The sequence below is a fragment of the Parahoeflea halophila genome, assembly GCF_900220985.1.
GTDB classification, from domain to species: Bacteria; Pseudomonadota; Alphaproteobacteria; order Rhizobiales; family Rhizobiaceae; genus Hoeflea; species Hoeflea halophila.
In genome coordinates, this window is the sequence record NZ_OCPC01000005.1 from 1 (window position 1) to 115,343 (window position 115,343).

96 protein-coding genes, 1 tRNA gene and 1 pseudogene (1 of these 98 running past the window's edge) are annotated in these 115,343 nt (G+C 60.0%); 38 read left to right on the plus strand and 60 right to left on the minus strand.

Going from position 1 to position 115,343, the window contains the following annotated elements; translation table 11 throughout:
• From CRO46_RS15475 to CRO46_RS20180, 7 genes and pseudogenes are all read left to right on the plus strand, one after another.
• On the plus strand, window positions 1-628 hold a 628-nt coding region (locus tag CRO46_RS15475; protein ID WP_210421532.1), incomplete at its 5' end, for a hypothetical protein.
• A 208-nt stretch (window positions 629-836) separates the two neighbouring features.
• Window positions 837-1,823, plus strand: a complete 987-nt coding sequence (locus tag CRO46_RS15480; protein ID WP_097108715.1) for an integrase — start codon at window positions 837-839, stop codon at window positions 1,821-1,823.
• A 943-nt stretch (window positions 1,824-2,766) separates the two neighbouring features.
• Window positions 2,767-3,864, plus strand: coding sequence for a hypothetical protein (locus tag CRO46_RS15485; RefSeq protein ID WP_097108716.1), 1,098 nt, complete (start codon window positions 2,767-2,769; stop codon window positions 3,862-3,864).
• Window positions 3,865-4,949: 1,085 nt separating this feature from the next.
• A complete protein-coding gene (locus CRO46_RS15495; RefSeq protein ID WP_179759085.1) occupies window positions 4,950-6,323 on the plus strand; it encodes a cytochrome P450 in 1,374 nt (457 codons plus the stop codon).
• A 430-nt stretch (window positions 6,324-6,753) separates the two neighbouring features.
• Window positions 6,754-6,830 (plus strand) — tRNA-Arg (locus tag CRO46_RS15500).
• Window positions 6,831-7,073: 243 nt separating this feature from the next.
• Window positions 7,074-7,598: a hypothetical protein gene (locus CRO46_RS15505; RefSeq protein WP_097108719.1), complete on the plus strand. Its 525-nt coding sequence runs from the start codon at window positions 7,074-7,076 to the stop codon at window positions 7,596-7,598.
• A gap of 808 nt (window positions 7,599-8,406) precedes the next feature.
• Window positions 8,407-8,903: pseudogene (locus CRO46_RS20180) on the plus strand (tyrosine-type recombinase/integrase); the annotation flags it as partial.
• A 93-nt stretch (window positions 8,904-8,996) separates the two neighbouring features.
• Here the strand turns inward: CRO46_RS20180 and CRO46_RS15515 are convergent.
• From CRO46_RS15515 to CRO46_RS15545, 7 genes are all read right to left on the minus strand, one after another.
• Complete coding sequence (locus CRO46_RS15515) at window positions 8,997-9,524, minus strand: DUF2478 domain-containing protein (protein WP_097108720.1); 528 nt, start codon at window positions 9,522-9,524, stop codon at window positions 8,997-8,999.
• Between the two features lie 112 nt (window positions 9,525-9,636).
• The gene (locus tag CRO46_RS15520) at window positions 9,637-10,431 is read right to left on the minus strand and encodes a peptidylprolyl isomerase (RefSeq protein WP_097108721.1); all 795 of its coding nucleotides are present in this window, start codon (window positions 10,429-10,431) and stop codon (window positions 9,637-9,639) included.
• Window positions 10,428-11,129, minus strand: a complete 702-nt coding sequence (gene narI, locus CRO46_RS15525) for a respiratory nitrate reductase subunit gamma (RefSeq protein WP_097108722.1) — start codon at window positions 11,127-11,129, stop codon at window positions 10,428-10,430. The genes CRO46_RS15520 and narI overlap by 4 nt, the downstream gene beginning before the upstream one ends.
• Window positions 11,130-11,147: 18 nt before the next feature.
• Window positions 11,148-11,840: a nitrate reductase molybdenum cofactor assembly chaperone gene (narJ, locus tag CRO46_RS15530; RefSeq protein ID WP_097108723.1), complete on the minus strand. Its 693-nt coding sequence runs from the start codon at window positions 11,838-11,840 to the stop codon at window positions 11,148-11,150.
• A complete protein-coding gene (narH, locus tag CRO46_RS15535) occupies window positions 11,837-13,360 on the minus strand; it encodes a nitrate reductase subunit beta (protein ID WP_097108724.1) in 1,524 nt (507 codons plus the stop codon). Before narH ends, narJ begins: the two co-directional genes overlap by 4 nt.
• Window positions 13,357-17,103, minus strand: coding sequence for a nitrate reductase subunit alpha (locus CRO46_RS15540; protein ID WP_097108725.1), 3,747 nt, complete (start codon window positions 17,101-17,103; stop codon window positions 13,357-13,359). The genes narH and CRO46_RS15540 overlap by 4 nt, the downstream gene beginning before the upstream one ends.
• 18 nt (window positions 17,104-17,121) lie before the next feature.
• Window positions 17,122-19,845, minus strand: a complete 2,724-nt coding sequence (locus CRO46_RS15545) for a nitrate/nitrite transporter (RefSeq protein WP_097108726.1) — start codon at window positions 19,843-19,845, stop codon at window positions 17,122-17,124.
• A gap of 274 nt (window positions 19,846-20,119) precedes the next feature.
• On the opposite strand from CRO46_RS15545, the gene CRO46_RS15550 reads away from it, so the two are divergent.
• Window positions 20,120-20,839, plus strand: coding sequence for a cyclic nucleotide-binding domain-containing protein (locus CRO46_RS15550; RefSeq protein WP_097108727.1), 720 nt, complete (start codon window positions 20,120-20,122; stop codon window positions 20,837-20,839).
• 277 nt (window positions 20,840-21,116) lie between these two features.
• Here the strand turns inward: CRO46_RS15550 and CRO46_RS15555 are convergent, their stop codons facing one another.
• From CRO46_RS15555 to CRO46_RS15590, 9 genes are read right to left on the minus strand one after another with little or no spacing between them, the layout of a single operon-like run.
• Window positions 21,117-21,509 carry a CBS domain-containing protein gene (locus CRO46_RS15555; protein WP_097108728.1) on the minus strand — a complete coding sequence of 131 codons (393 nt, stop codon included), beginning with the start codon at window positions 21,507-21,509 and terminating at the stop codon, window positions 21,117-21,119.
• The gene (gene nqrM / locus CRO46_RS19875; protein ID WP_179759086.1) at window positions 21,506-21,682 is read right to left on the minus strand and encodes a (Na+)-NQR maturation NqrM; all 177 of its coding nucleotides are present in this window, start codon (window positions 21,680-21,682) and stop codon (window positions 21,506-21,508) included. The genes CRO46_RS15555 and nqrM overlap by 4 nt, the downstream gene beginning before the upstream one ends.
• The gene (locus CRO46_RS15560) at window positions 21,679-22,677 is read right to left on the minus strand and encodes an FAD:protein FMN transferase (protein ID WP_097108729.1); all 999 of its coding nucleotides are present in this window, start codon (window positions 22,675-22,677) and stop codon (window positions 21,679-21,681) included. The genes nqrM and CRO46_RS15560 overlap by 4 nt, the downstream gene beginning before the upstream one ends.
• 3 nt (window positions 22,678-22,680) lie before the next feature.
• A complete protein-coding gene (nqrF, locus tag CRO46_RS15565) occupies window positions 22,681-23,898 on the minus strand; it encodes an NADH:ubiquinone reductase (Na(+)-transporting) subunit F (RefSeq protein ID WP_097108730.1) in 1,218 nt (405 codons plus the stop codon).
• Window positions 23,895-24,494, minus strand: coding sequence for an NADH:ubiquinone reductase (Na(+)-transporting) subunit E (gene nqrE, locus CRO46_RS15570; RefSeq protein WP_097108731.1), 600 nt, complete (start codon window positions 24,492-24,494; stop codon window positions 23,895-23,897). Before nqrE ends, nqrF begins: the two co-directional genes overlap by 4 nt.
• The gene (locus CRO46_RS15575) at window positions 24,487-25,137 is read right to left on the minus strand and encodes an NADH:ubiquinone reductase (Na(+)-transporting) subunit D (protein WP_097108732.1); all 651 of its coding nucleotides are present in this window, start codon (window positions 25,135-25,137) and stop codon (window positions 24,487-24,489) included. The genes nqrE and CRO46_RS15575 overlap by 8 nt, the downstream gene beginning before the upstream one ends.
• 1 nt (window position 25,138) lies before the next feature.
• Entirely contained in the window at window positions 25,139-25,939 is an 801-nt protein-coding gene (gene nqrC, locus CRO46_RS15580) for an NADH:ubiquinone reductase (Na(+)-transporting) subunit C (RefSeq protein ID WP_097108733.1), read from the minus strand.
• On the minus strand, window positions 25,926-26,711 hold the full coding sequence (locus CRO46_RS15585) for an RnfABCDGE type electron transport complex subunit D (RefSeq protein WP_097108734.1): 786 nt from the start codon (window positions 26,709-26,711) through the stop codon (window positions 25,926-25,928). Before CRO46_RS15585 ends, nqrC begins: the two co-directional genes overlap by 14 nt.
• Window positions 26,708-27,976 carry a hypothetical protein gene (locus CRO46_RS15590; protein ID WP_097108735.1) on the minus strand — a complete coding sequence of 423 codons (1,269 nt, stop codon included), beginning with the start codon at window positions 27,974-27,976 and terminating at the stop codon, window positions 26,708-26,710. Before CRO46_RS15590 ends, CRO46_RS15585 begins: the two co-directional genes overlap by 4 nt.
• A 151-nt stretch (window positions 27,977-28,127) precedes the next feature.
• Here CRO46_RS15590 and CRO46_RS15595 point away from each other — a divergent pair, with 151 nt between their 5' ends.
• Both CRO46_RS15595 and CRO46_RS15600 read left to right on the plus strand, forming a co-directional pair.
• Window positions 28,128-29,234, plus strand: a complete 1,107-nt coding sequence (locus CRO46_RS15595) for a polyheme membrane-associated cytochrome C (protein WP_244577923.1) — start codon at window positions 28,128-28,130, stop codon at window positions 29,232-29,234.
• Window positions 29,235-29,271: 37 nt separating this feature from the next.
• The gene (locus CRO46_RS15600) at window positions 29,272-30,450 is read left to right on the plus strand and encodes a cation:proton antiporter (protein WP_097108736.1); all 1,179 of its coding nucleotides are present in this window, start codon (window positions 29,272-29,274) and stop codon (window positions 30,448-30,450) included.
• A gap of 327 nt (window positions 30,451-30,777) precedes the next feature.
• Here the strand turns inward: CRO46_RS15600 and CRO46_RS15605 are convergent, their stop codons facing one another.
• The 8 genes from CRO46_RS15605 to CRO46_RS15640 all read right to left on the minus strand — a co-directional run bounded on the left by CRO46_RS15605 (window position 30,778) and on the right by CRO46_RS15640 (window position 41,127).
• Entirely contained in the window at window positions 30,778-31,200 is a 423-nt protein-coding gene (locus CRO46_RS15605; RefSeq protein WP_280176272.1) for a site-specific integrase, read from the minus strand.
• An 844-nt stretch (window positions 31,201-32,044) separates the two neighbouring features.
• Window positions 32,045-35,167, minus strand: coding sequence for an efflux RND transporter permease subunit (locus CRO46_RS15610; protein ID WP_097108738.1), 3,123 nt, complete (start codon window positions 35,165-35,167; stop codon window positions 32,045-32,047).
• Window positions 35,164-36,219 carry an efflux RND transporter periplasmic adaptor subunit gene (locus CRO46_RS15615; RefSeq protein WP_210421533.1) on the minus strand — a complete coding sequence of 352 codons (1,056 nt, stop codon included), beginning with the start codon at window positions 36,217-36,219 and terminating at the stop codon, window positions 35,164-35,166. Before CRO46_RS15615 ends, CRO46_RS15610 begins: the two co-directional genes overlap by 4 nt.
• Window positions 36,220-36,488: 269 nt before the next feature.
• On the minus strand, window positions 36,489-36,950 hold the full coding sequence (locus CRO46_RS15620; protein ID WP_097108740.1) for a GbsR/MarR family transcriptional regulator: 462 nt from the start codon (window positions 36,948-36,950) through the stop codon (window positions 36,489-36,491).
• 376 nt (window positions 36,951-37,326) lie between these two features.
• Window positions 37,327-37,740 (minus strand): PaaI family thioesterase, encoded by a 414-nt coding sequence (locus CRO46_RS15625; RefSeq protein ID WP_097108741.1) that lies wholly within the window; start codon window positions 37,738-37,740, stop codon window positions 37,327-37,329.
• Window positions 37,733-38,545, minus strand: a complete 813-nt coding sequence (locus CRO46_RS15630; protein WP_143439059.1) for an IclR family transcriptional regulator — start codon at window positions 38,543-38,545, stop codon at window positions 37,733-37,735. Before CRO46_RS15630 ends, CRO46_RS15625 begins: the two co-directional genes overlap by 8 nt.
• Entirely contained in the window at window positions 38,542-39,498 is a 957-nt protein-coding gene (locus CRO46_RS15635; protein WP_097108743.1) for a winged helix-turn-helix transcriptional regulator, read from the minus strand. Before CRO46_RS15635 ends, CRO46_RS15630 begins: the two co-directional genes overlap by 4 nt.
• Before the next feature lie 96 nt (window positions 39,499-39,594).
• A complete protein-coding gene (locus CRO46_RS15640) occupies window positions 39,595-41,127 on the minus strand; it encodes a carotenoid oxygenase family protein (RefSeq protein ID WP_097108744.1) in 1,533 nt (510 codons plus the stop codon).
• 265 nt (window positions 41,128-41,392) lie between these two features.
• Here CRO46_RS15640 and CRO46_RS15645 point away from each other — a divergent pair, with 265 nt between their 5' ends.
• The 7 genes from CRO46_RS15645 to CRO46_RS15675 all read left to right on the plus strand — a co-directional run bounded on the left by CRO46_RS15645 (window position 41,393) and on the right by CRO46_RS15675 (window position 49,053).
• Complete coding sequence (locus tag CRO46_RS15645; RefSeq protein ID WP_097108745.1) at window positions 41,393-42,109, plus strand: alpha/beta fold hydrolase; 717 nt, start codon at window positions 41,393-41,395, stop codon at window positions 42,107-42,109.
• Window positions 42,106-43,065 (plus strand): NAD(P)H-dependent flavin oxidoreductase, encoded by a 960-nt coding sequence (locus CRO46_RS15650; RefSeq protein ID WP_097108746.1) that lies wholly within the window; start codon window positions 42,106-42,108, stop codon window positions 43,063-43,065. Before CRO46_RS15645 ends, CRO46_RS15650 begins: the two co-directional genes overlap by 4 nt.
• Complete coding sequence (locus tag CRO46_RS15655) at window positions 43,062-44,753, plus strand: class I adenylate-forming enzyme family protein (RefSeq protein ID WP_097108747.1); 1,692 nt, start codon at window positions 43,062-43,064, stop codon at window positions 44,751-44,753. Before CRO46_RS15650 ends, CRO46_RS15655 begins: the two co-directional genes overlap by 4 nt.
• A complete protein-coding gene (locus CRO46_RS15660; protein ID WP_097108748.1) occupies window positions 44,746-45,984 on the plus strand; it encodes an acetyl-CoA acetyltransferase in 1,239 nt (412 codons plus the stop codon). Before CRO46_RS15655 ends, CRO46_RS15660 begins: the two co-directional genes overlap by 8 nt.
• A 231-nt stretch (window positions 45,985-46,215) precedes the next feature.
• Complete coding sequence (locus tag CRO46_RS15665) at window positions 46,216-47,172, plus strand: TRAP transporter substrate-binding protein (protein WP_179759087.1); 957 nt, start codon at window positions 46,216-46,218, stop codon at window positions 47,170-47,172.
• 63 nt (window positions 47,173-47,235) lie between these two features.
• Window positions 47,236-47,736 (plus strand): TRAP transporter small permease subunit, encoded by a 501-nt coding sequence (locus CRO46_RS15670; protein WP_097108750.1) that lies wholly within the window; start codon window positions 47,236-47,238, stop codon window positions 47,734-47,736.
• A 3-nt stretch (window positions 47,737-47,739) separates the two neighbouring features.
• Window positions 47,740-49,053, plus strand: coding sequence for a TRAP transporter large permease (locus CRO46_RS15675; protein WP_097108751.1), 1,314 nt, complete (start codon window positions 47,740-47,742; stop codon window positions 49,051-49,053).
• A gap of 36 nt (window positions 49,054-49,089) precedes the next feature.
• On the opposite strand, the gene CRO46_RS15680 is transcribed toward CRO46_RS15675, so the two are convergent.
• From CRO46_RS15680 to CRO46_RS15715, 8 genes are all read right to left on the minus strand, one after another.
• Window positions 49,090-50,301: a trypsin-like serine peptidase gene (locus CRO46_RS15680; RefSeq protein WP_097108752.1), complete on the minus strand. Its 1,212-nt coding sequence runs from the start codon at window positions 50,299-50,301 to the stop codon at window positions 49,090-49,092.
• Window positions 50,302-50,366: 65 nt separating this feature from the next.
• Window positions 50,367-52,709: a S8 family serine peptidase gene (locus CRO46_RS15685; protein WP_179759088.1), complete on the minus strand. Its 2,343-nt coding sequence runs from the start codon at window positions 52,707-52,709 to the stop codon at window positions 50,367-50,369.
• Window positions 52,710-52,766: 57 nt separating this feature from the next.
• Window positions 52,767-54,074, minus strand: a complete 1,308-nt coding sequence (locus tag CRO46_RS15690) for a matrixin family metalloprotease (protein ID WP_179759089.1) — start codon at window positions 54,072-54,074, stop codon at window positions 52,767-52,769.
• Window positions 54,075-54,097: 23 nt separating this feature from the next.
• Window positions 54,098-54,910 (minus strand): hypothetical protein, encoded by an 813-nt coding sequence (locus tag CRO46_RS15695; protein ID WP_097108755.1) that lies wholly within the window; start codon window positions 54,908-54,910, stop codon window positions 54,098-54,100.
• Window positions 54,911-54,997: 87 nt separating this feature from the next.
• Complete coding sequence (locus tag CRO46_RS15700; protein ID WP_097108756.1) at window positions 54,998-56,098, minus strand: trypsin-like serine peptidase; 1,101 nt, start codon at window positions 56,096-56,098, stop codon at window positions 54,998-55,000.
• 403 nt (window positions 56,099-56,501) lie between these two features.
• A complete protein-coding gene (locus CRO46_RS15705) occupies window positions 56,502-58,454 on the minus strand; it encodes a di-heme-cytochrome C peroxidase (protein ID WP_097108757.1) in 1,953 nt (650 codons plus the stop codon).
• Window positions 58,455-58,539: 85 nt separating this feature from the next.
• Complete coding sequence (locus CRO46_RS15710) at window positions 58,540-59,748, minus strand: helix-turn-helix transcriptional regulator (protein WP_097108758.1); 1,209 nt, start codon at window positions 59,746-59,748, stop codon at window positions 58,540-58,542.
• 316 nt (window positions 59,749-60,064) lie between these two features.
• Window positions 60,065-61,126, minus strand: coding sequence for an aminopeptidase (locus CRO46_RS15715; RefSeq protein WP_244577925.1), 1,062 nt, complete (start codon window positions 61,124-61,126; stop codon window positions 60,065-60,067).
• Between the two features lie 433 nt (window positions 61,127-61,559).
• Between CRO46_RS15715 and CRO46_RS15720 the strand changes: the two genes are divergently transcribed.
• From CRO46_RS15720 to CRO46_RS15750, 7 genes are all read left to right on the plus strand, one after another.
• On the plus strand, window positions 61,560-62,636 hold the full coding sequence (locus tag CRO46_RS15720) for an ABC transporter ATP-binding protein (RefSeq protein ID WP_097108759.1): 1,077 nt from the start codon (window positions 61,560-61,562) through the stop codon (window positions 62,634-62,636).
• A gap of 9 nt (window positions 62,637-62,645) precedes the next feature.
• Window positions 62,646-63,716 (plus strand): ABC transporter ATP-binding protein, encoded by a 1,071-nt coding sequence (locus tag CRO46_RS15725; RefSeq protein WP_097108760.1) that lies wholly within the window; start codon window positions 62,646-62,648, stop codon window positions 63,714-63,716.
• A gap of 1 nt (window position 63,717) precedes the next feature.
• Complete coding sequence (locus tag CRO46_RS15730; RefSeq protein ID WP_097108761.1) at window positions 63,718-64,584, plus strand: carbohydrate ABC transporter permease; 867 nt, start codon at window positions 63,718-63,720, stop codon at window positions 64,582-64,584.
• A gap of 67 nt (window positions 64,585-64,651) precedes the next feature.
• Window positions 64,652-65,482: a carbohydrate ABC transporter permease gene (locus CRO46_RS15735; protein ID WP_097109032.1), complete on the plus strand. Its 831-nt coding sequence runs from the start codon at window positions 64,652-64,654 to the stop codon at window positions 65,480-65,482.
• Window positions 65,483-65,494: 12 nt separating this feature from the next.
• Complete coding sequence (locus CRO46_RS15740; protein WP_097108762.1) at window positions 65,495-65,776, plus strand: DUF2160 domain-containing protein; 282 nt, start codon at window positions 65,495-65,497, stop codon at window positions 65,774-65,776.
• A gap of 63 nt (window positions 65,777-65,839) precedes the next feature.
• Window positions 65,840-67,561, plus strand: a complete 1,722-nt coding sequence (locus tag CRO46_RS15745) for an ABC transporter substrate-binding protein (protein ID WP_097108763.1) — start codon at window positions 65,840-65,842, stop codon at window positions 67,559-67,561.
• A 287-nt stretch (window positions 67,562-67,848) separates the two neighbouring features.
• Window positions 67,849-69,327 (plus strand): NAD-dependent succinate-semialdehyde dehydrogenase, encoded by a 1,479-nt coding sequence (locus CRO46_RS15750; RefSeq protein ID WP_097108764.1) that lies wholly within the window; start codon window positions 67,849-67,851, stop codon window positions 69,325-69,327.
• A 67-nt stretch (window positions 69,328-69,394) separates the two neighbouring features.
• On the opposite strand, the gene CRO46_RS15755 is transcribed toward CRO46_RS15750, so the two are convergent.
• The 3 genes from CRO46_RS15755 to CRO46_RS15765 form a co-directional block, all read right to left on the minus strand.
• The gene (locus CRO46_RS15755) at window positions 69,395-70,204 is read right to left on the minus strand and encodes a hypothetical protein (protein WP_097108765.1); all 810 of its coding nucleotides are present in this window, start codon (window positions 70,202-70,204) and stop codon (window positions 69,395-69,397) included.
• A 74-nt stretch (window positions 70,205-70,278) separates the two neighbouring features.
• Window positions 70,279-71,361, minus strand: a complete 1,083-nt coding sequence (locus tag CRO46_RS15760; protein WP_097108766.1) for an endonuclease/exonuclease/phosphatase family protein — start codon at window positions 71,359-71,361, stop codon at window positions 70,279-70,281.
• Window positions 71,358-71,633 (minus strand): hypothetical protein, encoded by a 276-nt coding sequence (locus CRO46_RS15765; protein WP_097108767.1) that lies wholly within the window; start codon window positions 71,631-71,633, stop codon window positions 71,358-71,360. The genes CRO46_RS15760 and CRO46_RS15765 overlap by 4 nt, the downstream gene beginning before the upstream one ends.
• A gap of 196 nt (window positions 71,634-71,829) precedes the next feature.
• Here CRO46_RS15765 and gntA point away from each other — a divergent pair, with 196 nt between their 5' ends.
• Window positions 71,830-72,489, plus strand: coding sequence for a guanitoxin biosynthesis heme-dependent pre-guanitoxin N-hydroxylase GntA (gene gntA / locus CRO46_RS15770; protein ID WP_097108768.1), 660 nt, complete (start codon window positions 71,830-71,832; stop codon window positions 72,487-72,489).
• A gap of 1 nt (window position 72,490) precedes the next feature.
• Window positions 72,491-73,081 (plus strand): DUF1989 domain-containing protein, encoded by a 591-nt coding sequence (locus tag CRO46_RS15775; RefSeq protein WP_097108769.1) that lies wholly within the window; start codon window positions 72,491-72,493, stop codon window positions 73,079-73,081.
• Between the two features lie 3 nt (window positions 73,082-73,084).
• Here the strand turns inward: CRO46_RS15775 and CRO46_RS15780 are convergent, their stop codons facing one another.
• The 10 genes from CRO46_RS15780 to hutI form a co-directional block, all read right to left on the minus strand.
• On the minus strand, window positions 73,085-74,683 hold the full coding sequence (locus CRO46_RS15780; RefSeq protein ID WP_097108770.1) for a TRAP transporter large permease: 1,599 nt from the start codon (window positions 74,681-74,683) through the stop codon (window positions 73,085-73,087).
• Between the two features lie 4 nt (window positions 74,684-74,687).
• Window positions 74,688-75,500, minus strand: a complete 813-nt coding sequence (locus CRO46_RS15785) for a TRAP transporter small permease subunit (RefSeq protein WP_179759090.1) — start codon at window positions 75,498-75,500, stop codon at window positions 74,688-74,690.
• A gap of 92 nt (window positions 75,501-75,592) precedes the next feature.
• Complete coding sequence (locus CRO46_RS15790; RefSeq protein ID WP_097108772.1) at window positions 75,593-76,627, minus strand: TRAP transporter substrate-binding protein; 1,035 nt, start codon at window positions 76,625-76,627, stop codon at window positions 75,593-75,595.
• A 611-nt stretch (window positions 76,628-77,238) separates the two neighbouring features.
• On the minus strand, window positions 77,239-78,789 hold the full coding sequence (locus CRO46_RS15795) for a TRAP transporter large permease (RefSeq protein ID WP_097108773.1): 1,551 nt from the start codon (window positions 78,787-78,789) through the stop codon (window positions 77,239-77,241).
• Window positions 78,786-79,298, minus strand: coding sequence for a TRAP transporter small permease subunit (locus CRO46_RS15800; RefSeq protein WP_097108774.1), 513 nt, complete (start codon window positions 79,296-79,298; stop codon window positions 78,786-78,788). Before CRO46_RS15800 ends, CRO46_RS15795 begins: the two co-directional genes overlap by 4 nt.
• Window positions 79,299-79,362: 64 nt before the next feature.
• Window positions 79,363-80,451, minus strand: a complete 1,089-nt coding sequence (locus CRO46_RS15805; RefSeq protein ID WP_097108775.1) for a TRAP transporter substrate-binding protein — start codon at window positions 80,449-80,451, stop codon at window positions 79,363-79,365.
• Window positions 80,452-80,474: 23 nt separating this feature from the next.
• Window positions 80,475-82,157 carry a urocanate hydratase gene (gene hutU / locus CRO46_RS15810; protein WP_097108776.1) on the minus strand — a complete coding sequence of 561 codons (1,683 nt, stop codon included), beginning with the start codon at window positions 82,155-82,157 and terminating at the stop codon, window positions 80,475-80,477.
• Window positions 82,154-82,954: an N-formylglutamate deformylase gene (gene hutG / locus CRO46_RS15815; RefSeq protein WP_097108777.1), complete on the minus strand. Its 801-nt coding sequence runs from the start codon at window positions 82,952-82,954 to the stop codon at window positions 82,154-82,156. The genes hutU and hutG overlap by 4 nt, the downstream gene beginning before the upstream one ends.
• Window positions 82,951-84,492 (minus strand): histidine ammonia-lyase, encoded by a 1,542-nt coding sequence (gene hutH, locus CRO46_RS15820; protein ID WP_097108778.1) that lies wholly within the window; start codon window positions 84,490-84,492, stop codon window positions 82,951-82,953. The genes hutG and hutH overlap by 4 nt, the downstream gene beginning before the upstream one ends.
• Window positions 84,489-85,682 (minus strand): imidazolonepropionase, encoded by a 1,194-nt coding sequence (hutI, locus tag CRO46_RS15825; protein WP_097108779.1) that lies wholly within the window; start codon window positions 85,680-85,682, stop codon window positions 84,489-84,491. Before hutI ends, hutH begins: the two co-directional genes overlap by 4 nt.
• 74 nt (window positions 85,683-85,756) lie before the next feature.
• On the opposite strand from hutI, the gene CRO46_RS15830 reads away from it, so the two are divergent.
• Both CRO46_RS15830 and CRO46_RS15835 read left to right on the plus strand, forming a co-directional pair.
• Window positions 85,757-87,121 (plus strand): formimidoylglutamate deiminase, encoded by a 1,365-nt coding sequence (locus CRO46_RS15830; RefSeq protein WP_097108780.1) that lies wholly within the window; start codon window positions 85,757-85,759, stop codon window positions 87,119-87,121.
• Window positions 87,118-87,819 carry a histidine utilization transcriptional repressor HutC gene (locus CRO46_RS15835; RefSeq protein WP_244577926.1) on the plus strand — a complete coding sequence of 234 codons (702 nt, stop codon included), beginning with the start codon at window positions 87,118-87,120 and terminating at the stop codon, window positions 87,817-87,819. The genes CRO46_RS15830 and CRO46_RS15835 overlap by 4 nt, the downstream gene beginning before the upstream one ends.
• Before the next feature lie 14 nt (window positions 87,820-87,833).
• Here CRO46_RS15835 and CRO46_RS15840 read toward each other — a convergent pair whose 3' ends face one another.
• From CRO46_RS15840 to bcoG, 7 genes are all read right to left on the minus strand, one after another.
• Window positions 87,834-88,616, minus strand: a complete 783-nt coding sequence (locus CRO46_RS15840; protein WP_097108781.1) for a carnitinyl-CoA dehydratase — start codon at window positions 88,614-88,616, stop codon at window positions 87,834-87,836.
• Window positions 88,613-90,685, minus strand: coding sequence for an acetate--CoA ligase family protein (locus CRO46_RS15845; RefSeq protein ID WP_097108782.1), 2,073 nt, complete (start codon window positions 90,683-90,685; stop codon window positions 88,613-88,615). The genes CRO46_RS15840 and CRO46_RS15845 overlap by 4 nt, the downstream gene beginning before the upstream one ends.
• A 95-nt stretch (window positions 90,686-90,780) precedes the next feature.
• A complete protein-coding gene (locus CRO46_RS15850; RefSeq protein ID WP_097108783.1) occupies window positions 90,781-91,164 on the minus strand; it encodes a hypothetical protein in 384 nt (127 codons plus the stop codon).
• Between the two features lie 24 nt (window positions 91,165-91,188).
• Window positions 91,189-92,352 (minus strand): acyl-CoA dehydrogenase family protein, encoded by a 1,164-nt coding sequence (locus tag CRO46_RS15855; RefSeq protein ID WP_097108784.1) that lies wholly within the window; start codon window positions 92,350-92,352, stop codon window positions 91,189-91,191.
• A gap of 4 nt (window positions 92,353-92,356) precedes the next feature.
• A complete protein-coding gene (locus CRO46_RS15860; RefSeq protein WP_097108785.1) occupies window positions 92,357-93,118 on the minus strand; it encodes an SDR family oxidoreductase in 762 nt (253 codons plus the stop codon).
• A gap of 3 nt (window positions 93,119-93,121) precedes the next feature.
• On the minus strand, window positions 93,122-94,555 hold the full coding sequence (locus tag CRO46_RS15865) for a carnitine 3-dehydrogenase (protein WP_097108786.1): 1,434 nt from the start codon (window positions 94,553-94,555) through the stop codon (window positions 93,122-93,124).
• 25 nt (window positions 94,556-94,580) lie between these two features.
• Window positions 94,581-95,495: a 3-dehydrocarnitine:acetyl-CoA trimethylamine transferase BcoG gene (gene bcoG / locus CRO46_RS15870; protein ID WP_097108787.1), complete on the minus strand. Its 915-nt coding sequence runs from the start codon at window positions 95,493-95,495 to the stop codon at window positions 94,581-94,583.
• 77 nt (window positions 95,496-95,572) lie between these two features.
• On the opposite strand from bcoG, the gene CRO46_RS15875 reads away from it, so the two are divergent.
• The gene (locus CRO46_RS15875) at window positions 95,573-96,565 is read left to right on the plus strand and encodes a GlxA family transcriptional regulator (protein WP_097108788.1); all 993 of its coding nucleotides are present in this window, start codon (window positions 95,573-95,575) and stop codon (window positions 96,563-96,565) included.
• A 3-nt stretch (window positions 96,566-96,568) separates the two neighbouring features.
• Here the strand turns inward: CRO46_RS15875 and CRO46_RS15880 are convergent, their stop codons facing one another.
• The 4 genes from CRO46_RS15880 to CRO46_RS15895 form a co-directional block, all read right to left on the minus strand.
• Window positions 96,569-97,351, minus strand: coding sequence for an ABC transporter permease subunit (locus CRO46_RS15880; protein ID WP_097108789.1), 783 nt, complete (start codon window positions 97,349-97,351; stop codon window positions 96,569-96,571).
• On the minus strand, window positions 97,351-98,082 hold the full coding sequence (locus CRO46_RS15885; RefSeq protein WP_097108790.1) for an ABC transporter permease: 732 nt from the start codon (window positions 98,080-98,082) through the stop codon (window positions 97,351-97,353). The genes CRO46_RS15880 and CRO46_RS15885 overlap by 1 nt, the downstream gene beginning before the upstream one ends.
• Before the next feature lie 74 nt (window positions 98,083-98,156).
• Window positions 98,157-98,927, minus strand: coding sequence for a transporter substrate-binding domain-containing protein (locus CRO46_RS15890; protein ID WP_097108791.1), 771 nt, complete (start codon window positions 98,925-98,927; stop codon window positions 98,157-98,159).
• Window positions 98,928-98,975: 48 nt separating this feature from the next.
• Entirely contained in the window at window positions 98,976-99,782 is an 807-nt protein-coding gene (locus CRO46_RS15895; protein WP_097108792.1) for an ABC transporter ATP-binding protein, read from the minus strand.
• Window positions 99,783-99,912: 130 nt separating this feature from the next.
• On the opposite strand from CRO46_RS15895, the gene CRO46_RS15900 reads away from it, so the two are divergent.
• The 4 genes from CRO46_RS15900 to CRO46_RS15915 are packed head-to-tail and all read left to right on the plus strand — an operon-like array spanning window position 99,913 to window position 104,154.
• Window positions 99,913-100,761, plus strand: coding sequence for a dimethylarginine dimethylaminohydrolase family protein (locus CRO46_RS15900; RefSeq protein WP_097108793.1), 849 nt, complete (start codon window positions 99,913-99,915; stop codon window positions 100,759-100,761).
• On the plus strand, window positions 100,758-101,387 hold the full coding sequence (locus CRO46_RS15905; protein WP_097108794.1) for a TetR/AcrR family transcriptional regulator: 630 nt from the start codon (window positions 100,758-100,760) through the stop codon (window positions 101,385-101,387). Before CRO46_RS15900 ends, CRO46_RS15905 begins: the two co-directional genes overlap by 4 nt.
• A 5-nt stretch (window positions 101,388-101,392) precedes the next feature.
• A complete protein-coding gene (locus CRO46_RS15910; RefSeq protein WP_097108795.1) occupies window positions 101,393-102,556 on the plus strand; it encodes a pyridoxal phosphate-dependent aminotransferase in 1,164 nt (387 codons plus the stop codon).
• The gene (locus CRO46_RS15915) at window positions 102,556-104,154 is read left to right on the plus strand and encodes a 5-guanidino-2-oxopentanoate decarboxylase (protein WP_097108796.1); all 1,599 of its coding nucleotides are present in this window, start codon (window positions 102,556-102,558) and stop codon (window positions 104,152-104,154) included. Before CRO46_RS15910 ends, CRO46_RS15915 begins: the two co-directional genes overlap by 1 nt.
• Before the next feature lie 34 nt (window positions 104,155-104,188).
• Here the strand turns inward: CRO46_RS15915 and argE are convergent, their stop codons facing one another.
• Window positions 104,189-105,388 carry an acetylornithine deacetylase gene (gene argE, locus CRO46_RS15920; protein ID WP_244577927.1) on the minus strand — a complete coding sequence of 400 codons (1,200 nt, stop codon included), beginning with the start codon at window positions 105,386-105,388 and terminating at the stop codon, window positions 104,189-104,191.
• Window positions 105,389-105,609: 221 nt separating this feature from the next.
• Here argE and CRO46_RS15925 point away from each other — a divergent pair, with 221 nt between their 5' ends.
• The 5 genes from CRO46_RS15925 to CRO46_RS15945 all read left to right on the plus strand — a co-directional run bounded on the left by CRO46_RS15925 (window position 105,610) and on the right by CRO46_RS15945 (window position 111,389).
• Window positions 105,610-106,629, plus strand: a complete 1,020-nt coding sequence (locus tag CRO46_RS15925) for an ABC transporter ATP-binding protein (protein WP_097108797.1) — start codon at window positions 105,610-105,612, stop codon at window positions 106,627-106,629.
• Window positions 106,622-107,662, plus strand: coding sequence for an ABC transporter ATP-binding protein (locus CRO46_RS15930; protein ID WP_097108798.1), 1,041 nt, complete (start codon window positions 106,622-106,624; stop codon window positions 107,660-107,662). The genes CRO46_RS15925 and CRO46_RS15930 overlap by 8 nt, the downstream gene beginning before the upstream one ends.
• 20 nt (window positions 107,663-107,682) lie before the next feature.
• The gene (locus CRO46_RS15935; RefSeq protein ID WP_097108799.1) at window positions 107,683-109,383 is read left to right on the plus strand and encodes a peptide ABC transporter substrate-binding protein; all 1,701 of its coding nucleotides are present in this window, start codon (window positions 107,683-107,685) and stop codon (window positions 109,381-109,383) included.
• A gap of 88 nt (window positions 109,384-109,471) precedes the next feature.
• Window positions 109,472-110,479, plus strand: a complete 1,008-nt coding sequence (locus CRO46_RS15940) for an ABC transporter permease (RefSeq protein ID WP_097108800.1) — start codon at window positions 109,472-109,474, stop codon at window positions 110,477-110,479.
• A complete protein-coding gene (locus tag CRO46_RS15945; protein WP_097108801.1) occupies window positions 110,472-111,389 on the plus strand; it encodes an ABC transporter permease in 918 nt (305 codons plus the stop codon). The genes CRO46_RS15940 and CRO46_RS15945 overlap by 8 nt, the downstream gene beginning before the upstream one ends.
• 30 nt (window positions 111,390-111,419) lie before the next feature.
• Here the strand turns inward: CRO46_RS15945 and CRO46_RS15950 are convergent, their stop codons facing one another.
• The 3 genes in view from CRO46_RS15950 to CRO46_RS15960 are tightly spaced (at most 5 nt apart) and all read right to left on the minus strand, a layout consistent with a single transcriptional unit that may run on beyond the window.
• Complete coding sequence (locus CRO46_RS15950) at window positions 111,420-112,301, minus strand: transglutaminase family protein (RefSeq protein WP_097108802.1); 882 nt, start codon at window positions 112,299-112,301, stop codon at window positions 111,420-111,422.
• A 5-nt stretch (window positions 112,302-112,306) separates the two neighbouring features.
• The gene (locus CRO46_RS15955; protein WP_097108803.1) at window positions 112,307-114,706 is read right to left on the minus strand and encodes a circularly permuted type 2 ATP-grasp protein; all 2,400 of its coding nucleotides are present in this window, start codon (window positions 114,704-114,706) and stop codon (window positions 112,307-112,309) included.
• 3 nt (window positions 114,707-114,709) lie between these two features.
• Window positions 114,710-115,343 carry the final stretch of a transglutaminase family protein gene (locus CRO46_RS15960; protein ID WP_097108804.1) on the minus strand. 2,723 nt of this gene lie beyond the right edge of the window, so the window shows 634 of its 3,357 coding nt (coding positions 2,724-3,357); the start codon falls outside the window, past its right edge; its stop codon occupies window positions 114,710-114,712.

The following is a 115,343-nucleotide window of genomic DNA, read 5'->3' on the forward strand; positions in this document are numbered from 1 at the left end:
GCAAGCATGCCAGGAACGGGATGCTGTCGCCCGTCGAGTTCGAACGGCAGCAAGAAATGAAAACCGAGGGCGTCTAGAAAACTCGGGGCTATTCAAAATGAACACGGAAAACCACCAAAAAACAACGTCGCTGAGCCATGCAGAAGACTATTTTCTGGAAGTGCTGACACCGAATAAAAAGGCGTTCTTTAATACCAGCAGCACGTTCGCGACGGCACTAAATCTTGCCACCTCACTTTTCCATTTTCACGAGTGGCTATTCGATGAATTTAGGCCTGATCTCGAAATACATTACGGCATACCCCTCTCGAGCAAAGGACGTTTCTGGCAAATTACTCAGAATAGCAATTCGAAATTCGGGTATATTCGGGACGTCACGAACGCTTCCAAACATGTGCGGATCGGCGGTGCGGGGCACCAGACGTCAACTGGAATGACCCACATAGCTAATACACACATTGTCGCAGCGGGTTGGCAAGTCGATGGCTTGGAAGAAGGAGGGCATGGTGGTGACTCGATCGTTTTCGATGATGGCGGAAATCAGATTATTTTTGATGACTGCGCGCGTGAGCTGTTCGATCATTGGCAGACACTACTGCAATCTCTTACAGGGAAACTCTACACTTGAGTGTCCTGCCTATCAAAGGCAGCGCTCTCTGGCACTGCTTGAGTGCGATAACTCCTTGATCCGATAGGCATCCATTTCCCTTCAGCGTCACCACAGGCGTGCGCCATCGCCTCCCGGCACAATCTGATCACACTGAACTCCGGAAACCTCCTTGGCGGCTTCAGAGGGGCATCCTACGCGTTAGAGGCACAAAACAAGGAGGTGCTTCATGGCGACGATCCGAAGGCTCAGAGGCAAATGGCAAGCCCAGGTCAGACGTAAAGGAATTCCCCCTCGTGCCAAAGGCTTCGAAACGAAAGCCGATGCCGAGCGATGGGCGCGGACACTCGAAGCTGAACTCGACCGCTCCGGCTCACTGCAAGACACGCGTCTCGCCGAGCGCATGACGGTCCGCGAGCTTCTTGAGCGCTATCTCCAAGAGATTACACCACACAAGCGCAGCGCGGCGACCGAGGGCTATCGCATCAAGGCTCTTATGAAGCGTGACATTGCGCACCGGACGCTTGCCATGCTGTCGTCTGTAGACGTGGCTACCTATCGAGACATGCGTCTCAAGTCCGTCTCAACCTCGAGCGTCATCCGTGAGCTGAACACGCTGGCGCATGCGATTGACGTGGGACGCAAGGAGTGGGGCGTGCACCTGCCGCAGAACCCTGTCCGGCTGATACGCCGCCCTGCCCCGCCGCGCGGTCGTGATCGTCGCCTTGAGGCCGGTGAGGAGCAGCGCCTTCTCGATGCAGCCGACGATGGGCGCAGTGAATACATGCGCCCCCTCATCATCCTCGCCATCGAGACCGCCATGCGTCAGGGCGAGATGCTTTCATTGACCTGGTCTGACATCGATCTCGACAAGCGCATTGCCCATCTGGACATGACCAAGAACGGAGAGAGCCGGGATGTGCCGTTGAGCACCCGTGCGCTTGATGCGCTCCAGACGCTCAGGGGCATGCAGATTGATGGCCGAGTAATACCCAGCACAAGAAGCGCCGTGCAACAGACTTGGGGACACCTGCGCCAGCGCGCTGGCATCCCTGACCTCCGGTTTCACGATCTCCGTCACGAGGGTGTCTCGCGTCTTCTTGAGCGTGGACTGAACGTCATCGAGACCGCGACCATCTCCGGACACAAGGAGCTGCGCATGCTCCAGCGCTACAGTCATCTCCGCGCCGTCGACCTTGTCGACCGCCTTGGGTGACGTCCGGATCAGTCAGCGATCTCAGACGGCTTGATTACCGCGACGACCTTGTCCAATCAGTCGATGACAACAGCGTGAGCGACGACCCGGGGGGAAGCGAAGTCCTAGAAAAATCAAGTGTCAATCAAGGGGATGCTTTCTGGTGCCACCGAAGTCCGGCGCCGGCTAGCCACCTACCTGGGCGGGAGGCTGAGAGGTGTGACGACCTTTACATTTTGTCAACTTCGACCTTGCAGATCAGCCGAAAATGCACCCGCTGGGCTTGCATCATCGCGCCAGAACCTTGCCTGCTTCTTAGTCCGCCTAAGAGCCACTTAACCCTAACTTTACCCTAAATTGACAAGGAACGCCGGAATTTGCGTTTTTGGCGGTGATGTAAAGGTCGCATCGGTATGCGCGGGCGCCGGCAGCACCCGTCCGGAGGCAGGTAAACGGCATCTCGTGCGTTTTCGCCCTGGCGGCAACGATACGTATTTCTCCAGCGCGGGCTTCTAAGTCGCGGATCACCGGACTCGATCGGAAAAGCCTTGCCGCGCAATGCACGATAGATATACATCCTCCATTCGTTCGACCTCGAATGTGCTTCTTCGCGCAACGGGTCTGCACCGCTATGCGGTCACCCCTCGGACTTAATGTCGTTGTTCAGACAGTGCTAGCACGACAGCTCTCGACTACCGGCAATAGGAGACGGCCTCGAACCTGACCAGGCAAACGATTCCGCCGTCTTGCCTTCGGGGGGGACAAACGTCTCCAGCCACCTGTGCACCATCGCTGCACGGAGCAAATGTCAGTAATCTCACCGGCTGCGAATAATAATTGAGAAATCGGCGTCACGCCTCCCGCTGCTTGCTATATTGCGAGAAAGCGGTGCGCTGAGCACCGTGTGCCCAGAAATCCCAACCATATTCGCCGGAGAACCCCCAAGTTCTGCGAAGGAGAAACTATGCAAAAAGCACAGCAAACACATTCAGTTCGGATCAAACACCTGCTTCGCGCCGGCGAAGTGTTCGATCGAAAGACGCTGGCAGCGGAGCCGAGCCTCTTTGCTTCCAAGTGGTTCGATTATCGGTTCATCTCCCCGTATAGGGCCACCATGCTCTTTGTAAGAACATACCAGGACGTCTTCCGGCGGAAGATTGCCCAAGTGGTCGACAAAGGACTGGCCTCGAACGTAAGCGGCATCAAGGCAACTAGTCTCAAGAACAACGACCAAGTCCGCACTCAAGTCTGGAAGGCTCGTCAACGTGCCGACGAGGTGGGGATGCCATACGATCTCTACATCGAAGCAGCTTTCGAGTTCGCCCTCAATAGAAACCGGACGATGATGCCGCAGCCCAATCAGCTGCATTTTCCTGGGAACGCCGAGGAGAGTTGGAAGTCGTTCCGAGACAAGGTATGGGCCGATCGAATCCGGAACGGCCTGTTCAAGGTCACGCATCCTGCATACCGCGTCGAGAACTATCGAGGCCTGGTGGCCCAGGACGAGTATCGGCAGTTCGTCAGACTCCAGGCATCCGACTTCCACAAGCCACTTCGACACGTCATGCAGCGGTATTGCTTTGAGTTTGAGCAAATGCCGCCGGAGATTTTCGAGGGCATCGTCTCACCGGAAGTGTTTGACAACGAACTGGCAGTTGCACGTCAAGAAGCGGATCGTTCTGTATTCGATCCGGAGCCGCTGCAGCCGTTTGAGAAAGACGACCTTTGGCCATCATGTTTCGGTCTGCCGCATGCCCGCAATCCAGAAGCTTCGCCCTGTTCGGATTGTCGCGAGTGCGCCGGCTGCAAACTTGTCGGCGAAGGAATTCTGAAAAAACTGATGGAACGTCACGGGTCGACCGAGCCTAAGGATGACCACAAGAAAACCCTGGCTCGGGAGAGAAAGCGGAAGCAGCGCCGTCTTGAGAAAGAACGCGCGACGACGGACGCCAAGCCGGAGAATGAGACGCGTGCGCTAGATTTACCACCGGAAAACCGAGCTTCTATCGGGCCGGAGATAACCTTGGGATCCCCGGAAGCAGGTGTCACGCTTTCCAATTAAGTTTAGATACTTATAAGATATAATTATAAGAAAAACAAAAGCTATTGGGGAGCGTGACACTCTCGCTCCTCAAACCCAAACCTTCTCCGGCCCGACAAAAACGCGTTCACCAAAAAGGATAAACAACGTCTCCGGCTATGCAGGCGCCCCCGCCGGTGAAGAAGCAAATTCCTTCTTCAGGCGCAAGCAGCATCTCCGGTGTGAGGATTCTCACCTACTTCGGTAAGACATACTCCGGCTCTCCTTCGTCGTGCCGGCGACCTCCGTCCCGGCTGTGACACAAAGCGAAGGCTAAACCGGCCCAGAGTTTACCGCCGGCTCAAGATTGACCTGCGGGCGCGCTGGTAAGCAACCGTAGGCCGGACGGCGAATTCCCTTCCCAGCACCCGAACGCTCGCCAGTGAGCTTCCCTGAGTCAAACAGAGCGCATCTAACATCAGATCGAGGCCCGGCTCTCGTGTCTCGTGCAGACGTGACGGGCTCGCCGGAGAGTATGAGAAAGTCGTTTCCCGTGACTGCCCGCTCCATCCCCGGCAGAAGCCCGCTGCTCTCACCGAAAAACAGGACACGAGGCGCATGGCGTCAGGTGTCCAGGTTCCGGCTTCGGTGCGTTCGCGGATCCGTTCCTCGGCAAGGCGAAGGACCGGCTCGACGCCCACATCGACACTTGACGCCCTGTGTATGTCGCCGGCCTCCTGGACGCCGTCAGCGCCGAATTGATCAGAAGACTCACTGAGGCGCATCAGCGTCGCGGATGATGAATTCCTTATCGCACGCGTCAAATGCGCGCCAGTGAGCTTCCCTGAGTCAAACAGAACATGTTGAGCACCAGCTGGAGATACTCAAGTGCAGCGCGGACTGCACGATTGCGCAATCCCGGTCTACTGACGCGGTGAACGCCACCCGATCCCGGCCGCCACCCAGTCACCAGAGCAATGCTGCGTTGAAGCATCTACCGAACGATCCCTGTAGCCTCGCCCTACTGCTCTGGCCTGAACGCCAACGCGTCGGCAATAGGGGTCCTCTTGCCTGGCGCCATCCACCAATGCAATATGACGTTAAAATTCATCGTTTGGATCAAAATAATGAACACCATGGAACCACTTCAATTCACATCCGAAATACGTGGACTAGCTGCATTAAGAATATTTTTCGGTTTTTATAATAATCCTATTCTCACATCTTCGAATATACTTGACAAGCATGGGAACGCAGTATCGATTGCAATTCCTTTTTTCGGCAAAAAAACACCTCCAGATGCAATTATATTTTATGGCGCTGAAAATAATCGCAAAGTATACGCTAAATGGGATGATTTGCGGATGACCGCACTTTGGCCCATCAGTGCAAAGCCGAACACGGCGCAGCAAAAAATCCGACACAACTACATGTGCCTTTCGGGAAAGCCCCATCGAGACATTGCGGTCCAGATCGAAGCGCCACTGAACCGCACTCAGATCACAAAACTATCGGTCGAAATGCACGCCGTTATTAAACCGGTGATAGACAAGGTATTTACTCAGGACACATTCGATCTGGTCAAGTTTCACAAGGACCTCTCCATCCAATGCGCGCTCAACCTGCTCTTTGGTGAGCGGAACGCAGAACGGGCGCTCCATATCGGCCATCTGGTAGATCGATTGAATCTTTCCAACTATCTAATATCAAACAGAATTCTGAAATACAACATTCCGGGACTTCCATTCCACCGCCTATTGCGGCAGGCGGAAGATGTCAGGGACACGCTAATGGGATGGATCAAGGAAGCAGCCGGCCAACCTGCCAATACAAATCTTCGGACATCGGTCTTGAACATGGCTGACGCGGATGGTCAAGTTTTTAGCTTTGATTTCAAGATCGGATGCCTTGGAACCCTAGTCTGGGCGGCCATCGACACACCTTCATTGGGGGCGTTGTGGACGACGATCTTGCTGTCGCGCAATCCGGAGACAGCGGCAAAACTGCATGACGAACTTAAGGCTGCTGGTTTCTCGAAAAAAACAAGCACAGAAGAACTCAACAACTTGCCATATCTCAATGGAGTTGTGCTGGAGTCTCTGCGCTTGTCGCCGCCAGCAACTTTCATTCCGCTCAAGTCAGTGCGCGAAACATCAATCGGGTCCATTAAAGTGCCGGCTAATACAGCAATCTACTTGTGCCCTCGCGAGACCCAGCGGGATCCCACCGTCTATCCGGACCCCGAAATGTTCCGACCCGAACGCTGGGACGCCAAGACAGCACCGGATGCTTATGAATTCATTGCCTTCAGCGGCGGCGTGCGCCGCTGTCCCGGAGCTACCTTTGCCACCATCTACATCAAAATGGTGATCGCCATGTTGGTTGAGCGTGGCGGCCTGGAACTCCTTACGCGCGAATCTATTGCGGTCCGCTCGGTTCCGACCATGGAACCCCTGAAACCAGTGTTTGCACGACCCAGCGCATCAGGACAATTCTGCTAGATAAATACCTGCGGTGAAGCGCAGCAGTGTTTGCGTGAAAGAAACTCGCGCTAAGGTCTCATAGACAAGCTCCGGTTGTTCAGGGCCATCGACATGGCGGCGATTCAATGCTTGATAACCAAGGGCGAGATGACTGGCAGGACGATGATAGAGTAGACCGCACTGCTCCAGAACTTTCGGAGAGTGGCGACCTACTTTGTGGTTGTTTGTTTCGCCTCTTTCGTCATCTCCTCCCGCCACAACCCCGGCACACTAGCGCACTCGACGGGTCTCGCCCCCTCCGCCACCTGCCAGCGAATTCAGACCGTCCAAACCATTTTCGGCGTTGATGCGCCGCTCGTGATCAGCTAGAAGACCGTCAGCCAGCCGCTTTGCGCCGCCCAGGTCATGCCCCTTGCGGCAGACTCGCCGCCCGCCAGGCGCCACGGATGCACCCGTAGCTCAGCTGGATAGAGTGCTGCCCTCCGAAGGCAGAGGTCAGAGGTTCGAATCCTCTCGGGTGCGCCATAAAATCAAAGACTTAAGCTCAGCCAGCACGCTTTGTATGGAACGAGTACGGAAAATAGGGAGCGAGACAGCGCGCCTTAACACCGTCCTAGCACTCTAGGAAAATCTTTATTTCAGCTTACCAGTCGCCGTGCGGAAGGCTCTGAAATGCGCTGCGTCGATTACTACCGACTCTGATCGATGGACATAACCGTCTAGCCGCGCGATGCTCTTTGCCAGAGTACAATGGATAGAGAGGCTGGAATGGGGTTTTGGGTATTCGACCTGACCAACATCACTGTCTTACATCAGGCGAGCAAAGAACCTTTGACCCGACCGATGCGGACAACCATCCACGGCGAGGCTACACAAGAGGCCCACTTAAACTCCGGTATTGTGCCTAACATCGTCACAGCGCTCTCTCACGTCGAAGCCACAGTCAGCCTTTATGAGCGCTCAAATCCCGAATGGAGGTCTTTGCTTCGATCAATGGGACATGACCTTCCCACAAGCGAACAATCTATCTCCGGTTTCATAAACTGCCATCAGAACCCCGATATGCTTGGAGCGATATTCATCGCTGAGAGCGACGAGATCAGCAGGATACGGAGCACCGTCGAGATCGCTTTGCTAACGTCAGAGCGAAGAAAATTGCGGCTTCTCGCAGGGTCTGTGTATTTCCGAGAAGACGGTGCAGATGCCCCCTCACCGACCATGCGGGAGTTTTATTCGTCCGGCAGGCCGTTGTATTTCGATGAATTCAGTTTTTCCCTGAGCAAAGATTTATAGATTTGCGCCGTTGCGACTTGCCTCATCCATCCATCTTCGTCGCTGAGTGGAATTGGATAAGACAAATGATTGCCGGGCTCTTATGGTGTGAACGGCATAAATGCAGAGCTAGGGCTGTTTCGACTATGGCTTTTTTCAACCTCATGTGGGTGCGGCCTAGTCCGTTGCCTTGCGTTCAGACTCGCACTCCCCATCCCCCTGCGGGCCATCACTTCCATGGAGTGGCTTAGCTGGCAAAAGCCGCCCATGGACCTTTCACCTGGATAACAGACATCGATCAGATGGTCTTCGCTAGGCAGACGCCGCAATCCGGGGTCTCTTGGAACGTTACTCGCGCGCGGCCGCGCGCGCGAGGACAAATGTCTACATTTGTCTACATTCTCGGTCGTGTTGATTCTCGGGGCGACATCCGCGGATCTTGCGGAGAGGGGGAGAAGCAGATCCGACCGAGACACATCCTCGTTTTATTTAAAAACTGAATATATTACGCTTATTCAATCCGAAATCATAGAATTTGTGCACCCCACACAAGGCCTAATGATTGCTATTTGCAATCAATGAGCTCGGACGGCTCAATTCCTTCGGGCCCGGCTTGCAGATCTTGAGATGAAGGCCTTTTTGCCGGTGCGGTTAAAACCGATGCACCGAAAAAGTGCCGCGAGTCGAAAGTCATCGAGGTTAGGCAGATACGTCTGCCGCGAAATCCTGCAACAGTCCGACAATGAGACCGGACGCTGCCATGTTGGCTTCCGGCCCCTTTGGTTCACCATGCTCGCCTAACCTCCTCACGCTAATTTTGGCCAATGGAGTGCGCGACAGGGCGCTGTTCGGGCTTGCAATCGACAGCAAGCTGCGCGGTTGTGATCTGCTCAAGCCAAAGATCGGAACCCCGGTCAGTGGACCTGCGATCCGCACGCGCGCTATGGTCGTTCGGTAGAAAACTGGTCGTCTGCTACAGTTCGAGATAACAGCGGATGTGTGGGCGAGCCTGCTCGCCTGGTTGGAACGGAGGGATGAGACCGTGGAAGACGATACCTTCCCAAGCCGCGTTGGTCCGGCAACGCACCTGAGCACCGGCAGTATGAGCGGTTAGTTGATGAAGGGGTCACCGCAATAGGTCTGCAGCCGCAGGACTATGGCACCCATTTCTCGCGTAGGACAAAGGCGGCGATGGTCTACAAGGCGACAGGCAATCTCAGAGCGATCCATATCCTCCTTGTCCACACCAAGATCGAAAACACTGTCCGATATCTTGGCGTCGACATCGAAGATGCCCTGGAATTGGCGGAACATACTGAGATTTGATCGTAAGCTGCTCCGCGCTACCAGTGGCCGTACCCCACTTAAACTGCCGATGCCGCCACGCAGAAACGCGACCCATCTCGGTCATTTGGGGCTTTATGCCGAGCACCCGTCAGCCGCCATTCGCTGGACAGACCTGAACCAGGCGGAAAGGCGGTCGGCGTCGGTGGTGATCTCCTTGCCGTAGCCGCAGTTGAACTCATTGAATGCATCCTGGTTGAGGCCGTTGACCCCTAGTAGTACCGGGATGTCGCGGGCCAGTGCAGCTGCGATCAATGGCCGGAAGCCCTTGCCACCGGCTTCGTGTTTTCCAAACTTGTTGAGGATCAATAGATCGGGCACAGTTTCCAGCCCCGCCTCCACCAGCGCCACCGACCGTTCAAGTGCTGCGGGATCAAGCCGGCAGCCGCGCGACGCCTCACCCAGCGTCTGCGAGATGCGGATCACCGGGCCGTCGGGCAGCACCCGTACATCCATGTCGCAATGATGCGAGCCGGGGCGGTCGGAATTGGTTTGCACCACACTGGCAAGCCGAAACCCGTCCGCCTGCAGCCGGTTAGCGAATTCCGAAAGCGCCCGGTCGGTAAGGCCGCGTTCTGTTGTTTTGACGAAGGCAAGGGCCATGACGAGATGCTCCAGAAATACGGCGGGTGGTTCAACGCGAGCGAACCTTTGCCCGCCTGATTGATGGTCTGCCGCAACCGGGACCGGTGCGGCAGGACTGAACAAAAAAGGGTCAGGCGACCCTGAGCGTAATTCCCGTTACATTGGCCTGTTCTGCGAGCCCATCGACAAAGGCGCGGCAGGCGCGCACCCAAGCGGTCTTTTCAAGCGCTGAGCGCAAGGCTGTCTCCACCGCCTCGAACGGGAGAACTTCCCCATCAGCTCGGGCATCAAGCCGGACGATGTGAAACCCGTAGCGGCTTTCCACCGGCTTATCCGCGATCTCGCCCTGCTCCAGGCGCAACAGTGCTGCCTCGAATTCGGCCACCGTGTCACCGGCGGAAATCTGCCCGAGCCTGCCGCCATTGGCACGCGACGAACAGGCCGAATGATCCCGCGCCAGCGCATCGAAGGCTTTCGGTTCGGCCTTGATTTTCGCCAGCAACGCTTCGGCCTGGTCCTTCGCCACCTTGCGGGCCACCACAGCATCCGGCCGGGCTGCAAACAGGATATGCGCCGCCTCGAACAATGCCGGTGAACGATGCCGTTTCGGATTGGCCTCATAGGCAGCGCGGACCGCTTGCGGTGTCGGTGCCTCGGTCTCGACCGCCTCGTCAAGCACCTGCCGGATGATGGCCTCCTCCTCCGTTTCCCAAAGCCCCGGTGCCATTTCCATCGGATCGGGGCTAAGTCCGCGCCGTTTTGCCTCTTGCAAAATCAACGTGCGCACGGCCAGTGCCCGTGCCGCTGCCATCCAGGCCATGCCCGGCTTGCCTTTCGGCGCCGGATGGTTCTGCGCTTCCGTCGCGATCAGCTCCGGCGAAATCGCTTCGCCGTTGACGGAAATGTCGGTGAATGTCTGTTTCATGATCTTGGCTCCAGATTTACCTTGTGCTTTCGAGTGCGGACGATCTGGTAACCCGGGCGCAACACGTAGCGCACAGGAACCGACAGCATGTGCACCAGCCGGGTGAACGGAAACAGGATGAAGATCAGCAGCCCCAGGAAGATATGCAGCTTGTATATCCAGTGCACGTCGGCCACGATGTACCAGGCATCCTTTCGCATGGTGAAAATCGCCCGCGCCCAATCCATGAACTTGACCATCTCGCCACCGTCCAGATGCTGGATCGAAACCAGAATAGTGCCCATACCGATGATGATCTGGGCGAAGAGAAGCACCAGAATGCCGGTGTCAGCAAATGACGAGTTGGCACGCACACGCGCATCAAACAGCCGCCGGTGCAACAGCATCGCGCCGCCGATGATCGCCATCGCTCCAGCGATGCCGCCGACCACAATCGCCAGCAGCTGCTTGAAGCCGTAGCTGATGCCGAGCGCGTGAAACAGCTCCACCGGCGTCAGCATACCGACCAGATGGCCGAAGAATACGACCAGGATTCCGACATGGAACAGGATCGAACCCCACACCAGCTGCTTGCGGCGCAGCAGCTGGCTGGACGAGGATTTCCAGGTGAACGGGTCCCGCTCATAGCGTGCGATCGAGCCGACAACCAGCACCGTCAGCGCAAGATAAGGCAGAACCCCGAAGATGAAATAGGTCATGACGAATGTCCTTTCGCGTCAGGCATTGGCGGGACGCAGGGGCGCGTCCATACGGGCAAGAATATCGCGGCTGACGGGGCACCCGGCGTTCGGATCGGGGCCGAAAGTAACCATCGCCTCCTCGTAGACCGCGTCGAGCGCCTCGAGATCCTCGGGATCGTCATCCTTCTCGGCAATCAGTGCCTGGGCTTCATCGGTCTCGATCGAGGCCTGCGCGATCTCCGACAACGCGACCAGTACCGACGCATAGGGCGTCTCGCGCCGGGTCAGCCGTTCGGCCAGTGCGGCGATGATGTGGCCGGCATCGGCCAGCATCTCGCGCGCCTCGGCAAGCGACAGCGTCGAAATGAATTCGAGCAGCACCGGTAAGTGATCTGGCAGTTCGGTCGCGACCAGGTCGAAGCCCTTGGCGCGATAGGTCTCGAGCAGGTCTACCATCGCCCCGCCCCGGTCCCGGCCCTCGCCGTGGATGTGCTCGAACAGGTTGAGCGACAGCGTCCGCGACCGGTCGAACAAGAGCACGTAGCGCTCCTGCAGATCGAAGATGTCGCCGGTCTCGAATTCGGCCAGCAATGGCTCGATGGCGTAGAGCGCGCCCCCCGGGACGATGGCTTCCGCTTCAAGCACATCCCGGATCGCCGGAATGGCCTCCTGCAACTCGGTGGAAGGGTAACTCAGCAAGGCCGAGAGGGCTTTGAATGTGCGGATCATGACAAGAACTCCGTGGGTGAGCGGAAGCTCTTGCCGCCGCCGAACAATTTGCCTTTGGATGTGCCGGACGAGCAGCCATTGCCGTCGGTAAAGCCGCAGCCGGATTTCAGGTCATAGGCGTCCTCGACCAGCTCCCGGTGGGTTGTCGGAATGACGAAACGATCCTCGTAATTGGCAATCGCCATCAACTGGTACATGTCGTCGATCTGGTGCGGAGTGAGTCCGACGCGGTTGGCGACGCCGAGATTGACCACGCCATCCACGGTCTTCGAGCGCATGTAGGCGCGCATCGCCATCATCCGCTCGAGGGCGGCGATCACCGGCGCTTCGTCACCGGCGGTCAGCATGTTGGCGAGATAGCGCACTGGGATGCGAAGCGATTTCACATCCGGCATGTTATCGACGGTACCGATGGCGCCGGCTTCCGCCGCATTCTGGATCGGCGACAGCGGCGGTACGTACCAGACCATCGGCAGGGTGCGGTATTCGGGATGCAGCGGAAAGGCGATCTTCCACTCCACCGCCATCTTCCATACCGGCGAATTCTGCGCGCCCTTGATCCAGTCTTCCGGAATGCCCTCCGCGCGAGCCGCCTTGATCACTTCGGGATCGTTGGGGTCAAGGAAGACCCCGAGCTGGGCGTCGTAAAGTTCCTTCTCGTCCTCGGTGGCAGCCGCCTCAGAGATCTTGTCGGCATCATAAAGCATGACGCCGAGATAGCGGATGCGGCCGACGCAGGTTTCCGAACAGACCGTCGGCTGGCCCGATTCCAGGCGCGGATAGCACAGGTTGCATTTCTCCGATTTGCCGCTCTCCCAGTTGTAGTAGATCTTCTTGTACGGGCAGCCCGAAACACACATGCGCCAGCCGCGGCATTTCTCCTGGTCGATCAGCACGACGCCGTCGTCCTCGCGCTTGTAGATCGCGCCTGAGGGACAGGAGGCGACGCAGGCCGGGTTGAGGCAATGCTCGCACAGCCGCGGCAGATACATCATGAAGGTGTTTTCGTACTCGCCGTAGATTTCCTTCTCGATGCCCTCGAAATTGTAGTCCTGGCTGCGCTTGGCGAATTCACCGCCGAGGATTTCTTCCCAGTTCGGACCCCATTCGATCTTTTCCATCCGCTCGCCGGATATCTTCGAGCGCGGCCGCGCGGTCGGGAACGCCTGCATTTCCGGGGCCGATTTCAGATGGTCGTAGTCGAAATCGAACGGTTCGTAGAAGTCGTCGATTTCAGGCAGATCCGGATTGGCGAAGATGTTGGCCAGGATCCGCCACTTGCCGCCCTGCTTGGGCTGCAGCTTGCCGGACTTCGACCGGCTCCAGCCGCCGTTCCAGCGTTTCTGGTTTTCCCAATCCTTGGGATAGCCGATGCCGGGCTTGGTCTCGACATTGTTGAACCAGGCGTATTCGACACCTTCGCGGCTGGTCCAGACGTTCTTGCAGGTCACCGAGCAGGTGTGGCATCCGATGCACTTGTCGAGATTGAGCACCATGCCGATTTGCGCGCGGACTTTCATTCTGCTGCCTCCACTTGGGTGGACGGGCGATCCAGCCAGTCGACCTTTGTCATTTTGCGGACGATGACGAACTCATCGCGATTGGAGCCCACGGTTCCGTAGTAGTTGAAACCGTAGGAGAGCTGTGCGTAGCCGCCGATCATGTGGGTCGGTTTGAGCGTGGCGCGGGTCACGGAGTTGTGGATGCCGCCGCGATGGCCGGTGATCTTCGATCCCGGCGTGTTCACGATCTTTTCCTGGGCGTGATACATGAACAGCGTGCCTTCCTTGATCCGCTGGCTCACCACCGTTCGGGCCGTCAGAACGCCGTTCGAGTTGTAGACCTCGACCCAGTCATTATCGACCAGGCCCGCCTTGCTGGCGTCCACTTCCGAGATCCACACCACAGGGCCGCCGCGGTTGAGCGTCAGCATCATCAGATTGTCCGAATAGGTGGAGTGGATGCCCCATTTCTGGTGCGGCGTGATAAAGTTGAGCACCACATGCGGTTCGCTGTCGCGCTCGGAGATGTTGATGTCCGGACCGACCGTCTTCAGATCCACCGGCGGACGCCATGTGACGAAGAACTCGCCGAAGGCCTGCATCCACTTATGGTCCTGATAGAGCTGCTGGCGACCCGAGACCGTACGCCACGGGATCAGTTCGTGCACATTGGTCCAGCCGGCATTGTAGCACACCTCCTCGCTCTCGATGCCCGACCAGGTCGGCGACGAGATGATCTTGCGAGGCTGGGCCGCGATGTCGCGGAAGCGGATCTTCTCGTCCTGCTTGACCTCGGCCAGGTGCTTGTGATCGATGCCGGTGTGCTTGCCGAGCGCGTCCCAGGCCTTGACCGCGACCTCGCCATTGGTTTCCGGCGCCAGCATCAGGATGACCTCGCAGGCATCAATGGCCGTATCGATCCTGGTCAGCCCTTGGGAAGCTCCCTCCTCCTGCACAGTGCCGTTGAGCGCCTTGAGATGATGGACCTCCTTCTTGGTGTCCCAAGTGATCCCCTTGCCGCCATTGCCGATCTTCTCCATGAGCGGTCCAAGCGAGGTAAAGCGCTTGTAAAGATTCGGATAATCGCGTTCGACCGCGATATAGGCGGGAGCCGTCTTTCCCGGAACGAGGTCGCATTCGCCCAGCTTCCAGTCGAGAACCTGCGGCTGCGCCAGTTCCGACGGCGTGTCGTGATGCAACGCCAGTTGCACCACATCGGTTTCCACACCGAGGACTTCCGGCGATATCTCGGAGAACTTCTTCGCGATCGACTTGAAGATCTCCCAATCCGTCTTGCTCTCGTAGGCCGGGTCAACCGCCGCCTGAAGCGGATGGATGAACGGGTGCATGTCGGACGTGTTCATGTCGTCCTTTTCGTACCAACTCGCCGTCGGCAGCACGATGTCGGCATAGACCGCAGTGGTCGACATGCGGAAATCGATGGTCACCAGAAGATCGAGCTTTCCTTCCGGCGCCTGGTCATGCCACCTGGCTTCCATCGGCTTCTGCCGGCCTTCCTCGCCCAGATCCTTGCCCTGGACGCCGTGATCGGTGCCGAGCAGGTGCTTGAGGAAATACTCGTGCCCCTTGCCCGACGAGCCGAGAAGATTTGAGCGCCAGACAAACAGGTTGCGCGGCCAGTTTTCCGGTGCGTCCGGATCCTGGCACGACATTTCCAATTCGCCGGATTTCAGTTTCTCCGCGACATAGGCTGGCACGTCCTTGCCGGACGACTTGGCGGCGCGGCCGACCTCGAGCGGGTTGGTCCTGAGCTGCGGTGCCGACGGCAACCAGCCCATGCGCTCGGCTCGAATGTTGTAATCGATCAGGCTGAGCTGCTTCCAGTCGCCTTCCGGCGCCGTCGGCGACAGGATCTCCGCCGCCGTCACCGTCTCGTAGCGCCACTGGTCGGTATGGGCGTACCAGGCCGATGTCGAGTTCATGTGCCGAGGCGGACGGGCCCAGTCAAGCGCAAACGCCAGCGGCGCCCAGCCGGTCTGGGGCCTGAGTTTCTCCTGACCAACATAATGCGCCCAGCCGCCGCCGGACTGGCCAATGCATCCGCACATCACCAGCATGTTGATGACCGCACGGTAGTTCATGTCCATGTGGTACCAGTGGTTCATCGCCGCACCGATGATCACCATCGACTTGCCACGGGTCCTTTCAGCATTATCGGCAAATTCGCGCGCCACCTGGATGATCTTGTCACGGCGAACGCCGGTGATCTTCTCCGCCCAGGCCGGTGTGAATGGAACGTCGTCATCATAGGAGCTGGCGATATTGCCGCCACCCAGGCCGCGGTCCAGGCTGTAATTGGCACAGAACAGGTCGAAAACCGTGGCAACCATGGCGGTCTTGCTATTGGCCAGCTTGATCTTCTTGACCGGCACGTTACGGGTCAGCACGTCGGGATGATCGCAGACCTCGAAGCCGTTGGTTGCGGCGCCGCCGAAATAGGGAAACTCGACGCCCACGACTGCATCGTGGTCCGTATCCAGGATCTGGCTCATGCGCAGCTTGACCGGTGCGCCTGCGGCCTTTTCTTCGAGATTCCAGTTGCCGTGCTCGCCCCAGCGAAAACCGATCGAGCCGTTGGGGACGACGATGTCCCCGGTTGCGTCATCGATGCCGACTGTCTTCCATTCCGGATTGTTGTCCTGGCCGAGTTTCTTTGCGAAGTCGGAGGCGCGCAACAGCCGGCCGGGAATGTAGGAGCCGCCGCGCCTGTCGAGCTGCACCAGCATCGGCATGTCGGAATATTTGCGGCAATAATCCTCGAAATACTCGGCTTGCCGGTCGATATGGAATTCCCTCAGGATCACATGACCAAAGGCCATGCCGAGCGCCGCGTCGGTACCCTGCTTGGCGTTGAGCCAGATGTCGGAAAACTTCGACGCTTCGGAGTAATCCGGGCAGATGACGGCCGACTTGGTGCCGCGGTAGCGCGCCTCGGTGTAGAAATGCGCATCCGGCGTGCGCGTCTGCGGCACGTTCGAGCCCCAAAGGATGAGGAAGCCGGCATTGTACCAGTCAGCCGATTCCGGCACGTCGGTTTGCTCGCCCCAGGTCTGCGGCGAGGCCGGCGGCAGGTCGCAATACCAGTCATAGAACGACATGCAGGTCCCGCCGAGCAGGCTCAGATAGCGCGAACCGGCCGCATAGGACACCATCGACATCGCCGGGATCGGCGAAAATCCGAACACCCGGTCCGGGCCGTATTTCTTCGCCGTGTAGGCATTGGCGGCGGCGGTGATTTCGGTGGCCTCGTCCCAAGAGGCGCGAATAAACCCGCCCTTGCCGCGCTTCGTGACATAGTCGGCGCGCAAGGCCGGATCCGACTGGATGGTCGTCCAGGCCTGGATTGCCGATTGGGTCGGGCGCAACTTGCGCCAGGTCTTCATCAGCCGGGCGCGGACCAGCGGTGTTTTCACCCGGTTGGCGGAATAAAGATACCAGCTGTAGCTGGCGCCGCGGGCGCAGCCGCGCGGTTCGTGATTGGGCAGTTCCGGCCGGGTGCGCGGATAGTCGGTCTGCTGGGTTTCCCAGGTGACGACGCCGGATTTGACGTAGATCTTCCAGGAACAGGAGCCCGTGCAATTGACCCCGTGGGTCGAGCGGACGATTTTGTCATGGCGCCAGCGATTGCGGTAGACATCCTCCCAGTCGCGGCTTTCGATCGTGGTTTCACCATGACCGTCGGAGAAGGTATCGACACGCTTGGTGGCTAAGAAGTTCAGTCTGTCGAGCAGATGGCTCATCTTGCTTTTCCTTTCAGGTCAGGCTGTCAGGGGTGTGGCTGGGACGCTGCGTTCGACTTCGAACAACAGCCCGCCGGGTCTCGTGTAGTAGGCCCATGTCAGCACCGCACAGATCAGGTAGAAGGCGAGGAACCCCCAGAGCGCTGCCACCGGACCGCCGGTCATGGCAATCGACGTGCCGTAGGCTTTCGGGATGAAGAATGCGCCGTAGGCGGCGATCGCCGATGTAAAGGCGATGATCGCCGCACTCTCGCGACCGGCCTGCTTCTGCAGTTCGTCCCCCTTCAAGTCCTTCATCAGGCGGGGCACCTCGCGCGCCATGATCACCGGGATCATCTGGAAGGTCGAGGCATTGCCTACGCCGGTGAGGAAGAACAGCGCCATGAAGCAGGAGAAGAATCCCCCGAACGCACCCGGCTGCTCCTTTATGCCGAGGAAGAAGATCACTCCGAACACGGCAGCGATCATTCCAAGGAAGGTCCAGAAAGTGACCCTTCCACCGCCGAACCTGTCTGAGATCCATCCTGTCGCGGCGCGTGACAGCGCCCCCACAAGCGGCCCCAGGAACACGAACTGCAATGCATTGACTTCGGGGAACTGCAGCTTCGTCAGCAACGGAAAACCGGCAGAATAACCGATGAAGCTGCCGAAGGTCCCTGTGTAGAGCACGCACATGATCCAGTTGTGTTTGCGGCTGAAGATGATCGCCTGCTCCTTGAAGCTTGCCTTTGCGTCGGCGATGTCGTTCATGCCGAGCCAGGCCGCGATGGTGGCGGCGATGATGAAAGGCACCCAGATGAAGCCTGCGTTCTGCATCCACAATTGCCCGCCATCCGACAGGGCTTGCGGTTGCCCGCCCATCGCCCCGAAGACACCGGCGGTAATCACAACCGGCACGGCGAATTGCATCGCCGACACACCGAGATTGCCCAGCCCGGCGTTCAAGGCCAGTGCATTGCCCTTCTCGGCCTTCGGATAGAAGAAGGCGATGTTGGCCATCGACGAGGCGAAGTTGCCACCGCCAACGCCGCACAGCAATGCCAGAACGAGGAAGATCAGGTAAGGCGTTTCCGGGCTCTGCACCGCGTAGCCGATGCCAAGTGCAGGCAAGAGCAGCGACGCGGTGGAGATGGTCGTCCACAACCGGCCACCGAAGATCGGCACCATGAAGCTGTAGAAGATGCGCAAGGTCGCGCCCGACAGGCCAGGCAGAGCCGCCAGCCAGAACAGTTGGCCCTGCGTGAAATCGAAACCGATCGCCGGAAGGCGAGCCACCACGACCGACCAGACCATCCAGACCGAGAAGGCCAGTAGCAGCGCCGGGATCGAGATCCACAGGTTGCGGCGGGCGATGCCTCGCCCCTTGCTCTCCCAGAACATCTTGTCCTCGGGCTTCCACTCCTGCAGCACACGCGTCTGCGCCAGCCGCTCGGGATCATGGATGTCCTGCATTTCCGGCAGCTGCGGCAATCGTCCAAGTGCGGGACCGTGGGCAGCCTGCTCCATGGCGCGGATCGACAGGTGCATCCAGGCCAGCGATATTGCGACGATGACAAACAGCAGCGCAAAACAGCTGGTGTAGATGCCTGTCAGGTCGAGCAGCGCTCCGAAGCTGATTGGCAGAACAAAACCGCCGAGCCCGCCGATCATGCCGACCAACCCACCCACGGCTCCGACATGGTTGGGGTAATAGACCGGGATATGCTTGAACACCGCGGCCTTGCCCAGGCTCATGAAGAAGCCGAGCACAAACAGCGTGATGACAAACGGCCACTGCCCCATCTCGGTGCTGAAGGCGATCGGACCGTCCTTGCCCTGGATCAGATAGTCGGTCGGCGGGTAGGACAGCATAAACAATAGCGCCAACGAGAAGCCGAAGGTCCAGTACATCACTGCCCGTGCCCCGAACCGGTCGGAGAGATGTCCGCCATAGGCGCGGAACAGAGATGCAGACAGCGAGAAGGCCGCAGCCGACATGCCGGCCGTGCGTATGTCCAGACCGTAGACGTCGACCAGGTAATGCGGCATCCACAGCGCCAGCGCGACGAAGGCGCCGAAGACAAAGAAATAGTAGAGCGAGAAGCGCCACACCTGCAGGTTCTTCAGCGGCGCAAACTGCTCGGCCAGCGAGGGGGACTTCCGCCCGGACTTGCGTTGCGCGACCAGCGCCGGATCGTCCTTGGCAAAGACAAAGAAGATCAACGCCATGAGCGCCAGGCCCGCGGCCCAGACATGGGCGACGCCATGCCAGCCATAGGCCACCATGACGAAGGGCGCGACAAATTTGGTGACCGCGGCACCGACATTGCCGGCCCCGAAAATCCCCAGCGCCGTGCCCTGCCGGCCTGCGTCATACCAGCGCGAGACGTAAGCCACGCCGATGATGAAAGATCCGCCGGCAAGGCCGATGCCGAGTGCCGCGATGAGATACATCGTGTAGGACCCGGCCCAGGTGAGCATCCAGGTTGCCGCCGCGGTCAGCAGCATCTGGGAGGTAAAAACGATGCGCCCGCCATATCTCTCGGTCCAGACACCGAGGATCAACCGGCTCAGCGACCCCGTGAGGATGGGGGTGGCGACGAGCAGACCGAACTGGAACTCGGTCAGCCCCAGCTCCACCTTGATCTCGATTCCGATGATCGAGAAGATGGTCCAGACCGCGAAACAGGCGGTAAAAGCGATCGTGCTCAATCCGAGAGCACGGGTGCGTTCACTGTCGGGTATATTCACCTTTTCCAGCATTGTGTGTCTCCGCATGGCGGCGCAGGCAATCACTGCGCGCGTGTATTCTCGACGCCGGCGTGATGGCCGGTACACACACAAATTCACGTTGGGAAACCGGGCGCCGTTGACACAGATCAAACGGATTAGCCAGGTTCGGCCCAATCGAACCGGAATTGCCTTTGGTCCTTTTTCAATGAGGAATTGATCAACGAGCCATTTGATAAATATCAAGTCGTGCCGTGAAGATTGCCAGTAGATTGCCCGCGTAGGCATATCGGAGGAGAGACACAGCATGCGGGATGAAGACAAACCCGAGATTCGCAAATTGCCACTGTTCCGGGATATGACTGGGGAGAATTTCGAAACGCTTACCCGGGCGGCCTACGCGCAAAGTTTTCCCGCACAGCTGGAGATGATCCGCCAAGGCGAACCTGCCGATTTTCTGCACGTGGTCATGGAAGGCACGGTGGAACTCTTTTCGGGCTGGCGTGAGCGCGAAACCACAATGGCCGTGGTCCGGCCGGTGTCGAGCTTCATCCTCGCCGCCTGCATCAAGGATGCACCCTATCTGATGTCGGCGCGCACCATCGAGAAATGCCGCATCGTGATGATACCGGCAAAAGATCTGCGGGCGACGTTTAGAACCGACCCTGATTTCGCGATGTCAACGATAAGCGAGTTGGCCAGTTGCTACCGGTCGGTGGTGCGTCACACCAAAAGCCTGAAGCTGCGCAGCTCCCGGGAACGCGTGGCTGCCTATGTTCTCTGCCAGTCGAGACTGACCGGCAACGCTGCGAGCTTCATTTTGCCAATGGAAAAACGGCTGCTGGCGTCGTTTCTCGGCATGACACCGGAAAACTTCTCACGCGCCGTCAAATCGTTGCAGTCCGACGGTGTTGCAGTGGACGGGATGCGCATCATCATCACCAATTTCGAGGCGCTTGAAGCTGTGGCCGGACTGGATGCACTGATAGACGGGTTTGGTATCAGCGGCGAACTGAATAGCGCTTAGGTCTTTGCCTGCCTCAATCTCCAAAACTTGAAGCAAAGAGTCAGATGTCTGTTTTTTTTTAATTACGCACCTTTAAGCCGTCGTTCGGTTTTCGGTCCCATCACCGCCAGTCAGGTATGAGCCCCAAATCGGTCGCCGGCTTACTGGCATCCTGTTAACAGAAGCGGTCTTTCGACGCGCACCAGCTTGATGTCTATAAAGGGCGGAAAGCCGTCCTTCGCAGCCATCTCGTTTGCCGGTTTTTGAACTCCGTCAACTGTTGCGGGTTCTGCATCGGTCACCATAGATTACGCATGGCACGTAGCGCGTCGGCACGTGACAACTGCCCGACAAGTGCCCCACCTTCAAGCACGGGAAATCGACGATAAGGCGTCTCAGCAAACAGTTTCGCCGCTTCCAAGATTGTACGACCCGCGTTGAGCGTGACGGGATCTGGTGCCATGTAGTCGCTGACGAGGCCATTCCATGCGCGATGATAACTGCTGTCGATGGCAGCCCGCAGGCAGTCTTTCTTCGAAAGTACGCCGCGCAGCCAGCCTTCGTCGTCGACGACAGGGGCGCCGGAAATCTTTTCGTCAAGCAGCAAGTTCATCGCATGATTGATATTCTGATCCGGCGCTAATGTAATCAGTCTGCGCGCCATGTAGTCGGCTACGAGTGGCATGGTCATACTCTGTGATCCTTGATCGCGGTGCACCCTTGGCATCTTGTGGCTTTCATACAGGCTAGGCCGCCGCAAGACCCTTTGACAGGTGGCCGACCGAAAAGCGGGCCGACTGTAAGTCCGGCCATGAGCAGAAGAATAACTAAAACGGTTGCGAGCAGCATGATGGCGAAACTCATTTCTGGACCTCGTGTCGGGTAAAATGTCCGGTGCGCACCGCGGAAACCAAACTGCAGTCTACCCGGGCAGAAACCAGAATGAGGGCGTCAATTGCATTTGCATGGGCAAGGTCGACCGCCTCGCGCGCGTCAAGTGCGGCCAAAGCGGTCGACCATGCATCGGCCTCCATTGCATTGTCGGCGATGACCGTGGCGCTGCGCACTTCCTGCGAGGCTGGTTGCCCACCGGCTGGAGCCATGATGTGCGACAGACCGATAATGCCGTCGACTCCCTGGTGGCGATGCCCTGATGTGGCGATTGCTCGTCCATCAGGCCTGATGACGGTAATCGCATTGCTCGTGCCGGGAAGCGGGTTTTCGACCGCGATGTGCCATGGTCGTCCTGCCGGATGCGAGCCAAGCGCGGCATACTCCCCACCGATTTCGACGAGCATGTTGTCGAACCCATCGGCATGCAACCGCTCGATGATCAGATCGACGGCCCGCCCTTTAGCAATGCCGCAAAGGTCAATGGTGGCGCCGTCAACATGTTTGAGCAGCCTTTCACCTGCAAGACCGAAGCCTTCGCGGAAAGGCACAAAATCTCCACGTATCGGGCCAAAACCCATGCGGTTCACCAACGGGCCGACGCCGGGATCAAACGCACCGTCACTCGCCTTCGTGACCGTCTCGGCAGATGCAAGGACGACTGCCATCTCTGGACTGATCTTGAACTGGGAACCTTTTGGCGCGGCGTTTACAGCGAAAATCTCGCTGTCGCACCGATAAGGTGACATTGACCGGTCGACCAAAGCGATCGCATCGGTGATGATCTTCGCCACTTGGGTGCGATTTGTACTGGCGTCACACAAGGCACGCCATTGTGTCCCAAACCCGGACCCCGTGAGAACCATCGGTTTCGTTGCGGAAGTTGCAATTTGTGGCATTGCGAAGACACCGGCAATAGCAGCCGCAGTTTTCAAGACTTCACGTCGATTTAAGGTGTTGTAGGACATCCTCTAAACTCCAAAATCATCGCTGAATATGTTGTCGGGTTCAACGCCCAGTTCGTCCAGCATTGCCATGACAGCCTTGATCATGAGTGGTGGGCCACAAAGATAGTATTCGCATTCCTCAGGCGCCGGATGTGAGGCGAGATGATCGCGCATGACCACATCGTGCACGAAACCTGTAGCCCCTTCCCAAGCATCATCCTTTGCCGGCTGCGAGAGCACGCTGACCCATCGGAAATTGCTGTGCAAATTCGCCAACCGGTCCAATTCGTCCACATAAATCAACTCGCGCCGCTCGCGTGCGCCATACCAGTAGCTCATTGGACGGCTTGAATTGTGGATTTCAAGTTCCTCCAGGATGATCGCCCTTAGGGGAGCCATACCCACACCACCGCCGATGAAAATCATCTCGTTTTGTGTCTGCTGGGCGCGGAAAGATCCGAACGGGCCCGTCGCCATGATGGTGTCGCCTTCGTTCAGCGCAAACAGCCATGAAGAGACGATACCAGGCGGCGTTCCGGGCAAGTGCGGCGGCGGAAGCGCGAGACGAATGTTCAAAACCAGTCGACCGGACCGCGTGTCTTCAAGACGGTTGGAGATCGAATAGGCCCTTGTCACAGGCTCGCGGCTTACCGACTTCAAATGTCGTACGGGCACCCACGCGTCGCGATGGGCGTAAGGGATCTCGATATCCGCGAAATCCAGTTGATAGGGCGGTGCTTCCAACTGAATATAGTCCCCGGCCTTCACCGCCGGGGCTTGGCCTTCGGGATACTCAAGGACCAGTTCGCGGATGAACGGTGTCAGGGAACGGTTGGCAACCACAGTCACTTCAACCGGCTCTACCCCGATCAACCCGTCCGGAACGGTAATGTGCAACGGTCCACGTACGGTCACTTGGCATGCGAGGCGTTCACCGTTGCGCAATTGCGCGCGGGTCAAGCGCGCGGTTTCCGTTGGAAGTGGCGCGTCTGCTCCCGCCACTTTGACGCGGCACAAACCGCATGTGCCGGCACCGGCACAGGCTGATGGGACCGCGATGCCATGGTTGTTGAGAACACCCAGCAACTTGCTGTTGGTTGTCCCCTCGAAATCGATCTTACCGTTTATAGTGAGCTTGACCGGTACGGCCGGCATCAACACGCGGCGCGTTATGCCGATTAATGCGGTCAAACCGGTGATGATCAGCGTGATTACGCCAACGCCCATAAAAACTTCGGTCATCCGGCTGCCCCCGCAAAAGCGGCAAAGCCGAGTGACAACAAGCCGGTGATCAAGAATGCGCTGCCCAGCCCATTAAGACCATTGGGCATATCAGAGTAGCGTATGCGTTCACGAATTGCTGCAAACGCGATGATCGCAAGTGCCCAACCGAAACCGCTGGAGAAACCAAAAATGGCAGCTTCGCCGATGGTGTATTCTCGCTCCACCATGAACAGACTACCGCCAAGAATGGCGCAGTTGACTGTAATCAGGGGCAAAAAGATACCAAGCGCACGGTGCAGGACAGGCAAGTAGCGGTCGAGCACCATCTCGGTGATCTGCACCATCGCGGCGATGATCCCGATGAACGCAATCAGGGCCAGATAGGAAAGGTCGAGATCAGGTAGTCCAGCCCAAGACCAAGCGCCTGGCGCCAACAGCGCGTGATAGACAAAAGCATTGGCGGTCACAGTGATGGTCTGGATAACAATCACTGCTATGCCGAGCCCAAATGCCGTGTCTACCCGTTGGGAAACCGCGAGAAAGGTGCATATGCCGAGGAAGAATGACAGCGCTAGATTCTCGGAGAAAACCGCGGTGAAGAAGATGTCAGTCATCGGAAAGCTCCTCGCGACGCAGGCCGTAGCCAGTGCGCTCGACGAGATCGCGGCGTTTCGACCTTATCGCCCAGATCAGGAAACCGATAACGAAGTAAGCGCTTGGCGCGAGCGTCATCAATCCGATCGGCTCGAACCAACCGCCATTTGATGCCAACGGAAAAACCGTCATTGCGAACCATGTACCCTGGCCAAGCACTTCACGGACCGTCCCGACCAGCAGCAGTATCAGGCTGTAACCCAACGCATTGGCAAGGCCGTCAATTGCCGAGGGACCGACCGGGTTGCGTGACGCAAACGCTTCTGCGCGGCCCAACACAAGGCAGTTGGTGACGATCAATCCGACGAAGATTGACAGCTGACGGCTCAGTTCGAAGGCATAGGCCTGCAAAATCTGGTCTGTAACGATCACCAATGAGGCAATGATAGTGATCTGCACGATAAGCCTGATCGAGGGCGGGATATGGTGCCGGATCGACGAGATGATCACATTTGATGTGCAAAGAACCGCGGTCAATGCCATCGACATGGTCAGCGCCGTCGCCACGCTTGTACTGACGGCGAGCGCCGAGCAGATACCGAGGATTTGCTGTGTGACCGGATTGTTGGTGATCAGAGCAGACCGGATCTCGCGCATTGCCATGTCAGCCCCCCTCCGCGCGCAATCGCTCGATGAACGGGCCGAATCCGTGGTCACCAAGCCAGTACCTGACCATGTTGGCAACGCCCTGACTGGTAACGGTAGCGCCTGAAATGCCGTCCACTTCGAAGCTCGTGCTGGCGCCGCCGCGAACCACGTCGATCATGATGGTACCGTCCGTGCCGGCAACCTGTTTGCCAACCCAGCTTGCCTGCCATTCGGGTGTTTCGATGCGCGCGCCAAGTCCTGCGGTTTCGGCCTGTTCGAGGATACGCAACGCCGCAACAGTGGTCAGGTCGCTTTCGAGCGCCATTACCGCGCTTATGACAGATTGGTAGCCACGACCCCGCATCGGGAGCACAACAAGCAGAAGTTCACCGTCCTTCTCCACGATGTTGACCGGTATCTGCGACGGGCGCGTTCGCAAACGGGCCAGATCCCGGTCGCCTGGAATTGTCGTTGCGATGTCTTCGCTTGACGCTGCCGCATCATAGTCGAAACCCGCTGTTTCGGCGCCCGGAACAAATTGCCCGGTTGAAAGGTCAACCATGCGCGTCTCCAGTCCATCTGCCCCGCTTTCGGCAATGATGTCGCGTAGGCCGGGAACGGCATCAACCATCGCGGCCATTCGCGCCTCACGCTCAGCCGCTAGGTTCGCCTCTTGAACCGGGCGCAAGTAGGCGGTCGCTCCCGATACGAGTAACGAGCAAGTAAGGGCTACGCTGATCGCTACGCCGAAGACTTTTGCCGGGTCGTCGTTTGAGCGGGCCAGAAAACCGGGCGATTGGTACTTACGCTCTTGCATCAATGCGCCTTCCGATTGTCAGGATTGCTTGATCCAGGAGCGGAACGAAGAGTGCTGTCAGCAGAACCGCGCGCACCAGTGTTGTGGTGGCGTCTGCGCCGCCTGCTCCCAGAAATGCGAATAGAACCGCCGCCAGCACGCCTTGCAGCACCTGGCCGCTGCGTGTCTGCGCGGATGCAAATGGATCGGCGAGCAGGAACACGCCACCAAACACGAGCACCCCCCAAGCGGTCGTGGTGGTGATCGTGTCCGACAAACCGGTCATTGCGATGCAGCCAAGTGCGAACGCGCCAAGCGCACGCCAAGGCAATACACCCGCCACTGCCAACGCCAGTACGGCGGGTGCCGTTGCTGCGGCATGCATATCAGTTAAGCTGGCCAACGCAGTACCTGGAAACGACACGACCACAAGCGCCGCGATCACCACGGCCGCATTCAGGAAACCGAAACCACGCCCACCGAAAATCATCTCCGACAGCGTGACCCCGAGCACTGTCATGGTTGCCGCCCGCCAAAGTGCGATCTCTGTTGGCAGCAGGATGGCGAGGATAAAAGCAGTCGTTACATTGTGTGCCGTAAGCGCCTGTTTGCGTATCAGACGGAACGTCATTTCCGTTGCGATGGCGCTTGTTGTCAATACGGCCAGCAAAGGCAGGACTGCAGTACCGGATTCCGAAACCGTCACTCCAAGCCCCGGTAGCAGCATCGCGGCTGTGACCAGGGTCGTGAACGCGAGGCCACGACCGGCGATCATAGTGCGCAGACTACTCATGATCGCGCCTCCGCAAGCTCATCAAGGGCGTGCCTGAGAAGAACGCCGTAATCCGCGCCGCTGGTGCAAACGCGCGACAGTTGCGCAACATCGGCTTCCAGCATTTTGTCGGCTCCGAGCGCCTCGACAGTCTCCAAATCATGAGCCGTCAGCGCACGCATCAGAGGCAGGGCCGGTTGGCCAAATGGCAGTGCGTCGATGAGAGCTCCGTAGGGTGTGATAGCATTGATGCGAAGATTGCCACGCCCACTTACATCAACATCACGCTTCGAAGTCAGCGTCACCACGTCGTCGAAGCGGTGAAGGTAGGCAGCAGGCACCCCACTGACCGGGTCACCTGAGAGAACGGTCATCGACCGTTTCGAACCGAAGTTGCTCTTTTTGCGCAAGCCAGTGGCGAGAGCCTTGAGGTCGGACCCGACCGGAACCGTGGCAACGGCGCGAGTTCCAGCGTTGTCACCGCCAATACCCACTTGACGACGCCACGATACAGTCCCTGTATTGACCAAGCGCCCGATGGCCAGTGTATCTTGCCAGTCGACCGTTAGGACCGGGTTGGTACCCGTCTGCGGCCGCAACGCATGAACGTGCGTGCCTGAAAGCGCAGAGCAGTAGGCTCCGCTGAACCGGGCGATACGCAGTTTGCGACCATTGTTGTTACAGAGGGGCTGAGCCGCCTGCTGACAAACGAACACGGCTTCCTCTGCCAAGAGCCCGATAGCATCCACGCCTGCGGCAAACCATCGAAACTCTTCCTGCAACATTTTTGCTGGATCCGGGCTGTTGCCTGATTTGCAGCATGCATTGATGAAGATTGCGGGTATCGGCTTGGGCGGATCCGGAACGAGACCGAACGGCCGGGTTTTGAAGGCGGTCCACAGGCCAGACGAAAGCAGCAACCTGACCAACGCTTCACGATCAGTTGGTGGCGCGTGATCGTACCGTCGCTTCTCGAAACATGAGGGTTCTGGCGCGTTGGCCTTGATCGCGATACGCTGTATGCTTCGCCTTGCCCCACGCTCGATCGCGGTGATCTCTCCGCTTGCAGGTGAAACCAGTGTGATGTTTGAGTTGTGTCGGTCGCACAATATCTGGTCACCGCATGCGATCCGGTCGCCTACGGCTACCACAGGCTTCCACTTCGGACCTCGAAAATTTTCGCCAAGTAACGCGAGCGCATTGATTTTCCGGTCCAACTCGACAAACGGCTGGTCGGGTTCGGGGGATGGTGCGGCAATACCGTTTCGGAACGTGAAGTTCTGCATCGTGGCGTGTTTCCGCTTCCTGACTACGATCTCAGTTTCGAAAGTCGCCACCAAGCTAGCGTCCGAACACCTAATGTCTTTGATTCAAGTCAATGCGCGATCCGCCAAAGTGCAATGTCATAGTAGCCGGGAAACAAAGGGAGTTACCGCCATGGTATTCAGATTTGTGTTCGCTGCCACGTTTGTTTTTGCGCTGGGGTTTTCTGCTCATACTGCGCTCGCCCAAGACCAGAATTCTCAAACGCTGGAAAGGCTTTCGCGCATTGTCGAAGCGTGGCGTCAGTCGCCACACGCAGACTTCGAATCTCAAGCCTTTACGCATTGGAACGATGAAGAGGCCCGCCAAGTACCTGGCTCATGTGCGGTTTGCCATTCGGGCATCGGATTCAATTCCTATGTCACGGGAGACATGTCGGTTGCCGGTATCCTCGATCACCCAACCCCACTTGGTAACACCGTCGACTGCGCCGCCTGCCATGGTGAAGGTGCGACGAACCTGACAGAAGTTCCTTTCCCTTCCGGTGTCCGTCTCGACGGATTTGAAACGTCCGCCGTGTGCGTCGTGTGCCACCAGGGGCGCGCGGCAGGAGTGACGGTGCAAAACGCAACCGCAGGCCTCGAAGACGACACCGTCTCCGAAGCGCTTTCCTTTATCAACGTTCACTATTCGCCTTCGGCAGGAACGCAGATGGGTTCAGTTGCCGGAACCGGCTATCAGTATGAAGGTAGGACCTACAAAGGTCAGTTTACACACGTTTCGGACTTTCAGCAGTGCACCGACTGCCACCGCCCGCACTCTTTGGCATCAGTTCCAATCGAGAACTGTACAGCGTGCCACCAAGGTGCTGAAGCGTTCTCCGACATCCGAATCTCTCCGGCTGATTTTGATGGAGACGGTGATGTGAGCGAGGGCATCGGAGAACCGATCAAGGAGATGCATGGACGGCTTTATGCTGCGATCCAATCCTACGCGCGTGACGTCGCCGGAACTGCCGTCATCTACGCAGATAGATATCCGCATTTCTTCATCGACACCGATGGTGACGGAGCGGCGACAGAGGGAGAAGTTGCCTTCCCCAACCGCTATGCTTCGTGGACACCGCGCTTGCTCAAAGCGGCGTACAACTATCAGTTCATCGCAAAAGACAAGGCTGCATACGCGCATAACCCGCACTACGCACTTCAGATCCTATACGACACGCTTGAGGACCTCAGCGGTTCGGTCGATGTCGATATGGCTAAGCCCACACGGCCGTAACGCCTGAAACCGCCGTGTGCTAGGGGACAGTTGGCTGATGGATGATTGGGTAATGCTTGTCGCTCTGGGCAGTATCCTCCTTTGCGGTCTTGCACTGGACGCTGTCGGACGCATCGTTCATGTGCCGAGGGTCACCCTACTGATGATTATGGGGGCGGTCGCCGGGCCGCCTCTTTTTGGCCGCATTCCAGAAGAACTCGTCGATAATTCAGGCGTCTTCAGCGATGTGGCGCTAACAATGGTGGCTTTTTTGCTGGGCGGATCGCTGCGTCCAGAAGACATGAAGAAGCACGGTCGAGAAATCTTCAGCTACTCGATATCCATTGTGATTGTATCAGCGGTGTTTGTGACTGTAGCCCTTTGGGCACTCGGTGCAGATCCGGCGCTTGCATTGCTGCTTGGTGCGATTTCGGTGGCGACAGCACCGGCAGCCACGATGGATGTCATCCGGCAATCGGGCAATACCGGTCACTTCGCAAAGACCATCAGGGGTATCGTTGCCATTGACGACGTTTGGGGCATTCTCCTCTTCAGCGCTTCTATGGTTATCGCAGGCGTGTTGATCGGGGTCGATTTCGGCGCGAGCATGGTAAACGGTTTGTGGGAGATCTTTGGCGCTATTCTGATAGGCATCAGCATCGGCTTTCCAGCGTCCTATCTGACTGGAAGGGTCAAGGCTGGCGAACCCACTCTCGTTGAAGCGGTAGGCGTAGTCGTTCTGTGCTGCGGGGTCGCGTCGGCTCTGGACGTTTCGTTCCTTTTGACTGGCATAACCTGTGGCGCCGTCATCGTGAACTTTGCCCTACATCATGAGCGCCCATTTCACGAGATTGAGCGGATCGAATGGCCATTCATGTTGCTGTTCTTCGTTTTGGCTGGTGCTTCGTTTGAAGCGGGCAATCTGTCAATGGTCTGGTCTACAGTGATTGGCTTCGTTGTATTCCGCGTTGCAGCTCGGTTCGTGGGTGGACTCATCGGTGCCGTCGCGATCGGCAAAACGGTGCACGAGGGATTGCTGACAGGCTTGGCGTTGAGCCCGCAGGCGGGTGTATCGATTGGCATGGCGTTGGTGGCAGCTGACCAATTCCCATCCCTTGCGGAACCTTTGATCGCAATCGTCATGATCACCACAATCATATTCGAGCTCGTGGGCCCATTTGGTACACAGTTCGCTTTGAGCCGACAGGTAACTACGGCTACCGGTGCCTCAGGCTGATCGCGCACTGATCGGATATCACAACGCAATGTCCGCATATTCGACACCGATCCTCGATGCAAACAATGCTCCAAGCCACACGGCTGACTTGTAGCAGCCGAGTACGCAGTTTGAATGGCAGCATTGGGCCGGAAGTGCCACAGTTCCGGTCACCGCAGAACGCCTGTTTTCCCGACTTCGTTCCAACAAGCTGCTGCCTGACAGGCTACGGACTCATTCTAGTCTTTTGTTTCGGACTCAACGAACGCTCGGTTGGGAGGCGGAGAGTTGATATTCCGACCAGGAAGGCAACGCGGAGTATCGAAATTCATTTCGATTACCACATGGCTAGTTTTTCAGTATGGCGGATATCTTGTCGCCCACCGCCTCTGCTGCTGCTCTTAACGGATCATCATGCAAATGCGCATATCGTTGGGTGGTAGCGCTATTTTTGTGACCAAGAAGAGCGCCTATGATTGGTAGACTAGCACCTCCAGACACGGCTATGCTCGCGAAACTGTGGCGTAAGTCATGCAGACGGACATCCTCCAAGCCGGCCATGTCTCGAATGATACGCCAGACCTTAAGGGTTCCCTCGTAGTAGCCGTCGCTGCGATGAGCCGGAAACACGAAAGGTGAACCCTCGAGCTTCGTTATAGCGTTCAAAATTTCCAGTGCACCTCCATTAAGGGGGATGGCCTTTTGACCAGTTTTGGAATCGGCAAGGCGGAGATACCCGCCCATGAAATCAACAGCATCCCAATGCCCCACCTACACATTGTGTATGGCATGTGTACGGAAACTATAGCGGATCAGCGTGTGCCAAAACACGTTCCGATTACTCTCAGGAAAATCGTTTTCTCAGTGGATTGGCCACCGTGCGGCATGCTCTGAGATGCCCCGTTTTGATTATGACCGACCTATATCTTTGGACACAACCATCTAGCCGCGCAATGCTTTTAGCCAGAGTAGAATACATTGAGAGGCTGGAATGGGATTTTGGACATTCGACCTGACGGACACCACTGTCCTGTATCGGGCGACGAAAGAGCCCTTGGCTCGACCGATGCAGACAACCGTTCACGGGCAATGGCATGGCAATCACTGATGATGATCGCAGGGCGATCTCGGGCGCTGGTCACCTTGCTATCGCGAGTGGATCACGAAAGGCCTGATTGCTTCACGACCCTGGAATACCTGCTCGGATGAGGCCCACTTCCAATGACCATCGAGGAATGCAAACTCTGCGCCCGGTGGCGGACATTCGTTGCTTTGGGCCAGTTTCGCGAAGGCATCCGCTCGTGCCTCCACGCGGAGACACTGATAGGACTTAGAGCGGGCGTCAGCTCTTCGCTTTACCCGAGTTCTCTACCAACTGTTTAGATTGCCAAACGTATCATCAAGCACTGCCATGCGAACCGATCCAGCGGCCACGGGTTCTTGTACAAAACTGACTTGAAGATTTCGAAGTCCCCGGAACTCGGGATTCAGGTTCCCGCCCTGAAACAAGTGGACCGGCAGGCCGTCTGCGACCAGGGCCTACCTTTAAGGCGGCACGGCTGCGAACGAACCAGGCTCCACCAGAAGTTCGGTCCCGATTGAACATCCTTCATCATCAAGCGACCTTCGGACGGACACCGGCTTCACGGCTTGCACGCTTCTCGCCGAGCATCAGCATGGCGGGGGTGACGACCAAGGTGAGCATAGTCGCGATGACCAACCCACCTGCTATGGCGGACGACAACTCGGTCCACCATTGCGTTGAAGGCGCGCCGTAGACAATCTCGCGGGTGAAGAAGTTGATGTTCAGGCCCAGCACCATGGGCATCAGACCAAGCGCGGTTGTCACCGATGTAAGCACGACGGGCCGCAGGCGCTGTGCGCCCGTCCTGAGGGCGGCTTCCATTGCCGACTGACCGTTGCGCTTCAAATCGTTGTAGGTGTCGATCAGCACGATGTTGTTGTTCACCACAATCCCGGCCAATGCGATTACGCCGATACCGCCCATGACTACGCCGAACGGGCGACCTGTCACGATCAGGCCCAGGAGGACGCCCGCGATAGAAAACACAATGGCGCTCAGAACAACAAAGGCGTGATAGAAATTGTTGAATTGTAGAACGAGGATCGTGAACATCAGGGAGATTGCCGCGATGAAGGCGCCGGCAAGAAAGACCATGCTTTCCTGTTGGTCCTGTGCCTCGCCTGCAAACGAATAACTGACGCCTTCGGGGAGGTCCGCGCTGCCAAGTTTTGTTTCCAGCGTCGTGATCTGATCGTTGACCAACACGCCGGGCGCAACGTTGGCCTCGATCGTGACCACCCGGCGTTCATCGACCCGGCGCACTATGCCAAGACGCTCTGTCGGTTCAAATGTCACAAAGTTCGAGATCGGGACCAATCCTGATGATGTCGGCACGCGCAGATTTCCCAGCTCGGACAGAGAACGTTCCTCGCGTGGAAAACGGACCCGGATATCGAGTGCGCCATCCGTGTCGTCCGGGCGGTAATCGGCAACGGTAATGCCTTGCGTCAGCAGCTGGATGGCTTGACCGAGAAGGCTCACATCCGCGCCGTACCGGGCTGCCTCTTCCCGATCCACGAGAATGGATACTTCGACACCGGGGAGAGGCCGCGTATCCGTCACATCGGTAAAGCCGCCCATCCGATCCATGATCGCCAGCACTTCCTCGACAGCAGCGGCTTGACGGTCAGGGTTCCTCGCCTGGATCTGAAGCTGCACCGGCTTGCCGGATGTCGGGCCGCCGCTCTCGGTTTGCACCTGCACGTCGATGCCCGCGATATCCGATACATCTGCGCGGATGCGCTCGCCAATCTTTGATGCCGTTTCACGGGTATCCCAATCCTTCAGATCGAGCTGAATGATCCCGATGGTTTCCTCGTCACCCTGACCGGCGCTCATGGTCGAGCGGGCATAGACGCTTTCAACCCCATCGTAGCCGATCAGGCGATTTTCCACTTCACGAACGAGCGCATCACGTTCCCAGATCGAGAAGTTGTCGCGGGCGCGAACCTGCACCTGCATGAATTCTGGCTCGACGGACGGGAAGAAGCTGATGCCCCGCCCGAACTCGGCATACAGAGCAAAGCCGCCCAACAGTAGGGAAACCGCCAACATGAGCGTGGCCGCTGGCCGCAGGATCGCCCAGTGCAACAGGCGCACATAGGCACCCGTCGCGCCGCCCATCTCTCGTGGATCGCCCAGCTCGGCAGAGTGCAGCGCGGCCTTGGCGTTCGCGGATTGCGGCTGCCGCTTCCCGATGACGCCCCCCACGACCGGGATGAAGATAAGCGCCATGAAAAGAGACGCAAAAAGGGTAAGGATCACAGTTGTCGGCAGAAACTTCATGAACTCGCCAACCAGGCCGGTCCAGAACAGAAGCGGAAAGAACACCGAAAGCGTTGTCGCCGTCGAGGCGATAATGGGCCAGGACATGCGCTTTGCGGCAAAGGCATAGGCCTCTTTTTTCGTGGCGCCATCCTGCAGGCGTCGGTCGGCCAACTCGACCGTAACAATCGCCCCGTCCACCAGCATCCCCACCACGAGGATCAGCGAAAACAGCACTACGATGTTCATCGTGTAGTCCATCGCCCATAGCGCAGTGACACCAGCAAGGAACGCCCCCGGAATGGCAAGACCAACCAGGATCGCGGACCGCAGACCAAGGGCGAACACGATGACTATCATCACGAGGATGACGGCGGCGATGACGTTCGCTTCCAGATCGGAAAGCAGCGTTTTGACCTGCTCGCTCTGATCCTGAAGATAAGTCACCTCCATGGTGTCGGGCCAATCGACCCGCAGCGCTTCGATCAAAGACTGAACTTCGGCCACTGTGTCGATGATGTTGGCGCCTGACCGTTTGGTAACTTCGAGCGACAGCGCAGGCTGGCCGTCGATCCGCGCAAAACTCGTCGGATCATCAAAAGTCCGGCGCACCGTAGCGACATCCGCAAAGGTCACGACGGCATCGCCGCGCACCTTGACTGGCATATCCATCACATCCTGAAGGTCTTCGATCAGTCCAGGCACCTTGAGGACAATACGGCCTCCGCCTGTGTCGATGGCTCCGGCTGCGATCAAGCGATTGTTCCGCTGAAGCTGCCCGATCAACTCGTCGAAGCTGAGGTTGTAGGTCTGGAACACAGTCGGATCGATCAGAACCTCAAGAAACTCCGTCCGCTGCCCGCCAATATCGATCTCCAGCACTCCGGCGATGCCCTCAAGCTGTTCCTTCACATCCTCGGCCAAGGCGTTCAGCGTGCGTTCCGGGACAGGGCCAGACATGACAACCGTGATGATGGGGAACAGGGCTGTGTTGATTTCGGTAATGTTCAGATCGCGTGCGTCTTCCGGCAAGTCGGACTGAACCCGGTCGGCCGCCTCTCGCACCTTCTCAAGTGCCTCGTCGATGTCGCCACCGGCGGTGAACTCCAACTGGACACTGGCGAAGCCTTCCGACGCTTCGCTCGACATCTTTTGAAGGCCCTCGATACCGCCGAACTCGGCTTCCATCGGCTCCAGCAAGAGCCGTTCCGCGTCGGCGGGACTGATCCCATCAAGTCCCGTCGAAACATAGACCAGAGGCAGCGGGACTTCGGGGTTTGCTTCCTTCGGTATTGAGACGTAGGCATAAGCTCCAACGCTCAGGATCATGACCAGCGCCATGATGACGACGCGGGTGCGCGAGAAGGCACCGTCAATGATCGCGTTCATTGGCTTGTTCCCTCAAGCAGCTCTTCCGCCACATCGGAGGTCGGTTCCGGCCGGGCCACGACAGTCTCTCCGTCGCGCACAAAACCTTGGCCGATTGTGATGATTTGGGCTTCATCGGGCAGACCCGTGACCCAGATGCCCTCGACTTCGGCCCGCACGACAGAGATGTCGTGGAACACAACTCGTCCATCCTCGACCGTTTTCACGCCCGTGACACCGTCAGGGCTGAGCGACACGACAGAAGGTGAAATGAAATGCGCCTGTTCTTCGCCGGTTGGTATGCTGATCTCGGCAGAAATGCCGGCCGGAATAATGCCGTTCTCGTTTGCGACCTCTATCTCAGCCAGAAACGTGCGGGTTTCGGCGGAAGCGGATGTTCCAACAAAGACGACACTGCCTTCTCGTTTTTCGCCGGTAATGAAGGACACCAATGCTGTCTGGCCGTTCTTGATCCGCCGAAGCGCCTGCTGAGGCACCTGAAGCGCGACTCTCAGCGGCTGGTTGTCAACGATCCGCCCCACTTCGCTTCCTGCGGAGATGAACTCGCCAGCGTCCAGTGACAACGTTTCGATTCTTCCGTTGAATGGAGCGACAATGTTGGTGCTTTCTACCGCTTCTTCCGCGGCTGTGACCGCAGCCTTGGCACCCGCGAGTGCCGCCTGCGCCTGAACCACGCGATCAGCCGTGGAGACACCGCGCTCGAGAAGAGTGGTTGCGTTGTCAAACTCTCGCTGCGCCCGGTCCCGCTCCTCAATCGCACGTTTCAAATCGGCCTCGACTCGGTTGGACGATAGACGCGCGATGATATCGCCCTCCTGAAGGTCCTGTCCCTTGCGGACTAGCACTTCGGCCACGTCGCCCGACGCTTCTGCCCGAATCACTGTGTCCCGGTCCGGCTGAGCCTGGCCTTCTGCCTGAAAAAACAAGGTGACGGTTTTGGCGATTGACGCGCGAACGGCCACGGCAACGGCTGCTGCTTCCTGCACCGCAACAGGCTCTGGCACATCCTCTTCAGACGGAATGACGAACCCGCTGCCCATCCAGCCGACCAAGGCTAGCAACAGCAGCGCAGCGATCCAGGTTGACCGTGATGCCCCCTTGTCGCTGTCGAATGTCAGTGTTTTTCGTTCACCCGAAACCCGGTTGTCTTTGGAAGACGACTGAAGGTTCGTTGAGGTCGTATTGTCTGCATCGCTCGATGCGGTTGCATCCTTGTCAGCTTCTTCCGTCTTCTCCTCCTTCTCGGAATCGGGACTGTCGGACGCAGGCAGGACATCATCATTGAGCGTGGATTCGTTCTTAGTGTCGGACATTGATCGTCTCACCCTTTCTTGTCATCAACAGTCGAGAGCGCATGTTGCAGACCCCCGCCGAGTGTTTTGTAAAAATCGCTGTATGATCTGAGACGATCACGGGTTGCCCCGGCCTCAATGGATAGCTCGGAAAGGCTTGCCTCGATTTCCTGCTCCGCGCGCTTGATCCGTTTCAGGGCTCCTTCGAGCAGACCCGTAAAGGGCTGGTCTGCTATCTGAAAAAAGTCCTGACGCTCACCCGGTACGCCGACGCGCTTGATCACTCCCCGGTCCTCCAGAAGCCGCACGCTTGAACTGATACTGCCCCGGCTCACCTGAAGTTCTGTGGCAAGGGCACCAAATGAAATCGGCTCTCCGTCGAACATCAGCAGGCCAAAGACGCGGCCTGCGATCTTTGGAAGTCCTTCGCCTTGTGCGATCTGGCCAACCTTTTCGACAAAGTCTGAGCGGATCCTATGTGTATTTGCCAAAGTGGTTCTCCAGTGCGGGCTGGAGACGGCAATTAGCGGACGGAAGGTAATTATCAAGTCAATTCAGTATAAACTGAACACTTTTGCGTGAGCCGATGCACCCAACTGGGCGTCAACTCTCAAGCTCTAATATCCGGACGTTGAAACGCTTTGCCCATGTGACGGTGGAAGTCGACCTCTGCTCCCGCCGTGCTGATGGCGGTGTGGAGAGCTTCCTCAACCTGCTCAAGCGGGAACGGATATGGCGTCGAACCTATATGACGGATGCAGCCACCGGCGAGTTCAAACTGCAGCACAAAAATAAATACCGAAGGCGCCTAGAAATCTCGGGTCTATTCAGGTCGGTGGCGCCGAGTACGGAACAATTGACTTCGTGTTATCCGGCAAGAAGGCGAAACGTACCTGACGCGCGGGCGAGGACGAGGCCGGTGTCGTCTTCGACATGACCTTCGGAAAAGTAGACGGTCTTGCCGCCGCCGACGCGCCGCCCTTCGGCAATCAGCCTCTGGCCCTTTGGCGCGGCAAGATAACTTATATTGAGGTTCAGTGTCACCGCCCTGTGAAAATCGTTCGGCAGGCCCTTGTAGACCCCGGCGGCACCCAGAGCAGAATCAAGCAGGCAGCAATGAACTCCGCCATGTGGCACCATCGCCCGGTTCATGTGCTGGGGACCGAGGTCGAGTTCCATACGCGCATAGCCCTTCCGGAACTCGGTCTTGCGGAACCCGATGAGATCCTGGAACCCGTAGGCAGTGACAAAGGATTGGGTGGTCTCCGGGTGATCAGTCATCGTCCATCGGCCTCAAGCTCAGGGTGTGGGCTGCACGCAGCAGACGCTGTGCACGGGTTTCCATCAGCTCCTCGGCGCTGTTCAGGAACGCAACTCCCCCGACATTGAGGGCAAAGACGCGGTCCCCCTCCAGCGGTACGATGGGCGCTGCAATTCCGTTGATTTCCTTGCGCCACTCGCTGAACGAGGTGCAAAAGCCATAAGCCTGGTAATCCGCCCTTGCACGCGCCAACCCATGAGCCAACCGGTCCCGCTCCTCGTCAGAGGTGGCACGATCATAGGCCCGGCGCAGCAAGTCTTCCTGCCTGGTCTCGGAGAGCCCCATCAGAAGCGCCCGGCCGACAGAGGTGGAAAACAGCGGCACCTGCGCTCCGAGATAAAACGCGGTGAGAATGGCAGAGGGCGCGCGATGGGTCACCAGATAGACCGCCAATAGGTCATGGCGTTCTGCAATGGCCGCAGCCACATTGGGATTGTCGCCGGCACACAGGTCCCTCAACTCAACTTCGGCGCGGTCTTTCAGATCAGTCGAGGCCAGCGCCCCGAATCCCAGACGCAATACACCAGGGCCAAGCCTGTAAAGCCCGGCCGGCTCGGACTGGACCAGATAGCCGAGCTTGCAAAGCGTGTATGTCATTCGCGTCACGGTAGCCTTGGGCAGCCCGGTGCGCTCGACGAACGCGTGGTTCGACAGCTCTGTCTCGTTCTTCCTGAAACAGCGCAGCAGCCCCAGCCCGCGCGCAAGCGCGGTAACAAATTTCGGGTCGGCGGGGTCGGTCTCCGAACCGTCCGGATCGCCGGTCACGAGATCCCCTCCTCTTCTCCGTCGCCTTGCCGCGGCCTGACATAGACGTTCTCGCGGCTGATCCAGCCACCGCAATGGTCGCAGCAGAAGCGACCGTGCACGAGTTCACCGCAGGAATGAACACGCACCTCCGGCGGCGGTTGACCACCATTGCACCAGCGGTCCCCCCAGTCGGAAATGCTCATCAGCAAGGGATAGAATTTCTCTGCCTTCGGCAGGACCGAATAGGTCAGCTTACGGCCTTCACTGCGCTCCTCGACCAACCCCAGAAGGCGCAGCTTTTCCAAGCGTCCACGGGCGACCGACATGCCCAGATCAAGGCCATCTGCAATCGCTCCGAGATGTGAGGGCGATCGAAAAAGCATGTAGAGGATCTCATTGCAGACAATGTCGCCGACAAGAGACGCCGCCACCATATTGTCCGCGCCACCGTCCCCGGCTGCGGTAACGGCTGCATCATTGCGACGCGCAAGCCTGTCGCGCGGATCGAACTGCAGTGGATGGGTATGCTCAACCGAAACACTGCCGCTCGTGATCTCGTCCCGGCAGTGCATGCAGCAATAGCGGGCGCTGAGACGCTGTCCACAGCTGCGGTGAACGATCTCGAACGGCAGGACACTGACATCGCTCGGATTGGCCTCGTGCCAGAGCCAGATTGAATACATCGCATCCTGCAGATCAAAAGCCTTGGCCGTCAGCGCGTATTCGAGCGTTGTGTGGGTCGGGCTGACCTGCCGGCGATACATCATCTGCTCATGGCATAGATGCGTCAGCCGCAATGAGAGGGTCTGCTTGGGTATGTTGAGCTTCTTCTGAAATCCGCTGAAACGGCGCTCACCATTGAAGGCCTCCTTCAGGATGAGCATGGTCCAAGGATCGCCGAGGATGCGCAAGGCCCGGCGCAGCGAGGTTGTCGGCGGCCCTGCGACGGTATCGCGGTTGATCTGATTCACGCCCCCACCTTCCGCAACCCGGCCAGTCGCATGCTGCGTAGTTCCTCGACCGGACGTGCAATCCCGATCCGGTCCGGAATTGTCATCCGGATTCTGTCATACGTCCCAGATCTCGGATCCGTCCACCCATGTCGTGTGGAATCCTATGCTGATCCGCCGGGGAATTTTCACCCGCGCAATCGGCGCGCTGATATCGGCGGCATCGAAAATCAGGCAATAGGAGGTCCAGTCATTGCTGTCGGTGGTAAATATCACCGGATAGGCCCTGGTTTCATCACCTGATTTGCCCTGACCATGGGCGGCCGCCACAGGCGCCTCCGAACCATAGACGCCGTCGCCGTAATCATAGCGCTGCGTCGCACCGGTTTCGAGATCATAGCGCAGCAGGCCATTGAATGTCTGGCAGCGTCCTTCGAGACTGCCCTCTTTCGGGACAGGAATGATCTGGTTGAAGCTGTAGCGGGTTTTTCGTCCGGTCATGTGCGAATTGATCGTCGGAAACTCGGTGTTGGTCTCGTCGATCAGGCCTTCGCGTGTCTCTCCGGTCTTCACGTTGAATGACCAGCGGTACATGACGTGGCTGCGGCGGCGATAGGCCATCATGGATGCCAGATGATGGTCACGCGCGTCCTTTTGCGGCATTGGATCTTCCTGCCGGCAGCCGAGCATGTGCACCCAGTCGCCTTCCTCCCACGAATTCGAGATGTGCAGGATGTAGCAGGCTTCGGCTTCAAACCATTGCACCTTGTCACTGCGTCCGAAACGATCGATCAGGCCGAACCGCGCCGGCTGATCCCGGTGGAAACCCATGACTCGCCTGTTGTGGTTCTTGAGAATGTCGACATCGTGATAAAACGGCAGATCGTGCAGGATGGCATAGTTTTCCGTCAGGCCCATGTCATGCGGGGACCGGGGGCCCTTGAGGTCGATGTCGATGTCGAACTTCAGGCGACCCTGCGCATCGGCCATGCCGTAGCTCATATAGGGCGGCTCGTCCTGATAATTGAAGAAGAAGAGCTCACCGGTGTTCGGATCGGTCTTGGAATGCGCAGACAGGCTGTGGCTGAGACCGCCACCCAGGGTTTCGCGGCCCCTTGTCTCCAGGGTCAGCGGGTCGACCTTGTAGGGGTCGCCTGCCATGTGCCACAGGGACAGAAGATTGCCGTTGTAGAAGATGACATCGGTGTTGGAGACGTCCTTGATGGGCGAACCAGGCAGACGGAAGTCATAGGGGCCGGCAATGCCGGGCCAGATTGCCATGCCGGCCTTGTCTTCCACGATGAAAGCACCGTTGCGCAGATATCGCTGGCGAAACGTCGCCCTGCCGTCACGAAAATAGATCGCCCGGAGCTGCGCGTCCCCGTCATAGTAGTGATACTTGCTGTTGACCGGCTCGAAACGCTGCGACGGACCGTTCATCACATAGGCGCCGCAGAGATCTGAGGGAATCTCGCCTTCGACCTCAAGATCTTCGGCGTCGTATTCTACGTCGGTTGGTGCAAATGCGCCGTGCAGATACGGGTGGTCATAGCGCTTGATCCACTCCGGAGCGTCAGGCGGCGGCGTCCCGTCGGGCGCGACCATCCTCACATTGGCGGCGGTTACCATCAGTGGCGTGTCATGCGACATCACAACGATCCTTATTAACATTACTAGACCAAATTCTACCGAATCCAGCCGCTTGTCAAGTTACACCTCTCTCTGGAGACAATCTGCGCAGCGCGTGACTAGCCTCCTCACCAATAGTTGGCGCGCCACAACCACATCCAGAGGCCCCAGCCGCGCTTCAAAAATCCAAAATGTTTCGTCAGATGAAACAGTGTACTGTTTTACGAAAACCCCCGTTGACCAGCATGTTCATTTGGTCTAGCAATTTTATCAACGGGAGGAATTGATGATGACGCGCCTTGTGTGTCTGCCGGGATTGCTTTGCACAGCGGAGGTTTTTGCCGACGTTTTGCCGGGGGTCTACGCGCCGGCGGACGTCGTCAATCTCCCCGACTCCAACGACTTCCACACAATAGCTTCAGACATTGCCGCCGCGCTGCCGGATCGCGCAATCCTTGTCGGCATGTCGATGGGCAGCTATCTCTGCCTCGAAATCGCCAGACATCAGCCGCAACGGGTTGCCGGTCTGGTGCTGATTGGTTGCACGGCAAAAGCCGACAGCGAAGACGCAGCGGCCATGCGAGGCAAGGTGGTCAAATGGGCGCGGCGCGAAGGGCTTGACGCACTTTCCGACACAATCTGCGCAGGCATGCTTGCTCCGGCGAACCGAGGCAAGGCTCGACTACGCCAGAAGGTTGCGCAGATGGCGCATGCGCAAGGACTGGAGATCTTTGCGCGCCATCAGGCAGCCCTTGCCGGTCGCCCCGACAATTCCGCCGCGCTCGCGGAAATCACCTGCCCCGCACTGGTTATGACCGGAGCGGAGGATACCGTGACGCCGCCGCATGCGGGGCTTGCCGTGGCCGAAGGTCTGGCCCACGGCAGATTCATGGAAATCGAAAACGCCGGACACCTGGCCGTGCTTGAACAGCCCGGCTTTGTTGCGGCACAGCTGAATGCCTTCATGGGCCAGGACATGAAGAAAGAGACCCAGGCAGAATGACCATTCGTGATCAGCTTTCCAGTTTGCGCATGCCGATCTTTGCGGCCCCGATGTTTCTCGTCTCATCGCCGGAACTCGTCATTGCCTGCTGCCGTGCGGGGGTTGTCGGAAGCTTTCCGGCCCCCAATCTGCGCACCAGCGCAGAACTCGGTGACTGGATGCAGACCATCCGGGACGGAGTAGCAGGGCCAGCTGCGAACGCCTGGCCGATAGCCCCCTGGGCGGTCAATCTCGTAACCCATTCGACGTCGCCGCGGCTTGACTCCGATCTCGAGCAGGTTACCGAGCACCAGCCGCCCATCGTCATCACAGCACTTGGCAGTCCGAAACCGGTCATCCCTGTCGTCCACGGCTACGGCGGACTGGTGTTTGCCGATGTCACCTCGGTCGAACTGGCACGCAAGGCTGTGGATGCCGGGGTAGACGGCCTCGTTCTCGTCTGCTCGGGCGCCGGCGGGCATACCGGAGAGCTGAGCCCACTGGTCTTTGTCGAGCGCGTTCGGCAGTTTTTCAACGGCTACATCGCCCTGGCGGGCGCGATCAATACGGGTGACGCAGTGCTGGCCTCGCAGGTGCTGGGAGCCGATTTCGGTTATGTCGGCACGGCTTTCATCCCCGCAACCGAAAGCCTGGCATCGGATGAGTACCAGCAGATGCTGACGGAATGCGGCCCCACCGACCTGATGGTCACGAAAGCCTTCACCGGTGCCCGTGCAAGCATGCTGATACCGTCGATCGTCAAACAGGGGCTTGATCCGGCAGAACTCGAATTCAAGGTCGCAAAGATGAACTTCACCGGGCGGCAGGATGAAAAGGTCAAGCCTTGGACAGGCATCTGGGGCGCAGGTCAGGGACTTGGACGCATTGAGCGTATTGAACCTGCCGCCGCCATCATCGACCGGCTCGCCTCGGAATATATGGCTGCCAAAACACGCGTGGCGGGGCTTTGCACATGAGCCTGTTTGTTCCCGATTACAGCGAGCGTTTCCGTGCATCCGGCCATTGGGGCGATACCACCATCCCCGGCATGTTCCGCGATACCTGCGCGCGCGCGTCCGGGCGCCTTGGACTGGTCGATCCGCCTGATCGCGCAGAGGTGTTCGAGGGCACGCCCAGGCGGCTGACCTATGGCGAGATGCTAATCGAGGTCGACCGATACGCCGCCCTTCTGCAAAGCCATGGGCTCGGACCGGGTTCACTGGTGGCCACCCAGCTTCCCAACATCTCCGAACTGATCCTCCTGTACCTCGCCATATCGCAGATCGGTGCGGTGCTGAGCCCGGTCTCGGTCGCCTATCGCGGCGCGGAACTGCATGCGATGAGCAAGATTGCACAATTCGACGCCTATATCTCGGTTGGCCGGATGCGCGGAAAGCCCTACTACGCCGAACGGCTCGATGCGCTTCCATCGACGGCCAAGCTGCTCGGCATCGGCTCGGAGCTGCCGCCTGAAGTCACGCGCATCGACACTGCTCACGCGCCGGGGAAGCCCGAGCCGGTCGAACTCGCCGCAGACAAGCTTTTCGCTGTCTTCTGGACCTCTGGCACCGAAGGCCTTCCCAAGGCGGTGCCCAAAACCCACAACAACATGATGGCGAGCTCGCTCGGCGCGTGGCGCATCCTTGGTCTGCCAGACGGCGCGAACATTCTTTCCCCCTTCCCCTTCGTGAACGCAGCGGCGATGGGCGGGTTGATGATGTGCTGGATGCGGACCGCCGGGGCAATGATATTGCACCACCCCTTCGACGTGACGATTTTCATCGAGCAACTCAAGACCGAGGAGATCGCCTACACGATGGTCGCGCCGACGGTGCTGGTTTACCTGCGCGAGAAGGCAGCCGACCCCGAACTGCATCCAGCCCTGCACCGCTTGCGGGCGATCGGAACAGGCTCCGCGCCGCCGGACCCGGAAGTCTTTGCTTTCTTCGACGCAAAATTCGACATACCCGTGCTCAATTTTTTCGGCTCCAACGAAGGCGCCCAGTTGTGCTCTTCTCCGGCGCAGGTCGTTGATCCGCGCAAGCGCGCCAGCTTCTTTCCCCGTGACGGGGACGAATGCTGGACAGACCGGCCGGACGGCCGGACAGCCAATGGCGGAACATTCAGGATTGTCGACCCGGCAACCGGAACCCCGCTGACGACGCCAGGCAGCATCGGCGAGATGCATATTCGCGGTCCTGCACTGATGCCGGGTTACTTTGACCGCGGTGGGGTTCGCCACGACAGAATTGACGCCGAAGGCTTCTTCGCCACCGGAGATCTGTTCGAAATTTCCGAATGCGGCACCCTCATCCGTTTCCACGGAAGGTCGCGTGAGCTGATCGTTCGCGGCGGCATGAAGATTTCACCAGTCGAGCTGGACGGGCTGCTTTCGGCTTTGCCACGCGTACGCGAAGTCGCCGTTGCAGCCTACCCCGATGCCAAGATGGGCGAGAAGGTCTGCCTGTTTGCAGCCTTGGAAGAAGGCGCGTCCCTCGACCTCGAGACGGTGCAACGCTTCTGCAACGACAAGCAGATGGCTAAGTTCAAATGGCCGGAGCGCCTGATCCTTGTCGAGGCCTTGCCACGCACGCCGCTTGCCAAGCTCGACCGCAAGACACTCACCAGACAACTGGCCGAAGAAGGGAACGCTGTTCATGCCTGATCCTGTTTACATCCTCGGCGGCGCACAGACCGACTTCGCCCGCAACTGGCACCGGGAGGGACTGGGCATCGACGCCATGATGGCTGAGAGCCTGATGGAAGGTCTCGAGGCCACCAGCCTTGAAGCCCGGGACATCCAGAGCGTCCATGTCACCAATTTCACCGCCGAACTGTTCTGCAATCAGGGGCAACTGGGCGGCATGGTGGCTTCCCTGCACCCGGATCTGTCCGGGGTACCGACAAGCCGCCACGAAGCCGCCTGCGCCTCGGGGTCGATGGGCATTCTGGCCGCCGGAGCCGAAATCGAGGCGGGGCGCTACGACCTGGTCTGCGTGCTGGGCGTCGAGTACATGCGCAATGTGCCCGGCCGGCGGGCCGCCGAATACCTGGGGGCAGCCGCATGGGCCGGCCGGGAATGGACCGATGCCCAGTATGTCTGGCCGGCGGCATTCGCGGATCTGATCACCGCCTACTCGGAGAAGTACGGATATGTGAATTACCACCACCTCGGTGAGATTGCCCGGATCAACTATGCCAACGGCAAGCGCAACCGCTTTGCACAGACCCGCAACTGGCAGTTCTCCGATCAGAGCTTCACGGAGGATGATGAAGCCAATCCTGTGATCGAGGGCCGTGTGCGCCGGAACGACTGCGGACAGGTTACCGATGGAGCCGCCGTTATCTTCCTGGCGTCAGAGGCCCGTGCGCACGACTATGCAAAGACCCGCGGCCTGAAACTGTCGGATCTGGCCCGGATCGACGGCTGGGGGCATCGCACGGCGCCGATGCTTCTGAGCGAAAAACTGCAGGAAAGCCGCAACAGCCGTTTCGTTCTTCCCCAGGTTCACCAAGCCATTCGCGAGTGCTTTGACCGGGCGGGCATTGCCGATGCCTATCAGCTTGACGCGATCGAGACCCACGACTGTTTTGCAATGACGGAATATGCGGCCATCGACTGTTTCGGAATTACGGAGCCCGGCGAAGCCTGGAAGGCCGTGGAAGAAGGCGTGATTGCCGCCGACGGCAGGTTGCCGGTCAACCCTTCCGGAGGGCTGATCGGGCTTGGCCACCCGGTCGGTGCTACCGGTGTGCGCATGATGCTCGACGGATACCGGCAGGTGACGGGTCGCGCAGATGAATGCCAGGTGGCAGACGCGAGACGGGTCGGCCTGCTGAACATTGGCGGTTCGACCACCACAATCGCTTCCTTTGTCGTCGGACGCGGCGAATGACCTTCCCGACCTACGCCATCAACGAAAGACATGGCCATGCCAGGCCAGGCGGCCGCAATCTCAAATGCACCTGCATCGGAAGGTCTAGGAGCAATGAAGCACGACTGACTGAATGACGCTGCAGGCCATGCTTCCCGGGAGGAGAAGCGGGTTTGGCAGAACCAAAATCAATCAACCAGGGAGGAAACCATGTTGAACAGAGTTATCACAAACCTATTGGCAGGAGCTGTCGTGGCTCTTGGTGCAACCGCGACGCAGGCAAAGGATCTCGCATTCTCGGTATTCGTACCAGCGGCGTCGCCCACCGTTTCCAAGGTCTACCAGCCGTGGATCGACTGGTTCAACGAAAAGGCTGCGCCCCACGATGTTTCGATCAAGCTCTACGCCGGCGGCACTCTGGGCAGAAGCCCGCTGGCCCAGGCGCAGATGGTTGCCGACGGTGTGGCCGACATGGCATTGACCGTCCCATCCTATACGCCAGGGGTCTATCCGGATTTCGACATGTTCGAACTTCCAGGCTTCATCGGCAATGTCAAGGAAGGTTCCCTTGCAGCGCTCGAACTTCATCAGGAAGGCAAGCTGAGCGGTTACGAGGACTATTACGTCGTCGCGATCTACACCTCGGACACCTACATGCTGCACTCCAAACCCGAGATCAGATCTTTCGACGACATTGCCGGCAAGCGTTTCCGTGTCGCCGGACAGATCCAGACTGCGGTGATTGAAGCCCTTGGCGGAGTTCCGCAGAATGCCTCCGCCGGAGAGATGGCGGAAGCAATTGACCGCGGGCTGCTTGACGGTGCGCTGACAGACCCCTCGGTTGCCCGGACCTTCCGGGTTTCGGACGTGGCGACAAACCATTACGCCGCCAAGCTGGGTGTGCTGGTGTTTACCATCGTGATGAATCGCGGCGTCTATGAGGATCTGCCGGCAGAGGTCAATGAACTGCTGGCGCAAAGCGGCAAGATCATCGCGGACAACCAGATCGAATCCTACGCACCTGCGGTTGCCCGCAATCTGGAGCAATGGGAAGCCAGCGACGAACACAGTGTTGTCTACCCCTCAAAAGAAGATCGTGCGCGTATCGATGAAGCTGTTGCGCCGGTCATCGACCAGGTTTCCGCTGCGGCCACACCCGGACTGCTGGAGACGTTCAAAGGCAAGCTTGAGGACATCCGCACGCGCTAAGGCGCTTACCAGGGCCGGAGGCAGCCTTGCCTTCGGCCCTTGCGGTCAAACCAGGGACTGACGATGAAAAAACTGGAACGGACCTTCATGCTCATGTCTCGCGGGGCGGCCACCCTTGGCGTGCTGTTTCTACTGCTGGTTGCGGCGATGTCCGTCGCCGATATCGTGGTGAGGGAAATCACCGGACGCCCGATCCGCGGCGCGCACGATCTGGCCAGCCTGCTGACGATCATCATCATCGCGTCATCCTTCCCAGCCGGTCTGCTCGAACGCCGCCAGATCAAGGTGACCGTGCTTGGAAGCTTCCTGCCCGAAAGCATCAACCGGGCCATGGAAGTGCTCGGCGCGGTGCTGACCGGTGCTATGTTCCTGTTCATTGCCTATTTCGTGACACTTCACGCAATGCGCGTGAGCGACAATCATCAGGCCACCATGGTCCTCAACATGCCGATCGGTCCGTGGTGGTGGATTGCCAGCATCTGTTTCTGGGCCTGCATTCCCGCCCAGCTTTTCGTCATCATCGCCGAAATCCTCGGTCAACCCGCTGCCCAACATCAGGACTAAGACATGGATCCCGCAACCATTGGCCTGCTCGGCATGGCCCTGATGCTTCTCCTCATCTTCATCCATGTGCCAATCGGCGTGGCTATGGGGATTTCCGGAGTCCTGACCTTCGGCCTGATCCGTGGCAGCTTCGGCCCGGCGTTGTCGCTGTTCGGGACCGAGACTGTCAGCAAGGTCGCCAGTCTCGAACTCGCGGTCGTCCCGCTGTTCCTGCTCATGGGCGCTTTCGCCACCTTTGGCGGCCTGTCGGCGGATCTTTACCGCATCGCCTATGCCTTCATCGGGCATGTGCGCGGCGGGTTGGCGATCGCGACCATTGGCGGCTGTGCCGGTTTCGGTGCGATCTGCGGGTCATCGATCGCCACGGCAACCACGATGACCCGCGTTGCCCTGCCCGAGATGATGAACAGGAACTATTCGGAGAGGCTGTCAACCGGATCCATCGCGGCCGGTGGCACGCTGGGGATGCTGATCCCGCCTTCGATCATCCTGGTGCTTTACGGGGTGCTGACAGAGCAGTTCGTCAAGACATTGTTCGTCGCGGCGCTGATCCCCGCCATCCTCGCGGTGGGCCTGCACATTGTCACCATCATCATCCTGGTCCGTCGCAACCCGGCGCTGGCTCCCGAGGGCGACGTCTTGCCCTGGTCAGAGGGCTGGAAAGCGCTCAGGAACGGCTGGGCTGCGGTTCTTCTGATGATCGTGGTGACCGGCGGAATCTATGCCGGCATCTTTTCGGTCAACGAGTCTGCTGCTGTCGGCGCCTTCCTCGCCTTCCTGATTGCCGTTCTACGCCGCCGCCTTTCCCTGAAAGGATTCTGGGCAGCGCTGCGCGACACCGCGGCAACCACCTCGATGATCTACCTGATGATCATCGGCGCCTCGATCTTCACCTATTCGGTGACGCTCTCCGGATTGCCGGAAATCATCGTCAGCGGAATCCGCGACACCGGATTACCGGGCATCTGGGTGGTGATCCTGCTGATGGTGATGTACCTGATCCTGGGCGCGATCTTCGACACCATCTCATCGATGGTGATCACCATTCCCTTCGTCTTCCCCCTGATCCTCGGCTACGGATACGATCCGATCTGGTGGGGTATTCTGACGGTCATGGTGATCGAGATCGGGATGATCACACCCCCCATCGGCATGAATGTCTTTGTCATGAAGGCCATGCTGCCCGACACGAAACTCGGCACGATCTATGCCGGCGTGGGCCCGTTCATCCTGGCGGATGTCATACGGCTGGCCATCCTGATCGCCTTCCCGGCACTCTCCCTCGCGCTGGTCGACCTCTGGGACCTGCCGCGCTGAGAGGCCGCTGATCTCGGCCATTGCCGTGCGTGACGGTCACCGGTCAGCTTCGGCTGTTTCCCCGGGGCCGTCGCCCGGGACCGATGCGGGCCAATGATCGATCCGGATGCCCCTGTCAGCCAGCTCGCCGATAATCTTCGATATCCGGATCGCACGGTTTTCTGACCAGCTGCCCCCTTCTGCAAAGCCGTAGTGATGCAGCCCGACCAGAATTCCCGCCTCGTTGAAGACCGGGGAGCCGGAAGATCCGCCCAGCGTGTCGCAGCTGTGGGAAAAATCCGAGTCCGGCGCCAGGCCATCAACCGGGAGCTCGGCAATCATGCAATTGGTGCGGGCGATCTTCTTTGGCAGGCCAGCCGGGTGCTGAATGATCAGAACCGGGTTACCGCCGGCTGGCGGCGTGGCGGCTTCGCCGGCAAGTGCGTCGAGCGAAATGGTGCCGAACTGGGCGCCCGGATCGCCCTCGACGCGGACAAGGGCATAGTCCAGTTCCTCGCTGGTGAGTTGCGGATCAAAGCCAATGCAGTCGCGCTGCGTGACTTCACCGATGCGTCCAAGTTCGGTTTCATGATAGTTGAACTGCACCTTCATGTCGTCGCATTCGAGCTGAGACCGGACACAGTGAAAATTGGTCATCATCATCGAGTCCGACACCATGAAGCCGGTGCAGGAGGCGGTCAGGTGGTCCTGTATCAGCAACAGGCGTGCAACGGGAGACTGCAACTCCCAGACCAGTGGGCTGTTTTTGTAGAAGATGATTTTTTCCGTGTCGTCATCCCCGATGATCGAGAGGGCGGCACTGGTTTCATTCTGAACTGCTACCCGCCGGATCTCGATCGCGGTGTCCGGACCGGGATTGGTGACCCTGAAGGTAACAAGCACATAATCCCCATCGACAGCATCGCTCCACACTAGTCTGTCCTTTCGCAGCTCCTCGAGACCGAGCCTGCGAACAAGACGACCGGACTGGTCCCAGAACGACAGGCTTGCCGAGAGGTCTGCGCCGTCTAGCCCGACCGGACGGAACTGAACACGAAGATAGTTGGCGCCCGGATGCGAATATTCCCATTGCCAGAAGGCCCTGCCCTCTACATTGGCGACAAGGGGCGAAAGCGGCTCATTGACATCCAGCACGATCCCGGTGACTTGCGCCGCCCGCGGGGTGGCAGGCTCCGTCGGGTCCTGGGCCAGGGAAAAGGGTGCAATGCACAGGCTCCATGCGAATGCGAAGGCTGCAATGCGGGCCACACCTTGTATCCTCAACGCTCCTGCTCCTGTCTTACAACTCCAACATCAGAACCTGCGACCCAAGTTCAAAACATGGGTGAAATGTAGCTGCGGATATCGCGCAGCTGAAATGACAGCTCGCCATCGGCTTCGTCGGAATCGAAGGTTGCGACGTTGTAGCGGGTGGTCAGACGGCAATCGCTGACGCGGATCAACGGCGTATCGCGGCTTTCATCCTGGGCCTGATAGATCGCAACGTACTTGCGGCGCACGGGATCGTATTCGAGGCGGCGCAGGTGACGCAGACGGATTTGAAGGACATCGCCCCGTGGCCCGGTCAGGCACTCAATATAGGGGATTGCACCCATCGACGGCACGTCGAGCAGGTTGCCGGGATGATGCTCCACCACTCCTCCACGCTCCAGCGTCAAATGGGCCCGGCCCATATCCAGAGCCCGGGAAACATTCAGCCGTCCCCCCTTGAGTTGGCCATTGATCGAGGGGAACAGGTCGGAGGTATAGATCAGGCGGTTCTTGATGCGGATGGGAAGCAGCCGTGGTTGCTCGACCGAAAACTGAGCTTCAAACCGTGACTGGATAAGGGAAGCGGCGGCGGCCACTTGCGGGGTCGCCTGGGAGGTGCCGCTCATGGGTGCTGTGTAGCCCCCAAAAACTGTGCTGGTGATATCGGACGCGATTGCACCGATACCGAATTCCGGATTGGTGTTGGACCCTTGTTCCTCCGTGGCAACCCACACGCCCGGCCTGTCAGGATCACGGTCGAGACCGACCACTGTCAGCACATTGTCCAAAGCGTAGAAGCAGGCCGGCTGATAGTGACAACCGGCCAAGTGGTCCTGCCGGTCATTTCCGGCAGCAACCACGAACAGCATCACCTCGTCGTTTTCCTCGATCGACTGCCTGATCGCATCGTGGCCGTTGAAATTCCGCTGATAGTTCCAGCTGATGTTGACGATGCCCGTGGTCTCGAGATCCTGATCCAGGGAGATGTCGCGGATCTTCCTGCGGATTTGCTGCGTGTAGCGGGCGTCACGCATCGCCGGCTGATCAAGCGGAACATATCTGAGCCTGGCAAAGGGGTTGAGGCCCACATGACCCTTGCCCTGAAAGCTGGACGCAATGATGCCGCTTACATGTGTGCCGTGGTCGTGCGCCTTGTTGGCGGGTTCCGATGACGGCGCGCCGCAATCGGTCGTGCGCTCCCGGTCCAGTTGGGGCTGATGTGACGGCCACAGGCTGTTGTCGAGGTCGACATGGCCGGCAAGCCCGCAATGCTGGCTGTCAAATGCAAAATCGAACACCGTGATCCCCACCGGCCTTTTCAGGTAGTCGGGAAACGGCTGATCCGAATGCTTGAACGGATGATTGATCAGGTCAAAAAGTTCGGTGTCGGAGGGGTCCAGGCCGGCCACGACAACACCGGGGTTTTCAGGTTGACCGGAATTGGCCGGGGCAGCATCGCCATCCCCTTCTATGTGGCTTGTCTGCGGCCGGACCGAATTGACCGAGGTAATGTTGTCGGCAAGCGCGGTCGTGAGCAGTTCCACTGCACCAAACTCCCTCAGCACTTCCTGCCAGGCCGGGCTGAAGCGTTGCGAGGTGCTGACATTGCTGGCCACAATCTGCTTCTTAAACCGGGCATCGGAGAACTTCTCCGGCAGGCCGGTGCTTCCCAGTTCGTGGATCGCGAGCTCGGCGACCAGCTCGGCTTTTGGCAGTTTGATGGTTCCGCCATGCTCTTCGGCTGACCGTTTTGGATCGAACCACACCCGGTTGAGCCGCTGCGTCACCTCGAAACAGGACCGGTTCCAGTCGGAACAGTCGACACTCGGCACCCCGTCTATCACCGATGTGAATTGCTGTTCGATGGTGTCCTGCTGAAGCAATTCGGGCCGGAAGGTCTGCTCCACGATCGCCGCCCCGACCTCGAAGCTGATTTCCGGGACGACCAAAGGCACCGATCCATCCTGCGACCAAACACCCCTGGAGGCGACATAGCCGCCCACGTGGCCAATGGCGGACCGAATGGCTTCCGGATCGGCAGGCACACGTTCCCGCTTGCACACGGAGGGGTTCAGATCACACAGCAGCGCATCCAGCCGGACGGAAAAGGAGCGGCCGAAATAGATGCCTTCCGCACGGAACAAATTGACGATGGGCTGGGCTGCCAGCTGCGGATCGTCGACCAGCGTGAGCGGCAGGTTGACCGTGTTGTAAAGGGCGACATAGAGATTCTCGAGGTCGGTCTCGAAGCGATAATCGCCGCTGTCGACGGTGCGCCAGCTCACCGGCAAAGCCACATCCGCGATTCCCTGGATGGATTCCGAGCGATCGGCCGCCGTGATCTCTGCTGCCTGGGCCAGCGAAAGGCCAGCCAGAACCAGTCCCGCGGAGAGTGTAAGGGGCATTGCCCGTCTGGGGTTGCAAGCAGCCTGCGTTCGCATGAGAGCCTCCCGCTCGGTCGATCAGGGTTTCATATAGGTAATGGCAAGATTGAAAGTCGCCGCCTCGTAGCCCCGCACCATGACATAGGCACGCGATGCGCCGGCCGGGACATCGACAACGCATTTCTCATCGGCACCATCCGTGTAGGGCCGGCAGTCATAATCCGCCCGGCTGGCGGGGGTGTCGAACTTGAGATAGAGGTCCGGATCACCGGTCCCGCTCATGACGGCCGAGAACTCGGAACCACCCTTGACGGGGACCGGCAGGCCCTGCGGTTCCCAATCCTTGTTTGCGGCCACCGTTATATCCTCGAAGGCGAGGGTCTGGGTCGGCGCTGCGGCACCAGGCGGCTGGCATACGGTGGGATCGATGGTGAAACCTGCCGCGGGGCCGTAGAGGCAGGCAATGCCGTTCCTGTCGAGATGGGTCAGCGTCAAGGACCAGTCGCCCTGGCCATTGCACTGCGGATAATGCATCACCGAGAAGGCGTCATAGTCGGTAACCGGGCGCCAATTATCATCTTCGTGGCAGGTGCCTGAATCGGGCCGCGTGTGCTCGTGGCGGATGCCGATGACATGGCCCAGTTCATGGCGCAGGATCCCGCGCAAGCTGAGCTTGCGCATGGGATCCAGCGTATAGCTTGAATCGTCGATCAGCACGTTGCGGGCGGGGCGGGCATCATGGGGGAAGAAAGCCCGAGCAAGATAGCGGCCGCCGCTGACCGGCCGGACATCGAACACGACGCTGGTGTTGTTCGGCGTGCAACTGGCGTCCTGGTCCAGTCGATGAATGAATTTCAGGTCGGCCGCAGCTTCCCATGCCGTAGCCGCTTGGCGCATGGCCTCCACCGTTTGCTGGTACCGGCTGCCGAAGGAAAGACTGACGCAGTAGCTCAGCGCCCGTCTTTCCGACTGGCTCCAGATCGCATCAAGGCCGCCGACCGTTATCACTGCAAGCTCGGGAACCTTCGGATCCACGCTGTTTGCAGCTTCGTTCCTGAGACGGGCAAAATATTCCCGCAACTGTTTCTCATTGGCGATCGCGGTGTCGCCATTGACGATGAACTTGCCGTTCTCGCCCGGCTCTTTGTAGAGACTTTCGCGGAACTCCTCGAAGGTCATTTTCAGCAGCTCCCGGCGCCTGGCCTCCGCGGCTTCCGCCAGTTTCTTGCGGGCTTCGAGCAACTCATCGCTGATTTCGGAACTGCCCATAAAGGGTGCTTCTTCGTCCTCAGCGGCCTGGGCCGCAGGTGAGGTGAGCAACAGGCCGCCCGCCAGCAGGAATGCCGCGCCGACAGGCCGGCTGCTGTTTTTCACGAGATGCATCATGGTCCTTCTCCCAAAATTACAGTTCATGGAATGGCGCGAGGCTGTGGAACAGCTTCGTTGAGCACCATCACAATGCGTGCAAACCCGCGTGCGGGAGCACGGATGGAGAGTGTCAGATCCGAGGCGGCATCTTCTGGCTGACAAGCTGCCGGCAAGGTGGCGAGCAGAACATCTGCCACCGGCGTGCCATCGCGGTCGGGGAGTTCGAACAGATTGAGCCCGACATCTTCCGCAGCACAGCCGCCAAGCGCCATTTTCGCTGTGATCCGGTAACCGCCGTCCGCGTCGGCACCTACACCTGACACCTCCATGCGGGGCAGCCGAGCCTCTGGATCGCGGTTTGCTTCAAGAACGATATCGTGGCCGCCGGTTCCGGAACTTTTGAACATGATGGGCTGGTCCGAACGCCCCTCCGCATTCCCGCGCCAGGGCTTGGCGACCAGGTATATACCCTGACCGTTGACGTTGGCGGGAAGCAGGATGCGGATTTTCCCATCCACCGGTCTGGCAATGTCGGGGCAGCCGGCTTCGGAGGCTTTCTGCCTCAACACCAGAACAAAGGGACCATCTTCAGCCGAGGCATAAAGAACCGGTTCCACGCCCGCCTCCATAACGCAGGGACTGATGAAGGTAACCGTCAACGACAGCGATGGCCGCCCTGCCGCATCAACTTCCCCAGCAACCTCATTGACATAAGGTGAGCCGGCCAGGGAGATGATCGCATCTTCCTCAACCACCAGGTCCGAGGCTGCTGCTGCCGGCAAAAAGCCGGCTGAAGCAACAAGGCCGAGGCCTGCGGCTTTGATGAAATGCGACAATCTGGTTGTCACGGGCATGGAACACTCCTCGGTCTTTCAATACCTCGGACACGGCGCGCCGGATCGAATTGGAAAGGCTCTGACGCGCCGGTTCCCGGAAGGAGCCTAGTACTTGGCCTTCCACTTCTTCAGGTTTTCAAACACCGGCTTGCGGATGCGGGTACCACCGTTGAGACCCGTGCCGTCCACGCCATAAGCGTGGATGCCGTAGATGATCCGCTTCTTGGAGCTCTTGAAGTAGACATAGTCGGCGCTGCCGCTGTTACCGCCGAAGGTGTCACAGGGGTAGTACAGCCGATAGGTTGTGACGATGCTCATCTTGCAGAACGAGTGCCACATCGTGCCGAACGGCTTGTCGCCGGGATAGCCGTTGATGTTGATGTTGTAGCGCGGCATCGGGTTCTTCCAGCCATAGCCAAGCCAGCCAAGCTGATTGCCGATGTCCTTTTTCAGGACGATCATGGCGTAGTCGTAATTGCGCTGGTGGTTCTTGGTCCAGCCCTTGACCGCAATGGCACGTTTCCAGTCGATTTCACCGTAGGGACGTGAGGCGCCGCTCTGGCCCGGCGAGAACTTGAGGTTGGAATACCATTTGTCGGTGCGGATGTTGTAGACACAGTGAGCGGCGGTCAGAACGTGCCGCTTTCCAATCAGTGTTCCGGTGCACCCGATACCGATTCGCCCCATGGTGCGGAACGGATAGGCGGTGGTGTTGTTGACCTGCACCCTTGTATCAGCGCCGATCACGCTTTCGGCCGGGTTGGACAGCTCGGCGAAAGAGTCACTTTCCTCGTTTGAGCCGGGTTCCGAAAGCGCTGACGTGTCGCCCTCACTGCCCTCTTCCAGCGTGGTGACCATTTCGAGCATTGCCTTCAGCGCGGCATCATCGGGCGCCAGTTCCTCGATCTTGCCATCGGGTGTGACAGACACGGCCGTAAGCTGCTCCCTCGCCTCCGCCTCACTCAGATTGGCAGCCTCCTTGATGTAGACATCCTCCACCGGGAGCTCCGAGAGCGGAACGAAATTCTGGGAATCGTCGAACTCCGCTTCGGAGGCTGGCGGCGTGGTTGGAGCACCGTCGTCACCACCAAAGCCATCATCGGAATCCTGCGCCAGCGCTCCCGACATCAGGAAGGTGCCGGAGACCAGGATGGCCAGGGATGTTTTGACGAGCAGGCCGCTTCGGGCTTCGTTCTGCATATTCATGATAGGCCTCACAATGTTAAGGCTCCACGGGGGAACCGAAATTGGGAAAGCTTATGACGCAAGAATTGTAGACCGCTTGAGGGTGTAATAGTGACCCTGAGAAAGCTAAAAGACAAGAGGTCGAACAATGTTTGTCACAGCCGAACGGAAATTCATTTCCTGTCGATGGCCAAATTTCTTTCCTCCTGCATCTCACCGACAATTTTGTCCTTGAGTGATCGCTCGTTGAACTTTCAATGAACGATGTCAACTTCGAATAAGATCAAACTGCCGCCCGTTTCACGTCACCCGTTATGGGGATGGATTCAAAAACTGCCCGGCCGCAATGACAGGCGGCAGCGTTGCTCACAGCAAAAGCCGCCGAGTTGGCCGGCGGCTTGCAGGCAGCGCGAGACTGCAGGCGTCAGAGCGTCTTGAGATATTCCAGCAAGTCCAGCCGCTCATTCTCACTGAGATCGGCCGTGCCGTACTCATGGCCGGAATTGTAGTTCCCGGGCACAGGATTGCCCTCGTCATCGACCACTTCGAAGCGGAACGGCGGCACCTCGGTGCCATCGCTCAACAGGGCAACCGCAGCATCGTCGGTGCGGAACCCGACACGGTCCGGATCGAATTCCCGGCTGCCTACGTGAAAGCTCAAGGGTCGCTGGTCGGGGCCAGGCGCTGCCATGGTTTGCCCCTGCCTCAGGACAGTCCGCAGATGCGACGGCAGCAAGAGATCATGGAGTGTGGGTACCGAGCCGTTGTGCAGATAGGGAGCCGTGGCCCAGATCCCGTTCAGGGGACGCGCCTTGTAAGCCACGATCGAGTTTTCGGTGGCTGCTTCCTGGGACTTGAGGCATTGTTCCGCCAAGGCTTTCTTCTCCGGCGAAAGAGCCCCTGGAAGATACTCGGCCTCAGCAGAGAGGGCCGCTTCAAACCGTGCCGTCCTGACGCCGTCAACGACATCACCGACCACGCTTTCGAGCAACTCATCGAGTTTACCGACAACCACGCCGGCGGCTGCATTCTTGAGCATCAGCGTGGTGCTGTCCTGGCTCTCGATCTTCTCTCCCTTGACGATGAAGAATTTCCGTCCCTCATAGAGACCCGCATTGGAACGGTGCAACAGCGTGTTGCAGGCCAGCATGACGTCCGTGCCGACCTCCTCAACACCCGACATCTTGACCTTGATCGGCGAGGTAATGTCGCCAACGGCCAGATCATCGTGGCATTGGGCACATTTTTCCACGAAATGGGCGCGGCCACGCGTTGCTTTGTCCGCGTCGATGGAGCCAAACACCGCTTCGGGCCAGACCGGCGAACCTAGCTTCTCCAGGGTTTGCTCGAGATCGATCATCTCCTTCACACGCACGCTTGATTCATACCCGAGGAATGCCGGTTTCCACCGCGGACTGATCTCCACATGCGCGAACACGCCGATGACTTCAGAGACGTTGCGCACCAGGCCACCAACATCCGTGGTTTTGCCGAAGATCGGCAGCTTGACGATCTCGCCGGCAATTCCGTTCCACTGGATCTTGTCCTGCTGGGACGTGTTCCAGACATGCGGATAGCTTGCAGGCGCGTTGGATCTGACAGACTGGTGCAGGTCCCCGCCCTGCCCGACGAGCGCAACCTTGTTGAGAATGTGCCCCTGCGCATCGAGCCGGCCGTAGCCGTAGCGAACATCGGAGCGGTTCATCGCCAGCAGCCTGCCGCGATAGACCGCCAGTTCGGCAATCTGGGCCTGGAGCGCCTCGCGAGCCTGGCCGGTGTGGCCCGCGCCCAGCACACGGGTTGCAAAGCGCTCAAGCTTTCTCTCGTCGACAGACGTCGCCAGCAAGGCTGCGTGCAGGTCTTCCAGCATGGTCTGGAAGTCGGCCAGCGTCGGCGCGCCATCGACGCGGACGGTCTTGCCCCCGAACCGGATATCGGTGGTGTGGCAGGCCGAACAGTTGAGCCCCAGCCACTCCTGCCGCATGACACGGCCAGCGCAGATCGCCGGCAAGGTCTGGCACATGATGTCGGCGCTTCTTGAGCGGTCATGATCTACGACGAAACCGACGGGCAGACCGTAGGGATTGTAGCTCGAAGCCGGCTCCTGAAGATACCCGTACCGAGTGATGTTGTCTGGCGACAGGAAGGCTTCCTCGCTGTCGGCCTCCTCCAGCGCGCGCATCCAGGCCAGCGGGATGAGCCTCGACCCCTGGCTGGCACGATACCAGAAGGCCCGGTCGGCCTGGGTCCAGTTCTGATCCAGACAGAGCACTTCGTCCGTACAGGGTGACGCCGCTCGGACAACGTTGGCGCAGAAAGCGGTAAATCCCGCAACACAGACTGCAAACATGATCATGGGGAAGGTTACGCGGGTCATCGTCTCTTCCTTTCTGATAAAGCAGCCTTGCTGCCGGTCACTTCCTGCTTGATGTCAAACTCTCGGTCCTGATACTGATTTCGGCTTAGCTGGTTGCAAGTCCCCGCCCATCACCCAAACGGGTGACGGGGCCGCCCTCCGGGTCGTCCTGGAAGAAGATGTTTCGTGAATATTGCAGGGCGACGCGCATCAATTGCGACCGGCTTGAGGCCATGGTCTTCTGCAACACGGATTTGACCTGGGTATTGACCGTCTCGAGCGAACGATTGCGCTGCTCGCAAATCTCGGCATTGGTCATGCCTTTCGCCAACAGCCCGAGAACCTCCGTCTCGCTGCGGGTCAAGGAAAAGAACTGTGCCATCGCATCGGTATCGACATGGATGGCGAGACTGGTGTCGAGCGAGAACAAGGCATAACCGTTGAGCCGTTCACCGTTGAAGAAATCGGGCCTGGTGAGCGGACAGACTTCGATGCAAAGCGCGCTTTCGTGATGGTTGATTGGGTGCATCAACGCTTCCTTGCGCGGTCGCGCGCCAAAGCGGCCATGAGCCTGAATGTCGCTCAAGAGCTCGGCCAATCCATTGGCGCCGTCTTCCAGACGGGCAAGGAGCCGTTTGTCCGGGCTGAGGTGAAAAGCACCGAAAGCCTCCATCTGACGCTGAAACTCGTGATTGGCAAAAACAAGTTCGCCACGATGATCCAGGAGCGCAATCCCCACCCGCAGACCGTTATAGCCATCAGATAAAATATCCAGGCTCTGGTTCAGACGGCTGGTGTGGCGGCCGATATTGAGCGCCTTGGCCATATGCGGCAAGATGCTGTTGAGCTTCTTGAGACGTTCACCGGTGGGGAACCCGACCGATTCCGAAAACTGCAGTGCGAAGCGATCAACGGAGGTCTTGTCCTTGTTGAGCAAGCCTCCCATGCGATAGAATATGCCGTAATCCCGCATCGCCTGGGCATTGGGCCGCTGCATCAGTGCCTCCCGGCTGGGCGCAAGCACATCGTCACGGACCAGCTCGATCCCGTCCAGCTCCCTGGAATGGCGGGCAAACAGTGCCTGATCTTCCATCTCCAGATCCTGGTAATCCGTCAGGTACTTTTGAACAAGGCCCACCTGGTAGTTCGAACTGAAGTAGGTTGCATTGAGCTTCTCGATCCCGTGACGGACCTCGATGTCAAAAACAAAGGCTCCTCGAGCATCAATGGACTTGGCCAGAGAATGCAGTAAATCCGGCCATTTCTGAGGCTCAAGGGAGGCATCGTAAATGGAAAGGACGAGGTCCGAAACCAATATTACATTCCTTTTCCCAAACTGTGCTGGCGACGACAGAAATGCTATTTCAGCCTACCCCTGGAAGGTGAATTTTGCAATTATCGCGCCTGGCAAATCCGCAGCATCATAGGCTGGCTGACGATTATGCGTCACAAAGACTTTGGCGGCACTTGAAGAACCCACCAATAGTAAACAGAGACTTAATCATTGCGCCGGGCCGAAGGCTTACGCGATGATGCTCTCCGTCCTGCGAGAGGCACCGGAGCCAGGATATTCGGGGTCCACGGTTCAGCGACCGGGTCATGCCACCTGACGGCTTTCGACAAACCGAGCTTCACTCACAGGTCTGAGCAGTTTCAAGCGCCCTCGCCCGGTCAGCCCTGGCCAGCCGACCCAGCCGGTGAACCGCAGCATAAAAGCGGGGATAGTCGGCAGAGCAGAGTTCGAAGAGGCGGACAAAGGCGGGAACCTGATCGCTGTAGACCGATGTCGCAGCAAGCTTGGCGTTGTTGATCGGAGCTTCAAACCAGGCGTCGTATCCGGAGTACCCACCCCAGCGGGTGTCGCGCATGTGCCGGTAGCGCGATCTGAGCTCGTCGATCGCGGCTGATTTTGCGACGCGCCGGCTGTCCGTACTGCCCGGCCCGGCATAGATACGGGCCAGATCCGCCCGTGTCCGTGCCACCAGTCGGACAAAATCGGCGCTACGCTCCAGTCCGGCCTCGTAGCGATGCAGCGCGGCTTCATCGCCGCTGGCACGGAGCCATTTCCTTACCCCTGTGGTTTCCACCGCCACGGCAAACGCCTCGTTGAAGGCGGTATCGTCATTGACGTAGACACGCTGATGGGCAAGCTCATGAAAGATGAGCGCCGCGAGATAGGTCTTGTCTCCGCCGAACATCGTCGAGAGCAGCGGGTCGCTGGTCCAGCCCAGAGTCGAATAGGCAGTGATGCCAGAGACATGGACATCAAGCCCCTCCTCCTGAAGTTCACGAGCCGTGCTGATCGCGGTCGCCTTTGAAAAGTACCCCCGGTAAGGGACGCAACCAAACACCGGAAAACACCAGAATTTCGGCATCAGCGAAAATTCGGGCGCCGCGAAAACAGCCCAGGTGACGTATTCCCGGCCGATATCGACGTAAGAGCGATAACTGGCATTGTCAGGCAAATCGAGTTCGACGCTGGCAAACCGCCTGATGTCGCGCGCCACTGTCATCTGCGCCCGCAACGGCTCGGCTGTCGACGCATCGCCGATCAGCCTGTCGACATTCTGGCGCGCCGACATGATCTCGAGATGGCCATTGAGCGACTGTGCGTAGTAGGACACGGTGGTGCACCCGGCCAGGACGGTTACCAGGCCGATTGCGATGACCAGTCGAATGATGTTGCGATGCACGCTCTGCTCACATGTGCCCGAGCACGGGTTGCCAGCGCTCCTCAAGCCAATGGATGTGTTAAAGCGGCATTCCGCATTGTTCAAGTCCGAGAAGGGTGCGGTCCTTTCCACCTGCCGCACTGGCAAGGGAAAGACTTTCAGTTGGGCGCCGGGCCGGAAGTTTCACCGCGGGCCGGTCAAAGCCGCGCTGAATCGGGTTCAATGGTCGGGGTCCTGCAGTGGCAGCGCGAGAGCGAAAGACCGCTTAGATCCGCATATGCGCAATAAGCATTTTGTTTCGGTTTTTTTCGTTTGACATTCGGTTCCGGTTCCTTTTAACTTTCTTGAATTCGGGAATGCAGGACGTAAACTGACCCGCGGCAGGCACAAGAAGCGGGTCGAAGCTGTGTCCGACCCGCAATCCGGAGGCGAGTCTGGGGAGGACTTCTTCTATATGCTGGAACTGGACAACGTCTCCAAGATTGCAAACGGGGAAACCCACCTCAGTGACATATCGCTGAGACTGGAAAGCGGCTCGCTGAACGTTTTGCTCGGACCGACCCTGTCGGGCAAGACCAGCCTGATGCGGATCATGGCCGGCCTCGACCGACCGACACGCGGGCGTGTGCTGAGCGATGGAAAAGACGTGACCGGGCTGGCCGTGCAGAAGCGCAATGTCGCCATGGTCTACCAGCAATTCATCAATTATCCGGCGATGACCGTTTACGAGAACATTGCCTCGCCGCTGCGGATTGCCGGTGCTGACAAGGCGACGATCGAGCGTGAGGTGGCCCGCGCAGCGGAACTTCTGAGGCTCGGGCCCTATCTGCAACGCACGCCGCTCAACCTGTCGGGCGGGCAGCAACAGCGTACCGCGCTGGCACGCGCCATCGTCAAGAAAGCAGGCCTGGTGCTGCTCGACGAGCCGCTGGCCAATCTCGACTACAAATTGCGCGAGGAACTGCGCGCCGAATTGCCCAAGATCTTCTCGGAGTCGGGTGCCATTTTCGTTTACGCGACAACCGAACCATCCGAAGCTCTGCTGCTTGGGGGCGCCACAGCGACGCTGAGCGAAGGCCGGGTCACCCAGTTCGGACCAACGGTCGAGGTGTTCCGCAACCCCGTTGACCTGATGACCGCGCAAACATTTTCCGACCCGCCGATGAACCTGCTGCCAATGGAAAAACGGCAGGGGATGTTCGTCAAACAGGGTGTGCGCGACATCCCGGTTCCCGCAGAGCTTTCGCATCTGGCAGACGGGCCATGCACACTCGGCTTCCGGCCACACAATCTTTCGCTCGTCGCCGGCGCCGGCACCACACCACTTTCCGCCGAGGTGATGGTGACCGAGATCACCGGATCGGAAAGCTATGTGCATCTCATTCATGAAGACCAGCGCTGGGTGATGCTGACGAAGGGCATCCATGACGTTGACGCAGGCAAGATGATGGATGTGCATCTCGACACAGCTCACTTGATGGTCTTTGACCGCAATGGGCAGACGGTTCGCACCCAACCAGCGGGGGCTTGAGGACACACCATGGCCCGCATTGACCTTGACCATATCCGTCACGCCTACATGGCAAACCCGTCGCGCGAGGAAGATTACGCGCTGCGCGAGGTGCATCATTCCTGGGAGGACGGCGGCGCCTATGCGCTGCTTGGACCTTCGGGCTGCGGCAAGACCACGCTGCTCAACATCATCTCGGGCCTGCTGACACCGTCCGAAGGCAAGATATTGTTTGACGGCAAGGACGTGACCGGCCTGCAGCCGGAAGAACGCAACATCGCCCAGGTGTTCCAGTTCCCGGTCGTATACGACACCATGACGGTGGCCGACAATCTGGCCTTCCCGTTGCGCAATCGCGGAATGGCGGAAGCCGAGGTGCAGAGCCGGGTCGCCGAAGTGCTGGAGATGATCGATCTCGTTGATATTGCACATCGCAAAGCGCGGGGCCTGACCGCTGATCTCAAGCAGAAGATCTCACTCGGCCGCGGCCTGGTGCGCGCCGATGTCAACGCCATCCTGTTCGACGAGCCACTGACCGTTATCGATCCGCACATGAAATGGCAGCTGCGCTCGCAGCTCAAGCTTCTGCACCGCCGTTTCGGCCACACCATGGTCTATGTGACCCATGACCAGACCGAGGCGCTGACCTTCGCCGACAAGGTGGTGGTGATGTATGGCGGCGAGATCGTCCAGATCGGCACGCCGCAGGAGCTGTTCGAACGTCCCAGCCACACCTTCGTCGGCTATTTCATCGGCTCGCCGGGGATGAATGTGCTGCCGGTCGCGCTGGATGGTGCACGGGCACAGCTGGGGCAGCATTCGATCGCGCTGCCGGGCGCAGCGAGCCTTGGCGACGGAAAACGCACCGAACTCGGCATCCGCCCCGAATTCGTGCAGCTGGGAACCGAAGGCATGCCGGTAAGCATTCGCGCCATCGAGGATATCGGGCGCCAGAAGATCGTGCGTGCCATGATCGAGGGGAACGAGCTGGCGATCGTGCTCAATGAAGACGCGTCGGTCCCCGCCGACCCGCACGTCACCTTCGATCCTGCCGGTATCAATGTCTACGCCGACGACTGGCGCGTAAAGCTGGGAGGCTGAGATGGACAAGAGCTGGAACAACAAAGCCTGGTTCCTGGTATTGCCCGTGCTGCTGCTGGTGGCATTTTCGGCCGTGATCCCGCTGATGACGGTGGTCAACTACTCGGTACAGGACACCTTCGGAAACAACCAGTTCTTCTGGGCCGGCACCGACTGGTTTTCAGACGTGCTGTCTTCCGCGCGCTTCCACGATGCGCTTTTGCGCAATCTGGCATTCTCGGCAATCATCCTTTTGATCGAGGTGCCGCTGGGTATCTTCATCGCGCTCAACATGCCGCGCAAAGGCCTGGGCGTGCCGTTCTGCCTGGTGTTCATGTCTCTGCCGCTGCTGATCCCGTGGAACGTGGTCGGCACCATCTGGCAAGTGTTCGGCCGGGTCGACATCGGGCTTCTGGGCTATACGCTCAATTCGATCGGCATCGACTACAACTACGTCAGCGATCCTTTCGACGCCTGGGTGACTGTCATCATCATGGATGTCTGGCACTGGACCAGCCTGGTGGTGCTGCTGTGCTATGCCGGGCTGGTGTCGATCCCCGACGCCTATTACCAGGCGGCCAAGATCGATGGCGCCTCGCGCTGGTCGGTGTTCCGGTTCATCCAGCTGCCGAAGATGAACCGGGTGCTGCTGATCGCCGTGCTGTTGAGGTTCATGGACAGTTTCATGATCTACACCGAGCCCTTCGTCGTCACCGGCGGCGGTCCCGGCAACGCCACCACCTTCCTGTCGATCGATCTGGTGAAGACTGCGATTGGCCAGTTCGACGTCGGCCCGGCAGCTGCGATGAGCCTGATCTACTTCCTGATCATCCTTTTGCTGTCATGGGTCTTCTACACCGTGATGATCACCAACGATGCCAAGGGCTGAGGGAGAGCGTACCATGACAAATTCCATCCCCGCCGCATCGCAGACCAGCCTCGATGCCAATGCAGCCATGGCACGGCGGACGCGGCGGTCCAATGCCATCGCGCGGTATTCCTTCCTGGTCCCGCTGATCTACATCGTGCTTCTGATGTTGCCGATCTACTGGCTCATCAACATGAGCTTCAAGACCAATGCCGAAATCCTTGGAGCCTTTTCGCTGTGGCCGCGTGATCCGACGATTGCCAACTACATGGTCATCTTCACCGATCCCTCCTGGTACAGCGGCTACATCAACTCGATCATCTACGTGGTGATGAACATGGTGATCGCGGTGGCTGTGGCGCTGCCTGCGGCCTATGCGTTCTCGCGCTACCGGTTTCTGGGCGACAAGCACCTGTTTTTCTGGCTGCTGACCAACCGTATGGCGCCGCCAGCGGTGTTCGCGCTGCCGTTCTTCCAGCTCTATTCCGCCTTCGGACTGATCGACACCCACATCGCCGTCGCCATCGCGCATTGCCTGTTCAACGTGCCGCTGGCTGTGTGGATCCTCGAGGGCTTCATGTCGGGGGTGCCCAAGGAGATCGATGAAACCGCCTATATCGACGGCTACTCGTTCCCGAAATTCTTCGTCAAGATCTTTATGCCGCTGATTGCGAGCGGCATCGGCGTGGCGGCGTTCTTCTGCTTCATGTTCTCGTGGGTGGAACTGCTGATCGCCCGCACGCTGACGGTAACCGACGCCAAGCCGATTGCCGCCACCATGACCCGGACAGTTTCCGCGTCCGGGCTCGACTGGGGGGTGCTGGCCGCCGCAGGTGTGCTCACCATCATTCCGGGCGCGCTGGTGATCTGGTTTGTCCGCAACTACATCGCCAAGGGCTTTGCCCTGGGCCGCGTCTGAGGAGGCTGGGTTATGGATCTGTCATGGATGGCCTGGACCGGACCTACCGCAATCTTCTTTCTTGTCATTCTCATGCTGGTCATCGGCATGGGGGTCTGGGAGTACTTTGTCCCCGGCGGATCGCCGCGGGTCGGAATCTTGCGCTTTGAAACCACGCGCGGCGACCGTTTGTTCGTTTCGCTGCTGGGATCGGCGTTCATCCATCTCGCCTGGCTCGGCCTTGTCGGTCCGAACCTGTGGTGGGCTCTTGCCCTGTCCGTGGTCTACGCCGTCGGCGTGTTCCGCTTGGTCTAGGGTTAACATACCGGAAACGGCAATACCGCCGTTTCTGTTTTCGCAAGCCGGGAGGAAACCATAATGCGGAGACATCTACTGTTATCAACAGCGGCCATGGCGCTCATGTTCAGCGCCGGAGTCGCACAGGCCGGAATGGAAGAAGCCAAGAGCTTCCTGGACGCAGAAATCGGCGACCTGTCGACGCTCGACCGGGCTGCTCAGGAAGCCGAAATGCAATGGTTCGTCGATGCGGCGCAACCATTTCAAGGCATGGACATCAAGGTGGTTTCGGAAACCATCACCACGCATGAATACGAATCCAAGGTGCTGGCCCCGGCCTTTACCGCGATCACCGGGATCAAGGTCACCCACGACCTGATCGGCGAAGGCGACGTGGTCGAGAAGCTGCAGACGCAAATGCAGTCGGGCGAAAACATCTACGATGCCTATGTCAATGATTCCGACCTGATCGGCACGCACTGGCGCTACCAGCAGGTACGCAACCTGACCGACTGGATGGCCAATGAAGGCTCCGAAGTGACGAGCCCGACCCTGGACGTGGAAGATTTCATCGGCCGCTCGTTTACGACCGCCCCCGATGGCAAGCTCTACCAGCTGCCGACGCAGCAGTTCGCCAACCTCTATTTCTTCCGCTACGACTGGTTCAACGACGAGAAGAACAAGGCCGACTTCAAGGAAAAATACGGCTACGAGCTTGGCGTACCGGTCAACTGGTCAGCCTATGAGGACATCGCCGAATTCTTCACCGGCCGCGAGATCGACGGCAAGAAGGTCTATGGCCACATGGACTACGGCAAGAAGGACCCGTCGCTCGGCTGGCGCTTCACCGATGCCTGGCTGTCGATGGCCGGCAATGGCGACAAGGGCATTCCAAACGGCCTTCCGGTCGACGAATGGGGCATCAAGGTCGACGAGAACTCGCGTCCGGTCGGCTCCTGCGTTGCCCGCGGCGGCGACACCAACGGCCCCGCAGCGGTCTATTCGATCGAGAAGTATCTCGAGTGGATGGAAAAATATGCGCCGGCAGCAGCCCAGGGCATGACCTTCGGTGAAGCGGGCCCGGTTCCATCGCAGGGCGAAATCGCCCAGCAGATGTTCACCTACACGGCATTCACGGCTGATTTCGTCAAGGAAGGCCTGCCGGTCGTCAACGAGGACGGCACGCCAAAATGGCGTTTCGCCCCGTCGCCGCATGGTGTGTACTGGAAGGAAGGCATGAAGCTCGGTTACCAGGACGCAGGCTCCTGGACGCTGATGAAGTCCACTCCCGAGGACCGCGCCAAGGCCGCCTGGCTCTATGCGCAGTTCGTCACCTCCAAGACGGTCGACGTGAAGAAGAGCCATGTCGGCCTCACCTTCATCCGCGAATCGACGCTGGCTCACGACTCCTTCACCGAACGGGCTCCGAAGCTCGGTGGACTGGTCGAGTTCTACCGTTCACCGGCCCGTGTGCAGTGGTCACCGACCGGCACCAACGTACCTGACTATCCTAAGCTCGCGCAGCTCTGGTGGCAGGCCATTGGTGATGCCTCGTCGGGCGCCAAAACTGCTCAGGAGGCCATGGACTCGCTGTGTGCCGAGCAGGAAAAGGTGTTGGAACGCCTCGAGCGTGCCGGCGTCCAGGGTGACATCGGCCCGAAATTGGCCGAAGAGCATGACCTGGAGTACTGGAATGCGGATGCCGTCTCCAAGGGCAACCTCGCACCACAGTTGAAGATCGAGAACGAAAAAGAACAGCCGATCACCATCAACTACGACGAACTGGTCAAGAGCTGGCAGTAAGCCTGACCGGCAAATGCTGACAATACAAAACTATCGATCGGGGCCTTCGGGCCCCGATTTTTTTTGGAACAAGCCATAACCCAATGCGCGCCGGATCTCTCGCTACTTTTGCAACCTTGAAGCGCGCGAACAGGAAAAGGACTTGATCCCGCTCACGTGTGGCGTCTATGCCAATGTCATCCGCTTTCGGTCGCCGGCCGCCATTCAGGCTCTGGCGCACCAGAAAGCACCGGACCTTCTCGAAGCGTCCGTCCGTGAAGTCATGCAGGAATTGGAGCGACCGCATTATGAGCAGCAAACCCCTTACCGAGATGCTGAAAGACCCGAGCCTTCTCGTAACCTCGGCCTATGTCGCCGGCTCCTGGATGGAAGCTGCACCAGGCGGCAAGACCTTTGACGTGCTGAACCCCTCGACCGGCGAGCTGATCACCGCGCTTCCGGACCTTGGCGTCGAGGAGGCAAAGGCATCGATCGATGCGGCCTATGTGGCGCAGAAGGACTGGGCCGCAAAAACCGGCAAGGAACGCAGCGCCGTCCTGCGCAAGCTCTACGATCTGATGGTTGCCAATGCCGATGATCTGGGTGCCATCCTGACTACCGAGATGGGCAAGCCGCTGGCTGAAGCCAAGGGCGAGATCCTCTACGGCGCCAGTTTCATCGAGTGGTTTGCGGAAGAAGCCAAGCGGGTCTATGGCGATACCATTCCCGGTCATCAGCACGACAAGCGCATCATCGTGATAAAGCAGCCCGTCGGTGTGGTTGCCTCGATCACGCCATGGAACTTCCCCAACGCGATGATCGCCCGCAAGCTCGGACCGGCGCTGGCCGTGGGCTGTGCGTTCGTTGCAAAGCCCGCTGCCGAGACCCCGCTGTCCGCGCTGGCGATGGCGAAGCTTGCCGAAGAGGCTGGCCTGCCCAAAGGCCTGCTCAGCGTCATCACCTCGAAATCGAGTGCGGCTATCGGCCAGGAATTCTGCTCCAACGACAAGGTGCGCAAGATCACGTTCACCGGCTCCACGGAAGTTGGCCGCATCCTGATGCGCCAGTCCGCAGACCAGATCAAGAAGACCTCGATGGAGCTTGGCGGCAATGCGCCGTTCATCGTTTTCGATGACGCCGATCTCGATGCCGCGGTCGAAGGAGCAATGATCTCCAAGTACCGCAACAATGGCCAGACCTGCGTCTGTGCCAACCGGATCTATGTCCAGGCCGGGGTCTACGACGCTTTCGCTGAAAAGCTGGCCGCAGCGGTTGGCAAAATGAAGATTGGCGACGGTTTCGCCGAGGGCGTGACCACCGGTCCTCTGATCAGCGAGGATGCGGTGTCCAAGGTTGTCGAGCACATCGAGGATGCCAAGTCGAAGGGTGCAAAGGTGCTCACCGGCGGCAATCGCCATTCGCTCGGCGGCACCTTCTTCGAGCCGACAATCCTCACCGGTGTCACCCGCGAAATGCAGGTGGCAGGCGACGAAACCTTCGGTCCGGTGGCGCCGCTGTTCAAGTTCGACAGCGTGGAAGATGTGATCGAACAGGCCAATGACACGATCTTCGGTCTGGCGTCCTATTTCTATGCCAGGGACCTGAGCAAGGTCTGGCGCGTGGCGGAAGCGCTGGAATACGGCATGGTCGGCGTCAACACGGGTCTGATTTCGACGGAGGTCGCTCCGTTCGGTGGCGTCAAGCAGTCCGGCCAGGGTCGCGAAGGCTCGAAATACGGTATCGAGGACTATCTGGAGATCAAGTATCTCTGCTTGGGCGGCATCTGACTTGCACAGCGCTGACCGGGTCACGGGAAGCTCCCGCGACCCGGACAGCCGATCACGCAGTCATGCTTCAGCGGTTCATCGTGCTGAAGCGTGAGGCCCACTCCTTCATCGCCGCGGGGAACTGGTCGGGATCAGAATCGGCATCAATATCGAGATACGGCAGCTCCCCGAGCAGCTGACGGTAATGGTGGGCTCTCTGGGTGTCGCCCGCCACCCGTCGTGCCAGCCATTCGAGGCTCATCGGAACACTTCGTTTCCCGTGCATCGGGGTGTAGTAGAGCGCCAGCGGCGACGCGTTCAGCCGGGTACAAATATCTGCCAGTGCGGGCATCAGCAGGTCGTCATTGGACGGATCGGCAGGATCCCGCACTCCGATCAGCGCGGAAAAGCTCCGTCCGGCTGCCACAGTCTGGGTCACGTTGAGAACAAAAGTGACAGACAACGTGAGTACGATCATTCCGTTGACCGCGGCAACCACCGTCAGATTGTCCCATAACGTGGTCGCTGCACGAACGTTGGAAGATCCTACCGTCGACAGGGCACTGCCGACATAGGCGTAGGCTTGCAGCCAGTTTGCAGCCTCCCCGGTCTCCTTGAGCACAAGGTTGTTCGCCTCGCTGCGAAAGATGAGAAGCCAGCCAAGAGAGGTCAGGGCTATCCAGCTTAGTGCCAGCCCGCTCATCACGAAGGGACCCGCAACGCGCAGCACCATGTCCTGGCCCATGCGGGAAGCGAGAAAGCGGAAGGCCGTCCACAGGCCCATGGCGATCCGGGTGGTCACAGGACCGGTCTGGTTGGCGCTGATCGTGGAATAGGCGATATCGAATACGATCACCACAAGAAGGGAAAACCCGGCGGCCAACAGGATCAGGTTCACGATGTTGCTCCCTTGCCGGAGTTGAGGCGGGGCCGCTCGACGTAGCTTCAGCAGCTCCGATTGCCAGTCCGGTGTTACGACTCCCAGTCAGTTCCCGCAGGCGGACGCGACCGGTTGCTTTCCACTTCGACGGCTTCATCCGCTTCTTCGAGGTCCTCGCGCGAAGGTGCTGAAGGCGGGTCGTTGCGGCTTTTCTCCGCAGTCAGCGCCAGGCGGTAAAACATCGGAAAATGATCGGAGCCGACAAATTGCTGCCGCTCAATCGACACAAGCTGGAAATCGCGCGAGTGGAAAATATGGTCAAGCGGCCAGCGCAGGAACCAGTACCGCGCGTCAAATGAGTTGAACATGCCACGGCCCTGGCGTGGATCAAGCAGTCCGGAGATCCGCAAAAACCGGCGCGTGGTACGCGACCAGGCGACATCGTTGAGATCGCCTGTCACGACCACCGGAAGCGGTTCATCGCGGGCGAGCTTGGCAGCCACAAGGATCTCCGCATCCCGACCAAGTGTATCGCGGGTAGGCAAGGGAGGCTCAGGGTGCAGCGCGATGATGCGGACGTCCCGTCCCCCAGGCAGCCGCGCGACGCAGGATATGCTTGGCACCTCGTCGTTGAGCAGGAACTGGATCTTGCTCTCGCTCAGCGGCAGGCGGCTGGCGAAGACCATGCCGTAACTGTCGTCCTGCGGTTGCTCGATCCGTTCGCGGAAATCCGAAAGACATGGCCGCAGAGCATCCGCCCAAGCCTGGTCGGTTTCCATGAAGACGGCGACGTCGGGCTGACGCTGGTTGACCAGGTCAATAACGCGCTGGTAGTCGCGATTGCCCTGTTTGACGTTGCAGGCAAGCACGGAGATAGTTGGCGCTGCTTCGCCGCCTTTGAATTGCGCGGTCTGCACCGGCCAAAGTGGCGTGAAGCGAACCACGTAGGCAAGCTGGATCGCCCCCGCGACAGCGGCCATCAGCGCAGCCGCAACGAGCACCCTGCTATCCAGCCCGGCAACTGCCGATGCAAGGATCACGAGTGCAGATACCGCAATGGCCTGAAGCCTGCCAAAGTCGAAAGAACGGACCATGCCGTGGCCGAACGGCAGCAGCGGAATGAGGCTGGCCAGCAGGCAGATCGCAGCAAGTGTGACGAGAACCCCGGCGATCACGTATACCCCCCAATCCCCGGAAGCCTGAATGTCATCCCAAGCGAGGCCGCGCGCTCGCGCTGTTCCATTGCGCCGTATTCCGGTGTTAGTGGACACTGACGTGCGAGCGAGGCGCGCAGGCTGCTGCTCCCCGGCGCCAACAGGGGATCAATCTCTGCGCGCCCGGCGGCGACGGCGGCATCTCTGCGGTTGAAGGGACCGGTATAGCGACTTCCAAGCTTGTAGTACCAGCCGCCTCTCCAGTTCTCGATTTCAAACAGGGTCTCTCCCATTGCGGTGTCTCCAGCGTCTTGAGCATGGATACCAACGCCGCACACCGCTGCTGGTTCCCCAATCGGTTAGCCGCATATCAAGTGCTGAGCACTTGACTGCCTGGCGCCGCGAGAAATCTCTGGAACTTCCTCACCCGGAAGTCGTTTAGCTCTGCAACCTGCCTGAACAGGCCCTTGGAGAGTGAGACCAGTACCGATGACCGACATTTCCAAGTCATTTCAGCAATTCATTCAGAACGCCGAATTTCCCTGCGTCGGCGCCAAGTCAGCTCTTGCCCGTGACGCCTTATCGGTGCTGCCGGTGGGCAAAATTGACAGCGCGACAGACGATGTGGAGATCCACCGCGCCCTGCGGGATTTCAGTGACAAGCTTGACCACGATAGCCCCATCGTGCGCTCATTTGTGGTAATTTTTGACGGTCCCGACGGGCTAGATGAAGAGGCTTTCGAAAAGGCCCTGTGGAACCGGCTGCAATGCCTGCACAATCTGGACGTTGTCAGCGGCCAGGCTTGGAGTGAGGCCGTTGATCCGGATCCGCAATCGCCCCACTTCTCGCTCAGCGTCGGCGGGGAGCCGTTCTTTGTGATTGGCCTTCACCCGAACGCATCGCGCCCCGCGCGGCGCTTTGAGAAACCGGTGCTGGTGTTCAACTCGCACCTGCAGTTCGAGAAACTCAGGGCTGATGGGCGTTTCGACAAGATGAAGGAGATCATCCGCAAGCGCGACGAGGCGTTGGCCGGCAGCATCAACCCGATGCTCAATGATCACGGCGAAGCCTCCGAAGCCCGTCAGTACAGTGGACGCGCTGTCGATCCGGAATGGAAATGCCCCTTTGCACACAAGGAAGTAGCCTGAGATGACCAACCGAATTCCCCCGCGCAGCGGCACCGCCTTCGAACTGAAAAAGGGTCAGCTGCTCACAGTTGTTGATCCGGAAGGCGAGCAGGTCTCCGACCTTGTCGCCTACAATGCGGAGGATACAAGGGAGTATCTCTCCTCCGGCCGCTCGATCGACTATGCCGGACGAATGTTCCTGACCACCGGCGACATCCTTTATTCGAACCGTTCCGTTCCTATGCTCAAGATCGTCGAGGACGAAGTTGGCCGGCATGATTTCAGCCTGACGCCCTGCTCGCGCGACACTTTCCGCATCATCTATGGTGACAAGGACCCGCATCACGGCTGCCAAGGGAACCTGGAAAACGCACTCGCGCCCTACGGCATCGGCCCGGATGCGATCCCGACTGCCTTCAACGTGTTCATGCATGTGGCGGTCGACAGCGACAGCGGCGAAATCAAGGTGCTGCCGCCGAAGAGCAAACCAGGACAGAAAACCGTCTTCCGGGCTGAAATGGATCTGATCATCGCAATGACCGCCTGCTCCGCCGGGCAGTCAAACAATTTCCGCTACAAGCCGATCGACTTCCGGATAGACAATGCCGCGTGAAAATCAGCCGGCGATGAAAACTGTGACGATCTGGGGGAATACCAGCAACATCGCCAACGCCAGAAGCTGCAGCCCTATGAAGGGCAGAAAACCGCGGAAAATGTCGATCAGCGTGATGTGGGCCGGCGCCACCGATTTGAGGTAGAACGCCGCCGGCCCGAACGGCGGAGACAAGAACGACACCTGCATGTTCATGCAGAACACCACGCCAAACCAGATCGCAACATATTTCGGATCGATCGAACCGAGGAAGCCGATCTCCTCCACTGGCAGGCGCTGCACGATGGGCAGGAACACCGGCATGATCAGGAGCACGATGCCGACCCAATCCATGAACATGCCCATGATAAGGAAAATCAGCATCATCAGCAAAATGACCCCCATCGTCGGCAGATCGGCTCCGATGATCAGGTTGGCGACATAGGTCGGTCCGCCGACCAGGGTATAGGCTGCGGCGAGTGCGGCTGCACCGATCGTGACCCAGATGATCGTGCCGGTCGATTTCATCGTCCGCATCAGCGAATCCCAGACCACGTCGAAACTCATTTCGCCGCGGGCCAGGCTGATCAGGAACACCGCAATGACACCCATCGCCGCGGCTTCGGTGATGCCGGTGATGCCGCCATAGATCGACCCGAGCACCACACCGATGACGACGATGGGGGCCACCAGCCCCTTGCCCATGGTCCAGCCTGTCAACACCCGTTCCCGGCCGAAACCGAACTGCAGCGCCAGCGCCCCGGCGACAAGAATGCCGAGAAAATAGGGAATATGCGTCACCATGCCGAGGGGAATCGGATCCACTCCCTCCAGCACCACATTGCCGCCGGTTACGGTCTGGAACAGGGCCCTTACCAGCAGCAGAGTGGTAGCGCCCATTACCATGATCGTGAGGAAAGCGCCGAACAGGGCCAGCTTCTCACGGCCTTCAGGGTCGTTTGGATCGGGTTCGGGAAGCGGCGCCTGATCGGGGTTCAACCGGGTACGTATGATGATGTAGATTATGAAGAACGATGCCAGCATGAGCCCGGGCAGGAAAGAGGCCGTAAACAGCGCCTTGATCGAGGTTTCGGTGATCAGACCATAGAAAATGAGGACGATCGAGGGCGGGATCATGGTTCCCAGCGACCCGCTGGCGCAGATGGTGCCGATGGCCAGGTTCTGGTTGTACCCGAGGCGCAGCATCTGCGGCAAGGCAATCAGTCCGAGCAACACGACTTCGCCACCGATGATGCCGGACATGGCGGCCATGATCACGGCCATGACCGAGGTGACGATGGCGATACCGCCCCGGGTCCGCGAAAGCCAGACATTGAGTGAGGAATACATATCCTTGGCAATGCCGCTTCGTTCGAGCAAGGCGGCCATGAAGATGAAGAGCGGCACCGAGATCAGCACGTAATTGGTCATCTGGCGATAGATCGCCTGGCCAAGGACCGCAAACGGCCCACGCCCGAAATCGCGGAACAGAAGGTCCGGCCCGAATTTCATCAGCAGCACGGCACCGGCCAGCGCAGCGGACGCAAAGCCGAGCGGCATGCCCATTGCCAGAAGTACGAAGAGACCGACCAACAGCAACAGCGACAGTGTGCCAATATCCATCCATCTAGTCCTTGATGCTGCGGCGAATGATCTCGATTTCGCTCTCGTCGATTTCATCTATCGGCGAATGATGTTCCGGCATCTTTTTCCAGTCGGCAATCAGGTTGGAAAGCGCCTGAACCGCGACAAGAAGAATGATGAACAAGATGGCGGGCTTGATCGTCGCCGGGATCGGTGGATCCCAGGCGGTGCCGAATGTTTCCCAGCGCAGGATCTTGTCGCGGGATTCATTGTAGCCGCCCCAGATCAGCATGAAGGTAAAGGCCCAGATCAGAATCACCGAGACGACGTCGGACAGCTTCTGCAGCCAGCGTGGAAACAGGTCATAGACCACATAGATCCTAATATGGCTGCGCTGCTGCATGGCGTAGAGGCCTGCAAGCAGAAACACGAATCCGGCGATCCAGAGTGACAGCTCGTTGGCCCACAGCGTCGGCTTGGTAAAGACGTAACGCGAGACCACCTCGTAAAACATGACCAGAACGATCACCGCCGTGGCGATCATCGACAGGCGCGAGCAGATCAGGCTGACCACATCGAAGAAACCTTTCGCTTCCGGCTCAATCATGCCGCGCGTGTCGGAGAAGTAAATGCTGGCCGATAGCAGGGCAACAAAACCTACGATCATGGTGAGGGCGACGGAGGGTATTTCGCCGGGAGAGAGAAACTGCTTCAGGCCGATGCCGGTGCCAAAGAACAGGGTGCCCGTGATCAGGAAGAACGACAAAGCCCCCGTCGCGATGGTGCTGGCGATCATAAGCTTGCGCATCGGCTGGCGAAGCGGACCCAACCACACGCTCTCCCTGCGATCTGTCATGCCTGAGACCCCTGCCCTGTTTTCACTAGCTGCGGCGGACAGGCGGGCTCCAGGAGAGCCCGCCTGTCGTCATCTGGGAGTGGCCGTGATGACTACTCGATCTTGCCGGTGCGGCGCAGGAAGTCGTGGTGAGCTTCCACAAGAGCCTTGGCTTCAGGCGTCTTCTCGGCCCAGCCATCCCAGGCACGCATGGCGCCGGCTCGGAACGCGGCGCGATCTTCGGGGCTCCAGTCGTAGAGTGTCACACCTTCGCTCTTGAGCTTGGTGGCCGCCTCGAGATTGGCGATATCGAAGGTCATAGTGGTCTGCAGGGCCAAGGCCTGCGTTGCCGTGTCGATGATTGCCTTGATGTCGTCGGGGAAGCTGTTCCAGACATCAAGATTGAAGGTCACGTGGTCGACCGGCATCGAGTGGAAACCGGGGAACGTGGCATGCTTGACGATGTCGTAGAGCCCCAGCCCGACATTGTTGGCCAGGCTTGATGCGTCGGCACCGTCGATGATGCCGGTTTCCAGTGCGGTAAAGATTTCGGTGAAATCCATCACGATCGGTGATGCGCCGAGTTCAGCGAAGATCTCGGTCTCAAGGCCCGGTGGCGAGCGGAACTTCCAATCTTTGAGGTCCTCCAGGCCCCGCAACGGCTTGGAAGAGGACATGGCTTCCTGGCCACCAGCCCACCAGCCAACAAGGTGCATGTTGTAAGCATTGTAAAGCTCATTCGCCGCTTCCCGGCCGCCGCCATTGTAGAAAAAGCTGTAGAGCTCATAGGGATTGTCATAGCCGCCCATCGGGTCGCCAACGAACTGGAAAGCCGGGTTCTTGCCGGTCTGGTAGGCGCCGCCATGCATCTCGCCATCGATGATTCCGGTTGCAGCAGCATCGAACCCTTCGACCGACGCGACAACGGCGGACGACCAGAACATCTCGATCTTGACCCGGCCACCGGACATTTTCTCGACATTGTCGATGAAGCCCTGTGCGAGCTTGCCCGAAACGGTTTCCGGTGCGTAATGGGTCTGCATACGCAGATTGAATTCCTGAGACAGAGCGGTCGTCGACGTGACCGCCATCATGGACAATGCCGCCAGTCCCATGAACGCAGTGGATAGAACGGTCCCCTTGTTCATTATGCTTTCTCCTCCTAATGGTGCTGTGACCGCACCCTCCCAGATGCCACGTCCTGCGGCGATCTTCTCCCAATATGCCCGATAGCTGCCTCCCAGCGCTGCGAGCGATAACTTAATCGCATGAGCCAGCTGGTGGTGACCGCAGGCGGATTTTTCGGCCGGCTCCACTGGCACCAGCCTCCGTGCCGCGCCAGTGTCTGTTCAATTCAGATTTTGTGGCCGTCCCCCGCGGCGCCTCCACCATGACCCTGATTTCAATACTGTTTACGAGCAACGTCTTATTTGTTGGACAATTGAAGGCTATATAGCTTGGCTTCGGGTGTCAATCAGCGGCGAAGTATCGGATTAAGCTCGCAATTCATCATTCCAATGACTATCATCCCACAATAATCGTGTGGCGCAATCGCCCGGCTCGCGCGGGCTGCTTCATCAACTGCGTCTTGGTGAGCCTATGGAGGCGTGGAGCTGCGCGAATGCCTTCGTCGGCGGTCGAGACAGCAAACCTGTCGCTAAACCAGATCCGGCGGAAACCCAGTCAGCGTAAATGCTTCATTTTCTTTTTTCTCGCAATTCCGGACGCGAAACCGGTTCCCAGTCCAGCTGGAATTACTCTAGAAAATCGCACCAGGAAGCCAGGTTGCCAATTGCGGCAACAGCCAGACCAATGAAATGCCGACAATCTGCAATCCGATGAAAGGCGCCACGCCGGCATAGATCTGGCCGGTGGTGACTTCAGGTGGTGCTGCACCACGCAGGTAGAACAGCGAGAAGCCGAAGGGTGGCGTCAGGAAGCTGGTCTGCAGGTTGATCGCCAGGAGCACGCCAAGCCAGATGGGGTCATGTCCCATTATGATCAACGGCGGCGCGATCAGGGGCAGCACGATCACAGAGATCTCGACGAAATCGAGAAAGAAACCGAGCACGAAAACAAAGGCCATGCAGAACAGCAGCGCGCCCATCGGTCCGCCGGGCATATTGCCCAGGATATGCGCCACCCGCTCTTCTCCGCCCAGTCCGATGAAGACCAGCGAGAACATGCCGGCTGCCAGAATGGTGGCGAAGATCATGGCGGTCATGGTCAGAGTGGAGTCGACCGCCGCATGCAGGGTTCGGGTGCGCAAGGTTCCGCGCAGGGCAGCCAGGATCGCGGCCGCTCCGATGATGGCCAGGAGAATGTAAAACCCGCCTGCCGTCAGCGACGCAGCTCCCAGATCGCTGCGCTGCAGCCGAACCGGAAACACCCCGGCAAGCACGCCCAGCGCGATCAGGGCTGCAGCACCACCGAGGATGATCTTCGGGTTGGTTCCGGTTCTGATGCCAGCCATCAGCAGCGCGCCGATGGCGCCGACGGAGGCTGCTTCGGTGGGTGTTGCGACACCGCCAAGAATGGCACCGAGAACGGCAATGATCAGCAGAACCGGTGGGACGATGGCCGAGACGACCTCGCGCCGGTCAGGCCTGGGCGTGTCGAGCGTGGCCGGCGGCATGTCACCGGGCCGAATGAGGCCGCGAAACAGGATGTAGACCAGGTAAAGCAACACCAACATCAGGCCGGGAACGATGGCTGCGGCAAAGAACTGTCCGACGGAGAGTGCCTCGACCGAAAACTTGCCCTGTTCGTACTGCGCCTGCTGGTAGGCATTGGACATCACGTCGGCCAGGATGATCAGCAGTGTCGAAGGCGGGATGATCTGGCCCAGCGTACCGGCTGTGCAGACAATGCCTGAGGCAACGCGCGGATCATAGCCCGAGCGCAGCATGGTCGGCAGTGCGATCATTCCCATGGCGACCACAGTGGCGCCGACAATACCCGTGGAGGCGGCCAGCAGCGCGCCGACCAGCACCACGGAGATACCGAGACCGCCGCACAGCTGACCAAACAGCCGCCCCATGGTATCAAGCAGTTCCTCGGCGATGCGGCTCTTCTCAAGCACCGCGCCCATCAGCACGAAGAGAGGAATGGCGATCAGCACCTGGTTCGAGATCAGGCCGAATACACGCTGGCCGGTGGCGCCCATGAGCGTGATGTCCATCGCGCCCATCGCCCAGCCGAGATAGGCAAAGACAATCGCCACTCCGGCGATCGAGAACGACACCGGGAAGCCAAGCAGAATAGCGCCCATCAGGGCGGCGAACATGACGAGATCGAGATACTCGCTCATGCATCAGCCTTTGACGCGGACGTGCCAGGCAGCAGGAGGCGGATCAGCAAGGAGAGCGACTGCAGCACCAGAAGAATGCAGAAAGCGGGGATGAGAGACTTGAGGAGAAACACGGCTTCGATACCACCGACCGAAATTGGGCCTTCGAGAATTTTCCAGGAGTTTCTGACCGAGGGCCAGGACCAGTAGAGCAACACCAGCATCGACGGGATCAACAGGACCACATGGCCGAAAATGTCGATGCGGCGGCGGGTGGTGTCGGTTGCCTTGGCATAGAACACGTCGACGCGGACATGCTGATCCACCAGCAGCGTGTAGGCGGCACCGAGCATGAACAGCGTGGCATGCATGTAGAGCACGCTTTCCTGCACCGCGATAGAGTTGACGCCGAAGACATAGCGTCCGACCACGATGGCAAACTGCACCAGCACCATCATCAGCGCCAGCCAGCGAATGATGCTCGCCGTCATCAGGCTGATGCCGTCGAGAATGTCAGCCAATCGCTGCATGCAGTCCCCTCTTGCTCTGGAAGGCGGGCGCGGGATCCCGATCCCGCGCCAACCTTATCTTGTATCAGTAGCCCATGACAGAGGCGCGGGCGTTCATCTGCCCGTTGTCGGCATAGGTCATGTAACCACCTACCAGATCGCGGTAGGAAATGTAGCTTTCGGTGATGCGCTTGACCAGTTCATCATCGTTCTGACGCAGCTCGTCAACAACCTCTTCAGCCGCCTTGCCCATGGCCGCGATGACATCGTCAGGCAGCTTGCGTACATTGACGCCGTGCTCGGACACGAGGGTCTTGAGCGACTGGGCATGCTTGGTGGTGTACTCGGTCCAGACCGGGTTGTAGAGGCTTTCGCAGGCGAGCGAGACCACCTGCTTGAGGTCTTCGGGCAGCTCCTCGTAGGCCTTGGCATTGACGCCACACTCCTCGGCCGAAGACGGCTCACCGACACCCGGCCAGTAATAGTTCTTGGCAACCTGGTAGAAGCCGAGCGCGGAATCGGTCCAGGGGCCGATGAACTCGCCAGCATCGAGCGCACCGGTCTGCAGCGCCTGGAACATCGGCGGTCCGCCCATGGCTTCGGCGGCCATGCCGAGCTTGGTGGCCATCTCCGAGGCAAGCCCGGTGGTGCGGAACTTCAGGCCCTTGAGATCCTCGACCGAATTGATCTCGTTGCGGAACCAGCCGGCCCACTGCGGACCCGAGTTGCCGCACAGGAACGGCTTGACACCGAAGCGACCGTACATCTCGTCATAGAGCGCCTGGCCACCGCCATGCTGCATCCAGCCGAACTGCTCGTCGGCGCGCAGGCCGAAGGGCTGGGAGCCGAAAAGAAGGATGCCCTTGGACTTGGAGCCCCAATAGGCCGGAACAGCGTGATAAAGCTCGGCAGTGCCTTCGGAGACGGCATCGAAGACGCCGGGACCGGGGACGATTTCACCCGCGGCATAGAGCTTGACCTCGATGCGGCCGCCCGACAGGGTGGTGATGCGATCGGCCAGAAGCTGGGCGGCAACGCCCGGGCCGGGAAGGTTCTTCGGCCAGGCGGTCACCATCTTCCACTCGCGCTTGTCCTGCGCGATAGCCGGTGTTGCAAGTGTTGCAGCGGCTGCTGCTCCGGCGACGCCGGCCTTCAGGAATTTTCTTCTCTGCATGATCAGTCCTCTCAGTTTCGAGTTCACCCAAGTATTGCGGGCAGGTTGAGCCCGTGTTCGCGCGCGCAATCGAGCGCGATGTCGTAGCCGGCATCGGCATGACGCCATACACCGGAAGCCGGATCGTTCCACAGCACCCGCTCGAGCCGCTTGGCGGCCGCATCGGTGCCGTCAGCGACGACAACCATGCCGGAATGCTGGGAGAAACCCATGCCGACGCCGCCGCCATGATGCAGCGACACCCAGGTCGCGCCGGAGGCAGTGTTGACCAGGGCATTGAGCAGCGGCCAGTCGCTGACGGCGTCGGAGCCATCCTTCATGGCTTCGGTCTCGCGGTTGGGCGAGGCGACCGAGCCGGAATCAAGGTGATCGCGGCCAATGACGATCGGGGCCTTCAGTTCGCCGGACGCCACCATCTCGTTGAAGGCCAGGCCGGCGCGATGGCGGTCGCCAAGACCGATCCAGCAGATACGTGCGGGCAGACCCTGGAAGGCGATGCGCTCGCGCGCCATGTCGAGCCAGTTGTGCAGATGGGTGTTGTCCGGGAACAGCTCCTTCATCTTGGCGTCGGTCTTGTAGATGTCCTCGGGATCGCCCGAGAGCGCGCACCAGCGGAACGGGCCGATACCACGGCAGAACAACGGGCGGATATAGGCAGGGACGAACCCCGGGAAATCGAAGGCATTCTCGAGCCCCTCGTCCTGCGCCACCTGGCGGATATTGTTGCCGTAATCGAGCGTCGGCACGCCGGCATTCCAGAAATCCACCATCGCCGCAACATGCGCTTTCATCGAAGCGCGAGCGGCCTTCTCCACAGCCTTGGGATCGCTCTCCTGCTTTTCGCGCCATTCCGCGACTGTCCAGCCCTGCGGCAGGTATCCATGCAGCGGATCATGGGCCGAGGTCTGGTCGGTGACGATGTCCGGGCGGGGTCCACCGGCCTTCATGCGTTCTGCCAGTTCGATGAAAACATCGGCCGCGTTGCCGACCAGGCCGACGGATTTGCTTTCACCTGCCTTGGTCCACTTGTCGATCATGGCCAGGGCTTCATCCAGCGTCTTGGCCTTTTCGTCGACATAACGGGTGCGCAGGCGGAAATCGATGCGGGTTTCATCGCATTCGACAGCCAGGCAGCAGGCGCCGGCCATCACCGCAGCGAGCGGCTGAGCGCCGCCCATTCCACCAAGGCCACCGGTCAGGATCCACTTGCCCTTGAGGTCGCCGCCATAATGTTGCCGGCCGGCTTCGGCGAAGGTCTCATAGGTGCCCTGAACGATGCCCTGGGTGCCGATATAAATCCAGGACCCGGCGGTCATCTGGCCGTACATGGCAAGACCGCGCTTGTCGAGCTCGTTGAAATGGTCCCAGTTGGCCCAGTGCGGCACCAGATTGGAATTGGCGATCAGCACGCGCGGCGCATCCGCATGGGTGCGGACCACGGCCACCGGCTTGCCCGACTGGACCACCAGCGTTTCATCCCCTTCGAGGTTCTTCAGACTTGCGACGATCTGATCGAAATCCGCCCAGGTGCGCGCTGCCCGGCCAATACCGCCATAGACCACCAGCTCATGCGGATTTTCGGCCACATCGGGATGCAGATTGTTCATCAACATGCGCATCGGCGCTTCGGTGAGCCAGCTCTTTGCGGTGATCTCGGTGCCGGTCGGCGGATAGATGTCGCGCTGGTTGTGTCTCGGATTGGTCATGATCGGCCTCCCAATGATGCTGCAAGGTCAGCAACTGAATTCAGAATTGTCTTGAGGTGCACGCGCAGCCGCTCCGCTTTTTCGACATCATAATCGAAGGGAAGCTCTTCTGCGGCCAGATGCGTGCTCTGCGCCAGCTCCATCTGGATGGCGTGCATGTTCTCGTCCGGCCGTCCGTAATGCCGGGTGGTCCAGCCGCCCTTGAAGCGGCCGTTAAGCACGCTGGAATAACCTTCGGCGCCCGCGCAGATGCCCACCACCACGGACTCGATCACCGGGGCGCAGGTTTCGCCATTGTTGGTGCCGATGTTGAAATCGGGAAGCCGGCCATCGAACAGGTATGGAATGTTGGAACGGATCGAATGGCAGTCATAAAGGATGACGACGCCATGGATCGCGCGGACCCGCTCCAGCTCGGCTTCCAGCGCTGCGTGATAGGGCGCGTGCCAGGCCTGACGGCGGGCCTCGATCTCGTCGGCATCCGGTTCTTCCAGCCACAACGGCTCGCCGTCAAAGTTGGTCATAGGCACCAGCCCGGTTGTATTCTGGCCGGGATAGAGGCTTGCACCGGACGGATCACGGTTGGCATCGATGACGTAGCGATGGAAATTGGCGCGAACGGTGGTGACGCCGTCGAGCAGGCCGTCATAGAGCCGGTCGACATGCCAGTCGGTGTCGCCGAGCGTCTGGCCCAGCGGTGTCAGACGGGCGAAAATATCCTCGGGCACGAAGGTGCCGGTGTGCGGCAGTCCAAGCACCAGCGGGCTGTCGCCGCGTTTGATGTCGACCGGGGTCATGCCGCCTCCCCTTGGAGCAATTGTGCCACAGCGCACTCGTTCTGCACCCTGCCCTCGGCCACCAGTTCTGCTGCCTTTGCGATGTCGCCGGCCATGAATCGGTCGTCGGTGAGCGTGGCGATTTCGGTGCGGATCAGGTCCACCGCGCCCTGCAGCACAGGGCTCGTAGTCAGCGGCGCGCGAAACTCGACGCCCTGCGCGGCACAGATCAGCTCGACACCGATGATGACGTTGAGATTGCCGTTCATCCGCTTGAGCCTCCGCGCGCCGTGAGCAGCCATGGAGACATGGTCTTCCTGGTTGGCAGAGGTGGGCGTGGAATCGGTCGAGCAGGGATTGGCGAGATGCTTGTTCTCGCTCATCAGTGCCGCGGTGGTGACTTCGGCGATCATCAGGCCCGAATTGAGCCCCGGTTCGGGCGTCAGGAACGGTGGCAGATCGAAGGACAGGGTCGGATCCACCATCAGGGCAACGCGGCGCTGGGCAATGGCGCCGATCTCGGCGATGGCAAGGGCGATCTGGTCAGCGGCAAAGGCCACCGGTTCGGCATGGAAGTTTCCACCCGAGACGATCTTTCCTTCGGCCACAAGAACCAGCGGGTTGTCGGAGACTGCATTGGCCTCGATCTCCAGCGTCTTGCCGGCCTGGCGCAGCAGATCCAGGGCGGCACCCGCAACCTGCGGCTGGCAGCGGATGCAATAGGGATCCTGCACGCGGGTATCCCCGTCGCGATGGCTCTCGCGGATCACCGAGCCCTGCATAACCGCGCGCATGGCGCGGGCAATGTCGATCTGACCGCGATGTCCGCGGAAAGCGTGAATGCCTTCTTCCAGAGGCGCGGTCGAGCCCATGATCGCGTCGGTCGAGAGGCAGGACGAGACCACGCTCGCCTCAAGATTGCGGATGGCGCCGAAATAACCGACCAGTGCACATGCGGTGGAGAATTGCGTGCCGTTGATCAGGCCGAGACCCTCCTTCGGGGCCAGAACAGCGGGTTCGATGCCGGCCTTCGAAAGTGCTTCGGCGGCAGGCATGCGTTCGCCGCTGAACATTGCCTCGCCTTCACCGATCATGGCGGCGGCCATGTGCGCGAGCGGGGCAAGATCGCCCGATGCGCCGACGGAGCCCTGGCTCGGAACCACCGGAGTGACGCCTTGGCGCAGCATGCTCTGGATAACCGACAGCGTCTTCCAAGTGATGCCGGATGCGCCGCGACCGGCCGAGAGCAGCTTGAGCGCCATCATCAGTCTGGTGGTGGCGACATCGAGCGGTTCGCCGACGCCGCAGCAATGCGACAGGATCAGATTGCGCTGCAGCTGTGCGGTATCACCGGGCTTGATGCGCACGCTGGCGAGCTTGCCGAAACCGGTGTTGACGCCATAGACCGCCTCGTCGCCGGCTGCGGCTGTGCGAACCAGTTCCGCCGCCGCCTCGATTGCGGGCATGGCGCTGTCATCAAGACTTGCAGCGGCGCCGCTGCGCCAGATCTGTTCGAGCTGGTCAAGCGTCGCCTGACCGGGAATGAGCGTCAGCGTCACAATGCGCCTCCAAAAATCCGCTTCCAGAGCGGGTTGTATCCGATACGGTAGGCCAGTTCCGCCGGGTGCTCGACATCCCAGACAGCGAGGTCGGCGCGCAGGCCGGACTTGATCTGGCCGGCATCTTCAAGGCCAAGAGCGCGGGCGGCGTTCCGGGTCACGCCGGCAAATGCCTCTTCGGGCGTCATCCGGAACAGGGTGCAGGCCATGTTCATGCTCAGAAGCAGTGACGACATCGGCGAGGACCCGGGATTGCAGTCGGTGGCAACCGCCATCGGAACTCCGGCCTTACGGAAGGCTTCGATGGGCGGCGCCGCAGTCTCCCGCAGGGTGTAGAAGGCGCCGGGCAGGATCACGGCCAGGCTGCCGGCTTTAGCCATGGCTGCGGCATCTTCTGCCGTGGCATATTCGAGGTGATCGGCAGACAGCGCGCCGTACTGAGCAGCCAGCTTCGTGCCGCCGAGATTGGAAAGCTGTTCCGCATGCAGCTTGACCGGGATGCCCAGCGACTTGGCCTTGTCGAAGACGCGGGCGATCTGGTCCGGCGTGAAGGCAATGCCCTCGCAGAACCCGTCAACCGCATCGACCAGCCCTTCGGCATGGGCTGCCTCGAGCGCCGGGATGCAGACATCGTCGATATAGGCGTCCGGCCGTCCCTTGTATTCAGGCGGCACGGCATGGGCGCCGAGGAAGCTGGTCCTGACCCGCACCGGGCGGCTCTCAGCAACGGCTCTGGCAGCGCGCAGCATTTTCAGCTCATTTTCAGCATCGAGGCCATATCCCGACTTGATCTCGATGGTGGAAACGCCCTCGGCGATCATCGCGTCGATGCGGGGCAAGGCATCGGCAAGCAGTTGCTCCCGAGATGCGGCGCGGGTGGCGGCGACCGTGGAGACGATGCCGCCGCCTGCGCGGGCGACTTCCTCGTAGCTTGCACCTTCAAGCCGCATCTCGAATTCACGGGCGCGGTTGCCGCCGTGAACGACATGGGTGTGGCAATCGATCAGCGCCGGAGTGACCAGCCGGCCTTCCAGTTCATGACGTTCGTCCTGCCCATACTCGCCCGGCAGATCGCTTGCAGGTCCGGCCCAGGCGATCTGGCCCGACCGGATTGCGACAGCCCCCTGCTTGACCAGCCCGTAAGCTGGCGAGCCATCCATGGTCGCCAATGTCGCGTTGATCAGAAGCATGATTTCGCCGTTGTTATGTCCGTGTTATTGGACTATAAGTATATACATAAAAACCTGTCAAGAGGCGTATCACAATGACGATTGTCTGGGCTGAGAAAGCGTTGCTGGAAAGCGGCTGGGCCGAGAATGTGCGGATGGAAATCAACGCAGACGGCCTGATCAAAACCATCGAAACGAACGCTCAGGCAGAGGGACACAGAACCGGGATCCTGCTGCCCGCGCCGGCCAATTGCCACAGCCACGCGTTTCAGCGCGCCATGGCCGGGCTGACCGAGAAACGCGGGCCCGATGCTTCTGATTCATTCTGGACCTGGCGGCAGTTGATGTTCCGCTTTCTCGACCGGCTGACGCCGGAGCATGTCGAGGCAATTGCCGCTTTCGTGCAGATGGAAATGCTGGAAGCAGGCTACTCCGCCAATGTCGAGTTTCATTACCTGCACCATCAGCCCGGCGGCGTGCCCTACAGTAACATCGCTGAAATGGCCGAACGGATCGCAGCGGCCAGCGCCACCACCGGAATGGGGCTGACGCTGCTGCCGGTGCATTATCAGTATGGCGGCTGCGACAAGCGGGCGCTGGGGCCGGGACAGATCCGTTTCGGCAACACGCTTGACTCCTATGCCGAGCTGCATTCGAAATCCGCAGAAGCTCTGACTCCCCTTCCCTCAGACAGCCGCATCGGCGTGGCGCCACACAGCCTGCGCGCGATTGCGTCGGAGGACCTAGCCCATCATGCGGAGCTTGCGGGTACCAACCCGTTTCATATGCATTTGGCCGAGCAGATCGCCGAGGTCGAAGAAATCAAGGCGGCCCACGGCAAACGGCCTGTCGAGCTGGTGCTTGACACGATGGAGCTCGATGCGCGGCACTGTTTTATTCATTGCACCCAGATGCTCGGTCACGAGACAGAAGGGCTTGCCCGCAGCGGCGCAGTTGCCGGACTTTGCCCGATCACCGAATCCAGCCTCGGCGACGGTATCTTCGATGGCGTGCGCTGGTTCGAGAATGGCGGGTCGATTGCCATTGGCTCGGACTCCAATATCCGGATCTCGCTGTCGGAAGAGCTCAGGACTCTCGACTATTCTCAGCGCCTGCGGGATCACTCGCGCGCGGCGCTGGCGACACCGGAGAAATCGACCGGACGGCGACTGTTCGACGCAATCAACGCGGGCGGGGCAAGCGTTTCGGCGCGCGACAACGGGACGCTGGCAGTGGGCAAGCTCGCGGACATGATGGCACTCGACGCCGAGGCTGTGGATCTGATCGGCAGAAGCGGCGACACCATCCTTGATTGCTATATATTCGCCGGCGACGACCGGATGGTGGGAGAAGTCTGGTCGGCGGGACGTCACATGGTGACGGGCGGCAGACATGTGAAACGGGAGGCCATCGTCTCTGCCTATGCGAAGACGATGAAGGAGCTTGGAGAGGCTATTTGAGCGGGGGAGAATTCAACAGCTGGCAGTCGGTGCAGGCGGAGGTGCTGCGCCGGATCAATGCCCGCGAATGGAAACCGGGAGACTTCATTCCTAACGAGGCGGAGCTGGCGATCGAGTTCGGCTGTGCCAGAGCCACGGTCAACCGGGCGCTCAGGGCACTTGCCGAATCCGGACTGCTCGACCGCCGCCGAAAGGCCGGAACCCGGGTGGCGCTCAACCCGGTGCGTAAGGCGACGCTTGACATACCGGTGATCCGTTACGAGATCGAAAGCAAGGGCCAGACCTATCGTCATACCGTCCTGACGCAAGAACGGGCGGTGCCGCCGTCGGGCATTCGAGCCCGGATGCAGGTCGAACAGGGCGTCAAGCTGATCCATTTGGTGACCTTGCACCTGGCCGACGGCAAGCCCTATGTGTTTGGCGACCGCTGGATCAACCCGCAAGCCGTGCCCGGCATTGAAGCGGCCGATCTTACCGTCAAGAGCGCCAATGAATGGCTGGTGGCCAATATCCCGTTCGAAGGCGGTGACTTCTCGTTTTCCGCGATGACGGCAGGCAAGCGCGAAGCCGAGATCCTCGCCTGCAAGGAGGGCGAAGGCCTGTTCGTGATCGACCGCAGCACCTGGAACAAGGGCCTGGTGATCACCTCGGTGCGGCTGACCTTTGCACCGGGCTACCAGATGCACACCAAGATCTGAGCTGCGCCCTTGACCTACTTACCTTTCCAGACCGGATCGCGTTTTTCCGCAAAGGCGCGAAAGCCTTCCAGATTGTCTTCCGAGCCGTAGAGCGTGTCGACAGTTCTGAGCTGGCGTCTGGTGACCTTGTTCATGGTGTCCTGGAATTTCTCGCCCTCGGCCTCGCGCACCACCTCCTTGATCGCGGCGAAAACCAGGGGCGGACCGGAGGCAAGCAGTTCGGCCATTTTCCAGGCCTCGACCATCAGCCGATCAGCACTGTGGACGTGATTGACGAAGCCCCAGCGGTTGGCCTCCTGCGCATCAAGCCAGCGACCGGTGAACAGCATTTCCATGGCAATGTGGTAGGGGATGCGTTTTGGCAGCTTGATCGAGGCCGCATCGGCGACAGTGCCGGAGCGGATTTCGGGCAGCGCGAATGTGGCGTGGTCAGCGGCCAGAATGATGTCGCAGGACAGCGCGATTTCCAGTCCGCCGCCGCAGCAGATGCCGTTGACCGCACAGATCACCGGCTTGTTCATATGCGGCAGTTCCTGCAGACCGCCGAACCCGCCGACTCCGTAATCGCCATCGACCGCGTCGCCATCATTGGCGGCCTTCAAATCCCAGCCGGGGCAGAAGAACTTCTCACCCGCGCCGGTGAGGATCGCGACGCGAAGATCCGGGTTGTCGCGAAAATCGCGGAACACCTCGCCCAAGATCCGGCTGGCTGCCAAATCGACAGCATTGGCCTTGGGCCGGTCGAGCGTGACTTCCAGCACGTGGCCGACGGTTCTGGTTCTGACAGGTCCGGTCATAATGTGATTTCCTTGTTGTGGTCTGCTATATTGAGACGGATGAGCGCGTCGACGGCAACCGCATCACCAGCACGGGCGATGAGCGGATTGACTTCGAGTTCCAGCAGCCGGTCGCCATGGGCTTCCGCATAGGCGCAGATGGCCAGGACCGCATCGCTGAGCGCTTGGAGGTCGGCAGCAGGTTTGCCGCGATAACCTTCGAGCTGTCGGCCGATTCGCAGGCTTTTGAGTGCGGTTTCGATGTCCGCACGGGTGGCGGGGAGCAGCAGGCTTGCCGTATCGGCCAGCAATTCTGTCAGCACGCCACCGGCGCCGAGTGTGAGCAGGAAGATGCCGGTGGGGTCGCGGGTTATGCCGACAAGCACTTCCGCCAAACCACCCACGACCATCTCCTCGACCAGATAGCCGGTTGCGATGCCTCCCATCCGGTTTGCCGCCGCCATCAGAGACGCATGATCAACCAGGTTGAGCGCAACCAGGCCGGCATCGCTCTTGTGTGCCAATCCTGTGCCCTTCAGCGCCAGCGGCTGGTCAAGAGACTGAGCCTTCTGCATCACCTCGTCGAGCGAGAGAGCCGCGGCTGCGCGGGGAATCTTGAGGCCGAATCCGGAAAGTGCGGCTTTGGAAGCTGACTCGCTCAGGATCGAGGCTTTCGAGGGCACCTGTTCAGACAGCAGCAAAGGCTGCGGGGCCACCGCGTTCGTCTGTCCCGCTTCGATTGCAGCGGCGATGGCAGCGATGCCTTCGCTCATGCCGTGAAGCACCGCCACGCCCGCGTCCATGAATCGGCGGGTGAAGTGATCCGACATGTTCTCCGGCAGGCTGGCCAGAACGGCCACGCGGGCACCGGTTTCGGCCCTGGCAGCGATGATGGCGTCGACCGCGCATTGATAGCCTGACGGGTCGCAGCGATCTGCGCGCGGCATGTCGAGAATGAAGACAGTCAAGTCAAACGTCTCGGCCATAACGGTCGAGAAGACCCGGGTCATGCGCGGGACATCGCCCCAGATGAAGGTGTGGTAATCGAGCGGATTGGCGATGCTGACAATAGGTCCGAGTTCGGCCTTCAGGGCTGCTCGCTGGGAAGCGGCAAAATCTGTAAATTCAAGTTTGCTGCCGCTGCTCAGATCCGCCATCAGACTGGCCTCGCCACCCGAGCAACTGACCGAACAGATCGAGGCACCGGGCAGCGGGCCGAGCGAGTGCAGCAGCTTGAGCGTTTCAAGAAACACCGCGATGGTCTCGACCTCGATGATGCCGAGCCGCCTGAGCAACGCGGAGCCCGCCGCGGCATTGCCCGCGAGGGAGGCGGTGTGAGTCATGGTCGCCGCACGGGCCTTATCGGAGCGGCCGATCTTGATGGCGACCACCGGCTTGCGCCGCGCCCGTGCCTTGGCGGCAAAGGCTTCCAACGCACGGATGTCGCCAAACCCTTCGAGATAAAGGCCAATCGCCGTGACCCGGTCGTCATCCAGCAAGGACGCGGCGAGATCACTGGCGCCGGTCTGGGCCTGGTTGCCGGCGGCGATCACATAGGCAATCGGCAGTCCACGCGCCTGCATCGTCATGTTGATGGCGATGTTGGAGGATTGCGCGACAATGGCCACGCCGCTGTCGACCGCAAGACCGCCATGCTGATCGGGCCACAGCGTGACAGTGTCGAGATAGTTGATCAACCCGTAGCAGTTTGGCCCGAGGATCGGCATGGTGCCAGCCGCCTTGATCAGCCTTGCCTGCAGATCCGCCCCGCCGGTGGTTTCGTTCTCGCTTTCCAAAAACCCGGAGGCAAAGCAGGTCGCACCGCCCGCCCCCATCGCGCTCAAGCGCTCGACCACCTCTATTGTCGCATCGCGATTGACGCCGATGAAGCTGGCGTCGGGTGCGGCGGGCAGGTCGTCGATGGAAGCGAGGCAAGGCACGCCGAGAATGTCGGCGCGCTTCGGGTTGACCGGCCAGATGTGGCCATCAAAACCGGATTTCTTCAGTTGCGTCACCACATTGGCGGCCCAGCCGCCGCCGAACAGTGCGATGGATCGGGGCCGCAACAGGCGGGAGAGATCGCGGGTCATGGGATGGCGTACACTTAATCGTCACCACGCTGGGAAAGGCTATTGGACAATATGAGTCGCAGGATCAAAAGGCTTTGCCCGGATCCCGACCCGGTTTAACGATGCTTTACCTTGCGCTTCCATTTTCTGATGTCAGCATTGCAGAAGGCCACCTGCCGCTTGTGCGACTTGCTCTTGATCTCACTCGTCATCCCCCGCCTCTGTTTGTCGTGGGTTGCTTTCATCTGACTGTTCTTCATTCCGCTCGAAAGCAGCAGCTTGCGCCCTTTTGCTGCCGGTCCCCTGAAGAAAGCGACGTCTTTGTCATAGCCTCCAACCAATCTGTTGCAGAGTTTGGCGGACACTTCTCCGACGAGGGCAGCGATGTAGGAGTTGGCCACGTGCCGCGGCGTATTCTCAACGGTTTGTGCGAGCGAGTGTGGTGTGGCCGCGAGACAGAACATAATCGACAGCGCGATGGTGTATCTGGTGAGCTTCACTTGATTTTCCCCTCCAACTTGTCATCAGGCCCCGAAAGGCCGCAGCAGTGCGCGCGAAATGATGTGACGCTGGATTTCCGATGTGCCTTCCCAGATGCGTTCGATGCGGGCATCGCGCCAGATGCGTTCAAGCGGCAGCTCGTCCATCAGCCCCATGCCGCCATGGATCTGGATGGCCTCGTCGGCGACCATGGCGAGCATCTCGGTGGCCTTGAGCTTGGCCATGGCCATGTCGGCATCTGTCACCGTTCCCTGGTCGAACTTCCAGCCGGCTTCCATGATCATCAGTTCTGCGGCCTTCATCTCCATCGCCATGTCGGCGAGCTTGAAGGACACGCCCTGGAACTTGCCGATCGGCTGGCCAAACTGCTCGCGCGTCGCTGCCCATTCGACCGAATGCCGAAAAGCACGGTCGGCGCGGCCAAGGCAGGTGGCGCCGACCTGCAGCCTTGTGGCGCCGAGCCAGGTGTTGGCGACCTCGAAGCCCTTGTGGACTTCGCCGAGCACGTTTTCGGCCGGGATGCGGCAATTGTCGAATTCGAGGACGGCGTTGGTGTAGCCGCGATGCGAGACATTGCGGTAGCCATCGCGAACCGCATAGCCCGGCGTGTCCTTGTCGACGAAGAAGGCGGTGATCAGCTTCTTGCGTCCGCGCGGTGTGTCTTCCTCGCCGGTGGCCATGAAGGCGATGGTAAAATCGGCGATATCGGCGTGGGAGATGAAGTGCTTGGTGCCGTTGAGCACCCAGTTGCTGCCGTCCTGTTTGGCCGTCGCCTTCATGCCGCGCAGATCGGACCCTGCCCCAGGCTCGGTCATGGCCAGGCAATCCCATTTTTCGCCGGCGACGCAAGGCTCGAGATACTTCGCGCGCTGCTCGGGCGTGCCGGCGCAGAGAATGTTGGAGGGGCGAGCGACGCAGGTCCAGTGCAGCGCGTAATTGGCGCGGCCGAGTTCCTTCTCGTAAAGCAGCCAAGTGAGCGTATCGAGACCGGCGCCGCCGAATTCTTCCGGGATGTTGGCGGCGTAAAGCCCGGCGGCGATGGCCTTTCGCTGGAGCTCGCGCACCAGATCCATGTCGAGATGGCCGCTGCGCTCAACCTCGGCTTCGTGCGGATAGAGTTCATTTTCGACGAAAGCCCGCGTGGTCTCGACGATCATCTCCTGTTCCTGGGTCAGTCCGAAATTCATTGTCCTACACCTTCGGGTCGGGGTTTTCAGTATGGCCGTCAACGGGGATCACCTGGCCGGACACCAGTCGCGCGCCATCGGACGCCAGGAATGCGGCCATGTTGGCGACGTCCTGGGCGGTAACGAACGCGCGCATCGAGACACCGGCCTCGTAGCCTGCCCGGATAATATCCGGCGTTGTCCCCTTGGCTTTCGCCTCGCGTTCGATAACGCCGTTAATGCGGGGGCCTTCAACGCAGCCTGGCGCAATCGCATTGGCGCGGATGCCATAGGGTCCGAGTTCCATGGCCAGCGTCTTCATCAGACCGATTACCGCCCATTTGGCCGCCGAATAGGGGGACCGGTTGGGAAAGCCGTTGATGCCGGCATTGGACGAGGTGATCAAGATCACGCCGGATTGCTGCGCCTTCATGATCGGAGCGGCGAACTTTGCGGCCAGGAATGCGCCTTCGAGATTGACCGCCAGGCAACGGCGGAAATCTTCCGGTTCGACGTCCTCGACGAGGGCGGTGGGACCGGCAATGCCGGCATTGGCACAAACCACATCGATACCGCCCCACTCGTCAGAGATGCGGGTGAAGACCGCTTGCATGTGCTCCGGATCGCTGGCGTCGCCTGTCATTTTCAGCCAGTTGCCGGGGCATTGCGCCAGCGCCTCTCCGTCCATGTCGGTGACAAGCACGCGCGCGCCTTCTGCGGCAAAGGTCGTTGCCATCGCCTTGCCGATGCCCGATCCGCCACCGGTGATGAGAACCCGCCTGCCCATTGTCTAGTCCCGCATGCTGGCGGGTTTGGGCAGTTTCGACTGGGCTTCACCCAGAGCCGTGATCCTTTCCAGAACCTCCCCTTCCGGCTCGCAGGTGCGCCGGGTTTCAAGTGAAACATGCAGAAGCAGCTGGTTGCAGGTCGCCAGCAGCTCATCATCCGTGGTGCGGATCATCTCGTGATAAAGCCGCAGCTTCTTGCCGCGTGCCTCGAGCACCTGGGTGCGGACATGGATCACGTCGCCGAGATGGGTTTCATTGATATAGGAGATCTCGTTGGAGACGGTGAAATATGACAACCCGCTGGCGATATAATCCGGGTCGGCACCAACCATGTGCATCACCACGTCGCCGGCATCGGAAAACACCTGGCCGTAGCGGCTTTCATTCATGTGGCCGTTGTAGTCCATCCAGTCGATGGGAATGACGCGGGACAGCGTTTCAAGCGGCTTGTCAATGGCGGTCGGCAGCGGCGGCTTGTTGCGCGCGTCCTGAGCATTCAGCAGTTCGCCTGCCCCCCAGTTGCGGCCTTTCAGGGCACGCATCATGGCCACCAGATTGTCGTCGCGGATGCGCTCGAGTTCGCGGATCGAATGCATGCCTGACTGCGCGTCCGACTGATCGGCGATCATGTCCGTCAGCTCAGCGGTGAGTTCCGGAACATCCATCAGTTTGGTCCAGGGCCATGAAAGGCAGGGGCCGAACTGCGCGATGAAATGGCGCATGCCGGCCTCGCCACCGGCGATGCGGTAGGTCTCGAACAGGCCCATCTGGGCCCAGCGCATGCCGAAGCCGAAACGGATGACGTCGTCGATTTCCTGGGTGGTGGCGATGCCGTCCTTGATCAGCCACAGCGCCTCGCGCCAGACCGCTTCAAGAAAGCGGTCGGCAATATGGGCGTCGATTTCCTTGCGCACGATGAGCGGCTTCATGCCGATGCCGTCGAGCACCTCCTTGGCGCGCTCAACCGTTTGCTGGACTCCGACAAGCTCGATGACCGGTAACAGGTAGACGGGATTGAAAGGGTGGGCGACGAAGATCTGCTCCGGCCTTGCCGCACCCTGCTGCAACTCGGAAGGCTTGAAGCCGGAGGTCGACGAGCCGATCAGCGCATCGGTGCGGCAATGGGCCTGGATCTCGGCAAAGACCTTGTGCTTGATATCGAGGCGCTCGGGCGCGCTTTCCTGGATCCAGTCCGCACCGGCCACCGCCTCGGCAAGCGAGGTGGCAAAGCGCAGCTTGCCTTCCTTCGGGACCGTCACATCCGACAGGGCCGGCAAGGATCGCCTTGCATTGGCCAGGACTTCGCCAACCTTGCGCTCGACTTCCGGGTCCGGGTCGGAGACGACCACGTCCCAGCCGTTCAACAGGAAGCGTGCGGCCCAGCCACCGCCAATGACGCCGCCGCCAATGATGGCAGCAGTTTTGGTCTCACTCATGAGTTACGGCCCTCCCAGACGGCATTCAATTGGACGAAGGCGCACGCTTGGTCAGGTTGAGACGTTCGCGGACTTCCTGCGGGCCGATGACTCGTGCCCCCATGTTCTCGACAATCGTGACGGCGCGCTCCACCAGTTGCGCATTGGTGGCAAGCTGCCCCTTCCCGAGCCAGAGATTGTCCTCAAGGCCAACACGGACATTGCCGCCGGCCAGAACTGCGGCTGCGACATAGGCCATCTGGTTGCGGCCGAGCGAAAAGGCCGACCAGTTCCAGTCGTCAGGCACATTGTTGACCATCGCCATGAAGGTATTGAGATCATCCGGCGCGCCCCAGGGCACCCCCATGCAGAGCTGCACAAGCGCGTCGGGCGCGAGCACGCCTTCCTTGACCAGTTCCTTGGCGAACCAGAGATGGCCGGTGTCAAAAGCCTCGATCTCCGGCTTGACGCCAAGCTCAGTCATCATGCCGCCCATGGCGCGCAACATGCCGGGCGTGTTGGTCATGACGTAATCGGCCTCGGCGAAATTCATCGTACCGCAATCGAGCGTGCAGATTTCGGGCAAGCATTCGCGGATGTGGGCCACGCGCTCGGTCGCGCCGACCATGTCGGTTCCGGCAACCGGCGGCAACGGAGATTCTGTTCCGCCAAGGGTGAGGTCACCGCCCATGCCGGCGGTCAGATTGAGAACAACATCAACCTCGGCATCGCGGATGCGGTCGGTCACCTCTCGGTAGAGCGCCACATCGCGGCGTGGCGTCCCGGTTTCAGGATCGCGCACATGGCAGTGCACAATCGCCGCACCAGCCTTCGCGGCATCGATTGCTGAATTGGCAATCTGCTCGGGTGAGCGCGGCACATGCGGGCTGCGATCCTGGGTGGAGCCGGAGCCGGTGACGGCGCAGGTGATGAAAACCTCGCGATTCATGGTCAGGGGCATGCGGTCAATCCTCCTTTTGATGATTGCGCAATGATGACTGTCTTGCCGCGACACGTGTTTCATTTTACGAAGAATACATGACACAAAGCGAAGCCCTTTCGGCGCTTTCGAAACTGCGCCCGCCGATCAGTGTCGATCTGCTGATTGTTCCGGGATCGTCGATGATGACGGTATCAAGCTCGGTCGAACCGCTCCGCTCAGCAAACCGGCAGGCCGGCCGCATGGTCTTCGACTGGCGTTTTGTTTCGTTCGACGGGGATCCGCCGGAAACGTCATCGGGGATCCGTCTGCCTGTCTCCGGACGACACCTGCCCTCTTCCAGGTGTGAGATTCTCGTCGTTGTCGCCGGCTATGGTGCTGCGCAGATGACGGATCGCAGGCTGATTGCCCATCTCTACAGAACGGCGCGGCAGGCAAGATTTGTCGTCGGCGTCGAATCGGGCCCCTGGCTGCTGGCGCGCACCGGACTTCTCGATGACCATCGGGCAGCGACCCATTGGGAGGATTTCGAGGAATTCGCCGCAGCTTTTCCGAATGTCGATCTGCGCCCCGACCGCTATGTCGTCGACGGCCGTTTCATCACCACCTCCGGGGCATCGCCGACTTTCGACCTGATGGTCGACGTGGTGCGGCAGGTGCTTGGACATCCGGCTGCGCTGGATGTGGCGAGCAGTTTCGTTCACGACGATCTGCGTGCAGCAAGCGATGCGCAGGTCAACGTCACGCTGGGCGATACCCATCATGATCCCCGCCTGGTGCGGGCCATCCGGATCATGGAAACCCATATCGATGCGCCGCTGAGCATCGCGGCGATTGCAAAACGGGTGTCAATGTCGGCCCGCGGGCTGGAACAGCTTTTCACCCGGCAACTGGGGCAGACACCGGGAAGCTATTTCCTCTCGCTCAGACTGGCCGCCGCACGGCGTCTTGTCGACAACACGCGCCTGACCATGACCGACATCGCATCGAGAACCGGGTTCTCCTCCCAATCGGCGCTGTCGCGCGCATTCAACCGTCAGTTCGGTGTCACGCCGACGTTGAGCCGAAAGAGCCGGTCCAGCGTTGCCTGAAGATCAGCTGCCCTTGACCGGAACCCTGGCCTCGAGCCAGCGGAATGCAAGAACAAGCACACCGGTCAGCAGCATGTAGATCAGCGCCAGCAGCAGGAGCGGCTCATAGGTCAGATATGTGTCCTGGCGAACCCGCGAAATGATGGCATAGACGTCAACCACGGTGATGGTTGCGACCAGCGGTGTGGCCTTGAGCTGCAAGACTGTCTCGCCGGCCAGCGTCGGCAGCGCCCGGTGGATGGCGCGGGGCAGCCAGATGCGGCGGAACACGGTGAAGCGCGACATGCCGTAGGCACGCCCGGCCTCGAGCTCGCCCCTGGGAACACCGGCAAAGGCCCCGCGTATCACCTCGCCCTCGTATCCGGCAAAAGACATGGTCAGCGCCAGCACTCCGTAAGGCCAAGCCGAACGGAGATAGGGCCAGGCCCAGGACTGGCGGACTTCGGGCCAGTAGGCGAACAGCGAACCGAGGCCATAATAGAGCAACCACAATTGCAACAGCAGCGGCGTGCCGCGGATTACGGTGCAGAAGGCCCTTGCAGGTGCTGCAAGCCACACCGGACCGGCAGCCTGTGCCAGACCCAGCGGAAGCGCGATCAGAAAGCCCAGCACCGAGGTCAGCAACAGCAGCCACAGCGTAGTGCCGACACCCGAGACGAGCTTTCCGGAATAGCGCGGCAACCAGTCCCAGCGCATGTTGTATGCGGCGAACAGCACGATGGCGACCGCAATTGCCATCAGCACCAGGCGGTGCGGTTCGTTCCAGCGTCTTTGCTCAGGGCTCATCAGCGCACCGCCGGGATACCGCGGCGGGCGTGGCGCTCGATAAGTCGGATGACGACATTGGAAAGCAGTGTCACCATCAGATAGAGGAGTCCTGCGGCGCAGAAGAACAGGAAATAGGACTTGGTGGTGCCACCCGCCTGCCGGGTGACCAGTGTCAGTTCGGCGACCCCAACGACGGCCAGCAGGGCCGTGTCCTTGGTGGCGATCAGCCAGAGGTTGGAAAGGCCCGGCACGGCATGGGGCAGCATGCCCGGAAGCGTGATGCGGCGCAGAACCTGCAGCGGCGACATGCCGTAGGCGCGCGCGGCTTCGGTTTCGCCGTGAGGCACCGCCTTGAAGGCTCCGCGCAGAACTTCGGTCTGATAGGCGCCCTGCACCACACCGATGACGAAGATGCCGGCTGCAAGCCCGCTGATATCAACGCGTTCGGCGCCAAGCAGGATCATGATCTGGTTGAGCGCGTCGGTTCCGGCGTAATAGAGCAGCAGAATGAGAACCAGTTCCGGCACCGCGCGCACCAGAGTGGTGTAGACATCGAGAATATCGCGCAGGATCGGGCCGCCATAGAGCTTGCCGGTGGCGCCTCCGACGCCGATCAGAAAGCCCAGAAGATAGCCGCCGACTGCCACCTGCAGGGACACCGCCAGGCCCCTGAGCAGCACGCCGCCCCAGCCGGGTGGTTCAAGCGCCAGCAATTCCCAGGCGGCAAGGCCTGCGATCCAGTCAATCATGTGAAGCAGCCTCACCGGCCCGGCGGATCAGATCCGCCGGGCCGGTGGCAGCGCAACGCGCCAGGTCGGACATATTACTGGCCGTAGATGTCGAAGTCGAAATAGGCCTTCGAGAATTCGGCATAGGTGCCGTTTTCGCGGATCGCTGCGATGGCAGCGTTGAATTTTTCGCGCAGCTCATCGTCGCCCTTGCGCAGGCCAACGCCGACGCCGGCACCGAGGATGGCCGGATCGTCTTCGACGGCGCCGACGATCTCGCAGCAGGCATCGGATTTGACGAAGGCGTCCAGTGCCAGCGAATCCGCCATCACGGCATCAACACGGCCTGCAGCGAGATCCTGGTTGGCTTCGTCCTGGGTCTGGTATTCCTTGATCTCGGCGGCTGCGTCGGCGAAGTGCGTTGTCACGTAATCCTGGTGGATGGTGGAGACCTGAACGCCGATGATTTTGCCTTCGAGGCCGGCAGCGTCCGGCGTGATGCCCGACCCCTTGGACGTCGCGATCACCGATGGCGTGTTGTAGTACTTGTCGGAGAAATCAATCGTCTTCTGACGCTCCTCGGTGATCGACATGGAGCCGATGATGGCGTCGATCTTGTTCGATGTGAGCGCCGGAATGATGCCGTCCCAGGCCACGGGGGTGACCACACAATCAAGCTTGGCTTCAGCGCAGACGGCGTTCATGAAGTCGATTTCCCAGCCGGTCCAGTTGCCCGCGGCATCCGGCTCGGTGAACGGCGGATAGGGCTCGGCTGCGACGCCGACACGCACGGTTTCGGCGGACGCCGCACTGGCTGCAAGTGAAAGGCCAAAAGCGGCAATCGTGGTGATGATTTTGTTCTTCATGGTTTTCCCCTGTTTAAAGAATTCGGGCTGAGCCCATTGAGCCTTGGACTATTCGACAGTCGCAAGGAATTTCTGCAGGCGCTCGGATTTGGGAGCGCTGTAGACTAGATCCGGCGGGCCTTCCTCCTCGATCACGCCATCGGCGAGGAAGACCACATGGTTGGCAACCTCGCGGGCGAACTTCATTTCGTGTGTGACCAGAAGCATGGTGCGGCCTTCACGCGCCAGATCGGCAATCACGGCCAGCACCTCACCGACCAGTTCCGGGTCCAGTGCAGAGGTCGGCTCATCAAACAGCATGACTTCGGGTTCAACCGCGAGCGCCCGTGCAATGGCGGCGCGCTGCTGCTGGCCACCGGAAAGAAAGGCAGGATAGACATCGCGCTTGTCAGACAGTCCGACGCGCTCGAGCAGCTTCTCGGCGCGCGCAATGGCCTCGTCGCGCGGCACGCCCATGACCTGCACCGGCGCCTCGATGACATTTCCGAGCACAGTCATGTGCTGCCACAGATTGAAGCTCTGGAACACCATGGCGAGCCGGGTGCGGATACGGCGGAGCTGGGCCGCGTTGGCGGGCCGGAGCCCGTCCCGGCCATCGGGTTGCATTTCGATGGTCTCACCCTGGATGCTGACGGCACCGCTGGTCGGAAGCTCCAGCATGTTGATGCAGCGCAGCAGGGTCGACTTGCCCGATCCGGACCCCCCAATAATGGCGACCACATCGCCGTTTCCGGCTGTCAGCGACACCCCCTTGAGCACTTCAAGGTCGCCAAACCTCTTGCGAAGATCGGCAACTTCAACAGCTGGTGTGGATGCTTGGGCTCCGGTCTTGGCACCGGATTGTGGACTGCTCATGCGGCTCCTCTGATGCTCCGGGTGGAGCGAAGTCGGGCAATCGTGCCCCTTGCGCGGTAATTAATCAAGTGTATAATTTCACAAATTTTTCCCCTCAATGGACCATCTCATGACATACGGATCTCAATCCATGACGCCCCCGCTCAAGCGGGTATTGATGCGCGCGCCGGGCGACAGCCTGCGGCAGGCCAAGGCGGAGGACTGGCATTATGGCGCCGGCTTTGACGCAAATCGTGCCATCGAACAGTTCGGGGTATTTGCCGGTCTGGTGGCAGCCAGCGGAGCGGAGATCATCTGGATCGAGGACACCAGCGACGGCCTCGCCGACGCCATGTTCACGCATGATCCATCGCTGGTCACGGACAAGGGTGCCGTGATCCTGCGGATGGGGAAATCCGGCCGGATGGGCGAGCCTGACCTGCACGAGGCCGCCTACAAGTCAGCGGGCGTTCCCATTCTGGGCCGGATCGAAGCGCCAGGTGTGGTTGAGGGTGGCGACTGCATCTGGGTGGACGAAAACACACTTGCGGTGGGACGCGGTGTGCGCACCAACCAGGCAGGCATTGAACAACTGGGTGCAATTCTGGCGCCACTAGGCGTCAATGTTCTCGGCTTCGATCTTCCGCTTGGCAATGGCGCCGAGGCCTGTCTGCACCTGATGTCGGTAATGTCGCCGCTCGATGAGAAGTTGGCCCTGGTCTACGCCCCGATGCTGCCGGTGGCGTTCTGGCAATTGCTGAAGGACCACGGTTACACGCTGGTGGAAGCTCCCGACGACGAGTTCGCGGCCTCAAACGGCCTCAATCTCAATGTGCTGGCATTGACGCCGGGCGAAGTGATCATGGTCGACGGGTTTCCGAAAACCAGGGCGCTGATGGAACAGGCCGGATGCAAGGTCACCGCGTTCAATGCGGACGCGCTTTGCATTCCCTGCGAAGGCGGCCCGACCTGCCTTACCCGCCCCGTGTGGCGTGAATGACACGCCGGACCTTCCATCGCGAAAGCGAGGCTGTCCGCCAGAATGACCTGATTGCGGCCACTCTCGACAGCGTCGCCGAACTCGGATTGGCCGGCGCGACCGTACGGGAGGTTGCGTTTCGCGCAGGCGTCACGCCCGGGCTGATCCGGCGCTATTTCGACAACAAGGAGCGGCTTGTCGCGAGCGCCTACCGGACTTTCATATCGGACCTTATCGCCGCGGCTGAAGCGGGCTGCGGGGAAGGTTCCGCCCAAACACGCCTGGCCGGATTGATCCGCGCCAGCGTCACCGCACCCGTGGCCGACGGCCGGACACTGTCGATCTGGGCGGCCTTCATCGGAACGGTGCATTCGGATCCGGCGATGGCGGAGGTCCACAGTGAAGGCTACCAGGCGTTTCGCGATCTGGTCGAAAGGCTGATCGCTGAAGTTTTCGCCGAGCGCGGGAGGCCGGCCTCCCCCCAGGAGATCCACCAGCATGCGATCGTGCTCAATGCATTGCTGGACGGACTCTGGATCGAAATTTCCATGGGCGGCGATGATTTCTCCCGCCTCAATGTGGTGCAGATCGCACTCAATTCCACGGCCACACTGCTTGGCATCGACCCGGCCGACTTCAAGGACTGATCATCATGAGATATGCGGCAATCACCGAGCGGCTGGCGCACACCGGCGGCGCCAAATGGGCCATTCACCAGCGCAGCCGCGAGATGGAGGCCGCTGGTGCCGGCATCATCGAACTGACTATCGGCGAGCCGGACCTGCCGCCGGATCCGCAACTGTTCGAGGTCTGCCACCAGTCGATGCTGGCCGGGCGCACCGGTTATTCGAGCGGCCGGGGTGAACCCGAATTGCTCGACGCGATCGCAGCCCGCTATTCCAGACGCCGCGAAGGCGTGGACCGGAGCAACGTGCTTTGCTTTCCCGGCACCCAGACGGCACTTTACGCAACCATGATGGGTTTGACCGGACCCGGTGATGGTGTGCTGGTGGGCGATCCTTTCTACGCCACCTATGACGGCGTCATCACCGCCAGCGGGGCGCATCGCCAATCTGTGCCTTTGAGGCCGGAAAACGGGTTCCGTCTTACCGCAAGCGATCTGGAAGCTGCAATCACGCCGGCCTCGCGGGTGCTGTTGTTAAATTCACCGCACAACCCGACAGGGGCGGTGTTGAGTGCGGAGGAGGTCGCGGAAATAGGTGCGGTCTGCAAGGCGCACGATCTCTGGATTGTTGCCGACGAAGTCTATGAAGAGCTGGTATTCGACGGCGCGTTCGCCTCCCCCTTCGACATGCCGGAACTTGCCGACCGGGTGATTGCGGTCTCGTCGATTTCCAAGTCGCACGCCGCGCCGGGTTTCCGCAGCGGATGGGCGGTTGGCCCGCAGGAATTCTGCGAGAAACTGCTGCCACTGTCGGAAACCATGCTGTTCGGCAACCAGCCCTTTATCGCCGACATGACGGCCTTTGCGCTCAACAGCGATCTGACCACCTCCACCCGGATGCGGGAATCCTACAAGCGCCGTGCTGCGCAGTTTGCCGACACGCTGGAGAAGACCGGATCGATGGTGCCGTTCCGGCCGCGGGCGGGCATGTTCATCGTTTTCGACGTCTCCGCTACGGGGCTGGACGGCGAGACGTTTGCCTGGCGGCTGCTGGACGCTGGCGTCGCCGTCATGCCCGGCTCGTCCTTCGGCGACAATGCCGGCAAACTGATTCGGCTCAGCCTGACGGTGCCCGACGAATCGGTCGTGGAAGCCTGCCACCGGATTTCCAGCTTTGTGGAAAGCCTCTGATGAGGGCCGCAGCTCCCACGGTCGGCGAAGCCCTGGTCAGCATGCTCGAACAGGCTGGCGTCGATACCGTCTTCGGCATTCCCGGTGTTCACACCATCGAGCTTTACCGGGGTCTTGCCAGCAGCGCGATAAAGCACATCACGCCGCGCCACGAACAGGGTGCAGGCTTCATGGCCGATGGCTATGCCCGCGTCACCGGGCGCCCCGGCGTGTGCTTCGTCATTACCGGGCCGGGCCTGACCAACACGCTGACCGCGATGGCGCAGGCGCGGGCCGACAGCATCCCGATGCTGGTAATCTCCGGCGTCAACGCCACGGCGACGCTGGGCAAGGGCCGCGGGCATCTACACGAATTGCCGGACCAGGCGGCGCTGGCTAACACCGTCGCTCTGTGGTCGCACACGCTGACCGATCCTGCTGACCTCGGCGAGGTTCTGGCCCGCGCCTTCTCGGTCATGACCAGCAGCCGACCGGGGCCGGTGCATATTGAAGTCCCGACCGACGTGATGAAGCTGCCGGCAGACGCTGCGGGCTTCGCGATGCCCCAAACCTCACCGCTGCATGCAGCAGCGGCCGATCTCGAAGCGGCGGCAAGACTTTGCACGCAATCGAAGAAGCCGGCGATCCTGCTCGGCGGCGGAGCGGTCCGCCATGCCGTGGCTGTGCGCCGTCTCGCCGAGGCTCTTGATGCTCCGGTGATCAGCACCACCAATGCGCGCGGCATCATGTCCGGCCATGCGCTGGACGTTCCCGCCAGCCCAAGCCTTGCCTGTGTGCGGGACATGCTCAATCAGTCGGACCTGGTTTTGGCGCTTGCAACCGAGCTGGGGCCGACCGACTGCGACATGTACGAGGATGGCGGCTTCACGCTTCCGGCAAATCTGTTGCGTGTCGACATCGCCGAAGATCAGCTGGCACGCGGACCGCAGCCGGCCCTGGCGATCAAGGCCGACATCGGCTGCTTCCTGCAAGATATGCATTCAAGAGCCAACAGCTGGGCACGTCCGTCCTCAGACGGCGCCGCCCGTGCAGATGCACTGCGCGAGAATGCGAAGGCTGAGATCGGAGAGGGCTATCTCGGTCACATCGACCTGTTGCAGGAGATCTGGCAGACACTGCCCAAAGCCACTGTGGTTGGGGATTCGACGCAGCTTGTCTATGCCGGAAACATGTATGTTGAAGCCCCCTGCCCCGCCTCCTGGTTCAATTCCGCTACCGGATTTGGCACGCTGGGCTACGCGGCGCCGGGTGCAATCGGCGCAGCACTTGGGGATACCGCCCGTCCGGTGGTGGCGCTGCTCGGTGATGGCGGATTCCAGTTCACGCTGGCCGAACTCGGCAGTGCGCGCGATTGCGCCGCAAACGTGGCGTTCCTGGTGTGGAACAATTCCGGTTACATGGAAATCGAGACCTCGATGGAAACGTCCGAGATCACTCCGATCGGCGTGACCCCGTCGGCGCCGGATTTCTCTGCCGTGGCCGCAGCCTATGGTCTGCCGTCACGACGGGTGTCGACCCGTGAAGGCATCATGACTGGGCTCCGGGATCTACCTCGGCCCTGCCTGATCGAATTCGTCGACGACCGCACCCGCGGCTGAAGACAGCAGCAGCCCCACCGCCGCTTTTCAGGGCTTAGGCGCACATGGAATCGAGCAGCCTGTCGATGAACGCCTCGCCGGCGGCGAGCTGTTCGAGGCTGAGAAACTCGTCGGGCTGGTGCGCCTGAGCAATGTCGCCGGGGCCGCAGATAACAGTGGAGTAGCCGCGCACCTGAAACTGGCTGCCCTCGGTGCCGTAGCTGACCACGTGCTGGCCATTGTCGCCGGTCAGCCGCCGAGCCAATGTTTCTGCCGGACCATCCGTTTCTGGCGACAGGGCTGGAAGCGCAAACCCGCGTTTCAACTCAAAACCCGCGTCGGGATGGATCTTCTGCATCTCGGCTGTCAGTTCAGCCGCTTTGGCTTCGAACAGGCCGGCCCAATGATCAGGGCTTTCACCGGGCACGAACCGGAATTCGATAAAGAACCGGCAATCCTTGGCGGTAATGTTGTGCGCGGTGCCACCCTCGATCTCGCCGACGTGCAGCGTCGTGAAGGGCGGCTCGAAGGGGCCTGCAAGTTCAGAAGGCGTGCGCTGCTGGTTCTCTGCGTTGCGCTGGTTGGCCCAATCGATCAGCTTTGCCGCCTGCATGATGGCGCTGACGCCATAGTGCAACAGCGAGGAATGCACTTCGTGTCCCCGGACATGGACGTGATAACCCAGCCCTCCCTTATGGCCCGTGACCACCTTCATCATGGTTGGCTCGCCGACGATCACTTCGCGCGCGCGCGGCAATGCACCCAGCAGGGTTTCAACCAGATCGACGACCGCGACGCAGCCAACTTCCTCGTCAAAAGACAAGGCCAGTTGCAACGGGCGTTTGAGCGGCAGTTTGGCAGCCCGGGCCATGGCCAGCAGCGCCAATGCGTCAAAACCCTTCATGTCGCAAGCACCGCGGCCATAGAGCTTTCCGTCGCGCTCGGTCAAAGTCCAGGGATCGGTGGACCACGCCTGCCCGTCGACCGGAACCACATCAGTGTGCCCTGACAGGATCACACCGCCATCTATCTCCGGGCCGGTCTGGGCGTAGAGATGGGCTTTCATTCCACAGGGGCTCATCACCCTCTGCGAGGAAACGCCGTGACCCTCGAGATAGGTTTCGACCCACTCGACAAGCGGCAAATTGGTGTCACGGCTGACAGTCGGATAGGAAATCAGCTTTGCCAATATGTCGCGCGCCGCAGAAACGTCTTCCATGAATTCACCCCAGGACAGTTGGAATCTTCGGTGCATCACCGGCTTTCCACACTTTTGTCGACACCGCCGCTTGATGTCCATAGCCGGTTCTGCGGGAAATTTTATGTCGGGTTCGGTCAGGATTGAACAGTTATCGCTCAAACTGAAAAACCCCACTGGTCAACCTGAGGGAAATTGGTCAATAGTATGCACCACCGGCGTCGCAAGATCAGACCGGCAACAAAAATAACGGGAAAACATCTCCCGAGGGGTACAAAATGCCAGACACGGCCATGCCAATTCTGGATGTTGAAGGGCTTAAAACGGTTTTCCGCACCCGAGGCGGTGAAGTGCACGCGGTCAACTCCGTCGACTTCGATCTGCGCCCGGGGGAATTGCTCGGCGTCGTCGGGGAAAGCGGGTCCGGAAAATCCGTGACCATGATGTCGTTGCTTCGGCTCCTGCCCTCTCCGCCTGCGGAGATGCGGGACGGAAAAGTGATGTTTGATGGTCAGGACCTGCTCAAGATCAGTCCGGAGGAACTGCGCAAGGTACGCGGTTCCAAGATCGGGTTCATCTTTCAGGACCCGATGACATCGCTCAATCCGGTCTACACGGTAGGCTTCCAGCTGGCGGAGCCGTTGCGGGCGCATCTTGGCATGTCCAAGGCACAGGCCAGGAAACGGTCGATCGAACTTCTGCAACTTGTCGGCATCCCCGACGCGGAGCGCCGGCTCAAGGATTATCCGCACCAGTTTTCGGGCGGCATGCGCCAGCGCGTGATGATTGCCATAGCGCTTGCCTGCGATCCGCAGGTGCTGATCGCCGACGAGCCGACCACGGCGCTAGACGTCACCATTCAGGCGCAGATCATCGAACTGGTGAAGGAACTGCGCCAGAAGCTGGGGATGGCGATTATCTGGATTACGCATGATCTGGGCGTCATCGCCGGTATCGCCGACAGGGTGATGGTGATGTATGCCGGCCAGGTGGTCGAGGAAGGCCCGGTCGGTGAGATCTTCCGCGACCCGCAGCACCCTTATACCCAGGCTCTTCTCAAGACGGTGCCCGCCGTTCGCGGCCCCCGCGAAGAGAAGCTTCAGGTGATCGAGGGTCAGCCACCGATCATGTATGGCGCGCCCGTCGCCTGCTCGTTCCGCAACCGGTGCAAATATGCGTTCGACCGATGCTCAGAGGAAAATCCCAAGCTGCGCAGCGTATCGGCACCTGGCCATCGCGCGGCCTGTTTCCTGCTGGACAAGGCCCCAACGCAAGAGCCGGAGGCCGTGAATGGCTGAAGTCGAAGACGCCAAACCGCTCGTCAAGGTGCGGGATCTGAAAATGTATTTTCCGATCCATGCGGGGCTGTTCCGGACCCATGTCGGCGACATCAAGGCCGTGGACGGGGTCAGCTTCGACATTCTGCCGGGCGAGACACTTGGACTGGTCGGCGAATCCGGCTGCGGAAAATCCACCGTCGGGCGATCGGTCCTGCGGCTTTACGACGTGACCGGCGGAACCGTTGAGATCAACGGTTTCGAGATTGCCCATGTCCACCGCGACAGCCTGCGCTCCAAGCGGCCAATGATGCAGATGATCTTCCAGGATCCGCAGGCAAGCCTCAATCCACGGATGACGGTGGCCAGCATCATTGGCGAGCCGCTGGACGAGCATATGAAACTGTCCCCGGACGAGCGGCTCGCACGGATCTACGAATTGATGGACTGGGTAGGCCTCAACCGGGAATTCGCCAAGCGCTATCCGCACGAGTTTTCCGGCGGCCAGCGGCAGCGCATCGGCATTGCCCGGGCACTGGCGCTCAACCCCAAATTCATCGTCTGCGACGAACCGATCGCAGCGCTTGACGTGTCGATCCAGGCACAGGTGGTCAACCTGCTCGAGGAACTCCAGGAACGGCTGGACCTGACTTACCTGTTCATCAGCCACGATCTGTCGATGGTTCGCCACATCGCCGACCGCGTCGCGGTGATGTATCTGGGCCGGATCGTCGAAGTCGCATCCCGGGAAGCGCTGTTTGCCGACCCGCTGCACCCCTACACACAGGCGCTGCTTTCAGCCGTGCCGGAGCCCGATCCGGAATCGGAACGGCATCGCAAGCCAATCGTGCTGCAGGGCGATGTGCCCTCGCCGTCCAACCCGCCCAAGGGCTGCAACTTTTCAACCAGATGCCCCAAAGTCATGGATATCTGCCGGCAGATCGAACCCGCTGTCCGCGACTTCGGAGAAGGAAGACAAGTGGCTTGCCATCTGTATTCCGAGAGCATGCAAACGACCGCGGAACCAACCGCCGGCGACATAACAAACCAATAAAAATCAACAAGGAGACAGCCATGAAACTCAAAGCACTTCTGATGGGCGCCGTCGCCGCGATGGCGATTGCACCTGTCGCACACGCCGAGCGAGGCTCGGACGGCGAGGTCAAGATCATCTACTGGCAGGCGCCATCAATCCTCAACCCTTATCTCTCGGGCGGCACCAAGGATATCGAATCCGCATCGCTGATCGTCGAGCCGCTGGCCCGTTTTGACGAGACCGGCAGCCTGGTACCCTGGCTCGTTGACGAGATCCCGACGGTCGAGAACGGTGGTGTTGCCGAAGACCTTACCTCGATCACCTGGAAGCTCAAGGATGGCATCAAGTGGTCTGACGGTACGCCTTTCACTTCGGCAGACGTCAAGTTTACCGCCGATTACTGCATGGCGCCTGACGGCGGCTGCGCCCAGAGCGCCAAGTTCGACGGTGTCGCCAGCGTCGAGACCCCGGACGACCTGACGGTGATCGTCAACTTTACCGGCCCGAAGCCTGTTCCCTACGCTGCATTCGTTGGCGCGCAATCGCCGATCATCCAGAAGGCACAGTTCGCAGACTGCCTTGGCGCCAAAGCCCAGGAATGCACCGCAGCCAACTTCGGCCCGATCGGCACCGGCCCCTTCGTCGTCACCGACTTCAAGCCGAACGACGTCATCACCATGAAGGCCAATGAAAACTACCGCGACCCGGCCAAGCCGGCATTTGCGACGCTGACCTTCAAGGGTGGCGGCGACGCTGCAGCCGCCGGCCGCGCCGTGATGGAAACCGGCGAATTCGACTACGCCTGGAACCTGCAGCTGGCGCCCGACGTGATCGCCAAGATGGCCGAAGGCGGCAAGGGTACGCCGATCTCCGGTTTCGGGACCCTGGTCGAGCGCATCGAGATGAACATGACCGATCCGTCGCCGGACCTGCCGGAAGGCGAGCGGGCAACGGCAAAGCACCCGCATCCGATCCTGTCGGATGAAAGAGTTCGCCGCGCCTTGTCGATGGCGATCGACCGCAACCTGCTGGTCGAAATCGGTTACGGCCAGGCCGGCCGCCCGACCTGCAACCTGGTGCCTGCACCGGAAATCTTTGCATCCGACAACACCGACTGCCTGACGCAGGATGTGGAAGGTGCGAAGGCGCTGCTCGAGGAAGCCGGCTGGACCGTAGGTGCAGATGGCGTGCGTGAAAAGGACGGCAGGAAGCTCAAGCTGCTCTACCAGACATCGACCAATGCCGTGCGCCAGGACTTCCAGGCGCTGATCAAGCAGTGGTGGTCCGAAATCGGTGTGGAAACTGAACTGAAGAACATCGACGCATCCGTGTTCTTCGGTGGCGATCCGGCCTCGCCGGACACCTTCCAGAAGTTCTACTCGGACGTGGAAATGTACGCCAACAACTTCGACGGCACTGACCCGGAGCAGTATCTCGGCCAGTATAGCTGCGAGAAGGCTCCGCGGCCCGAAACGCAGTGGCAGGGCGAAAACATCAACCGCTTCTGCGACGCCGCCTATGACGAGCTCGTCGCAGAACTCGGCAAGACCGGCGAAATCTCCAAGCGCGCCGAAATCGCCAAGAAGCTCAACGACATGCTGACCAAGGACTCGATGACAATCGTGCCGCTGGTCGATCGTGGCCGCGTCTCGGCCCATTCTAACAGCCTCGGCGGTGTTGTGCTCAACACCTGGGATTCCGAGCTCTGGAACGCTGCGGACTGGTACCGCGTAAAGTAATGCAGACAGCGAATGGTCCCGTTTCGGCGGGGCCATTCCCCTCTGCCCGCCAATCCCCGCGCCATACTGCTGAACCGAGGCGTCGCCCATGCTGACCTTTATATTCCGACGATTGTTGTTGGCGATACCGACGCTTGTGCTCATCAGTCTGATCATATTCCTGCTTCTGGACCTGGCCCCGGGTGATCCGCTGGCCAACCAGCCGCTGAGCATCCCGCCGGAAGTGCGGCAGAAGATGCGCGATGCGCTGGGCCTCGATTCCCCCGCCTATGTCCGCTATCTGTTGTGGGCCAAGCAGTTCTTCTGGGTCGAACCCCTGGTCTTTGTCGACTGGGTGATCGGCACCAATTTCTCCGAAGGCATGCAGCGCATCGTCTCGTGGCAGTTCCGCTCGCCGGTGTTCGACATCATCATTCAGCGCATCCCGCAGACCCTCTGGGTTGTCGGACTTGCCTATCTTGTCGGCGTCCTGATCGCGGTGCCGATCGGCATCATTTCGGCCTACAAGCAATATTCCTGGTTCGATCAGATCGGCACATTCGTCTCGATGATCGGATTTTCGGTGCCGCCGTTCTTCTCGGGCGTGCTGATGATCGTTTTCTTTGCAATCATGCTGCCTTGGTTCCCGTCGATCTACGACACCACGCTGGTGGTCGATGATTTCGAGAGTTTTGGTCAGCAGATCCGGCAGATGACATTGCCGGTGATGGTGCTGGCACTCCAGACCACCGCGCAGCTGTCACGGTTCATGCGCGCTTCCATGCTCGACAATCTCAACCATGATTATGTCCGCACCGCGCGGGCCAAGGGAATGACCGAGAAGGTGGTGCTGCTGGTGCATGTGCTGCGCAACTCGATGATCCCGGTGATCACGGTTATCGCACTCGGCATTCCCTCGATCTTCGGCGGCGCAATTATCACCGAGCAGATCTTCAAGGTGAACGGATTGGGGCAGTTGCTGATTACCGCCATCTACGCCAATGACCTGCCCATGGTGCAGACGCTGGCCTTCATCTTCGCGGTGCTGATCGTGCTGTGCAATCTCATCGCCGACGTGCTGTACGGCCTGCTTGATCCGAGGATCCGCTATGACTGACACACCTCTCGAGCCCGTTGCCAAGGACACCTCAGCGCGATCGCAATGGTGGGACGTCTGGGATCAGTTCAAGACCCACAAGGGTGCCTTGTTCGGGGCCGCCGTGTTTCTGTTCATCGTGCTGTCAGTAACCCTTGGGCCGCTGTTGTGGCCCATCGAACCGACATTCATCGACATCAGGGCGCGGAACTCGGGGCCTTCGCTGGCGCATCCCTTTGGTACGGACCAACTGGGGCGGGATATCCTGGCGCGCATGATGGCGGGAGGCCAGGTGTCGATCGCCGTTGGCCTGACCGCCATGGCGATCAGCGTATTGTTGGGAACACTGATCGGGGTTGTTTCGGGTTTCTTCCGCAGGCTCGACGGCGCCCTCATGGGGCTGACGGACCTGTTCCTTGCACTGCCGCTATTGCCGTTGTTGCTGGTCATGGTGATGTTGTTCCGCGAAAGCCTGTCGCGCAGTTTTGGTCCCGAAACGGGCACCTTCATCCTGATCGTCTCGGCGATCGGAATCACCAGCTGGATGCAGACCGCGCGCATCGTGCGCGGCGAAGTTCTGGCGCTGAAGGAACGTGAATTCGTGCTCGCTGCGCGTTCGATCGGAACACCGTCGCGGCGCATGATCCTGCGCCACATCCTGCCGAACGTGCTCTCGCCGATCATGGTCTCGGCAACGCTCGGGATTGCGACGGCGATCATCACGGAGTCGGCGCTCTCGTTCCTCGGGCTCGGTTTCCCTCCGGACTTTCCGACCTGGGGCCGTTTGCTGTTTGACGCCGTCGATTACCTGCAGCAGTACCCGGAGCGGGTATTCTGGCCGGGACTGGCGATTTCGCTGACCGTGTTGAGCGTCAACTATATCGGTGACGGGCTGCGCGACGCGCTCGACCCCCGTATCCGCGGCCGCTGAGTGTAGCTTACGTGGACGGATAGGGTTCGTTTATTCGCCGACCGGGACGACATCGACGGATTGATTGCTTGTCTGCGTGCCTGCGGTGCGGATGGCGCCCCGTACCGGCGCCACATCGGCGTAATCGCGGCCATGGGCAACGACGATGTGATGGCCGGCTGCAAAGGTGGCGTTGGTCGGGTCATATTCGACCCAGCCGACGCCCGGCCCGCACCACGCGGACACCCACGCATGCATGGCATCGGCACCTTCAAGCCGCTCCTGTCCGGGCGGCGGCAGTGTGCGCAGATAGCCGCTGACATAGCCCGCGGGAATCCCAAGGCTCCTGAGCGCGATGATCATGATGTGAGTGAAATCCTGGCAGACGCCGTGACGGGCGGCAAAAGCCTCGGCCGCGGGCGTGTCAACGGTGGTTGCCTCCGCGTCAAAGCGCATTTCGCCATGCAGCGACTGGCCAAGATCCGCAACTATCTTTGCGCAGGCTTGACCATCGGACACCTGCGCCCGCGCCCACTTGGCAATCGCATGATCCGGTCCCGCATAGGGCGAGGCTGCAAGGAAATGCAGCGGCGATCGCGCACCCAGATCCGTTTCGGCCTCAAGTGATCGCGCCAGTTCGCGAAGCTCGACCGAGGCTGATCGAGCTGCCGTGCTGCCGGTTACCTCGACCCTCGCCTTGAGCGTAATCTCTATGTTGTTGTGCGGTTCATTGAAGGCCAGCTCAGTGAGCCTGTTGCCGAAGAAATCATCCCTGTCCCGGCGCATGGCCGGCTGTGGATCGATCTCGATGCTGCCTGCGATCAAACGCTGGCGCCCGGGAAGTGTCGCAGGCATGGCGTGCAGGATCTGGCGCGCACCGGCGGCCGGGGTCTGAAACGTGTAGTCGATCACCAGCTTGATGTCGTAGAGCATCGCTCTCATTCCAGAAACTGGGCGTGAAGGTCATTGGTCAGCAGCCCGATCGCCTGCCCCAGCTCCGTGAGTTTGGCTTGATCCAGGCTTTGGGGCGTGTGTACCGACAGATCGGCCTGAATACGCAGCACCGCCCTGGAGAGAGTGGAGAGCTGCCCATTCACATCCGCTCTGGGCAACAGGCTGACCTGATCCCGGATCTCATCGATGTGAAACGCGATCGACCGCGGGTTGAGCGGGTCAAGCGCCAGCAGGTCGACCACGGTTTCGCGGCTAGCCGTAATAGGGTAACGCCTGCGATGGCTCATGACGCTGTCGCCGACTTCAACACAGAGTTCAAACCCGCCATGCGGACCTGAGCGCTCGGCAAAGCTGCCGAGCAGATCCGCCATGGCGATAGCGCGCTCCAGTGAGCGTCCAATGGTCAGGAATCTCCAGCCACTGAAGCGGTACATGTTGTCATGCACCAGACCGGAAAACCCGGTGATCTTGCGCAAAAGCACACCCATTGCAGAGGCTGCGTCGTCGCCGCGAACGACGGTCTGGCGCATCTTGCCAACCGTCCTCTCAAGATCTGTCAGCGAGGCCCAGGCATCGACGGAAAAGCGGTCGCGGACCTGGCTAGCGGCGTTGACAGCGGCCGCAAGGGTGCGTTCGAGAGCGGGGGGAAGCGCTTCCGCACTGTCGAGACCATGCTTGCCGAGATAGGCTTCAAGCCGGGTCATCAGCGGGGTGCCTCCGGCTGGCGTTTCCGGCAGCCTGCTCATATAGGCCCGGGTCAGACGCATTTGTCCTTCCGCACGTTCGACGTAGCGCCCAAGCCAGAACAGGTTGTCTGCAGCGCGGCTCGGCAGCAGGCCCGGCGCCGACCGGACAAAGACCTCGTCGGTGTGGCTGAGCATGGTATCTTCCGTCACCGGCTTGTCCGAGACGATCCAGACATCGGCAACCGTTCCGCCGCTGCGCAGCGAGACCGCCGAGGAATCCTGATCGCTGGATGCCAAACGGGCAAAGCCACCGGGCATCAGCTTCCAGCCCTCGCGCGTGCGCGCCATGAAGACGCGGATCCGCATCGGCCTGGGCTTGAGCTGGCCCTCTTCCCAAGTTGGTGTCGTTGACAGGGATACCAGTTCCTGGCCGACAAGGTTGCGGCCTTCGCTGGCCAGCCAGGTGTCGAGATCCAGACCGATATCGGACATGTCGCCCCTGAGCACGGCGCCCGGTTCGGGTTCCAACGGCAGGCGCGTGGAAATGGCCGAGCCTATCATCATGTTTGCCGCATTCGCGCGAACGTAGTCGCGCTCCGCCTCACCGCCGCACCACCAGGTCGCAACATTCGGAATGCTTAGCGGCCTGCCATGCAGAACCTCGGACAGGCGTGGCATGAAAGCCTGAAAGGCGCGGCTTTCAATGATCCCGACGCCCAGCGCATTGATCATTGTCACCTCACCAGAGCGAACCGCCCCGAGCAGGCCAGGCGTGCCCAGACGCGAATTTGCCTCGAGTTCCAGCGGGTCGGACCAGGCGGCATCCATGCGGCGCCAGAGCACGCTGATGGGTTTCGGCCCGGAAACGGTGCGCACCATCAGCTTGCCGTCGTCGACTACCAGATCGTCCCCCTCGAGCAGCATCATCCCGAGATAGCGGGCGATATAGGCGTGCTCGAAATAGGTCTCGTTCATGGGACCCGGAGTCAGGATCCCTACCCGGCTGCCTTCCTCGCGGCGCATTGCGTTGAGCCCGTCGCGGAAACCGCGAAAGAAGGTTACAAGACGTTCAACATCGGAACCGCCGTAGAAGCCGGGAAAGGCGCGCAGCGAGGCGACCCTGTTCTCCAGCGCGTATCCAGCGCCCGAGGGGGCCTGGGTCCGGTCGCCCAGAACCCACCATGCTCCGTCGGGTCCACGGCCGATTTCAAAAGCGAGGAAATGCAGAAAATGCCCGGATGCCGGCTTCACCCCGATGAGCGGGCGCAGCCATTCCGGATTGGAAGCGACAAGACTGGCAGGCAGATGACCCTGGCTGACCAACCGGTTTTCGCCGTAGAGGTCCGCCACCACTGCTTCGAGCAACTCGGCGCGCTCCGCCAGGGCCTTGCCCAGCGCCTGCCATTCGCTCGCCGGCTGGATCACCGGGATGGGGCTCAGCGGCCAGTCGCGCGGATTGTTGTCTTCGCCATAGTGACGAACGAAAACGCCGGCATCGCGCAAATATTGCGCGCCGCGGGCGAAGGCACGTTCCCGCTCGTCGGCGCTCAGCCTGTCGAGATGGGAGATCAGACTGAGCCATTCCGACCGGATGCTGCCGTCCTCGCGCACCAGTTCATCGGGAACGTTTGGTACCGTGGCGTAGCCCGCCAACAATGAGGGACGATCCGGGTTCCGGATCGCTGCTTGGTCAGGCACCGGTCAGATCCCCGGCTTGCGGCGCAGATCGAGAGTGAAGGGAAACTCCGGATGCGGCGTCTCCGGCACCGGCATGGATGCGCCAGGTGTGTGACCACGATGTTCGAAGCGGGCAAGACGCCGGGCTTCCGCCTCGTTGCCATTAACCGGGAAGGTGTCGTAGCTGCGGCCACCGGGATGGGCGACGTGATAGACGCAGCCGCCCAGCGGCTTGCCGGACCAGCTGTCAAAGATATCAAAGGTTAGCGGTGCATTGACCGGCAGCACCGGATGCAACGCTAGCGCCGGCTGCCAAGCCTTGTAGCGGACAGCCCCAACCGAAGCTCCGGTCTTGCCCGTAGCGGCCAGCGGCATCGGGCGTCCGTTGCAGGTGACCATGTAGCGTGACGGATCAGCGGTTTCGAGCTTGACCTGGAGTCGCTCGACCGAGCTGTCGGTGTAACGCACCGTGCCGCCGATGGCGCCGGTCTCGCCGAGCACATGCCAGGGTTCGAGTGCCTGGCGCAGTTCGAGCTTGACGCCCTCGTACTCAACCTCGCCGCAGAACGGAAAGCGAAACTCGGCCTGGGCTTCATACCACTCGGAGCGCAGGTCAAAGCCGTGGTCCCGCAGATCGCGCAGCACGTCGAGAAAATCT

Bases quoted from the DNA above. Each gene is read 5' to 3' on its own strand.
- CRO46_RS15795 (WP_097108773.1), bottom strand. From the start codon at position 78,789: ATGAGCGAGTATCTCGATCTCGTCATGTTCGCCGCCCTGATGGGCGCT.
- CRO46_RS15515 (WP_097108720.1), bottom strand. From the start codon at position 9,524: ATGGCCCTTGCCTTCGTCAAAACAACAGAACGCGGCCTTACCGACCGG.
- CRO46_RS15540 (WP_097108725.1), bottom strand. From the start codon at position 17,103: ATGAGCCATCTGCTCGACAGACTGAACTTCTTAGCCACCAAGCGTGTC.
- CRO46_RS15875 (WP_097108788.1), top strand. From the start codon at position 95,573: ATGACACAAAGCGAAGCCCTTTCGGCGCTTTCGAAACTGCGCCCGCCG.
- CRO46_RS15830 (WP_097108780.1), top strand. From the start codon at position 85,757: ATGACGATTGTCTGGGCTGAGAAAGCGTTGCTGGAAAGCGGCTGGGCC.
- CRO46_RS15855 (WP_097108784.1), bottom strand. From the start codon at position 92,352: ATGAATTTCGGACTGACCCAGGAACAGGAGATGATCGTCGAGACCACG.
- CRO46_RS15720 (WP_097108759.1), top strand. From the start codon at position 61,560: ATGCTGGAACTGGACAACGTCTCCAAGATTGCAAACGGGGAAACCCAC.
- CRO46_RS15590 (WP_097108735.1), bottom strand. From the start codon at position 27,976: ATGCAGAACTTCACGTTCCGAAACGGTATTGCCGCACCATCCCCCGAA.
- CRO46_RS15800 (WP_097108774.1), bottom strand. From the start codon at position 79,298: ATGCAGCGATTGGCTGACATTCTCGACGGCATCAGCCTGATGACGGCG.
- CRO46_RS15860 (WP_097108785.1), bottom strand. From the start codon at position 93,118: ATGGGCAGGCGGGTTCTCATCACCGGTGGCGGATCGGGCATCGGCAAG.
- CRO46_RS15505 (WP_097108719.1), top strand. From the start codon at position 7,074: ATGGGGTTTTGGGTATTCGACCTGACCAACATCACTGTCTTACATCAG.
- CRO46_RS15695 (WP_097108755.1), bottom strand. From the start codon at position 54,910: ATGCCCGTGACAACCAGATTGTCGCATTTCATCAAAGCCGCAGGCCTC.
- nqrM (WP_179759086.1), bottom strand. From the start codon at position 21,682: ATGAGTTTCGCCATCATGCTGCTCGCAACCGTTTTAGTTATTCTTCTG.
- CRO46_RS15780 (WP_097108770.1), bottom strand. From the start codon at position 74,683: ATGGATATTGGCACACTGTCGCTGTTGCTGTTGGTCGGTCTCTTCGTA.
- CRO46_RS15950 (WP_097108802.1), bottom strand. From the start codon at position 112,301: ATGCTCTACGACATCAAGCTGGTGATCGACTACACGTTTCAGACCCCG.
- narH (WP_097108724.1), bottom strand. From the start codon at position 13,360: ATGAAAGTCCGCGCGCAAATCGGCATGGTGCTCAATCTCGACAAGTGC.
- CRO46_RS15740 (WP_097108762.1), top strand. From the start codon at position 65,495: ATGGATCTGTCATGGATGGCCTGGACCGGACCTACCGCAATCTTCTTT.
- argE (WP_244577927.1), bottom strand. From the start codon at position 105,388: ATGCACCGAAGATTCCAACTGTCCTGGGGTGAATTCATGGAAGACGTT.
- CRO46_RS15940 (WP_097108800.1), top strand. From the start codon at position 109,472: ATGCTGACCTTTATATTCCGACGATTGTTGTTGGCGATACCGACGCTT.
- CRO46_RS15555 (WP_097108728.1), bottom strand. From the start codon at position 21,509: ATGACCATGCCACTCGTAGCCGACTACATGGCGCGCAGACTGATTACA.
- CRO46_RS15885 (WP_097108790.1), bottom strand. From the start codon at position 98,082: ATGATTGACTGGATCGCAGGCCTTGCCGCCTGGGAATTGCTGGCGCTT.
- CRO46_RS15900 (WP_097108793.1), top strand. From the start codon at position 99,913: ATGACGCCCCCGCTCAAGCGGGTATTGATGCGCGCGCCGGGCGACAGC.
- nqrC (WP_097108733.1), bottom strand. From the start codon at position 25,939: ATGCAAGAGCGTAAGTACCAATCGCCCGGTTTTCTGGCCCGCTCAAAC.
- CRO46_RS15585 (WP_097108734.1), bottom strand. From the start codon at position 26,711: ATGAGTAGTCTGCGCACTATGATCGCCGGTCGTGGCCTCGCGTTCACG.
- CRO46_RS15735 (WP_097109032.1), top strand. From the start codon at position 64,652: ATGGCACGGCGGACGCGGCGGTCCAATGCCATCGCGCGGTATTCCTTC.
- CRO46_RS15925 (WP_097108797.1), top strand. From the start codon at position 105,610: ATGCCAGACACGGCCATGCCAATTCTGGATGTTGAAGGGCTTAAAACG.
- narJ (WP_097108723.1), bottom strand. From the start codon at position 11,840: ATGATCCGCACATTCAAAGCCCTCTCGGCCTTGCTGAGTTACCCTTCC.
- gntA (WP_097108768.1), top strand. From the start codon at position 71,830: ATGACCGACATTTCCAAGTCATTTCAGCAATTCATTCAGAACGCCGAA.
- CRO46_RS15750 (WP_097108764.1), top strand. From the start codon at position 67,849: ATGAGCAGCAAACCCCTTACCGAGATGCTGAAAGACCCGAGCCTTCTC.
- hutI (WP_097108779.1), bottom strand. From the start codon at position 85,682: ATGCTTCTGATCAACGCGACATTGGCGACCATGGATGGCTCGCCAGCT.
- CRO46_RS15775 (WP_097108769.1), top strand. From the start codon at position 72,491: ATGACCAACCGAATTCCCCCGCGCAGCGGCACCGCCTTCGAACTGAAA.
- CRO46_RS15905 (WP_097108794.1), top strand. From the start codon at position 100,758: ATGACACGCCGGACCTTCCATCGCGAAAGCGAGGCTGTCCGCCAGAAT.
- CRO46_RS15650 (WP_097108746.1), top strand. From the start codon at position 42,106: ATGACCATTCGTGATCAGCTTTCCAGTTTGCGCATGCCGATCTTTGCG.
- CRO46_RS15785 (WP_179759090.1), bottom strand. From the start codon at position 75,500: ATGACAGATCGCAGGGAGAGCGTGTGGTTGGGTCCGCTTCGCCAGCCG.
- CRO46_RS15945 (WP_097108801.1), top strand. From the start codon at position 110,472: ATGACTGACACACCTCTCGAGCCCGTTGCCAAGGACACCTCAGCGCGA.
- CRO46_RS15890 (WP_097108791.1), bottom strand. From the start codon at position 98,927: ATGAAGAACAAAATCATCACCACGATTGCCGCTTTTGGCCTTTCACTT.
- CRO46_RS15690 (WP_179759089.1), bottom strand. From the start codon at position 54,074: ATGATGCATCTCGTGAAAAACAGCAGCCGGCCTGTCGGCGCGGCATTC.
- CRO46_RS15705 (WP_097108757.1), bottom strand. From the start codon at position 58,454: ATGACCCGCGTAACCTTCCCCATGATCATGTTTGCAGTCTGTGTTGCG.
- CRO46_RS15865 (WP_097108786.1), bottom strand. From the start codon at position 94,555: ATGAGTGAGACCAAAACTGCTGCCATCATTGGCGGCGGCGTCATTGGC.
- bcoG (WP_097108787.1), bottom strand. From the start codon at position 95,495: ATGCCCCTGACCATGAATCGCGAGGTTTTCATCACCTGCGCCGTCACC.
- CRO46_RS15660 (WP_097108748.1), top strand. From the start codon at position 44,746: ATGCCTGATCCTGTTTACATCCTCGGCGGCGCACAGACCGACTTCGCC.
- CRO46_RS15600 (WP_097108736.1), top strand. From the start codon at position 29,272: ATGGATGATTGGGTAATGCTTGTCGCTCTGGGCAGTATCCTCCTTTGC.
- CRO46_RS15730 (WP_097108761.1), top strand. From the start codon at position 63,718: ATGGACAAGAGCTGGAACAACAAAGCCTGGTTCCTGGTATTGCCCGTG.
- CRO46_RS15670 (WP_097108750.1), top strand. From the start codon at position 47,236: ATGAAAAAACTGGAACGGACCTTCATGCTCATGTCTCGCGGGGCGGCC.
- CRO46_RS15625 (WP_097108741.1), bottom strand. From the start codon at position 37,740: ATGACTGATCACCCGGAGACCACCCAATCCTTTGTCACTGCCTACGGG.
- CRO46_RS15655 (WP_097108747.1), top strand. From the start codon at position 43,062: ATGAGCCTGTTTGTTCCCGATTACAGCGAGCGTTTCCGTGCATCCGGC.
- CRO46_RS15935 (WP_097108799.1), top strand. From the start codon at position 107,683: ATGAAACTCAAAGCACTTCTGATGGGCGCCGTCGCCGCGATGGCGATT.
- CRO46_RS15805 (WP_097108775.1), bottom strand. From the start codon at position 80,451: ATGCAGAGAAGAAAATTCCTGAAGGCCGGCGTCGCCGGAGCAGCAGCC.
- CRO46_RS15610 (WP_097108738.1), bottom strand. From the start codon at position 35,167: ATGAACGCGATCATTGACGGTGCCTTCTCGCGCACCCGCGTCGTCATC.
- nqrE (WP_097108731.1), bottom strand. From the start codon at position 24,494: ATGACTGACATCTTCTTCACCGCGGTTTTCTCCGAGAATCTAGCGCTG.
- CRO46_RS15640 (WP_097108744.1), bottom strand. From the start codon at position 41,127: ATGTCGCATGACACGCCACTGATGGTAACCGCCGCCAATGTGAGGATG.
- CRO46_RS15595 (WP_244577923.1), top strand. From the start codon at position 28,128: ATGGTATTCAGATTTGTGTTCGCTGCCACGTTTGTTTTTGCGCTGGGG.
- hutG (WP_097108777.1), bottom strand. From the start codon at position 82,954: ATGACCCCGGTCGACATCAAACGCGGCGACAGCCCGCTGGTGCTTGGA.
- CRO46_RS15895 (WP_097108792.1), bottom strand. From the start codon at position 99,782: ATGAGCAGTCCACAATCCGGTGCCAAGACCGGAGCCCAAGCATCCACA.
- hutU (WP_097108776.1), bottom strand. From the start codon at position 82,157: ATGACCAATCCGAGACACAACCAGCGCGACATCTATCCGCCGACCGGC.
- CRO46_RS15545 (WP_097108726.1), bottom strand. From the start codon at position 19,845: ATGCTGGAAAAGGTGAATATACCCGACAGTGAACGCACCCGTGCTCTC.
- CRO46_RS15645 (WP_097108745.1), top strand. From the start codon at position 41,393: ATGATGACGCGCCTTGTGTGTCTGCCGGGATTGCTTTGCACAGCGGAG.
- CRO46_RS15915 (WP_097108796.1), top strand. From the start codon at position 102,556: ATGAGGGCCGCAGCTCCCACGGTCGGCGAAGCCCTGGTCAGCATGCTC.
- CRO46_RS15485 (WP_097108716.1), top strand. From the start codon at position 2,767: ATGCAAAAAGCACAGCAAACACATTCAGTTCGGATCAAACACCTGCTT.
- narI (WP_097108722.1), bottom strand. From the start codon at position 11,129: ATGACCTATTTCATCTTCGGGGTTCTGCCTTATCTTGCGCTGACGGTG.
- CRO46_RS15685 (WP_179759088.1), bottom strand. From the start codon at position 52,709: ATGCCCCTTACACTCTCCGCGGGACTGGTTCTGGCTGGCCTTTCGCTG.
- CRO46_RS15845 (WP_097108782.1), bottom strand. From the start codon at position 90,685: ATGACCCGCGATCTCTCCCGCCTGTTGCGGCCCCGATCCATCGCACTG.
- CRO46_RS15880 (WP_097108789.1), bottom strand. From the start codon at position 97,351: ATGAGCCCTGAGCAAAGACGCTGGAACGAACCGCACCGCCTGGTGCTG.
- CRO46_RS15700 (WP_097108756.1), bottom strand. From the start codon at position 56,098: ATGAATATGCAGAACGAAGCCCGAAGCGGCCTGCTCGTCAAAACATCC.
- CRO46_RS15725 (WP_097108760.1), top strand. From the start codon at position 62,646: ATGGCCCGCATTGACCTTGACCATATCCGTCACGCCTACATGGCAAAC.
- CRO46_RS15575 (WP_097108732.1), bottom strand. From the start codon at position 25,137: ATGGCAATGCGCGAGATCCGGTCTGCTCTGATCACCAACAATCCGGTC.
- CRO46_RS15910 (WP_097108795.1), top strand. From the start codon at position 101,393: ATGAGATATGCGGCAATCACCGAGCGGCTGGCGCACACCGGCGGCGCC.
- CRO46_RS15745 (WP_097108763.1), top strand. From the start codon at position 65,840: ATGCGGAGACATCTACTGTTATCAACAGCGGCCATGGCGCTCATGTTC.
- CRO46_RS15765 (WP_097108767.1), bottom strand. From the start codon at position 71,633: ATGGGAGAGACCCTGTTTGAAATCGAGAACTGGAGAGGCGGCTGGTAC.
- CRO46_RS15675 (WP_097108751.1), top strand. From the start codon at position 47,740: ATGGATCCCGCAACCATTGGCCTGCTCGGCATGGCCCTGATGCTTCTC.
- CRO46_RS15550 (WP_097108727.1), top strand. From the start codon at position 20,120: ATGCGGGATGAAGACAAACCCGAGATTCGCAAATTGCCACTGTTCCGG.
- nqrF (WP_097108730.1), bottom strand. From the start codon at position 23,898: ATGACCGAAGTTTTTATGGGCGTTGGCGTAATCACGCTGATCATCACC.
- CRO46_RS15495 (WP_179759085.1), top strand. From the start codon at position 4,950: ATGAACACCATGGAACCACTTCAATTCACATCCGAAATACGTGGACTA.
- CRO46_RS15930 (WP_097108798.1), top strand. From the start codon at position 106,622: ATGGCTGAAGTCGAAGACGCCAAACCGCTCGTCAAGGTGCGGGATCTG.
- CRO46_RS15520 (WP_097108721.1), bottom strand. From the start codon at position 10,431: ATGAAACAGACATTCACCGACATTTCCGTCAACGGCGAAGCGATTTCG.
- CRO46_RS15560 (WP_097108729.1), bottom strand. From the start codon at position 22,677: ATGTCCTACAACACCTTAAATCGACGTGAAGTCTTGAAAACTGCGGCT.
- CRO46_RS15480 (WP_097108715.1), top strand. From the start codon at position 837: ATGGCGACGATCCGAAGGCTCAGAGGCAAATGGCAAGCCCAGGTCAGA.
- CRO46_RS15790 (WP_097108772.1), bottom strand. From the start codon at position 76,627: ATGAACAAGGGGACCGTTCTATCCACTGCGTTCATGGGACTGGCGGCA.
- CRO46_RS15840 (WP_097108781.1), bottom strand. From the start codon at position 88,616: ATGACCGGACCTGTCAGAACCAGAACCGTCGGCCACGTGCTGGAAGTC.